Here is a 109,899-nt window from a genome sequence, read left to right as displayed (position 1 = left end):
CGCCGCGCTGAAGCCGCACCTGGCCGGCATGCTGCAGCGCTGGCACAAGCAGGTGGCAGCGCAGGCGCCGCGCTTCGCCGAGCTCGACGACGAGGCGCGCCACCGCCTGCGCAAGCGTGTCAAGCGGCTGCGCTACGCGGTGGAGTTCGCGGCGCCGCTGTTCGAGGCGAAGAAGGTGCGCCGCTACCTGCAGCCGCTGCGCCTGCTGCAGGACCGGCTGGGTGCGTTCAACGACGTCTGCGTCGGCCTGGCGGGCTACCGCGCTGCGGCCGGCAGCGATGCGGCCAGTGCCTTCGCGCTCGGCTGGCTGGCCGCGCGCCGCGAGCAGCGCCTGGCCGACTGTGCGCCGGCGCTGCTGGCGCTGGCCGACGCGAAGCGGTTCTGGAAGAAGCCCTGACGCACGGCCGGGTGCGGCCGTTCAGAAGCTGGTCCGGTTCTTGACCAGGAACTGCACCTTGCGCACATCCACATCCGCGTCCAGCGGGAACGCGAGGTCGACGTGCAGCACGTTGCTGAACGCGCTGCGCATGTTGACGATGCGCAGCCCGACGCCGGCGTCCTTCAGCCAGCCCGGGTGGGCGCGGTTGACGAATTCGCCGCCCCAGGCCCGCCCGATGTCCAGATACGCCGCGCCGCCGACGCGGAACAGCTGCCAGACGTACAGGTCGGTGTAGAAGCGCTCCTCGAGCGTGAACAGCGCGCGCCGCGTGCCGCTCTGGTAGCGCAGCGGGTAGCCGCGCAGGCCGTTGTCGCCGCCGAGCTGCAGCAGGTCCTCGAGCGCGGGCCGGGTGGCCACGTCGAGCGCGCCGCCGGCGAAGAACAGCCAGCGCCTGCCCTGCGGCACGTAGTACTGCGCCTGCAGGCCGAGCCGCTGGCGGCGCGCCTGGCCGCCGGAGAACTCGCCCGCGAGCCTGGCGGCGGCGATCAGTGTCTGCTCGCCGGCGGGGCGGAAGCCGCGCGACAGGGCGGCCGCGTACAGCCAGGCATCGTGGCTCGAGCCGAGGCCGCGGCTGGCGCGGCCGAGCTGCACGCTGCCCGCCAGGCCAAGCGCGAAGAATTCGGGCCGCCCGATCAGGTTGCGGTTCAGCTCCTTCTCGAAGCGGTCTTCCAGCAGCTCGTAGCGCACGAAGGGCGTCACCAGGCGCCGGTCGCGCGGCAGCGCCGCCGGCGCCGGCAGGCCCGGCTCGAAGGCGTACTCGTCCTGCTGCAGCGCGACGCCCAGGCTGTAGCGGTTCACCCAGCCGTCCACCAGCCCGTTCGACCAGCCGCCGAACAGCTCGGCCTGCTTCTCGCGGTGGCGGTACTGGCTGACCACCTCGCCGGCGTCGTAGACCGACTCGATCCGGTCGTCCCGCAGCGCGCTGATTCCGGCGGCCCAGCGTGCGTCGAGCGCGTAGAAGGGCTGCACGATGCTGGCGGCATCGCGCTTGCCGTCGCTGTTGGTCGCGTGGCTGTAGGACAGCGAGGTCCAGCCGCCGAAGCTGCGCTCCTTGGCGATCAGGAACTGGTTGCCCGAGCGGTCCACGCCCTTCGAACGCCCGAGGCCGAGCGTGATGCCGGTGCCCAGCAGGTTGTATTCGCGCAGCTGGATGCCGCCGGTGTTCGCGCCGCCCTGGCGGCTGGCGCTGATGCCGGGGTCGAGCGACCAGGTGTCGCGCGTCAGCACCTCGATGTCGACCACGCCGTCGTGTACGGCCAGCGGGCGGATCTGCACGTCGTACAGGTAGCGGTTGGCGCGCAGGATGCGCTCGGTCTCGTCGATCAGCCGCGCCGAGACCGGGTCGCCGGAGCGGAACAGCAGCTGCCGTTCGATCACGCCCGGCCGGGTCTGCACGTGCAGCTGGTTGGCCCAGCGGAACAGCCGGTAGTCTTCCTCCGGGTTGGCGAGGTCGAAGATGTCCTGCGCATTGACGCGCACCTCGCCGATGCGCACGCCCGCCGCCTCGAGGTCGGCGAACGAGGGCAGCGCCGGTGCGGGGTGGCCTTGCCCCGGCGCCTGCGCTGCGCCGACAAGCAGCGCCAGCGCGATCAGGACGGCACGGAACGTCATCGGTGCGCAGTGTCGCCGCACCGCTTTAACCGGCCCTTAACTCAGCTCACATCACCGCGCCGGCGCCGCGGGGTTGAGCGAGTCGTGCTCGAAGGCGGCGGCCACGCTCGGCACGATCGCGTCCTCGCCGAGCACGGCGTCGAAGCCCGAGCGCCGCATCAGCGACAGCGGCTGCTCGTTGACGTTGGCCAGCACCAGCGCCACGCCGCGCTTCTTCAGCGTGCGGTGCAGCTGCTCGAGCGCGTCCAGGCCCGAGGTGTCCAGCGAGATCAGGCGGTGCATCTCCAGCACCAGCGCACGCGTGCCCTCGCCCACCTGGGCCGGCAGGGCCTCGATCTTGCCGACCGCGCCGAAGAACAGCGAGCCGAACAGCTCGAACACCTGCACGCCCGGCGGCAGCTCGGCCGGGTCGTGCGGCCGCACGCGGAACAGCGTGCTCATGCGGTAGATGAAGAACACGCAGGCCAGCACCAGGCCGACCTCGACCGCCACCGTCAGGTCGAACACCACGGTCAGGAAGAATGTGCCCAGCAGGATGGTGCGGTAGGGCAGGCTGAAATGGCGCAGGCGCGCGAACTCGCGCCACTCGCCCATGTTCCAGGCCACGAAGAGCAGGATGCCGGCCAGTGCCGCCAGCGGCACGTGCAGCGCCAGCGGCGCGGCCACCAGCACGATGGCCAGCAGCGTCAGCGCGTGCACGATGCCGGCGATCGGCGTGACCGCGCCGGAGCGCACGTTGGTGACGGTGCGCGCGATCGTGCCGGTGGCCGGGATGCCGCCGAAGGCCGGCGCCACCATGTTGGCCACGCCCTGCGCCATCAGCTCCTGGTTCGGGTCGTGGCGCGGCGCGTCGATCAGGTTGTCGGCCACGCGTGCACACAGCAGCGACTCGATTGCCCCGAGCAGCGCAATGGTGATCGTCGGGATCACCAGCTGCTTGGCGCTCTCCCACGAAAACGGCGGCAACGCGAGCTGCGGCAGGCTCTGCGGGATGCCGCCGAAGCGGCTGCCGATGGTCTCCACCGGCAGGTGCAGCAGCGCCGTGGCGAGCGTGGCCAGCACCAGCGCGACGATGGTGCCCGGCACGTGCGCGGCCAGGCGGTACAGGCGGTGCCGCCATCCGATGTTGTCCAGCGGCATGGTGTAGGACTTGGGCCATACCACCACCAGCGCCAGGCAGGCCAGCCCGATCGCGAGCGCCATCGGGTTGAAGGTGTTCGCGTGCGCCGCCAGCACGCCGATTTGGGTGAAGAAATCGGCCGGCAGCTTGGCGATCTCCAGGCCCAGCAGGTCCTTCACCTGCGACAGCCCGATCAGCACCGCGATGCCGTTGGTGAAGCCGATGATGATGGTCACCGGGATGTAGCGCACCAGGGCGCCGAGCTTGAGCGCCCCCATCGCGAACAGCAGCACGCCGGCCAGCGCGGTGGAGATCAGCAGGTTGGTCAGGCCGTAGCGCTCGACGATGCCGTAGACGATGACGATGAAGGCGCCGGCCGGCCCGCCGATCTGCACGTTCGAGCCGCCCAGGGCCGAGATCAGGAAGCCGGCGACGATGGCGGTGAAGATGCCCTGCTCGGGCTTGACGCCGGAGGCGATCGCGAAGGCCATCGCGAGCGGGAGCGCGACCACGCCGACGGTGAGGCCGGCCGAGACGTCGGCGACGAACTTCGCGCGGTCGTAGCCCTTCAGGGCATCGAGCAGGCGCGGGCGGAACGGTTGCAGCTGCAGGGACATGGATCCTCCGGAAACGGGAACGGGCGGCACCTGGGGTGCGCCCGCGGAGGTCCGCAGTGGTGGGCCCGCGCCATGAAGCGGCGCCGGCGGGTCGGTCCGAGGAGGCCGCGTGTCATGGGCCGTTCAGCAGGGCTCGCGGCAGTCGTCGCGCGCGGGCAGCACCTCGGTGCTGCCGGCGTCGGCCTGCGCCAGGACCGAGGCGACGCCGTGGCGGGGTGCCCAGCCGAGCGCGTGCCGCGCCCGGGCCGCGTCGTAGACGCGGTCGATCGTTGCCGGCAGCGGCCAGCCGCGGCGCGCGAACTCGGCCACCAGGCCGGGGGCGCGACGGCGCAGCACCGGCACGGCGTCGCGTTGCAGGGCCGGCATGTCCCCCGGTTCGAACGGGGTGGTGCTGGAGATCACGTACGTCGCGCAGCACGGCCCGTCGTGGGCGAGGGCCAGGGTGTGGGCCTCGGCGACATCGCGCGCATCCACGCCGCGGTGCAGCCGGTAGGCGGCCATCGCCGGCGCCGGCTCGGGAAAGCAGCGCGACATGCGCAGGATGCGCACCGACGGCCCGCCCGCGGCCGCCGCGTGCTCGAGCAGCGCTTCGGCGGCGAGCTTGCTGCGGTGGTAGACGGTGCGCGGTCGCGGCGGCGTGTCCTCGTCGATCCAGCCGCCGGTGCCGTACAGCGCGGTGGTGCTGGTGTAGACGATGCGCGCCACGCCGTGCCGCGCCGCGGCCTCGATCAGCCGCTGCGTGCCCAGCACGTTGATGCGCTCGAACTCGCTGTCCGGCAGCACGCCCACGTGCGGCGCGTGCAGCGCGGCCACGTGCACCAGCGCGTCGGCCCCGGTGCACAGGCGGTCCAGCAGCATCTCGTTGCCCAGGTCGCCGACCAGCTCGACCGTCGGCGCGGCGCGTCGGTCCAGCGCCACCACCTCGTGCTCGCGCGCCAGCCGCGCGCGGATCGCCCGGCCGATCCGCCCTGCGCCGCCGGTCAGCGCAATGCGCATCAGCGCACCCGCAGGCCCGGCACCGCGCCGGGCCAGGGCTCGAGGATGTACAGCCCCGGATGGGCCTTGCCGTCGGCGTGGCTCGCGGCCAGCACCATGCCCTCGCTCAGGCCGAACTTCATCTTGCGCGGCGCCAGGTTGGCCACCATCACCGTGAGCTTGCCGACCAGCTGCTCCGGCTGGTAGGCCGACTTGATGCCGGAGAACACGTTGCGCGTGCGCCCCTCGCCGACATCGAGCGTCAGGCGCAGCAGCTTGTCGCTGCCCTCGACGTGCTCGCAGGCGACGATCTTCGCGATGCGCAGGTCGACCTTGGCGAAATCGTCGATCGAGATCGTCGGTGCCATGTCCTCGCCGCCGGGCTTCGGCGCCTCGGCCACGGCCGGGACGGGCGGCTCGAACAGCTTCTCGAGCAGCGCCGGGTCGACCCGCTGCATCAGGTGCTGGTAGGCGCCGATGGTGTGCGCGCCGAGCGCGCGCGAGGCGTCGGCGAAGGCGAGCGGGCTCACGCGCAGGAAGGCTTCCACCTGTGCGGCCAGCGCCGGCAGCACCGGCTTGAGGTAGATGGTCAGCACGCGGAAGGCCTCGATGCAGACGCTGCACACGTCGTGCAGCACCGCGGCGTTCTCCGGCTTCTTGGCCAGTTCCCAGGGCTTGTGCTGGTCGACGTACTCGTTCACCCGGTCGGCCAGCAGCATGATCTCGCGCAGCGCCTTGCCGTACTCGCGCGTCTCGTAGAGCTGCTCGATCTCGCCGCGGTGCGCGCGCAGGCCGTCGAGCAGCGTGCGGCCCTCCACGCCGATGTCGGCCGACAGCCGGCCGTCGAAGCGCTTGGCCAGGAAGCCGGCGGCGCGACTGGCGATGTTGACGTACTTGCCGACCAGGTCGGCGTTGACCCGGGCGACGAAGTCCTCCGGGTTGAAGTCGATGTCCTCGACCTTCGCGTTCAGCTTGGCGGCGATGTAGTAGCGCAGCCACTCGGCGTTCAGCCCGAGTTCGAGGTACTTCAGCGGCGAGATGCCGGTGCCGCGGCTCTTGCTCATCTTCTCGCCGCCGTTGACGGTGATGAAGCCGTGCACGAACACCTTGTCCGGCGTCTTGCGGCCGCTGAAGTGCAGCATCGCGGGCCAGAACAGGGTGTGGAAGTAGGTGATGTCCTTGCCGATGAAGTGCACCTGCTCGAGCGCCGGGTCGGCCAGCAGCTTGTCGAAGTCCAGCCCGCGCTTGCCGCAGTAGTTGGCCAGCGAGGCGAGGTAGCCCACCGGCGCGTCGAGCCAGACGTAGAAGTACTTGTCCTCGGTGTCGGGGATGCGGATGCCGAAGTAGGGCGCGTCGCGCGAGATGTCCCAGTCCGACAGGCCGACGTGGCCGTGCTCGTCGGTAGCGAACCACTCGCGGATCTTGTTCAGCACCTCCGGCTGCAGGCGCCCGGGCTCGTGCGTCCATTGCTGCAGGAAGTCGAGACAGCGCTGCGCCGAGAGCTGGAAGAAGTGGTGCTCGCTGCTCTTGAGCACCGGCGTCGCGCCGGTCAGCGTCGAGTACGGGTTCTTCAGCTCGGTGGGCGTGTAGACCGCGCCGCAGACCTCGCAGCTGTCGCCGTACTGGTCCTTCGCGCCGCACTTCGGGCACTCGCCCTTGATGTAGCGGTCGGGCAGGAACATGCCCTTGACCGGGTCGAAGAACTGCTCCACCGGGCGCACCGCGATCAGCCCCGCCTTGCGCAGGCCGAGGTAGATCTCCTGCGCGAGGCGGTGGTTCTCCGGCCCGTCGGTCGAGTGCCAGTTGTCGAAGCCGATGTGGAAGCCGTCGAGGTACTGCTGGCGCCCGGCGGCGATCGTGGCGACGAACGCCTGCGGGCTCAGGCCGGCCTTCTCGGCGGCGATCATGATCGGCGCGCCGTGTGCATCGTCGGCGCAGACGAAGTGCACCTCGTGGCCCATCATGCGCTGGAAGCGCACCCAGATGTCGGCCTGGATGTACTCCATCATGTGCCCGACGTGGAACGGCGCGTTGGCGTAGGGCAGGGCGGTGGTGACGAAGAGCTTGCGCGACATGGCCGGCAGGGCGTGGCGGGAAGCCCTGCATTGTAGGTGGCGCCCCCGCCCGGACTACAGGTCGAAGCTCGTCAGCGTGAAGCCGCGCCCCGGCGAGAGCCCGCCGGGCACGTCGGTGTCGCCGATCGCCAGCAGCGTCAGCACGTCGGCGACGTCGATCGTCGCGTTGTCGTCGCGGTCCTCGAAGTAGTAGACGCCGAACTCGCTCTCGTCGGCGCCGCCGATGACGAAGATCGTGCGCTCGTCGACGCCGACCGCGCCGTTCGTCAGCCGTGCGCCGACCGCGTTGCGCACCGCGGTCAGCGAGCCGAAGGCGTTGCCGGCGATCTCGTCGGCGGTGTTCAGCCGGACCGCGCCGTAGCCGAGCAGCCCGATGTTCTGCCCCGGGCCGACGACCAGCGTCGTGCCGTTCGGCAGGCCGAGGTCCTGCCAGTCGACGGCGATGTAGTTGTCCGCCAGGCCCAGCCCGCTGACCCGGTCGGCGCCGGCCAGGGCGCTCGCGCTCAGCACGCCGTTGATGTCGACGGTGCCGTCGGTCACGGCAGTGATCAGCGCCAGGTCGCGATCGCCCGAGCCTCCGGCCAGCAGCAAGGTGTCGCCGCCGTCGCCGCCGATGATCGTGTCCTCGCCGCTGCTGCCGTTCAGCGTGTTGGCGCCGCTGCCGCCGAACAGCGTGTCGTTGCCGGTGCCGCCGGTGAGGGTCCAGGTGCCGCCGACGGCGCGGCCGTCGACGATCAGGTTGCCCGACCCGCTCACGACGACGCCCACGCTGGCCAGGCCGCTCTGCGTCACGAGGTTGGCGGGCAGCCGCACGGCCGCGGTCGTGCCGGCGGCGCCGCCGGTGAAGGCGAAGGTGTCGAAGCCGCTGATTCCCGCGAACGCGCCGGCCGCCAGCGTGCGGCCCGCCACGAGCGCGACGTCGAGGCGGTCGCCGGCCACGCCGGCGTCGGCGGTGACCTGGTCGAGCCCGCTCAGCTCGCCGGCGCCGAACAGCACGCGGTCGCTGCCGGCGCCCAGCGCCAGCGTGTCGGCGCCGCTGCCGGCGTAGACGGTGTCGTCGCCGACCAGGCTCACCAGCGTGTCGTCGCCGGCACCGGCATACACCACGATGTCGCGTCCGGCCGCCAGGCCGGCGAGCACGAAGCTGTCGTCCTCGGCACTGCCGCGCAGCGTCAGGTCGAACGCGGTCGACGACACGCCGGCCGCCAGGGTGTCGGGCACGACGATCTCGTTGCCGAGCGGGTCGAGCTCGACGATCTCGATGCCGGTGATGTTGGCCAGCTGACCGAGGTTGACGCTGCCCGCGCCGACCAGGCGTAGCGTGTCGCCGTCGCTCGCGGTGTCGTTCCCGTTGGCGCCGCCGCTGAGGGCCACGTTGCCGTTCAGGTCGGCGCTGCGCACGATCAGCAGGTCGTTGCCGGCGCCGCCGTCCATCGTGCCCAGGCCGGTGCCGGCGTCCAGCGTGTCGTTGCCGCGTCCGCCGATCAGCGTGTCCGCGCCCGCGCCGCCGGCCAGCAGCAGGTCCAGCGGCAGCAGCGGCGACAGGGCGCTGGCGTTCAGGCTGTCGTCCCCGGCGCCGCCGTCGACGGACAGGAACGGCGCCTCGACGGCATCGCCGAAGCCCGGGCCGGGCGTGAACACGTCGTTGCCGCTGCCGAAGACCACGCGTTCGATGCCCGACACGCGGTTGGCCAGGCTCGCGCTGAAGACCACCGCCGCGGCGCCGCTGAACTGCAGGGTGTCGCCCGAGCCGGATTCGTCGCTCAGCAGGTCGGACAGGTCGAGCGTGCCGTCGGCGAACAGGTAGAGGTCGTCGCCGGCACCGCCGTCGAGCCGGTCGGTGCCCGGGCCGGCGCTGATCCGGTCGTCGCCGGCCCCGCCGGACAGCGTGTCGTTGCCGGCATTGCCGACCAGCGTGTCGTTGCCGCTGCCGCCGGCGAGGCGGTCGGCCCCGCCGCCGCCGGTGAACTGGTCGTCGCCGCCGGCGCCGCTCGCCCGCAGCGTGGTGCCGAGCACGCCGGCGCCGTTCAGGATGTCGTTGCCGGCGCCGCCGGAGACGCTGAAGGAGCCGGCGTTCGAGCTTGCCACCATCGCGTCGAGCAGGGTGACCGACGAGCCTCCGCCGGCGTTGAACACCAGCCGCTCGATGCCGCTGACGTTGGCGAACAGCGCGGCGCCCAGGGTCAGCGTGGAGCCGAGCACGAGCCGGTCGGTCGTGCCCGCGCCGGCGCCGCCGGCGAGCGTGTCCGTGCCGGCGAGGTGCCCGACGGCATTGACGTAGAAACTGTCGGCCACGTCGGCGCTCCCGACCAGGCTGTCCGCGGACGCGGTGAGGGTGAAGTCGGCCATGTCGGTCTCCGTGGCGAGGGCGGGCAGGGGGCCCCCGGGGCATTCTGTCGGCCGCGGCAGCGGCGGGTCACTCCCGCGAAGCGGTGCCGCGCGGTGCCGGTTGCCCGGCGCCGCAGGGGGAATGGGCGCTGCGCTAGACTGCCGCCGGCTTCTCCACCCCTATGCACCCCTGTTCATGTCCGTCTCCGAATCCGCGCTGCTCGAGGCCCTGAAGGCCGTCATCGACCCGAACACGGGGAAGGACTTCGTCTCGACCCGGCAGCTGAAGAACCTGAAGATCGAAGGCGGTGACGTGTCCTTCGACGTCGAGCTCGGCTACCCGGCCAAGAGCCAGATCCCGGCACTGCGCAAGAGCCTGATCGCCGCCGCGCGCGGCGTGCCGGGCGTCGAGAACGTGAGCGCGAACCTCGCGACGAAGATCATTCCCCACGCGGTGCAGCGCGGCGTGCAGCTGCTGCCGAATGTGAAGAACATCGTCGCGGTGGCCTCCGGCAAGGGCGGGGTGGGCAAGAGCACCACGGCCGTCAACCTGGCGCTGGCACTGGCCGCCGAGGGCGCCAACGTCGGCATCCTGGACGCCGACATCTACGGCCCGAGCCAGCCGATGATGATGGGCATCGACGCGCGCCCCGAGAGCGCCGACGGCAAGACCATGGAGCCGCTGTCCAACTACGGCGTGCAGGTGATCTCGATCGGCTTCCTGATCGAGCCCGACAACCCGATGATCTGGCGCGGCCCGATGGCCACCCAGGCGCTCGAGCAGCTGCTGCGCCAGACCAACTGGACCGACCTCGACTACCTGATCGTGGACATGCCGCCGGGCACCGGCGACATCCAGCTCACGCTCAGCCAGCGCGTGCCGCTGACCGGCGCGGTGATCGTGACCACGCCGCAGGACATCGCGCTGCTCGACGCCAAGAAGGGCATCAAGATGTTCGAGAAGGTCGGCGTGCCGATCCTCGGCATCGTCGAGAACATGGCGGTGCACGTGTGCGAGAAGTGCGGCCACGTGGAGCACATCTTCGGCGCCGATGGCGGCAAGAAGATGGCCGCCGAGTACGGCATGGACTACCTCGGCGCGCTGCCGCTGAACCTGTCGATCCGGGTCGATGCGGACAGCGGCCGGCCGAGCGTGGTCAGCAACCCGGATGGCGAGATCGCGGCGCTCTACAAGGGCGTGGCGCGCCAGGTGGCGGTGAAGATCGCGCAGCGCGCGAAGGACTTCAGCGCCAAGTTCCCGACCATCACGATCTCGAAGAACACCTGAGGCAGGCCATGGCCGAGCGCCCGAGCGTGACCGTCGCGGTGGTGATGGAGCGCGAGGCGCAGCCCAATCGCTGGGAGGACTGGCGCCACCGCATCGTCGAGGTGGTGCCGATGCAGCCCGGCTTCGGCGACGCGCCGCGCGTGCTGCGCGACGACGGCGGGCGGCGCCGCACGCTGCACCCCGGCTTCGACGTGACGCTGTACGCCGACGAGGGCGAGGGCTACTTCCTCAACCTCAGCAGCGGCGCGCCGGTCTGGTTCGTGGTCTGGCGCGTCGACGACGAGGACCCGTCGCGCGCCTGGCCGGAGCAGGTGACGCTGTCGTACAACGAGGCCGGCCGGCGCATGGATGCGCAGGAGCGGGTCGACAATGCACCGCTGCAGCCGCAGTGGCGCGACTGGCTGCAGGCCTTCACCGAGCTGCACTACCGGCCCGAGCCGAAGCAGCGCAAGCGGCCGGCCTCCTTCCGCGCCCCGGGCGAACGGTGAGCGCGCGATGAACGAGGACGGCGGCTTCCTCTCGCGCTGGTCGCGGCGCAAGGCGCAGGTGCGCGAGGGCCAGGACGTGCCGGCCGAGCCGCCGGCCGCCGCGGTGGTGCCCGCAGTCGACGCCGCGCCGGTCGCGGCGGCGCCGCCGCCGGTGCCGGCCGCGCCCGTCGCCGAGCCGCAGCCCCCTGCCGAGCCGCCGCCCACGCTCGAGCAGGCGCGCTCGCTCACGCCGGCCTCCGATTTCTCCCGCTTCGTGGCGCGCGATGTCGACCCGGCGGTGAAGAACACCGCGCTGAAGAAGCTGTTCGCCGATCCGCAGTTCAACGTGATGGACGGCCTGGACACCTACATCGACGACTACGGCCAACCCGACCCGATCCCTGCGAGCATGCTGCGCAAGATGGTGCAGTCGCAGGTGCTCGGCCTGTTCCGCGACGAGGAGGAGGCGGCGGCCGCCCCGGCCGCAGCGACCCCCGCGAAAGAGACCCCCGATGAAGACGCTGCTGTGCGACTGCAACCGGACGATGCCGCTGGACGCGGCGATGCGCGAGCGCCTGAGCCAGGCGCTGGCGAAGACCCCGGGCGCCTCGGCTGAAGGCCTGGCCGAGCCGCACACGCTGCTGTGCCGGCGCGAGGCTGCCAGCTTCCAGCGCGCGGCGCGCTCGGGCGACGACCTGCTGGTGGCCTGCACCCAGGAACGCGCCCTGTTCCTCGAACTGAACGAGCAGACCGAAGGTGCGTTGCCGCTGGCCGAGCGGCCGATCCGCTTCGTCGACGTGCGCGAGACCGGCGGCTGGTCGAAGGACGCCGGCGCCGCCGCGCCCAAGCTGGCCGCGCTGCTGGCCGCGGCGCAGCTGCCCGAGGCCGAGCCGGTGCCCACCGTGAGCTACCGCTCGCAGGGCCGCTGCCTGGTGGTCGGGCCGGCCGAGGCGGCCGAGCGCGCCGCCGCGATGCTGGCCGAGCGGCTCGAGACCACGCTGCTGGTCGACGGCGGCGCGCTGCCGCAGGCGCGCGAGCGCGCGGTGCAGGCCGGTCGGCTGACCCGGCTGTCGGGCTGGCTGGGGGCCTTCCAGGCCGAGTGGGAGAGCGGCAACCCGATCGACCTCGACCTGTGCACGCGCTGCAACGCCTGCATCGCCGCCTGCCCGGAGGGCGCGATCGACTTCTCCTACCAGGTCGACCTGGCGCGCTGTGCCGGGCACCGGGCCTGCGTCAAGGCCTGCGACGCGGCCGGCGCGATCGACTTCGCGCGTGCGCCGCAGGTGCTGGCCGAGACCTTCGACCTGGTGCTGGACCTGCGCGACGCGCCGGCCTTCACGATGCACCAGAAGCCGCAGGGCTACTTCCATGTCGGGCGCGACGAGGCGGCGCTGGTGCGGGCCGTGCTGCAGCTGCGCGAGCTGTCGGGCGAGTTCGAGAAGCCGAAGTTCTTCCGCTACCAGGCGAAGCTGTGCGCCCACAGCCGCAACGAGCAGATCGGCTGCAGCGCCTGCATCGAGGTCTGCTCGGCGCGCGCGATCCGCAGCGACGCCAGCCGCAAGGGCCGCAAGGCGGGCGAGGGCGGCGGTATCGTCGTCGAGCCGCACCTGTGCGTGGGCTGCGGCGCCTGCAGCACGGTGTGCCCGAGCGGTGCGCTGGGCTTCGCCTACCCCGGCGCGGCGGACCAGGGGCGGCGCCTGCGCACCGTGCTCGCGGCCTACCGCCACGCGGGCGGACGGGATGCGGCGCTGCTGTTGCACAGCGAGGGCGCCGGCGCACGGCTGATCGGCGAGCTCGGCCGCGCCGCACGTGTCGACGCGGCCGTGCACGGCGTGCCGGCGCGCGTGATCCCGCTGGCGCTGTGGCACACCGCGAGCGTCGGGCTCGACCTGTGGCTGTCCGCGATCGCCTTCGGCGCCAGCCAGGTGTGGGTGCTGCTGACCGACGAGGAGGCGCCCGAGTACCGCCGGGCGCTGGCCGAGCAGATGGCGCAGGCGCAGGCCATCCTCGCGGGCCTCGGCTACGCGGGCGAGCACCTGCGGCTGCTCGAGGCTCGCGACGCGCGCGACCTGGCCGCGCTCGACGCCGCGCTGCGCGCGCCGGCCGCGCAGGGTGTCGCGCAGGCCGCGAGCTTCGCGGTGCAGGGCGACAAGCGCGCCACGCTCGACCTCGCGCTCGAGCACCTGCTGGCGCAGGCGCCGGGCGCGGCCGAGACCATTGCGCTGCCGGCCGCCGGCGCGCCGTTCGGCAGCCTGGCGATCGATGCCGGCAAGTGCACGCTGTGCCTGAGCTGCGTGGGCGCCTGCCCCGAGGCCGCGCTGGCCGACAACCCGGAGCGGCCGCAGCTGCGCTTCATCGAGAAGAACTGCGTGCAGTGCGGCTTGTGCGCCACGACCTGCCCGGAGCAGGCCATCACGCTGCAGCCGCGCCTGTGGCTGGCCGAGGGCGGGCGCGCGCGCAAGCAGGCGCGGGTGCTGCACGAGGCCGAGCCCTACCGCTGCGTGAAGTGCGGCAAGCCCTTCGGCACGCTCAAGGCCATCGAGGCGATGATCGGCAAGCTGGCCGGCCACGCCGCCTTCCAGGGCGCGGCGGCCGAGCGGCTGAAGATGTGCAGCGACTGCCGCGTGGTCGACATCTTCAGCAACCCGAACGAGATGAAGATCACCGACCTATGAACGATCCGGCCCGGTCCCTGACCTTCGCGTCCGCCGACGACGGCGAGGAGCTTGCCCGCGCCGAGCTGTACGGCCTGCTCGCGCGGCTGTGGCTCGCGCCGCCGGACGAGGCGCTGCTGGCGCAGTTCGCCGTCGCCGTGACCGAGGCGCCCCAGCCCGGCGGCTTTCTCGAGGCACCCTGGCAGGCGCTGGTGAGCGCGCTGCGTGCGGCCACGCCGCGCGAGCTGGCCGACGAGTACGACGCGCTGTTCGGCGGCGTCGGCAAGCCCGAGGTGTTCCTTTACGGCTCGTACCATCTGAGCGGCTTCCTGAACGAGAAGCCGCTGGCCGCGCTGCGCGCCGACCTGGCGCGCCTGGGCCTGGCGCGCGACGAACAGCGCGGCGAGACCGAGGACCATGTGGCCGGCGTGTTCGAGGTGATGCGCTGGCTGATCGCCGGCGACGACGCGGCGGTGTGCAATCTCGAGCAGCAGCGCCGCTTCTACCGCGCCCATGTGCAGCCCTGGGTCGAGAAGCTGTGCGACGCGGTCGAGGCCCAGCCGCGCGCGCAGGCGTACCGCGCGCTGGCCGGGCTGACGCGCGCCTTCGTGCAGGTGGAGACGCAGGGGTTCGACCTGCTGGAGCAGTGATCAGGCTCCCGCCGCCTCGCCGCGCAGCACGACCGTGAACTCGGCGCCGCGCACGCCGTCGCTGCGGTTGGCGGCGCGGATGTCGCCACCATAGCGCTCGACGATGCTGCGGCTGATCCACAGGCCCAGGCCGGTGCCGTCCTTCTTGTGCGTCACGAAGGGCTGGAACAGCTCGGCCAGCAGCGCCGCGTCCAGGCCCGGGCCGGTGTCGGCCACCACGATGTCGACGCCGCCCTCGGCGTTGTCGCGCGTGGCCAGGCGCAGCGTGCCGCCCTCGGGCATGGCCTGGATCGCGTTGACCAGCAGGTTGACGATCACCTGCTGCAGCTCGTTGCGGTTGATCTGCGGCCGGCGGGTCGCGGCGAAGTCCAGCACGCGCTCGATGCGGGTGCGCGAGAGCAGGTGGGCGACGAGCACCAGGCTGTCGTGCAGCACCTGGCCGGTGTCGACCTCGGCGATGTAACCCGCGTACTCGGCCGGCCGCGCGAACTGCAGCAGCTGCGTGACGATCAGCCGCATGCGCTCGACCTGCTCGTCCACCAGCTTCAGCTCGGCGCGCACCCGCTGCGCGGCCTGCGGGCCCATCAGCTCGCGCGCCAGGTCGAGGTTGCCCTGGATCACCGCGATCGGGTTGTTCACCTCGTGCGCGATGCTGGCGGTCAGCTGGCCCACCGCGGCGAGCTTCTCGCTGCGCACCAGCTGGCGCTGCGCGGCCGCCAGCTCGCGGGTGCGCTCGGCCACCTTGGCGTCGAGCTCGGCGTTCCAGCGCTGCAGCGCCTGCGTCTGCGCGGCGATCGCGTCGAGCAGGCGGTCGAGGTGGGCCGCCAGCGCGCCGACCTCGTCGCTGCTGGCCAGCGGGCCGACACGCGCCTCCAGCGCGCCGCCCTGCACGCGCTGCATGGTCTGCGCCATGCGCTCGATCGGCCCGAAGATGCTCCGCGCGGCGCGCAGCGAGACCAGCGCCGCGCCGACCATCACCGCGAAGAAGATCAGCCCGATCGCCGCCAGCACGCCGTACTTCAGCAGCATGAAGGGCTGCTCGAGGTAGCCGACGTAGAGCATGCCCACACGCTGCCCGGCGCCGTCGGCCAGCGGCAGGTAGCCCGAGACGTACCAGTCGGAGACGACGAAGGCGCGGTCCAGCCAGGTGTGGCCGCGGCCGAGCACCGCGTCGCGCACCGTCTGCGAGACACGCGTGCCGATCGCACGGTGGCCGGCCTCGGCGCCGAACAGGCGCACGTTGGTGCTGATGCGCACGTCGTCGAGGAACAGCGTCGCGGTGCCGCGGCTGCCGAAGGGCAGCGAGCCCTCCGGGTAGACGATCGCGTTGATGTGGTCGATGAAGGGCAGGTTGCGGTTCAGCAGCACGCCGGCCTGCACGTGGGCGAGCAGCCGGCCGTCCGGGGCCACCACCGGTGCGCCGGCCAGCACCACCATCGCCCGGTCTTCCTGGGTGCGCGCGGTGGGCGCGGCATTGCGCGTGGGCACCAGCGGCACCGCCACGCGCGCCTGCAGCGCCGGCGCGAGCGCGGCGAACTCGTGCGGCGCCAGCACCGCGATGCCGGCGCGCCGCGCACCCTCGGCGGCCGCGCGCAGCGGCGGCGCGCGGGCCGCGCCGTCCGCCGCCGGGGCGTGGTCGGTCACCAGCAGCGTGCCGTCGGGCGCGCGCAGGTTGACGAAGTCCAGCCCCTCGCGCGCCTTGAAGCGGCGCAGCAGCGGCACCAGCGACTCGCGGTCGGGTCGCGCCAGCGCCAGGTGCAGGGCGTTCGAGTCCGCCACCGTGGCCGCGCTCGCGCCCACCTCGCCGAGCACGCGCTCGAAGTAGCCGTGCGCCACCGCCAGGTCGGCGCGCACCTTGGTGATCAGCAGGTTGTCGAAGGCCAGGTTGGCCCACACCAGCAGGATCACGCCGAGCAGCGGCAGCACCACCGCCAGCGGCAGCAGCACCAGCGCGAGCAGCTTGCCGCGGATGGGCAGGCGCTCGAAGCGCCGGATCACGGCCTCAACCCTGGGCCCACTCGGCGACCCGGCGCTCGAGCGTGCGGCGCGAGATGCCGAGCAGCTGGGCGGCACGTGTCTTGTCGCCGCCGACCGACTCGAGCACGCTGCGCATGTGCTGCTTCTCGAGCGCGTGCAGGTCGGTGGGCAGCGCCGGCGGCGCGGCGGCCGGCTCGGGGCGCCGGCGCGCCAGGCCCTGGTACAGCGCCGAGACGTTCAGCGCACCGAGGATCAGCGAGCGCTCGATCAGGTTGCGCAGCTCGCGCACGTTGCCCGGCCAGTCGTACTGCGCGAGGTAGCCGAGCTCGTCGTCGCTCACCGTCATCGGCGCCACGCCGAGCTGCGGCGCGAGCGTGGCGATGAAGTGGGCCACCAGGTCGGGGATGTCCTCCTTGTGCGAGCGCAGCGGCGGCAGGTTGATCTCCACCACCTGCAGCCGGTAGTACAGGTCGGCGCGGAAGCGCCCGGCCGCCACCTCGTCGGCCAGCGGGCGGTTGGTGGCCGCGACGATGCGCACGTCCACCGGGATCTGCTGCTCGCTGCCGACCGGGCGGATGCGCCGGTCCTCCAGCACGCGCAGCAGCGTGGCCTGCAGCGCCAGCGGCAGGTCGACCACCTCGTCGAGGAACAGCGTGCCGCCCTGTGCGTAGACGAACAGCCCGTCGCGCGCCGGTCGGCCGGGGCCGGCGGCGTGGCCGAACAGCTCGTGCTCGATCAGCTCGGGCGACATGGTGGCGCAGTTCACCGGCACGAACGGCCCGTCGCCGCGCGGGCTGTGGTGGTGCAGCGCGAGCGCGGCCAGCTCCTTGCCGGTGCCCGACTCGCCGCTCAGCAGCACCGTGCTGTTGACCGCGGCGACGCGCTGCAGCGCCGCCTGCAGGCCCTTGATGGCGATCGAGCGTCCCACCAGCGCGCCCGCGCTCGGCGTGCGCTGCGACAGCGCGCGCCGCAGCACCCAGTTCTCGCGTTCGAGGTGGGCGCGCTCCAGGCCGCGCCGCACCGCGTTGAGGATCTGCGTCACGCGGAAGGGTTTCAGGATGAAGTCGCTCGCGCCGGCGCGCAGGGCCTCGATCGCGGTGTCGAGGTCGGCGAAGGCGGTGATCAGGATCACCTCGCAGGCGTTGCCCGCTTCGCGCAGCTCGCGCAGCCAGGCGATGCCGCTCTTGCCCGGCAGCGTGATGTCCAGGATCACCAGGTCGAAGCGGTGGCGCAGCACCAGCGCCTCGGCGGCCTCGGCGTCGGCCGCGCTGCGCACCTCGCCGCAGCGGCTGGCCAGCGTCTTCTCGAGGAAGTTGCGCATGCCGGCTTCGTCGTCGACGACCAGGATGCTGGCCAGCGGCCAGTCGACGGCGCCGTCGGCGGGCGGGGGGGCGGCACTCGGGTTCATGGGGCCGCTACTGTGGCACAGCGCCGGCGAGCCCCGCCGCCCTCGGGATTTACCCTCACGCGTCGGCCCCGAAGCGCGACAACTTGTCGTGCGCGCGGCCCGTCGCCCGGCAGCGCGCACCGACAGGCTGTCGCGGCACGCCACGCCCGGAGGAACCCTGTCAGCAAGTCACGGATGCCTCGTTAAGATATGAACAAGCCTGCACAGGTTGGGTGATCAGGCGATGGAGATCGCGATGGATCAAGCTCGTTCGAAGCTCTCGCGCCGACAGGTGTTCGCCGGCGCCGGCACGGCCGGTGCGCTGGCGGCCGCGGCGGCCGTGCTGCCCCGCGTCGCCCAGGAGCCGCAGGCCCAGGCGCCACAGCAGCCCGCCCCCGAACGCGGCGGCGGCTACCAGGTGACGCAGCGCGTGCTGCAGTACTACCAGACCGCACGTCTCTGACCGGGCGCCTGCCCGCTTTCCAGGGCCGTCTGCGGCCCGTCCGGATTTCCCGAGGAGTTTCCATGCTGCTCACGCGCAAGACCTCGAGTTCGCCCGCGGCCGGCGCCCCCGGCCTGGTGGCCAGCCTGTCCCGCGGCATCGCGCGCGCCGTGCCGACGATGGACCGGCGCGCCTTCCTGCGCCGCTCCGGCCTGGGCGTCGGCGCCGGCCTGGCGGCGTCGCAGCTCACGCTCATGAGGAAGGCTCAGGCGGCCGATGCCGCCAAGGGCGCGGGCGGCGAGCGCAAGGTCGAGGTCAAGCGCACGGTGTGCGGCCACTGCTCGGTGGGCTGCGCGATCGACGCGGTGGTGGAGAACGGCGTCTGGGTGCGCCAGGAGCCGGTGTTCGACTCGCCGATCAACCTCGGCGCGCACTGCGCCAAGGGTGCCGCGGTGCGCGAGCACGGCCACGGCGAGTTCCGCCTCAAGACGCCGATGAAGCTGGTCAACGGCAAGTACGAGCGCATCTCCTGGGACCAGGCGCTCGAGGAGATCGGCGCGAAGATGCTCGAGCTGCGCAAGCAGAGCGGGCCCGATTCGGTCTTCGTGGTCGGCTCGTCGAAGCACAACAACGAGCAGGCCTACCTGCTGCGCAAGTGGATGACGCTGTGGGGCAGCAACAACTGCGACCACCAGGCGCGCATCTGTCACTCGACCACGGTCGCGGGTGTGGCGAACACCTGGGGCTACGGCGCGATGACGAACTCGTACAACGACATGCAGAACGCCAAGGCGGCGCTCTACATCGGCTCCAACGCCGCCGAGGCGCACCCGGTGTCGATGCTGCACCTGCTGCACGCGAAGGAGAACGGCTGCAAGGTCATCGTCACCGACCCGCGCTTCACCCGCACCGCCGCCAAGGCCGACGAGTACGTGCGCATCCGCTCGGGCAGCGACATCCCGTTCCTGTTCGGCGTGCTGTACCACGTGTTCAAGAACGGCTGGGAGGACAAGAAGTACCTCGAGGACCGCGTCTACGGCATGGACAAGGTGCGCGACGAGGTGATGGCCAAGTGGACGCCCGACAAGGTGCAGGAGGCCTGCGGCGTCGACGAGGCCACCTGCGCCAAGGTGGCCGAGATCATGGCCAAGAACCGCCCGAGCACCATCGTCTGGTGCATGGGCCAGACCCAGCACACGATCGGCAACGCGATGGTGCGCGCCTCCTGCATCCTGCAGCTGGCGCTGGGCAACATCGGCGTCTCGGGCGGCGGCGCGAACATCTTCCGCGGCCACGACAACGTGCAGGGCGCCACCGACGTCGGCCCGAACCCCGACTCGCTGCCCGGCTACTACGGCCTGGCCGAGGGGGCGTTCAAGCACTTCGCGGCCACCTGGGGCGTCGACTTCGAGTGGATCAAGAAGCAGTACGCGCCGGGCATGATGACCAAGCCGGGCATGACGGTGTCGCGCTGGGTCGACGGCGTGCTCGAGAAGAACGAGCTGATCGACCAGGACAGCAACCTGCGCGGCCTGTTCTTCTGGGGCCATGCGCCGAACTCGCAGACGCGCGGCCTGGACATGAAGCGGGCGATGGACAAGCTCGACCTGCTGGTGGTGGTCGACCCGTTCCCGAGCGCCACCGCGGCGATGGCCGCGATGCCCGGCCGGCCCGAGGACCAGAACCCGAACCGCGCCGTCTACCTGCTGCCGGCGGCCACGCAGTTCGAGACCAGCGGCTCGTGCACCGCGTCGAACCGGTCGATCCAGTGGCGCGAGCAGGTGATCGAGCCGCTGTGGGAGAGCCGCACCGACCACATGATCATGTACCAGCTGGCGGGCAAGCTCGGCTTCGCCAACGAGCTGGTGAAGAACTACAAGATGGTCAAGGGCAAGGGCGGCATGGACGAGCCCGAGACCGAGTCCATCCTGCGCGAGATCAACAAGTGCGTCTGGACCATCGGCTACACCGGCCAGTCGCCCGAGCGCCTGAAGGCGCACATGCGCAACATGAACGTCTTCGACGTGAAGACGCTCAAGGCCAAGGGCGGGGTCGACAAGGAGACCGGCTACAAGCTCGACGGCGACTACTTCGGCCTGCCCTGGCCGTGTTACGGCACGCCGGAGATGAAGCACCCGGGCTCGCCCAACCTGTACGACACGTCCAAGCACGTGATGGACGGCGGCGGCAACTTCCGCGCCAATTTCGGCGTGGAGCGCGAGGGCGTGTCGCTGCTGGCCGGCGACGGCTCGCACAGCAAGGGTGCCGACCTGACCACCGGCTACCCCGAGTTCGACCACCTGCTGCTGAAGAAGCTCGGCTGGTGGGACGAGCTCAGCGAGGACGAGAAGAAGAAGGCCGAGGGCAAGAACTGGAAGACCGACCCGACCGGCGCGATCATCCGCGTGGCGATGAAGAACCACGGCTGCCACCCGTTCGGCAACGCCAAGGCGCGCGCGGTGGTGTGGAACTTCCCCGATCCGATCCCGCAGCACCGCGAGGCGCTCTACAGCACGCGGCCGGACCTGATCGCCAAGTACCCGACGCACGACGACAAGAAGGCCTTCTGGCGCCTGCCCACGCTGTACAAGTCGGTGCAGGAGAAGAACAAGGACATCGGCAAGACCTTCCCGCTGATCATGTCCAGCGGCCGCCTCGTCGAGTACGAGGGCGGCGGCGAGGAGACGCGCTCCAACCCGTGGCTGGCCGAGCTGCAGCAGGAGATGTTCGTCGAGATCAACCCGAAGGCGGCCAACGACCGCGGCATCCGCAACGGCGAGTACGTCTGGCTGCGCACCCCGCCGATGGAGGGCGTGCCGGGCTTCAAGGGCATCCGCGTCAAGGCGATGGTGACCGAGCGGGTCGATGCCGAGACGGTCTGGCTGCCGTTCCACTTCTCGGGCCGCTGGGGCGGCACCGACCTGGCGCAGTACTACCCGACCGGCGCCGTGCCGGTGGTGCGTGGCGAGGCGGTCAACACCGCCACCACCTACGGATACGACAGCGTCACGATGATGCAGGAAACCAAGACCACGGTCTGCCAGATCGAGCGCGCCGCGTAAGGCAAGGAGAGAACTGACATGGCCCGAATGAAGTTCATCTGCGACGCCGAGCGCTGCATCGAGTGCAACGGCTGCGTCACTGCCTGCAAGGCCGAGCACGACGTGCCCTGGGGCGTGAACCGCCGCCGCGTGGTCACGCTCAACGACGGCGTGCCGGGCGAGAAATCGGTCTCGGTGGCCTGCATGCACTGCTCCGACGCGCCGTGCATGGCGGTCTGCCCGGTCGACTGCTTCTACCGCACCGACGAGGGCGTGGTGCTGCACGACAAGGACGTCTGCATCGGCTGCGGCTACTGCTCGTACGCCTGCCCGTTCGGCGCGCCGCAGTTCCCGACCAACGGCACCTTCGGCCTGCGCGGCAAGATGGACAAGTGCACCTTCTGCGCCGGCGGCCCGGAGGCCAACGGCACCGAGGCCGAGTTCGAGAAGTACGGCCGCAACCGCCTGGCCGAGGGCAAGCTGCCGGCCTGCGCCGAGATGTGCTCGACCAAGGCGCTGCTCGGCGGCGACGGCGACGTGGTGGCCGACATCTTCCGCAGCCGAGTGCTGGTGCGCGGCAAGGGCAGCGAGATCTGGGGCTGGGGCACGGCCTACGGCAAGCCGACGACGGGGACCAAGTCATGATCAAGCGAGCGTTGTGCGCGGTGTCGCTGGGCCTGCTGCTGGCGGCCTGCGGCGACAAGGTGCAGGTCGGCGCGGCCCCGGCCAAGAAAGCCGACGCGCAGGCCTGGGAAGGCGCCGGCAATGCCCATGTCGCCGAAGGCTGGAAGGCCGGCGACAAGGGCAGCTGGGAGGCCCAGTTGCGCACCCGGGCGCAGGCCCAGAACGAATACAACCGCTCGGCCGCGCAGCGCTGAGCCGGACCTCCGGAGACGCCATGTCCGCGACGATCCGAGCCCTGCTGCTGGCGCTGGCGATGCTCCTGCCCGTGGCCGGCCAGGCCCAGCAGGCGCAGCCCGCCGCTGCGCCGGCCGCCGGGGCCGCCCTGCCGCCCGACGACCGCGCGCCGCCCGCGCTGCCGCGCGAGGGCGAGAGCAATGCCGAACGCGGCAAGAGCCAGCCCGGCAACAACGCGCCGTTCTGGCGCGCCGTGCGCGAGTCCGGCAACGTGGCCGGCTACAGCTCGCTGCCCGGCGTCGAGACCGGGGTGCTGATCCAGCCCTTCGTGCAGTACCCGGGCTCGCGCCTGACCACCGCCGGCGAGGCCTGGCGCGAGGTGCGCAACCGCTGGATCATCCCCTACGGCGGCGCGCTGCTGCTGATCATGCTCGGGGCCTGCGCGCTGTTCTACTGGCGCAAGGGCGCACTCGGCGGCCACGAGCCCGACACCGGCCGGCGCATCGAGCGCTTCACGCCCTTCGAGCGCAGCGCGCACTGGGCCAACGCGATCACCTTCGTGATCCTCGCCGTCTCCGGCGTGGTGATGGCGTTCGGCAAGTTCTTCCTGCTGCCGGTGATCGGCGGCACGCTGTTCGGCTGGCTCAGCTACGTGCTGAAGACGGCGCACAACTTCGCCGGGCCGGTGTTCGCGGTGTCGCTGGTGATCGTGTTCCTGACCTTCGTGCGCGACAACCTGCCGCGCAAGGGCGACCTGCACTGGCTGCTGCGCTTCGGCGGGCTGCTGGGCGAGCACGAGGTGCCCTCGCACCGCTTCAACGCGGCCGAGAAGGCGCTGTTCTGGGCCGGCGTGTTCCTGCTCGGCGCCGTGGTCGTCGGCTCCGGCCTGGTGCTGGACAAGCTGATCCCCGGCATGGACTACACCCGGCCGCAGATGCAGGTGGCGCACATGGTGCACGCCGTGGCCACGGTGCTGATGGTCGCGATGTTCATCGGCCACATCTACATCGGCACGGTGGGCATGAAGGGGGCCTACGGCGCGATGCGAACCGGCTATGTGGACGAAGGCTGGGCCAAGGAGCACCACCAGTGGTGGTACGAGGACGTCAAGGCCGGCAAGATCCCGGCCCAGCGCAGCCGCCCCGTCGAGGGCGCGGCGCCGCCCGCCGCGGCGCGCACCTGAACCTGCGAGGAAACCGATGCGACACCTGCTGACCGCCACCGTGCTCGCCACCGCCGCCGCGGGGGCGCTGGCCAAGCTGCCGCCGCTGTCGGACGAGGCCAAGGCCAAGGCGGCCGAGGCCGCGGCCAAGACGGCCCATGGCAACAAGGTGGCCGACTTCCAGCTCTGCAAGGCGATGGAGCGGGTCGCCGCGCGTTATGCCGGCGAGGCCGGCAAGGCCGGCAAGAGCGTCACGCCGACCCCCACGCCGGCCTGCGTCGACCCGGGTCCGTTCGGCGGCGCCGCCCCGGCGGCGGCACCGGCCGCCCCGGCCAAGAAGACCTGATGCCCCGGGCGTCGGCGGCGCTCGCGTAGAGTCGCCGGCATGCCTCCCCGCCTGACCGCGGCCAGTGCGCCGCTGACCCGCTGCGTGCGCGTGCTCGACGAGTTCGGCGTCGAGCGCGAGATCGCCATCCCGGCCGAGCGGGCGTTGACCGTGTTCGTCGACAAGCGCGAGCTGGTCACGCTGATGACGCTGGGTGCCGCGCCCGAGCTGCTGGTGCTCGGCTACCTGCGCAACCAGCGCCTGGTCGAACGCTGCGCGGACGTCGATTCGGTGACGGTGGACTGGGAGGTCGGCGCCGCCGCCGTGGCCACGCGCGCCGGCATCGAGCGCATCGAGGAGAAGACCGCCCGGCGCGTGGTGACCACCGGCTGCGGCCAGGGCACCGTGTTCGGCGACCTGATGGCCGACCTGGATGCGGTGCGCCTGCCGCCACCGGCGCAGGCGCGCATCCGCCAATCCACGCTGTACGGCCTGCTCGAGGCGGTGCGCCGCCAGGAGAGCACCTACAAGTCGGCCGGCTCGGTGCACGGCTGCGCGCTGTTCCGCGGCGCGGAGCTGCTGACCTTCGTCGAGGACGTCGGCCGCCACAACGCCATCGACACCATCGCCGGCTGGATGTGGCTGCACGGCGTGGACGGCGGCGACAAGTGCTTCTACACGACCGGCCGCCTGACCAGCGAGATGGTCATCAAGTCGGCCCAGATGGGCGTGCCCATCATCGTCTCGCGCAGCGGCATCACGCAGATGGGCCACGAGCTGGCTCAGCAGCTGGGCATGACCCTATTCGGCCGGGCCACCAACCGGCACTTCATCTGCTACAGCGGCTTCGACCGCTTCGACGTCGAGCCGGAGCCGGCACGCCCCGGGCGCGAACCGGGCTGATCAGGCGATGCGGGCCAGGTCGCGCAGGTGGGTCGGGCCGGCGCGGCGCTCGATCTCGGCCAGCAGCGGCTTGCCCCAGCCGAGCGCGAACAGCGCCTCGGCGGTAACGAACATCGGGCCGACCAGCAGGCCGACCAGGTCGTCGACGAAGGCCGGCTTGCGGCCCTCGTACCAGTGGCCGACGAACTGGATCGCCCAGCCGACCACGAAGAAGCTCAGGCCCCAGGCCAGCCAGGCGCCGGTGCCGCTGCCGCCCACATGGTGCGCGGCCAGGACCAGCACCCCCACCGCCACGCTGGTGGCTACGCCGAGCATCAGCACCCCGCGGGTCAGGTACCACATCGCCACCCCGGCGAACACCAGCCAGGCCGGCGAGAGCGAGAACGAACCGAGCGAGAAGCCCGGCTTGGCCAGCAGGACCCCGATGGCGAAGACGATCATCGGGATGCCGACGAAGTGACTGGCGATGTTGCGCCGGTCGCGGTGGTATTCGGCATACTGGCTCAGCAGGTCGATCGCGGGGCGCATGCTTGTCTCCCAGGGGCTCACGCCCCAACTGTCGCACACCCGGCGGGGGGTGTGCGCGACCGGCTCCCTAAAATGCTCACGAAACTTCGGAAAAGTCGACCGGAAGCCCACATGACGATCAAGAGTGACCGCTGGATCCGGCGCATGGCCGAGCAGCACGGGATGATCGAGCCCTTCGAGCCCGGCCAGGTGCGCCATGCGGCGGATGGCCACAAGATCGTCAGCTACGGCACCAGCAGCTATGGCTACGACATCCGTTGCGCGCCGGAGTTCAAGGTCTTCACCAACATCCACAGCACCGTCGTGGATCCGAAGAACTTCGACGAGAAGAGCTTCGTCGACATCGAGGCCGACGTCTGCATCATCCCGCCCAACAGCTTCGCGCTGGCGCGCACGGTCGAGTACTTCCGCATCCCGCGCAACGTGCTGACCATCTGCCTGGGCAAGAGCACCTACGCGCGCTGCGGCATCATCGTCAACGTCACGCCCTTCGAGCCGGAGTGGGAAGGCTACGTGACGCTCGAGTTCAGCAACACCACGCCGCTGCCGGCCAAGATCTACGCCGGCGAGGGCTGTGCGCAGGTGCTGTTCTTCGAGAGCGACGAGGTCTGCGAGACCAGCTACAAGGACCGCGGCGGCAAGTACCAGGGCCAGCGCGGCGTGACCCTGCCCAAGACCTGACCCGGAGGCGTCCATGCGCTGGCAAGGCAACCGCGAGAGCGACAACGTCGAGGACGTGCGCGGGGCCTCCGGCGGCAGGCGCGGTCTGCCGGTGGGCGGGCGCGGCATCGGCCTGGGCACCGTCGTGATCGCGCTGGTGGCCGGCTGGATCTTCGGCGTCAACCCGCTGACGGTGCTCAGCGTGCTCGGCGGCGGGGGCGGCGCGCCAAGTGTGGCCGAGGCGCCGCAGGGCGGCCGGCCGCCGGCCGACGACACCATGGCCCGGTTCGTCTCGACCGTGCTGGCCGACACCGAGGACGTCTGGCGCGAGCAGTTCCGCGCGCTCGGCGGGCGCTACCAGGAGCCCAAGCTGGTGCTGTTCAAGGACGCCTGGCCGACCGCCTGCGGCCAGGGCGAGGCGGCGATGGGCCCGTTCTACTGCCCGGGCGACCAGAAGGTCTACATCGACCTGTCGTTCTACGAGCAGATGCGCTCGCGGCTCGGCGCGCCGGGCGACTTCGCCCAGGCCTACGTGATCGCGCACGAGGTCGGTCACCATGTGCAGCACCTGATGGGCATCACCGAGAAGGTCGATGCGGCGCGCCGCCGAACGGACCCGGCCCGCGCCAATGCGCTGAGCGTGCGGCTCGAACTGCAGGCCGACTGCTTCGCCGGCGTCTGGGCCCATCACGCGCAGCGCGCGCGCCAGGTGCTGGAGCAGGGCGACCTGGAGGAGGCGCTGAACGCCGCCAGCCAGATCGGCGACGACACGCTGCAGCGCAACGCCGGCGGCCGGGTGCGGCCGGAGACCTTCACGCACGGAAGCAGCCAGCAGCGCGTGACCTGGTTCAGGCGCGGCCTCGAGCGCGGCAGCGTCGCCGAGTGCGACACCTTCAAGGCCGGTGCGCCGTGAGGACCATCGTCCGCCCCGCCGCGCTGATCGGCGCCTGGTTCGACACCTTGCGCGAGGACCAGCGCGAGACGGCGCAGGCGCTGCGGGAGGCGGTGCTGGCGGCCGAGCCGGCGCTGGAGCAGTCGATCAAGTGGGGCAACCTGGTGTTCAGCCGCGCCGGCGCGCATGCCTTTGCCATCGTGATCCACAAGGACCACGCCAACCTGCAGGTGTTCAACGGCGCGCTGCTGCGCGAGCGCTTCCCGATGCTCGAAGGCAGCGGCAAGGGCCTGCGCCACCTGAGGCAGCGCTACCGCCAGCCGGTGGATGCCGGCCTGGTGGAGGCGCTGGTGCGCGCCAGCGTTGCGCTGGCCGCTTCGGCGGACGGCTCAGCCTAGCGCGACGATCCAGTCGCAGCGCAGCCGGCGACGCCGGTGCAGCCAGCGGCGCAGCGCCACGTAGGCGCTGGGTGCGAACAGCAGCGGCAAAGTCGCCAGCGCGAGGCCGTCCAGGCGCAGCAGCCAGGCCACCGGAGTGCCGACGCAGGCGGCCAGCCAGAGCGTCAGCACCGCGCTCCACAGGCGCGCCTCGACCGGGTGGTCGGCATGCCCGGCGTGCCAGCGGCGCAACTGGTCGAACTGATCGAGGGTCATGGCGCATTCCCCGCAAGCCGGCGAATGCACCGAGTGTAAGTTTGGCGTCAGCTTCCGGAAAGGCCCGGGGCGGTGCCCGGCACCAGGATGTCTCGCGTGACCTGGGTCAGTTGCGTGTGGCCGCAGAAGGCCATCGTCACGTCGAGCTCCTTGTGGATGATCTGCAGGGCCTTGGTGACGCCGGCCTCGCCCATCGCGCCCAGGCCGTAGACCATCGCGCGGCCGATCATCGTGCCGCGCGCGCCCAGCGCCCAGGCCTTCAGCACGTCCTGGCCGGAGCGGATGCCGCCGTCCATCCACACCTCGAGCTTGTCGCCCACCGCGGCGACGATCGCCGGCAGCGCCGCGATGCTGGAGGGCGCGCCGTCGAGCTGGCGCCCGCCGTGGTTGCTGACCACGATCGCGTCGGCGCCGGCCTGCGCGGCGAGCACGGCGTCCTCGACCTCCATGATGCCCTTGAGGATCAGCTTGCCGCCCCACTGCTCCTTGACCCAGGCCACGTCGGCCCAGGACAGGCGCGGGTCGAACTGCTCGTTGGTCCAGGCCGACAGCGAGCGCATGTCGCTCACGCCCTTCACGTGGCCGACCAGGTTGCGGAAGGTGTGGCGCCTCGTGCCCAGCATGCCCAGGCACCAGCGCGGCTTGGTGGCCAGGTTGATGATGTTGCCGAGCGTCGGCCGCGGCGGCGCGGTCAGGCCGTTCTTCAGGTCCTTGTGGCGCTGGCCGATCACCTGAAGGTCCAGCGTCAGCACCAGCGCGCTGCACTTCGCCGCCTTGCAGCGCGCGATCATGCGCGCCATCGCGTCGCGGTCGCGCATCATGTAGAGCTGGAACCAGAACGGCGCCGTGGTGTTCTCGGCGATGTCCTCGATCGAGCAGATGCTCATGGTCGAGAGCGTGAACGGGATGCCGAACTTCTCGGCCGCACGCGCTGCGTGGATCTCGCCGTCGGCATGCTGCATGCCGGTCAGCCCGACCGGGGCGATGGCCACCGGCATCTTGACCGGCTGGCCGACCATGCTGGTCGCGGTGCTGCGGTTCTCCATGTTGACCGCCACGCGCTGCCGCAGCTTGATCCTCTGGAAGTCCGACTCGTTGGCGCGGTAGGTGCTCTCCGTCCACGAGCCGGAGTCGGCGTAGTCGTAGAACATGCGCGGCACGCGCTTCTCGGCCAGCACGCGCAGGTCCTCGATGTTCGTGATGACGGGCATCCGCGGTCTCCTCGGTCTTGGAATGGCCGCGATCCTAGCGGCGCCCCGCGCCGGAGCGCCGGAAAGATTTTCAGGTGCCGCGCGAAACCAGCGCCAGCGCCTGCGCCGCCACCGACTCGCTGGTGGCCACCAGCCAGTCGGCGAAGCGCTGCGCCGCGCTGCCCGGCGCATGCGGCAGCAGGTAGTACTGGTGCGCCGGCACGGCGGTCAGCCGGAACACCGGCACCAGCGTGCCGGTCTCGAGCCAGTGGCGCGCCAGGCTCGGGCGCGCCAGCGCGATGCCCTGGCCGGCCACCGCGGCCTCGAGCGTCAGCCCGAGGTCGACCAGGCGCGGCCCGCCGCTGGGCTCCGGGCGCACCAGGCCGGCGGCGGCGAACCAGGGCGTCCAGGGTTCGATCGGCGTGCGCAGCAGCGGCGCGCCGTCCAGGTCGGCCGGGGTGCGCAGCGGCGCCAGGCGCTGCAGCAGCGCCGGCGCGGCCAGCGGCAGCACCACGTCGTGCATCAGCACCCGGCCGCCGTGCGCGGCGGCGTCGCCATGGCGCACCTGCACGTCGGCCTCGCCCGGTGCCACGTCGAGGTAAGGGATCGAGAGCACCACCTCCAGTTCGATCTCCGGATGGGCGGCGCCGAAGGCCTCGAGCTGCGGCACCAGGATCTGGCGTGCGAAGGTCGGCGGTGCGCTGACACGCAGCTTCTCGCTGCGCTGCACCGCGCGCTGGTGCAGCGGCACCGCGGCCAGCAACCCGAGCGCGGCGCCGACCTGCGCCAGGTACTCCTTGCCGGTGGCGGTGAGCACGATCGGCTTGGCGCCGCGCGTGAACAGCGGCGTGCCGAGCAGGTCCTCCAGCGCGGCGATGCGCTTGCCCACGGCGCTGGCGGTGACGTTCAGCTCGTCGGCGGCGCGCTCGAAGCTGCCCAGCCGCGCCGCGGCCTCGAAGGCACGCAGGCCGTCGATCGAGGGAAAGCGGACGTCCGGCGCGGCCATGCCGCGATTGTCGCCCCCGTCAGCGGCGGCGCGGGCGCGGCACGAAGTTCAGCTGCGCGCTCGCCTGCAGCGGTGCGGCGCCGAGCTGCAGGCGCTGCGTGGCCTGCTCCTGCAGCTGGTCGGGATGCCACAGCGCCAGCTCGACCGCGCCCTCGGGCAGCTGCTCGAGGCGCGCCTGGCCGCTGGCGTCGGTCTTGGCGAACCAGGGGGTCGGCGCGACGTAGACCTGCCCGCGCATCGAGCCGTGGATGTGGCACCCGAGCCCGATCGGCCCCGGCTGCGAGACCGTCACGTCCTGCTGCGTCACCGGGTTGGCCTTGCGCCGGACGGTGCGCGACTGGTACTCGTCGGCCGGCGCCGGCGCGGCATCGGCGGCGGCATCCAGGCGCAGCTCGAAGCTGGCCGCCGGCGGCGTGCTGCCCAGCGGGCCGCTGGGCATCGAGCGCACATGATGGTCGTAGCCGTCGCGGTTGACGAAGCGCAGCGTGCTGCCGGCCGGCACCACGGTCAGGAAGGGCACGAAGCGCAGGCCTTCCTGCGCGATCACCACCGGCTGCGGCGCCGGCACGGGCGCCGGGCGGGTCGCGGTCTCGACCAGCACCACGACGTCGGGCACCGGCTTGCCGTCCTTGTCGGTCACGCTGACCTGCAGCGTGCCGGCCAGCGCCGGACCGGCAGCGAAGAGCAAGGCAAGGGCGGCACGGTGCATGGGGCGGTCTCCTCAGGGCTTGTTGACGATGTCGCGGTGCATCGGCGCGAGCTGCGCGAGCAGGCGATTCTGGGCCCCGAACGGGATGCCCTGGGCCGCCATCGATGCCTGCAGCACCTCGACCAAGGCGTTGAAGTCGGCGCGGCCGATGTCCATCGCCTCGTGGGCCTGGCGCATGTCCGGACCGTTGCGCCGGCACGGCCCACCGGACACCTCGCAGAACTGCAGCACCAGCTCCTGCTTCACGTGCGGCAGGTCGGCATCGGCGAAGAAGGGCTTCATGCGCGGGTCGGCCAGCAGCCGCTCGATGAAGTCGTCCATCAGGCGCTGCAGCCCGGGCTGGCCGCCGAAGGCCCGGTACAGGCTGTCGTCGGCCGGGACGGGCGGCACGTAGGGCATCTGCGTCTGGGTCTGCGCCTGCACCTGGGCGAAGGCGGCGGCCAGCGCGATCACGCCGGCGAACAGGGGGCGGGTGAGCGGGTTCTTCATCGTCGTTCCGGGGTCACAGGGCGAGCTGGACGGACAGGTAGCCGCCGCGCTGGCGGCGCGGCTGCACGGCCGGCGCGATGCGGCCGAGGTCGACCCAGGCCAGCGTCAGCGACACATGCTTGTTCGGTGCCCACGCGGCGAACAGGTCGGCCCAGTCGTCCTCCTGCAGCGCGCCGGCGCCGAGCACCGACGCGTTCAGGTTGTCCGGCTTGGCGCGGAACTCGAGCCCGACCGCCAGGTCGCGTGCCAGCAGCTTGGCCAGCGAGAGCTCCGGCAGCACCCGCGTGCCGTCGGCCTGCGCGCCGCCGAAGCCGAGCAGGCCGCCCTGGTTGGCGCGGGTCGCGCGCAGCGTCAGGTTGGCCAGCACGCCGTGGGCCAGCAACAGCTTGGTCGCGCTGAGATAGAGCTCGGTGCCCGAACGATCGGCGCCGAGCGCGCCGGTCAGCGTGGGTTCCAGGGCGCCGCTGTCGCTGCGCTTGTGCAGCAGGCCGACGGCGAGCTGCGGAAACCAGGTGTCGCTGTCGAGCACCGCATCGCCCGCCAGGCGCAGCTTGACGCCAAGGATGTCCTGCTTCAGGTGCAGCCCGGGCAGACCGAGCGGGGCGAGGTTGTCGCCGGCGTCGAAGTCCTGCCGCGCCAGCGACAGCTCGGCGCGTTCGCCCAGGCCCAGCGCGGCGCCCCAGGACGTCAAGGCGTAGTCCTGCGTGATGACGCGGGTCGCGAAGGCGGTCGCGCCGACCTCGCCCTGGGTGGCGTAGCTGCCGGTCACGGCCCAGGGGGTGAGGCCGCCGCCGGCCGCGCCGTCGATGGTGCTGACGCCGCCAGTCAGCAGCAGCTTGCCGCGCCCCAGGGACTGGGCCTGGGCGCCGGCCAGTGCGAGGCCGAGGCCGAGCACGGCCACGGCGGTACGGATGGACATGGGCACGGGCTCCGGGTGGATGCGGGTCAGTACGCGAGCGTGGCGCAGCCGGATCAACCCGGATGCGGGCAAAACGCACGGATTGACCGGCCAGATCAGCGGCTCTCGAGCGCGTCGAACAGCGGCAGGCCGTAACGCGGGGCCGGCTCGGCGACCCCGGCGGGCGTCTCCGCGGCAGGCTCGGCAGCCGGGTGCGGCGCGACCAGGTCGGCCAGCTTCGCCAGCGCGCCGGCACGCACCCCGAGCAGGCGCAGGCGGCGCGTCAGGTCGACCCGCTTCAGGCACAGGCCGGCGGCGCGCCGGATCGCGCGCGCGTCCATCGTGTGGGCAGGCAGGGTGAGGTCGCGCGTGACCGACTTGAAGTCGTCGAAGCGCAGCTTGATGCCGATGGTGCGGCTGGCGTAGCCCTTGCGCTGCAGGTCGCCGGCGAGCTCGACGCACAGGCCGGTGAAGATCTCCGACAGCGCGGCGCGGTCGCGCACCGCGTGCAGGTCGCGCTCGAAGGTGGTTTCGCGCGAGATCGAGACCGGCTCGCTGTGGGTGACCACGGGCCGGTCGTCCTCGCCACGGGCCATCTGCGCCAGCCAGCCGCCGTAGTGCGCGCCGAACTGCCGCACCAGGAAGGCCGGCTCGGCCGCGGCGATGTCGCCGATGGTGTGCAGCCCGAGCGCGGCCAGCTTCTCGCTCGCCTTGGGCCCGATGCCATTGACCTTGCGCGCGGCCAGCGGCCAGATGCGCGCCGGGATGTCCTCCATGCGCAGCAGGGTCAGCCCGTCCGGCTTGTCGAGTTCGGAGCACAGCTTGGACAGCAGCTTGTTCGGCGTGATGCCGATCGAGCAGCTCAGGCCGGTGGCCTCGCGCACCGCCTGCTTGAGCTGCTCTCCGATGCGCCGGCCGCCGTCCTCGTGCACACCGGGCAGCTCGCTCAGGTCGATGTAGATCTCGTCGATGCCGCGGTCCTCGACCTGCGGCGCGATGGCCCGCACCGCGGCCTTGAACTGCTTCGAGTACTTGCGGTACTCGTCGAAGTCGACCGGCAGCAGCACCGCGTCGGGCGCCAGCCGGGCGGCCTTCATCGTGCCCATGGCCGAGAACACGCCCAGCGCGCGCGCCTCGTAGGTGCTGGTGGTGATCACGCCGCGGCCGGTGTACTCGCGCAGCGTCGCGAAGCGGCGCGTGCCGTCGGGCAGGGTCTGCGGCTGGTGGCGGCGGCCGCCGCCGATCACCACCGGCCGGCCGCGCAGCTCCGGGTAGCGCAGCAGCTCGACCGACGCATAAAACGCGTCCATGTCGAGGTGGGCGATGAGCCGGGGGGCGCCGGGGCTGTACATGCATACAGCATAGCGGCGCCACGGTGGGCCGGCAAGGCAGCCGGCCGGTCGGTCGTCAGGAGGCGATCAGGCCTGGATCACGCCGCCGTAGGCGCGGGTGGCACCGCCCGCGCCGGCGTAGACGCTCGGGGGCTCGCGCGGCAGCAGCACGTCCATCGCGCGGTCCAGCGCGGCGGTGGCGCGGGCCAGCGATTCACGCTGCGCGGCCACCAGGCCGCTGGTGCTGGCCAGGCGCAGCCGCAGCGCCTGCGGCAGCGGGCCGTTCTTCGCGGCGCGCGCGAACTGGTCCACCGCCTGCGTCAGCGCCGCATGCAGGGCGCTGGACTGGGTTTCGATGCCGGCCAGGTCGCGCAGGCGCAGGGCTTCGCCCAGCGCCGCCAGGCGCTGGTCCACGGCGGCCAGCGCTTCCTCGAGCCGCGGGTCGACGCGGCCGTCGTTCGAATCGGTCATGGGTGGTCCGTGGGGCGGGCGCCTCAGCGCGGCGTCTTGCCCAGCAGTTCCTGGGCGTTGGCGATCAGCTTGTCGGCGATCGCCTCGGCGTTCACCTGGAAGCTGCCGTCGGAGATGGCCTGCGAGATGCGTTCCACCTTGGCGGCGTCGAACTCGGCGTTCTCCGCCGTGCCGCGCAGCGCCTCCGCGCCACTGGACAACTGCACCTTGACGCTCGGGTCGGCGCTGGTGGCGGCCGCCTTGGACTTGTCGACCGGCGCGCGCTCGCCCTTGGCCTGGGCGACGTTGCCGTCCACCGGGGCCGTGTTGCGCTTGTCTGCGGGGTTGCCGATCTTCATGGTGCTCTCCAGGGTCCGGAGGGGTGCTCCGTCACAACCGTGATGGTTGGGGTATCGGAGCCTGGCGCTGTGACTTTAGGCCTTTTTCGCGGCAACCCGTGTTCCGGGGGGTGGGCCGGGATGCTCACAAATTCACCTCCACGCGCCGTTCACCCACCGGCGTGCCGGAGATCACCCGGCCGCGCTCGGTGCGCACCCGCGCCGGCTGGCCCTCGATGCCAGGCGTGAGCGCCTGCGCCTCGCCCGACACGGCGAAGCCGCGCCCCTGGGCCACCACCACCACCGTCTCGCCGGCGGCGAACCATTGACGGGCCTGCAGGTGCGACTGGCGCAGGCTGGCGCCCGGCTGGAGCGCCCGGGCCAGCGTGCGGCCCACCGCGAGCTCGCGCTGGCGCAATGCCACGGAAGCGTCTTCGGCCAGATCGACCTCGGCTTGAGCCAGGTCGCCGGGTGCCAGCACGCTGCCCGCCGGCAGCGCCCGGCTGGCCACCAGGGCCGGGCCGAACACCTTCACGGTGACGGGCAGGTAGACATTCCAGCGTGTCGGCCCGCGCAGGCAGCGCAGGCCGATGCGGCTGCGGCCCCACAGCTTCGCGCCGGAGGGCAGGTAGGGTTCGATCTGCTCGCACGGCGCCAGGCGCAGGCGTGCGTCGAGCGCGCCGAACTGCACGTCCACGCGCAGCGCGCCCTGCTCGCCGGCGCCGCGCAGCACCAGCGCGCGTGCCTCGTCCAGCCAGGGCGCGTCGGCCCGCGCCGCAGGGGCGGCGACGAACAGCAACACGAAGAGCAAGGCCCTGGCCCAGGTTTCCATGCCGGCACTGTAGGACGCGGGACCGGCGCGCGAGGGATCGAAATGGGCGGCAAAGCGCGCGCTTATCCGGCTTAGGTCGCGCGGGGCCCGCCCAAACAATTCCGTTCACATCGCGTCACCGGATTTGCCGGTCGCAAGACTTGGAGCCGGCCCATGCTGAACCGCCTCACCGACACGCTGAACTTCCAGGGCCAGGCCCTGGTGCTGCGCTCGGAGCGCCAGCGCCTGCTGGCCAGCAACATCGCCAACGCCGACACGCCGGGCTACCAGGCGCGCGACTTCAGCTTCGCGCAGGCCCTGAACGAGGCCACCGGCGGCGGCCTGACCCGCAGCACGCTGCAGGCCAGCCAGCCCGGCCACATCGCCGCGGCCACCGGCGTGCGTGCCGAACCGAACCTGCTGTACGCCACCGCGAGCCAGACCAACCTGGACCGCAACAACGTCGACATGGACCGCGAGCGCGCGGCCTTCGCCGACAACAGCGTGAAGTACGAAGCCACGCTGCGCTTCATCAACGGCAACGTGCGCACGATGCTCGACGCCATCAAGGGCCAGTGAGGTCTGAACCATGTCGATGTTCAACATCTTCAACGTCTCGGGCAGCGCGGCCTCCGCGCAGAGCCAGCGCCTGAACGTGACCGCCAGCAACCTGGCCAACGCCGACACCGTGGCCGGGCCGGACGGCTCGGCCTACAAGGCGCGCCAGGTGGTGTTCCAGACCGAGCTGATGGGCGCCACCGGCGCGGCCGGCGTGAAGGTCAGCACGATCCAGGAAGACCAGACCGCCGGGCGCCGCGTGCACGACCCCAAGCACCCGGCGGCCGACGCCGAGGGCTACGTCACCTACAGCAACGTCAACGCGGTGGAGGAGATGGTCAACATGATCTCGGCCTCGCGCTCCTACCAGAACAACGTCGAGGTGATGAACACCGCCAAGAGCCTGCTGCTGAAGACGCTGCAGATGGGGCAGTGATCATGGCCGTCTCCTCCGTCTCCAACACCTCCTCGGCGCTCGACGCGAGCGGCCTGACCGGTGGCAACGCCGCCGGCGGCGCGGACCGCTTCCTGAAGCTGCTGGTCGCGCAGATGCAGAACCAGGACCCGCTGAACCCGATGGACAACGCGCAGGTCACCAGCCAGATGGCGCAGATCAGCACGGTGACCGGCATCGAGAAGCTGACCAGCACCGTCTCCGGGCTGACCAGCCAGTTCATGCAGATGCAGGCGCTGCAGGGCGCCAGCCTGGTCGGCCGCGACGTGATCGTGCCGGGCAACCTGGTCGACATCAACGACGGCGTCGGGCAGGGCGGCTTCGAGCTGACCGGGCCGGCCGACGCGGTCAAGGTCGAGATCCTCTCGCCCTCGGGACAGATCGTGAAGACGCTGCAGCTCGGCGCGCAGAGCGCCGGCACGCACAGCTTCGACTGGGAGGCCGGCAGCGCCACCAACGACAGCGGCCTGAAGTTCCGCGTCACCGCCACGCGCGGCGGCGTCGAGAGCAAGCCGACCCCGCTGATGCGCGACCACATCGACGCCGTCAGCACCACCGGCAACGGCTTCCGGCTCGAGCTCGCGCGCTCGGGCAGCACCGCGTACGACCAGGTCGTCGCCTTCAACTGACCACCGATCACCACAGGGAACCCCCATGAGCTTCCAGCAAGGCCTCTCCGGACTGAACGCGACGAGCAAGAACCTCGAGGTGATCGGCAACAACGTCGCCAACGCCAACACCTTCGGCTTCAAGTCGGCGCGCGCCGAGTTCGCCGACATGTACGCCACCTCGATGAACGGCACCGGGGCGAGCAACATCGGCATCGGCGTCAACCTGGCCGCGGTGGCGCAGCAGTTCACCCAGGGCAACATCGTCACCACCGAGAACCCGATGGACCTGGCGCTCAACGGCGCCGGCTTCTTCCAGGTGACCGACGGCCGCAGCCCGGTCAGCTACACGCGCAACGGCCAGTTCAAGGTCGACCGCGACGGCTGGGTCGTCAACAACGCCGGCGAGCGGCTGCTCGGCTACCCGGCCGACGGCACCGGCATCATCCAGCCCGGCACCGCCGCGCCGCTGCGCATGCCGACCTCGGGCATCGACCCGGCGGCCACCGAGGACATGCGCATCCAGATGAACCTGGACTCGCGCAAGGCCGTCACCCTGCCGGCCAGCGGCCCGCAGATCGTGCTCAACGACCCGAGCACCTACAACGACGCCACCTCGGTGACGGTGTTCGACGCCAAGGGCCAGGACGTAGCGCTGACCTACTACTTCCAGAAGGCCGCCACCGACAGCTGGAACGTCTACGTCACCGCCAACGGCGCGCCGATCAGCGTCGACGGCAGCGGCAACCCGCTGCCCTCGACCACGCTGACCTTCCCCGCCAACGGCAGCGCGCCGACCGCCCCGACCGGCCCGGTGACGCTCAACATCCCGGCCTCGACGAACGCGAACGGTGCGCAGACGCTCGCCATCCCCGGCATCCAGCTCGACGTGTCCGAGACCACGCAGTACGGCTCGGCCTTCGCGGTGACCGACCTGACGCAGGACGGCTACGCGCCGGGCCAGCTGGTGGGCATCCAGTTCGAGCCCAACGGCATCGTCACGGCGCGCTACTCGAACGGCCAGTCCAAGCCGGCCGGCCAGGTGGAGATCGCGACCTTCCGCAACCCGCAGGGCCTGCTGCCCATGGGCGGCAACGGCTGGCAGCGCAGCTTCGCCTCGGGCGAGCCGGTGCTGGGCGTGCCGGGCGACGGCAACCTGGGCGTGATCCAGTCCGGCGCGCTGGAGGAATCCAACGTCGACCTGACCGGCGAACTGGTCAACATGATGACCGCGCAGCGGGTCTACCAGGCCAACGCCCAGACCATCAAGACGCAGGACCAGGTGCTGCAGACCCTGGTGAACCTCCGCTAGACCTGATCACCCGCTGAGGGAGGCCCCGCATGGACCGCATGATCTACCTGAGCATGGCCGGCGCGAAGGCCACCATGCAGCGCCAGGACGTGCTGGCCAACAACCTGGCCAACGCCTCGACGACCGGCTTCCGTGCCGAGCTGCACGCCTTCCGCGCGGTGCCGGTGCAGGGCAGCGGCGCCAGCACGCGGGTCTATGCGCTCGAGTCGACGCCCGGCTACGACGATTCGCCCGGCGTGGTGGGCAACACCGGTCGCAACCTCGACGTGGCGATGCGCGGCAACGCCTGGCTGGCGGTGCAGGGGCTCGACGGCACCGAGGCCTACACGCGCAACGGCGCGCTCGACGTCTCGGCCGACGGCACGCTGGTCACCCAGACCGGCCTGACCGTGCTGGGCGACGGCGGGCCGATCCAGGTGCCGGCCGGCAGCGAGGTCAGCATCGGCGCCGACGGCACCGTCAGCGCGCGCGCCGCCAACGGGCGCAGCAGCAACGTCGGGCGGCTCAAGCTCGTCACGCCCGAGGCGCCGCTGGAGCGCGGCACCGACGGCCTGTTCCGCGCCGCCGACGGCGACCTGCCGGCCGACCAGACGGCACGCCTGCAGGACGGCGCGCTCGAGGGCAGCAACGTCAGTCCGGTCGAGACCATGGTCGCGATGATCACCGCGGCGCGACAGTTCGAGGCGCAGATGCGGATGGTGCAGACGGCCGAGAGCAACGAGAAGTCGGCGGCGCAGCTGCTGTCGCTCGGCTAGCGCCCCGTTCCGGCACCTCGGTGGCCGGAGCGCGCTCGCCGCGCCACCAGGCGTGCAGGCGCAGCGCCAGCAGCACCAGCAGCAGCGTGCCGGTCGTCCACGGCGCGGTGTGGCCGTGCCTGGTGTGGGTCGCGTCGTGCAGCAGCGCGAGCAGCGCCGCCGGGTGCACCAGCAGGTGCAGCTTGCGCCAGCGTCCGCCGAGCACGCGCATCGCGGCGTTGGTCGAGGTCGCCGCCAGCGGCAGCAGGAGCACCCAGGCCGCCAGGCCGAGCGCGACGAAGCGGCGCTCGCGCAGGTCGTGCATCAGCTGCTCGAGGTCCAGCCCGAGGTCCAGCACGACGAAGAAGCCCAGGTGCAGCGTGGTGTACGCGAACGCGGAGACACCGAGCAGCCGGCGCAGGCGCACCAGGCGGTTCCAGTCCGACACGCGCCGGCCCCAGCGCGCCTCGAGTCGGCGCGCCACCGCCACCGACAGGCGGCGCAGCGGCGTGACGGCCAACGTGGCCAGCAGCAGCGACACCGCCGCCAGCCCGCTGACCGACATCAGCCGCGCGAGCGGGTCGGCACCGAGCCGGCCGGTGCCCGCCAGCAAGGCCAGCCAGGCCGCGGGCGCCAGGCAGGCGGCCCAGGCCAGCAGGCGCAGCAGCGTGAAGCTGCCTGGCCGGCCCATCGATCAGAAGTGGACCGAGAGGTCCATGCCGCTGTACAGCGAGGCCACCTCGGCCGCGTAGCCGTTGAAGGGCAGGGTGGGCCGCTTCGACAGCTCGCCCAGGCGCAGCTCGCGGCGCTGCGACCAGCGCGGGTGCGCGACCTCCGGGTTGACGTTGGCGTAGAAGCCGTACTCCGACGGCGCGGCCTTGCTCCACGAGGTGAGCGGCGGGTGCTCGACCAGCCGGATGCGCGTGATCGCCTTGATGCTCTTGAAGCCGTACTTCCACGGCACCGCCAGGCGCAGCGGCGCGCCGTTGGCGGCCGGCAGCGCGCGGCCGTAGGCGCCACTCACGAGCAGCGTCAGCGGGTGCATCGCCTCGTCGATGCGCAGCGCCTCGCGGTACGGCCAGTCGAGCACCGGCTGGCGCTGGCCGATCATCTCGGACGGCCGGTGCAGCGCAACGAACTCGACGTACTTCGCCTTCGAGGTGGGCTGCGCCTGCGCCAGCAGCGCGGCGAGCGGCAGGCCCTGCCAGGGCACGACCATCGCCCAGCCCTCGACGCAGCGCAGCCGGTAGAGCCGGTCCTCGGGCGCGAAGCGGCGCGTCAGCTCGTCGATGTCCCAGGTGCGCGGGCGCTCGACGGCGCCATCCACGCTGACGGTCCAGGGCCGCAGGCGCAGCTCCTCGGCGAGCTGCCAGACCACGTCCTTGGCGGTCGTGAACTCGTAGTAGTTGTTGTGGCGCGAGACCTGCTCGGGCGGATTGGGCACGAGCGGCGCCTCGCCGGCCGGCGCGGCGGCCCGCGCCGGCAGCGCGGCCGCGGCGGCCAGGCCGAGCCCCGCGCCGAGCAGCTCGCGCCGCGCGCGCCACACCCGCTCGGGCGTGGTCTCGCTGGGACGGGGGGCGGACATCGCCGCGACGCGCGTGCCGCTCAGCGCGGCAGGGCCGACATCTGGAAGGCGCGCGGCGGCGTCGACAGCGCCTCCATGAACGCCACCAGCTCGCGCTTCTCCTGCGCCGTCAGGCCGAGCGGGCGCACGTCCTTCGACACGTTGGTGCGCACCTCGCCGCCGCGGTCGTAGTGCTCGACCACGTCCATCAGCGTCGTGGCCGAGCCGTCGTGGAAGAACGGCGCGGTGTTGGCCGCCTCGCGCACCGTCGGTGTCTTGAAGGCGCCCTTGAGCACCGCCAGCGGCTTCTGCGCGTAGCGGCCCATGTCCGGGTTGTCCTTGCCGAACGAGGCCAGGCCGAGGTTGTGGAAGCCGTTGTCCGTGAAGTTCGCGCCCGAGTGGCAGACGGCGCAGTTGCCCTTCTTCGGGTCGAGGAACACCGCGAAGCCCTTGACCTGCTCGGGCGTCATCGCCTTGCGGTCACCGGCCACCCAGCGGTCGAACGGCGAATCCGCGCTGACGACAGTGCGCTCGAAGCTGGCGATCGCCTTGGCCACCGTCTCCGCGCCGATCTCCTGGCCCGGGTAGGCGGCGGCGAAGGCCTCGCGGTAGCCGGCGTTGCCGTTCAGGAAGGCGAACAGCTTCTTCATGTCGGCGTTCATCTCGACGTTGGCCTCCATCGGCCCGAGCGCCTGGTCCTCCAGCGACCTCTTGCGCCCGTCCCACATCTGCAGGCTGTTGTAGGCGGTGTTGTATACGGTCGGCGTGGCGCGCCCGAGCACCTGGCTCTTGGAGCCCTTGGCGGTGGGCAGTCCGTCGGACCAGCCGAACAGCGGGTTGTGGCAGCTCGCGCAGCTCATGTTGCCGTCGCCCGACAGGCGCGGGTCGAAGAACAGCTTCTTGCCCAGCTCGACGCGCGCCGGCGTCGGCTCGTTGCCCTCGGGATAGGGCACGGCCGGCAGCTTCCAGCCTTGCAGGCTCGCGTGGCCGGCCTCGAGGACGACGGTCTGGCCGTTGTGGTCGACCACCGCATCGGCGGCGGCGGCGGCAAATGCGCTGAAGGCGGCGAGGGCCGCGACGACGGTGCGGTACTTCACGAATCGACTCCCGGGTGGTGGGCCGGTCGCGGCCCCTTTGGCCGGACGCGGACCGATCCCTTATCGACGGCCGCGCCGGTCCGCTTGAGCCCGCCGCAGGCGGCGCCACAGAAGCCGTGAAATGTCCCCTCAATTTCTAGGGTGACTGTCCGAAATGGTCCCTATCGTGCCCACAGGTCCGGCGTGCTGGCGCGGGCCTGCGTCACAACCTCCATCAGTCAGGGAGCCACCATCGTGAGTCGAACCTTCCACCGCGCCGCCGGCCTCGTGCTGACCGGCCTGCTGGCCTGCGGTGCCGCCGCGGCCGAAGAGCATGTCGTGACGCAGAAGAACAAGGCCTTCTCGGCCAAGAAACTGAAGCTCAAGGTCGGCGACAGCATCAAGTTCGCCAACGAGGACAGCTTCGCCCACAACGTGTTCTCGCTGTCGGCGGCCAAGAGCTTCGACACCGGCTCGTTCGGCAGCGGTCAGGCGCGCAGCGTGACCTTCGACAAGCCCGGCGCGGTCGAGGTCGAGTGCGCCGTGCACCCGGAGATGCGGCTGGACGTCGAGGTCGCACCGTGACCGCCGTGGCGCGTGCCGCGCGGGCCGTACTCGCCGCGCTGGCGCTCGCCGCCACGGGTGCATTCGCCGCCGAGCCCGCGCCGCAGGGCGCGCTGCTGCCCAAGGACAGCAACGACGCCGCCGTGTTCCGCGGCGGCCTGGTGTTCGCCAACTACTGCGTCACCTGCCACGGCATCAACGCCGACGGCAACGGCCGCGCCGCCCGGCTCTACACGCCGCGGCCGGCCAACCTGCGCACCAGCGACAAGAACGACGCCTACTTCGGCCTGATCATCCGCAAGGGTGGCGGCGCCATCGGCCGCTCGGAGTTCATGCCCACCTGGGAGGCCGAGCTGACCGAGGAGCAGATCCGCGACCTGGTCGCCTACCTGCGCTCGATCAACACCGCGGGCCGCTCCTGAAGGATGCCGGCGATGACCTCGGCGAGCACTTCCCCCCGGTTCGAGTTCTTCCGCCACCACGGTGTGTGGGCACCGGGCGTGCGGCTGTTCCGGCGCCTGCGCTTCCTCGGCAAGGCGGCACTCATCTGCGCCGTGTTCGTGCTGGTGCTGGCGCAGCTGGCCTGGCTGTTCCTGCGCGCGACGCAGGACGACATCGCCAAGTCGCGCCGCGAGCTGGTCGGCCTGGCCGTCGCGCGCGACCTGATGCCGGTGTTCCACCAGGCGCAGCGGCTGCGCGGCCGCCTGCACGCCTCCGGCGGACCGGTCACGCCCGAGGCGCGCGCGCTGATCGACGACATCGAGTCCCGGCTCGGCCGCCTCGAGGCATCGCCCGGCGCAGCGGCGCTGGCGCTTGCCGAGCCGATGAAGTTCGTGCGCCAGGCCTTCGAGCCGCTGAAGCAGCCGGCCGGCGACGGCGAGGACGCCTTCGGCCGCGCCGACGGCCTCGTGCAGCAGCTGCAGCGCACGCTGGTCACGGTGGCCGACCACTCCGGCCTGTCGATGGACCCGGACGCGCCGTCCTACCACCTCGGGCTGGCCTCGCTGCAGGAGGTGCTCGAGGTCGCGGGCATGGTCGGGCGCGTCGGCGACCTGGGCGGCGTCGCGCTCGAGCGCAAGGAGCTCGGCAGCTTCGGCCGGCGCATCGTGCAGGGCGACACCTACGTGCTCTACAAGGCCATCGAGGAACTGTTCGCGCGCTACGAGCGCGTGGCCGCCTCGGACGAGCAGCTCAAGGAGTCGCTCGCCTTCCAGGGCGCCTTCGACCCGGTCAACGCCTTCCTGCGCGGCGTGCGCAAGAGCCTGCTGCCGGACAGCGGGCCCAAGGGCGATGCGGCCGCGTTCGGCGCCGCGGCCCAGTCCGCCACCGACGCGCTGAGCCGGCTGGCCGAGCGTTCGCAGGCTGCCGTGGGCCTGCTGGTCGAGCAGCGCATCGCCCGGCTGGAAGCGGCGCGCAACGCGCAGCTCGCGGCCATCGCCATCGGCTTGCTGCTCGCGGCCTACCTCTTCTACTGCTTCTTCCTGGTGACGCGTGGCGGCATGCGCGAGCTGACCCGCCACATCGAGGCGCTGGCGGCCGGCGACCTGACGACCACGCCGCGCCCCTGGGGCCGCGACGAGGCCGCGGAGGTGATGCACGCGGTCGCCGCGATGCAGGAGTCGCTGCGTGCGCTGATCGGCCAGGTGCGCGCCTGCGCCGACGAGATGCTGCATGCCAGCGCCGAGGTGGCCAGCGGCGCGGAGGACCTGTCGCAGCGCACCGAGCTGGCGGCCGGCCGGCTGCAGCAGACCGCCGCGACGATGGACTCGATGGCCCGCTCGGTGCAGGACACCGGGCAGACGATCGCCGAGTCGGCGCAGCTCGGGCAGGGCACCTCCGAGGCGGCCGTGCGCAGCCAGCAGGTGATCGGCGAGGTGGTCGGCACGATGCACGGCATCGAGGCCTCGTCGCGCCGCGTCGGCGACATCCTCGGCGTGATCGACGGCATCGCGTTCCAGACCAACATCCTGGCGCTGAACGCCGCCGTCGAGGCGGCGCGTGCCGGCGAGCACGGTCGCGGCTTCGCCGTCGTGGCCGGCGAGGTGCGCGCGCTGGCGCAACGCTCGGCCGCCGCGGCGCGCGAGATCAAGGGCCTGATCGCCGAGAGTGCCGGGCAGACCGCCCAGGGCACGCGCGCGGTCGACGCCGCGGGCGGCGCGATGGACGAGCTGCTCGGCAACATCCGCACGATCAGCGAGCGGCTGCAGCAGGTGCGCTCGATCACCGAGCAGCAGAGCCGCGGCGTCGTCGAGGTGAGTGCCTCGGTGGCCCAGCTCGACGCGGACACGCAGCGCAATGCCGCGCTGGTGGAGCAGACCTCCGCCGCCGCGCTGTCGATGAAGTCCAAGGCCGCCGAGCTGGCGGCGACGGCCGCGCGCTTCACGCTGCCCTCGGCCGGCGTGCGCGACACGGCATGAACGGCCCGCGCCGGCGCGAGCTGCTGCTGGCCGCCGGCGCGCTGGCGGCCGCGCCGCTGCGCGCGGCGCTGCGCGACGGTCCGGTGCAGCCGCCCGAGCTGGCGCCCGACCTGCTGCTCACCGATGCCGCCGGCCGGCGCCGGCGGCTGGCCAAGCTGCTGCAGGGCCGCGTCACGCTGGTGCAGCTGATGTTCACCGGCTGCAGCACGGTCTGCCCGACGCAGGGCCTGCTGTTCGCCACGCTGGCGGCGCGGCCGCGTGCGGTGGAGATCGGCTGGCTGTCGATCAGCATCGACGCGCTGGGCGACGACCCGGCGCGCCTGGCCGCCTGGCAGGCGAAACACGGCGCGCATCCGGCCTGGCAGGCCGCGGTGCCGGGCGTGGGAGATGTCGAGCGGCTGTCCACCTGGCTGCGCGGTGTGCCGGTCAAGCCGGGCACGCACAACACGCAGGCCTATGCCGTGGATGCGGCGGGGCGGCTGCGCTGGCGCAGCGGGGAGCAGCCGAGCGCGGCGGAGATCGAACGGGTCGTCAGCGCGCTCGCCGGCGCCTGAGAAAGCCCCGCCTTCGCCGCGCTTTTCGGCGCATCGCCGCGCTTCAGCCGCGGGCACGATGGAGAGGACCATAGAAAGGGCCTGCCCATCATGATGCGATCGCTGTGGACCTCGAAGACCGGCATGGAAGCCCAGCAGACCCAGCTGGACGCGATCTCGCACAACCTGGCCAACGCCTCGACCAACGGCTACAAGAAGTCGCACGTGGTGTTCGAGGACCTGATGTACCAGAACCTGCGCCAGGCCGGCGCCGCGAGCACCGAGCAGACCACCCTGCCCACCGGGCTGCAGGTCGGCCTGGGCACGCGTGCGGTGGCCAACGTGCGCAGCTTCACGCAGGGCAACCTGCAGCAGAGCGGCAACACGCTGGACGTGGCGATCCAGGGCAACGGCTTCTTCCAGGTGCAGATGCCCGACGGCACCACCGGCTACACGCGCGACGGCTCGTTCCAGGTCGACGCGCAGGGCCAGCTGGTCACGAACAACGGCTACCCGGTGCTGCCCGGCATCACCATCCCGCCCAACGCGACCTCGGTGACGATCGGCAACGACGGCACGGTGGGCGCCACGCTGCCCGGCCAGGCGGCGCCGCAGACGCTCGGCCAGCTGCAACTGGCGAGCTTCGTCAACCCGGCCGGTCTCGACCCCAAGGGCCAGAACCTGTACGCCGAGACGGCCGCCTCCGGCACCGCCAACATCGGCGCGCCGGGCAGCAACGCACTCGGCACGCTGCGCCAGGGCTTCGTCGAGACCAGCAACGTCAACGTGGTCGAGGAGCTGATCGGCATGATCCAGACCCAGCGCGCCTACGAGCTCAACTCGAAGGCGATCCAGACCTCCGACCAGATGCTGCAGAAGCTGGGGCAGCTGTGATGATGGTCCCCCCCCGTAGCGCCTTCGGCGCTCCCCCCCAGGGGGGCGCCGCCAGCGGCCCGGCGAAGCCGGTTCCGCGGCGGCCGCTTGGTCTGGTGCTGCTGGGTGTGCTGGCGGTGCTGGCCGGCTGCTCGACGCTGAACGCGCCGCCCAAGGTCGACGTGGCCGAACCGGTCTACGTGCAGCCGCAGGTGGTGGCCGTGCCGGTGGTCAACAACGGCTCGATCTTCCAGTCCGCGAGCTACCGGCCGCTGTTCGAGGACCACCGCGCGCGCCTGGTGGGCGACACCATCACGGTGCAGATCGTCGAGAAGGTCTCGGCGGTGCAGAAGAGCACCAGCAGCATCGACAAGAGCGGCGAGCTCTCGGCCGGCGTCACCGCGCTGCCGGGCATCGCGCCGAACTCCTTCGGCCGCGCGAGCGCCGCCGGCAGCTCGAGCAACAGCTTCTCCGGCAAGGGCAGCACCGAGAACAGCAACGACTTCTCCGGCACCATCACCGCGGTGGTCACCGGCGTGCTGCCCAACGGGCACCTGCTGATCGCCGGCGAGAAGCAGATCGGCGTGAACCACAACGTCGACGTGCTGCGCTTCTCCGGCCAGGTCGACCCGCGCGCCATCCAGCCCGGCAACAGCGTGCCCTCGGCGCAGATCGCCAACGTGCGCATCGAGCACCGCGGCCGCGGCGCCCAGGCCGAGGCGCAGGGAATTGGCTGGCTGGCGCGTTTCTTTTTGAACGTTCTGCCGATTTAAGCCCGCGAAGAATGGGAGTCATGAAGCATGACTCCGTCTTCGGCGACCTCGGCACCCTCGGGCAGGACGACCGCGTCGAGCGGCTGATCCGCGGCTTGATCGTGCTCGCCGCGGTGCTGGCCAGCGCCGCGCTGTGGTGGCCCGCGCAGGCCCACGCCGCGCGCATCAAGGAAGTGGCCTCGGTGCAGGGCGTGCGCAGCAACCCGCTGGTGGGCTACGGCCTGGTCGTGGGCCTGGACGGCACCGGCGACCAGACCACCTCGGCCCCGTTCACGACGCAGAGCCTGAACGCGATGCTGCAGCAGATGGGCGTGACCGTGCCGCCCGGCGCCAGCATGCAGCTGAAGAACGTCGCGGCGGTGATGGTCACCGCGCAGCTGCCGCCCTTCGCCCAGCCCGGCCAGGCGGTCGACGTGGTGGTCTCCTCGATGGGCAACGCCAAGAGCCTGCGCGGCGGCACGCTGATCGCCACGCCGCTGAAAGGCGCCGACGGCCAGGTCTACGCGCTGGCGCAGGGCAACGTGGTGGTCGGCGGCGCCGGCGCCTCGGCGGCCGGCTCCAAGGTGCAGATCAACCACCTGAGCGCCGGGCGCATCCCCGACGGCGCCACCGTCGAGCGCAGCGTGCCGACGCCGCTGAACCAGGGCGAGTACCTGCAGCTCGACCTGAACAGCAACGACTACCACACCGCGCGCGAGGTGGCCCGGGCCATCAACGGCAAGATGGGCGAGGGCACCGCCCAGGCCATGGACGGACGCGTGGTGCGCGTGCGCATGCCCGCCACGCCGGACGCGCGCGTGGCCTTCCTGGCCGACGTGGAGAACCTCGACGTCGCGCAGGCCGTGCCGGCGGCGCGCGTGGTGATCAACGCGCGCACCGGCTCGATCGTGATGAACCAGGCGGTCACGCTGTCCTCCTGCGCGGTGGCGCACGGCAACCTGTCGGTGACGATCTCCAGCACGCCGGTGGTCAGCCAGCCCGGGCCGTTCTCCAACGGCAGCACGGTCTCGCGCGACAAGGCGGACATCACGATCAACCAGCAGCCCGGCTCGATCATCCAGATGCCGGCCGGCACGCAGCTGGTCGACGTGGTCAAGGCGCTCAACTCGCTCGGCGCGACGCCGCAGGACCTGCTGGCCATCCTGCAGGCCATCAAGGCCGCCGGGGCGCTGAACGCGGAACTGGAAGTCATCTGAGGCCGGCATGGCAGTCTCGCCCACGTCCAACACCTCCATCGACGCGCTGCGCGCCAGCGCGGCGAAGGACCCGAAGGCGGCGATCAAGGAGGCCGCGAAGCAGTTCGAGGCGCTGTTCATGCAGCAGCTGATGAAGAGCATGCGCGACGCCTCGCTCGCTTCCGGCATGCTGGACAACGAGACCAGCGCGCTCGGCACCGAGATGCTGGACACGCAGTTCGCCACCAAGCTCACCGGCATGAAGGGCGGGCTGTCGGAGGTGATCGCGCGCCAGCTCGAGCGCCAGATGAGCGGTGCCCAGCCGGCCGTGCCGGCCGTGCCGGAGACGGCACCCAGGCCCGGCAAAGCCGGCCCGACCCAGGCCGCGTTCGTCGAGCAGCACAGCGACGCCGCCGAGGCGGCCGAGAAGGCCAGCGGCATCCCGGCCGCCTTCATGGTGGCGCAGGCGGCCCACGAATCGGGCTGGGGCAGGCGTGAGATCCGGAACGCGGACGGCAGCAGCTCGCACAACCTGTTCGGCATCAAGGCCGGGCCGGGCTGGAAGGGCCCGGTCGCCGAGGTGACGACCACCGAATATGTCGACGGGCAGGCCAAGAAGGTCACGGCGAAATTCCGCGCCTACGGCTCGTATGCCGAGTCCTTCGCCGACTACGCGCGGATGATCAGCACCAGCCCGCGCTACACCGGCGTGATGCAGTCCACCGGCAGCGCGGTGGGCTTCGCGCAGAACCTGCAGAAGGCCGGCTACGCCACCGACCCGGCCTATGCCGACAAGCTGGCCCGGACGATCAACACCACGCTGCGGTTGCAGCGGGCGATGGGGTAATTCATGGCTGCCGGCGCACTCTTGTCCCTGGGCATGCGCGCGATGAACGCGAACTACGCCGCGTTGCAGGCCACCGGCCACAACATCGCCAATGCCAACACCGCGGGCTACTCGCGCCAGACCGTGGAGCTGGCCTCCAGCGGCGGCCAGTTCACCGGCGCGGGCTTCTTCGGCAAGGGCGTCGACGTGGCGACCGTGTCGCGCGCGCACAGCGACTTCCTGACCCGCGAAGCGGCCGTCACCGCCTCGGTGGCCGCCGCCGACGAGGCACGCTTTCGCCAGCTGCAGCAGATGGAGAAGGTGTTCCCGCTCGGCGAGGACGGCATCGGCTACGCCGCCTCGCAGATGTTCAACGCCTTCGTCGACGTGGCCAACAAGCCGGCCGACGCCTCCTCGCGCCAGGTGGTGCTGGCGCGCACCGGGGAGTTCGCCGCGCGGCTCGCGGCCGCGGCCGGTCAGCTCGACACCATCCAGTCCGGCGTGACCGAGGAGATCCGCAACAGCATCAGCGCGGTGAACATGCTGGCCGGCAAGGTGGCCACGCTGAACAACCAGATCGCCGCCGCCAAGGGCGCCGGCCACTCGCCCAACGACCTGCTCGACCAGCGCGACCAGGCCATCAAGGAGCTCTCCGGCTACCTGCAGGTGTCCACCGTGTCGGCGCCGGACGGCTCGCTGAGCGTGTTCATCGGCGGCGGCCAGAAGCTGGTGCTCGGCGCGGTGCCGACCCGGCTGGTGGCCGTGACCGACCAGTTCGACCCCTCGCGCCTGCAGCTCGGCGTGGACGACTCGGGCTCGCTGCGCGAGATGCCCAACGAGCTGCTGTCCGGCGGCTCGATCGCCGGGCTGATCCGCTTCCAGAACGAGGACCTGGTGGCCGCGCGCAACCAGCTCGGCCAGCTCGCCTCGGCGGTGGCCGGCAACCTGAACCGCCAGCAGGCGCTCGGCCTGGACGGCCGCACGCCGCCGCAGTTCGGCGACCCGCTGCTGCGCCTGGGCGCGCCGGCCGTGCTGCCGTCCTCGGGCAACGCGGCGGTGGCCGGCGTGCCGGTGGCCAGCTACGTGAACGGCAGCGGTGTGCGCGTGCCGAGCGTCGGGCTGACCATCGTCGAGCCCAGCGAGCTGCAGGCGAGCGACTACGAGCTCTACGCCGACCCGACGCTGCCGGCCGGCAGCTACACGCTGACGCGCAAGAGCGACGGCACCAGCCAGACCGTCAGCAACGGCTCGCTGGTCGACGGCTTCCGTGTCGACATCGCCGCACCCGCCCCGGCGGCGCGCGACCGCTTCCTGCTGCAGCCGGTGGCCAACGCGGCACGCAACGCCGCGCGGGTGCTGAGCGATCCGAAGGGCCTGGCCGCCGCATCGCCGGTGGCGGCGACCTTCGCCGTGGCCAACACCGGGACCGCCGCCTCGGCCGGGCTGGCCGCCACCGCGGTGAACGCGAGCGCGGCGCCCTTGTCGGCCACCATCACCTTCACCGACGACAGCGGCAACTACAGCTGGACGCTGCGCGACGCCAGCAACGCGGTGGTGCGCAGCGGCACCGGCAGCTGGAGCGCCGGCCAGCCGATCCGCAGCGACGCCTGGACGCCGGCCACGCCGGCGCAGCAGGTCGACTGGTCGCTGCAGCTGTCTGGCGTGCCCAGGAGCGGCGACGTGATCGGCATCGCGGCGACGCAGTTCGCGGCCGCCGACAACGGCAATGCCAACGCGATGTTGGCGTTGCGCGACGCCGGCATCGTCGGCCGCCAGCAGCTCGGCGCCGGCCTCACCGTGCCCGGCATCACCGTCACCGACGCCTATGCCAACGTGCTGGCCGAGGTCGGCGTGCGCGTGCAGGGAGCCGAGCTGTCGTACCAGCAGTCGACCACCATCGCCGAGGACGCCAAGAAGGCGCTGGACGACAAGACCGGCGTCAACCTCGACGAGGAGGCGGCGCGGCTGATCCAGTTCCAGCAGAGCTACCAGGCGGCGGCCAAGATGCTGCAGGTGGCCCAGTCGCTGTTCGACACCCTGCTCCAGACGGCCGGCGTCTGATTCCCCGTGAAAGCCTGACCCATGCGCATCAGCACTGCCCACGCCCACGACCAGGCCATCGAGACGCTGATGAAGCGCCAGGTCGAGCTGACCGACCTGCAGGACCAGCTGACCACCGGCAAGCGTGTCGCCAAGGCGAGCGACGACCCGGCCGCAGCGGCACGTGCCGAGCGCGCGCTGGCCGGCGTGCTGCGCGCCGACACCAGCCAGCGTGCGGTGGAGGCGAGCCGCACCGTGATGTCGCAGACCGAGAGCGCGATGTCCGACGCGGAGGACCTGCTGCAGGAGGCGCGCGAGGGCCTGGTGGCGGCCGGCAACGCCTCCTACAGCGACCAGGAGCGCGCCGGTCTGGCGGCCAAGCTGCGGGCGATCCGCGAGCAGCTGCTGTCGGTGGCCAACCGCACCGACGGCGCCGGCACCTATCTCTTCGGCGGGCAGAGCGCGAGCGCCGTGCCCTTTGCCGACCAGCCCGGCGGCGTGGCCTACCAGGGACTGACCGGCGAGGTGCGCACCGAGGGCGGCACCGACCTGCCGCTGTCGGCCGACGGCTCGTCGGTGTTCATGAGCGCACGCACCGGCAACGGCGTGTACGTCACCAGCGCGGCGGCCGGCGTGACCGGCGCATGGATCGACAACGGCCAGGTCAGCGACCCCGGCGCCCTGACCGGCGCGAACTACACGATCCAGTTCAGCGTCTCCGGCGCCGGCACCACCTACGCGGTGCTGCAGAACGGCAACCCGACCGCGATCACCGCCGCGCCCTACACCAGCGGGCAGGACATCGCGGTCGACGGCATGACCTTCAAGATCAGCGGTGTGCCGGCCAACGGCGACCAGTTCACGATCGCGCCCTCGACGCCGACGCTGTCGGTGTTCGACACGCTGGACCGCGCGATCAACCAGCTTTCGACGCCCGGCCGCAGCGCGGCGCAGATCGCCCAGGGCAACACCGACGCGCTGCGCGACATCGACCAGTCCATGGGCCAGATGCAGCGTGCCCGCGCCGTGGCCGGCGAGGTGCTGGCGCGCATCGAGCACGAGACCAGCCGCCTCGACACGCAGAAGCTCGCCAACCAGACCGAGCGCAGCCGGGCCGAGGACCTGGACATGACGCAGGCCATCTCCGAGTTCCAGAACCGGCAAACCGGCTACGATGCCGCGCTGAAGTCGTACTCGATGGTCCAGCGCCTGTCCCTCTTCCAGTACCTCAACAGCTGAGACCACAGATCATGTTGGACGTCGCGATCCTCGGCCAGGTGGCCTTCGGCTACTCGCCCTTCATCGACAAGAACCGCGCCGTCTCGGCGACGCGGCTCACCGTCTTCCCGCTCAAGCCCGACCAACTGCCCGACGCGGCGCAGTTGCTGCACGCGATCGGCGGCGTCTGGCCGGCCGACGGCGGGCGCGTCTCGCTGAACGTCACCAGCGAGTCGCTGCTGCAGGAGCTGATGGACGCGCAGCCGGCCGCCAACGTGATGGTCGAGATCCCGGCCTTCATGGCGGTGGACCCGGCCAACAGCGCCGCCATCGCCGCGCTGCACCGCAACGGCAACACGCTGCTGCTCAAGGGCCGGCCCCTGCAGGAGCTGCCGCGCGAGGTGCTGCCCTGCTTCAAGTACTCGATCATCGACCTGGCCGACGAGCGCCGCGTCGACGGTTCGCAGCCGCCGCCGGGGGTGACGCGCAACATCCCGCACGTGCAGGCCGGCGTGCGCACGGTCGCCGAGATGGAGCAGGCCTTCGCGCGCGGTGCGCAGGCCGTGCTCGGCTGGCCGATCGACGACGTGATCGCCTCGGGCGCCGTCAAGTCCAAGACCGCCGGCCAGCCCGACATGCAGGTGATGCTCGAGCTGATCCGCCTGGTCGACGCCGAGGCGCCGATCGACAGGCTCGAGGCCACGCTCAAGCGCGACCCGTCGCTCGCATTCAAGCTGATGCGCTACATCAACTCGCCGGCCTTCGGCCTGCGGGTGGAGATCAGCTCCTTCGGCCACGCGCTGATGATGCTCGGCTACCAGCGCCTGAAGCGCTGGCTGGCGCTGCTGCTGGCCACCGGCAGCAAGGACCCGAACCTCAAGCCGGTGATGTTCGCCGCGGTGCGCCGCGGCCTGCTGGCCGAGGAGCTCGGCCGCGCCGGCAGCGACGAGGAGATGCGCAACGAGCTGTTCATCTGCGGCGTGTTCTCGCTGCTGGACCGCATGTTCCAGCAGCCCTTCGCCGAGCTGCTGGGCAACATCCCGGTGCCGGCACGTGTCCACCAGGCGCTGGTGGAGGAGAGCGGCCCGTTCCAGCCCTACATGGCGATGGTGCGGGCGATCGAGAACGAGTCGCTGTACGACTTCCGCGAGGCCGCCGACGCGCTGATGATGAGCGTCAGCGAGGTCAACCGCGCCCAGCTGCGCGCACTCACCGCGGCGGGGCAGCTGGAGTGACGCGCATGGGACGGGCGTGGCACTGAAGGGCCCGGTCCGTCCCGAGACCCGGCTGCCGCTGGCGGCCTGGTACGAGTTCTTCGACACGCTCGGCGACGCGGTCGCCGTGCTCGATCTCGGTGCCACGGTGGTGTTCGCCAACACGGCCGCGCTGCGCCTGGTGCCGCCGGCGCTCGGCGCCACGCTCGGGCAGTTGCGCGGCGCGCTCGGCGACGCCGCCACCGACTGGCTGCTGGCCGCGCATGGCGGGCGCGCCCGCAGCGCCGAGCCGCCGCCGGTGCAGCTTCCGGACGGCCGGCGCGCCACGCTCGCCTGGCGCCGTCTGCCCAGCGGCCACGCGCTGCTGCGCCTGCAGGCCGACCCGGCGCCCGTGCCGGCGGCCGCGCTGCCCGCCGCCGAGGCCACCGGCCCGTGGTGGGACGGTCCGTTCCCGGCCATGCTGCAGGATGCGGCGTTCCGCCTGGTCGACGTCAACGCGGCCTTCGTCGAGTTCAGCGGCCGGCCGCGCGAGGCGCTGATCGGGCGTGACCCGATCGAGCTGCAGCCCGAGGAGGACCGCGCCACCGCGCTGGCCGCGCGCGAGGTGGCGCGCGCCCAGGGTGGCGTGCCGCCGCTGTACGAGCGCCGCATCGTCGATGCCGCCGGGCGCGAGCGCTGGTTCCGCGGCACGCGCCAGCGCCTGGCCGATGAGCAGGGCGGCACGCTGTGGCTCACGCTGATGCAGGACTCCACCGCCGAGCACGTGGCGCGCGAACGCGCCGACCGTTCGGCGCGCGAGCTCGACGACTGGTTCGACCTGAGCCCGCTGGGCATGGTGCTGTACGACGAACGCGGCCTGCTGGTGCGTTGCAACCCGGCCTTCGAGGCGCTGGCCGGCAGCGCGCCGGTCACGCTGCCGGAGGCCCCCGCGCCGCTGCAGGAGCTGCTGGGCTGGCAGGGCGAGGCGGCGCTGCCGGGGCTGCAGCCGGCCGCCGCGCCGCTGGAGACCCGTGTCTGGCTCGACGGTCCCGAAGGCGGGCCGCGCCGGTTGCGAGCCATCGTGCGCTGCTACAAGGCACCGGGCGGCAAGCGGCGCTACATGGCGGTGGTGGAGGACCGCAGCGTCGAGGAGGAGCGCGACCTCGCCCAGATGCAGATCGGCGCGATGATGGACACCGCCGGCGTCGGCCTGGCCACCTTCCAGGAGTCCTCCGGCTGGGTGCGCCGGCCCGCGGCCGCCGGCGCGGCGCCGTCCGGCCCGTCGGCGCTGCAGGCGATCGGGCGCGACGTGGTGGTGCCCGAGTCGCTGCCCGAGTTCGAGCGCCTGCAGCAGGCGCTGAAGAACGCCGAGCGCGCCGAGGTGCGCTACGCGATCCGCCACCCCGAGCTGGGGCTGCGCTGGCTGCTGACGCGGGTCGAGCCGGCCACGCTGTCCTCCGGCAAGCGCACCACCTCGGTCGTCACGCTCGACTTCACCGAGCAGCAGCAGGCCCAGCTGCGCGCCGAGGAGCTGCTGCGCGAGATGAGCAACATCCTCGAGAGCACGGTGACCGGCATCGCGCAGCTGCGCGGCGGGCTGCTGGTGCGCTGCAACCGGCGCTTCGAGGCCATGCTCGGGCTGGCGCCCGGCAGCGCGGTCGGGCGCGGTCTGGGCGCGCTGGTGGGCGACGCCACCGCCACGCAGCGCCAGCTGCTCGAGACACTGCGCACGCTCGCACCCGGCGCGCTGCACGAGACCGAGTTCGAACTCGCCGCGCCCGGCGCCGCGCCGCACTGGTACGCGCTGTCGGTGCGCCGCACCGACGACGGCGGCAATGCGCACGAGCTGATCGCGGTGCTGTCCGACATCACCCGGCTCAAGCTGCAGCAGGCCGAGCTGGAGCAGGTGGCGCGCGAGCGCGAGCTGATGTTCAGCCTGTCCGAGGTCGGCATCGCCTATGTCCGCGAGGGGCGCATCCAGCGCGCCAACGAGGCGCTGGCGCAGCTGACCGCCTGGCCGGTGGGCGAGCTGGCCGGGCTGACGCTGTCGACGCTGTACGCCGACCCGGCCGAGTTCGCGCGCCGCTGGCCGCAGCAGGAGCAGGCGCTGCGCGAGGACGGCCGCTGGAGTGGCGAGCTGCAACTGCGCCGGCGCGACGGCTCGCTGCTGTGGGTGCAGGCCGGCTTGCGCCTGGCCGCCGACGCCGACCCGGCGCGCGGCTTCATCGCCTCGTACGTGAACGTGGACGCGCGCCACCGCGCCGAGCTCGCCGTGGCGCTGCAGGCCGAACGCACGCGCGCGATCCTCGATTCGGTGCTGGTGGGCATCGTGATCGTCGGCAAGCAGGGCATCGAGTGGATGAACCGCTCGGCGCGGCGCATGTTCGGCGGCGACCTGGCCGACTTCCTGAACCAGCCGATTTCCACCGTCGCGACGCCCGAGCCGGGCCACCCGTTCCGCCGCACCCACTACCTGGAGGAGCTGCCGGAGGGCCAGGCCGAGACCTTCGAGTGCCGCGTCAAGGCGCGCGACGGGCGCGAGTTCTGGGTAGTGGGCAACGCGGTGGTGACCGGGCGCGAATCGACCGGCCGGCAGCTCACCTATGCGCTGCTCGACATCGAGCGCCGCCGCCAGGCCGAGGCGCGGGTCGGCGAGGCGCAGGCCTCGCTGCAGCGCATCATCGAGGCCGCGCCGATGGCCATCACGCTGCGCGACGCCCGCACCTTGAAGATCCTGCAGATCAACCGGGTCGCGGCGCGCAGCCTGCACCGCACGCCCGACGAGCTGATCGGCCGCACGCCGGAACAGGTGTTCCTGCCGCGCGTGGCGGCGCAGCGCCGCGCCGACATGGAGCAGGCACTGGCCGCGCGCGAGCTGCTGCAGCGCGAGTACCGCGTGCAGGAGGGCGGCGCGACGGTGGTGTGGGACGCGCGCTACCTGCCGCTGGCCGCCGTGCCCGGCCAGCCGCCCGACCAGCTGCTGCTGGTGGCCACCGACGTGACCGAGCAGCGCGCCGCGCAGGAGGCGCGTTTCGAGGCCGCCATCGCGCAGCGCGAGATGCTGGTCAAGGAGGTGCACCACCGCATCAAGAACAACCTGCAGGGCGTGGCCGGCCTGCTGCAGCAGATCGGCCAGCGCAAGCCCGAGGTGGCCGGCGTGATGTCCGAGGTGATCGGCCAGGTGCAGGCGATCGCGCAGGTCTACGGCCTGCAGGTCGGCGTGACCGGGCCGTTGCGCATCAAGAGCGTGGTCGAGGCGATCACCGGCTCGGTGCAGCGCACCTTCGGGCGCACGATCGCCTTCGCCGTCGAGGGGCCGCAACCGCACGCCTGGGCGCTGCCGGAGGCCGAGTCGATCCCGATCGCGCTGACCGTGAACGAGCTGCTGACCAATGCGGTCAAGCACAGCCAGGACAGCGTCTGCTGCACGCTCGGCTGCGACGAGCAGGGCGTGCAGCTGGTCATCGCCAACCGGGCGCGACTGCCCGAGGGCTTCAGCCTGGCGCGCTATCCGGGCGGCGTGTCGGGCCTCGGCCTGGTGCGCGCGCTGCTGCCGCGCCGCAGCGCCACCCTCGCGATCGAGCAGCACGGCGACACGGTGCGGGCGTGTGTCACGCTCCGGCCGCCCTGCATCACCCGGTTGCCACCCGCATGAGTGCAGGCGCGGCGATTGCCCGACAATGCCGGCTCGGGAGCGCAGCGTGAGCGACAAGGGCACGATCCTCGTGGTGGACGACGACCGGCTGGTGCTGGCCACGCTGGCGCATGGCCTGTCGCAGGCCGGCTACCGCGTGATCGACGCCGACAACGGCGACGACGCCATCCTGCTGGCGCGCGAGCACAAGCCCGACCTGGCGCTGCTGGACATCCGCATGGAAGGCAAGAGCGGCTTCGACGTGGCCGCCTACCTGCGCGAGTACTGCCAGATCCCGTTCATGTTCCTGTCCGCCTTCTCGGACGACGCGACGGTGGCGCAGGTCAAGGCGCTCGGGGCCGTCGCCTACCTGGTCAAGCCGCTGGACATCCGCCAGATCGTGCCGGCCGTCGAGGCCGCGCTCGGACAGGCGGGGCGGCGCGTCCCGGCGCCGCCGGTGACTGCGGCGCCGGCCGACGCGGCGCTCGCGCCGGGTGTCGCGATGGCGGTGGGCGTGCTGATGCACCGCTACTCGCTCGCCCGCGGCCCCGCGCTGGAGCGCCTGCAGCGCCTGGCGCGCAACGAGAACCGTCCGCTGGCCGAGCAGGCCGAGCGTGTGCTGCAGGCCGTCGAGCTGCTGTCGGCCAGCGGCGACTGACCGGCCCGGCTGCTCAGCCCGGCGGCAGCGTGAAGTGGAAGGCCGCGCCGCGGTCTACCTCGGCCTCCGCCCAGACCTCGCCGCCGTGCCGGCGCACGATGCGCCGCACGGTCGCCAGGCCGATGCCGGTGCCCTGGAAATCGCTCGCGCTGTGCAGGCGCTGGAACACGCCGAACAGCCGGTCGGCGAAGCGCATGTCGAAGCCGGCGCCGTTGTCGCGCACCGTGAAGGTGTCGGCGCGCTGCGGGTGGCGCTGCAGCCAGACCTCCGGCGCGCGGCACTTGCCGGTGTACTTCCACGCATTGCCCAGCAGGTTCTCGAGCACGAGGCGCAGCAGCGTCGGATCGCCGCTGACCTGCAGGCCGGGCTCGACGTGCAGGGCCACCTCGCGTCCGGGGGTCTGGCGGCGCAGGTCCTCGGCCACGTAGCCGGCCAGCTGGCTCAGGTTGACCGGCTGGCGCACCAGCGGCTGCGAGGTCAGCCGCGACAGCGCCAGCAGCGCGTCGATCATGCTGTTCATGCGCGCGGCGGCGCCCAGCACCCGGTCGAGGTGGTCGTTGCCGATGCGGTCGAGCACGCGCCCGTAGTCTTCCTTGAGGATCTTGGTGAATCCCTCGACGACGCGGATCGGCGCCCGCAGGTCGTGCGAGACGGTGTAGCTGAACGAGGCCTGCTCGGCGTCGGCGGCGTCACCGTTGGCGTTGCCGGCCTCGGCCGGCGTCGCGACGAATTCCGGCAGCTCGCGCAGCAGGCCGTCGTGGCCGGCGAAGCCGCCGCGTTCGTCGCTGCGCGGCGCGGCGCGCAGCAGCGCGCGCCGCGGCGGCGTGCCCGGCGCCGGCGCGAAGCTCACCGCCAGGTCATGCAGCGCCTCACCGGCCTCGAGCCGGGCGCGCATGTTGGCGCTGTCCTCGGGGCGCAAGCGCTCCCAGATCGCGCCGCCGGGCTCGCCCGGGGTCTGCGGGTGACCATGCGGCGCCTGGAGCAACGTCAGGCGGCCCTGGACGTCGCTCTGCCAGCGCCACTGGTCGAGCAGCGATTCGAGCCGGCGCAGCGCCTCGCGGGCCTCGCGCAGCTCGGCCGCCAGGCGTGCCTGGCGGCGCCAGACCCACCAGGCCAGCAGGGCGCCCGCCAGCAGGGAGGGCGCCGCGATCGCCCACCACGGCCAGGTCGCGAACTCCGAGGCGGCATCCGGCATGCGACCGATTGTAAGGACCGACTTCGTGATGGCTGCCCGCGGCGTGGGTTCAAGTTCGTCCCCGGCGGGCCGAAGTCACGGCCACGTTGCCGCGGCCCCTCGCACCCCGCGCCGGCGGATCGACTGAAATGAAGCCCCCGAGCTCGCCTTCGCTCGCTACCCCCCGAGGGGGCCGCCCGCCAGCGGCCCGGCCGAACCGGTTCCGCGGCGGGAAGCTTGGTCAGGCCTCGGTGCTTCATGCGGCGAGCGTGGCTGTAGCCGCCATCGACAACTGACATGCTGCTCCGACTCTCACGCACCCTGTTCTGGGTCGCTGCCGTTTCTGCCGCCGCGGCGCTGGCGGGGCCCGAGCACGCCGCCACCGGCCTGACGGCCGTGGCCGGCCTGGCGCTGATCGGCTCGTTCGCCTGCTGGCGCATGGCCGCCGCGCAGCGCCGCGCGGATCATGCCGCCGACGACCCGATCGCCGCCCGGTCGCTCGACCGGGACGGCCTGCTCGAGGCGGCCGAGCTCGCCGGGCGCGCCGTGGCGGCCGCCGGCTCGTTCGATGCCGCGCTGCTGGCCGCACTGGACGTGCTGCGCGCCGAGCTGGGCTGCCGCGTCGCGGTGGCGCACCGCGTGCTGGCGCTGGAGCCGCCGCTGGCGCGCCTGGTGACCCTCATCGACGCCGGTCCGGGCGGGCGCGGCGTCGAGCACCGGGTGCGGCTGGAGCACGAGCCGCTGGGCACCGCCCTGCGCGACGGCCGGGCTGCCGGGCGCGACGGCGGGCCGTTCGCCTTGCCGGTGGTGTTCGACGGCACGCCGCTGGCGGTGCTGCAGCTGGCCGAGCCGGCCCTGGCGGCCGACCGCGACGCCATGGTGGCGCTGCTCGATCAGCTCGGGCAGCAACTCGCCGCGGCGGCCCGGAGCGAGCTCGCGCCGCGTGCGGAGTTGCCGCCTTCGCCCCCTCCGGCCGCGTCGCCGGGGCTGGCCGCGCCGGGCGCCGCCGTGACATCCTCCCTTGTGCCGGGTAGGGTGCCATCAGTACCGGGGGCCGGCACGACACCCGATGTCGGGGACAATACCTGCGATCCGGATGCCCACGACGAGATGCTGCGACCCCTGATCCCGCCCGATGCGCCCCAACCCTCGGCCGACGTGCCGGACGCGGGCCTGCCCGCCGGCACGGGCCGGGTGCTGGACGCCGCCGCGCTGGACAAGCTGCGCGAGCTCGACCCGCGCGGCGACAACCGGCTGATCCAGCGTGTCATGCAGGCCTTCGAGACCTCGGTCGCGCGGCTGCTGCCGCAGCTGCGCGAGGCCGAGCGCAGCGGCGACCCGGGCGGCATCCGCCACGTGGTGCACACGCTGAAGGCCTCCTCGGCCAGCATCGGGGCGCTGCTGCTGTCGCAGCAGTGTGCCGAGATCGAGAACCGCATCCGCGTCGGCGAGTCCGACGGTCTGGAGCCGCGCCTGGCCTCGGTGTACGCGGAGATCGACAAGGTGCTGAAGGCCGTGCGCGCCTGGACGGAGACGCCGTGATGAACGCCGGCGCCACGCTCGACGACGACGACCTGCCGCGCCAGCCCAAGGTGCTGCTGGTCGACGACGACGAGGTCAACCTGCTGCTGACCTCGATCGCGCTGCGCGAGCGCGGCTTCGCGATCACCGAGGCCACCAGCGGCCAGCAGGCGATGCGGCTGCTGGCCGACTGGCTGCCCGACGTCGTCGTGCTCGACGCGCTGATGCCCGAACTGGACGGCTTCGACACCTGCCGCCAGCTGCGCGCGATGCCCGGCTTCGAGTCGCTGCCGGTGCTGATGCTGACCGGCCTGGACGACGACGCCTCGATCACCCGCGCCTACGAGGCCGGCGCGACCGACTTCTTCGTCAAGTCGACCCAGTGGAGCCTGCTGGCCGGGCGGCTGCGCTACCTGCTGCGCTCCTCGCGCACGCGCCAGGAGCTCGAGCGCAACAAGGCCCGACTGGCCCGCGCGCAGGACCTGGCGCGCATGGGCAGCTTCGACTGGAGGCGCGGCACCGGCGGGCCGGTGTTCTCGGTCGAGGGCCTGCGCGTGTTCGGCCTCGGGCCGGAGGACCGGCTCAGCTTCCGCACCGTGCTGCGCATGCTGCCGCAGGACGACCGCGACGGCCTGCTCACCGTGCTGCGCGAGGTGCTCAAGCACAGTTCGGTGCTGGCCACCGACGTGCCGGTCACGCTGATGGACGGCCGCCAGCGCATCGTGCACGTCGAGGCCGAACCCGAGTTCAACGAACACGGCAACCTGGTCGGCTACACCGGCATCGTGCAGGACGTGACCGACCGCCGCATGGCGGAGGACCGCATCCGCCACCTGGCCAACTTCGACTCGCTGACCGGTCTGCCGAACCGCCGCCAGCTGATGTGGCGCACCGAGCGTGCGCTCGAGCACGCGCGGCGCCTGGGCCACCAGGTGGCGCTGCTGCTGATCGACCTGGACCGCTTCAAGGTCATCAACGACACGCTCGGCCACGGCGCCGGCGACGAGCTGCTGATGGAGGTGTCGCGCCGCCTGCGCAGCTGCGTGCGGCACTCCGACCAGGTGATGGAAAGTGCGCTCGAGGCGATGGGCTCGCGCTCGCACCGCACGCTCGAGGCCGTCGGCCGGCTCGGCGGCGACGAGTTCGTCGCGCTGCTGCCCGAGGTCGGCGACGAGCGCGACGCCGAGCGCGTGGCACGACGCATCCTCGACCTGATGCGCGAGCCGATCTTCGTCGGCGGGCAGGAGTGCTTCGTCACCGCCAGCGTCGGCATCGCGCTCTTCCCGCGCGACGGCGTGACCATGGCCGACCTGATGCGCAACGCCGACGTGGCGATGTACTCGGTCAAGTCCAGCGGCCGCAACGCCGCCTCGCTCTACACCCCGGGCCTGGCCGGCAAGGGGCGCGAGAAGCTCGAGCTCGAGAGTGCGCTGCACAAGGCGATCGAGCGCGACGAGCTGGTGCTGCATTACCAGCCCAAGATCGACGTGCTGGCCGGCCGCATGGTCGGCGCCGAGGCGCTGATGCGCTGGCAGCGCGGCGGCGTGCTGGTGCCGCCGGGCGACTTCATCCCGCTGGCCGAGGAGACCGGCCTGATCACCCCGCTGTCGGAGTGGGCGATCCGCGAGGCGGCCCGCCAGGCACGCCTGTGGCAGGACAGCTTCGGCTTCGCCGACTCGATCGCCGTGAACCTGCCGAACCGGCTGTTCGAGCGCACCGACCTGGTCGAGCACATCCACGATGCGGTGACGACCTACGGCGTGCCGCACCACGCGATCCAGCTCGAGATCACCGAGACGGGCCTGATGAAGGACCTGCAGAACGTGATCCCGTCGCTGCACCGGCTCAACGAGATCGGCGTCGAGATCTCGATCGACGACTTCGGCACCGGCTACTCCTCGCTCGCCTACCTGACCACGCTGCCGATCTCCGAGCTGAAGATCGACCGCAGCTTCGTGCGCGACCTGGGCATGACGCCGCAGAGCTCGGCGGTGGTCACCGCGATCATCGCGCTGGCGCGTTCGCTGTCGCTGCGCGTGATCGCCGAGGGCGTGGAGAACCTGCGCCAGATGGAGGTGCTGCACCGGCTCGGCTGCAGCGTGATGCAGGGCTTCCTGTTCAGCAAGCCCAAGCCGGCCGACGAGATCGAGGCCTGGCTGCAGCAGACCGTGCTGCCGCGCAAGGCGCCGTGGATCGGCAAGGTCGGCGGCCCGGACTTCGGCGAGACGCTGCGCCCGTTCGACGGGCGCGACTCGCGCCTCAAGCCGGCCGGCGGATCCGATGGGCGCTGACTCCGCCACCCGTGTGGCACCCGCCGAGCTGGCCAAGGCCGCGCTGCGCCGCCTGGTGCTCGACAAGCAGGAGCCCACCCCCGAGAACTATGCCCGTGCCTACGCGCTCGAGGCTGGCGATACGCCGCCCGCCGCGGACGGGCCGGCGCTGGCCGCGCTGATCGGCCGGCTGACACGCGGACTGGAGCGCGGCGGCCGGCACTGGACCGCGGCGCGCAAGAAGGACAGCCTGCAGCGGGTGCTCGACGGCAGCCGCAGCGACGCGAAACGGTTGCAGCAGCGTCTGTCCCAGCTGGTGACGAGCTGGGACGACGACCGGCCCGACGAAGCCCCGCAGACCGCGCCCGCCCCGCTGGACGAGGCCCCCGCCGCCGCGCCGGCCCCGGCCGCGCCGCTGCTCGAGCCGATCGCGCTGGAGGCGCCCCCGCAGCACTGGGAGCGCGTGGTCGGCAGCTTCGGCGACACCACCCGCGCCGCGCTGCCGCCGCAGGACCCGTCCGCGCAGCGCCTCGGCGAGGCGCTCGCTGGCCTGCAGCAGCGTCTGGTGGACGAGGGCGCAACCGCCCCGCTGGCCGACCAGCTCGACCGGCTGTGCCGCGACGCCGCCCGCGTGCTGCAGCACCGCCACCACCTGGTGGACCAGCTCGGCAGCCTGTGCCAGGAACTGACCGCGAGCCTGACCGACCTGGCCGAGGACGACAGTTGGGCGCGCGGCCAGTGCGACGCGATGCGCGCCAAGCTCGACGAGGGCCTGAGCGCGCGCGGCGTGCGCTCGGTCAGCGAGCTGCTGCGCGACACCCGTGAACGCCAGGGCCATCTGCGCGCCGAGCGCGAGAAGGCACGCGATGCGCTCAAGTCGCTGATCAACCGCATGCTCTCCGAGCTCGGCGAGCTCGGCTCGCAGACGGGGCGCTTCCACGAGAGCGTGGGCCGCTACGCCGACGTGATCGAGAAGGCCGATTCGCTCGAGAGCCTGGCTGGCGTGGTGCGCGAGATGGTCGAGGAGAGCCGCACCGTGCAGGCCCTCGTGCAGCAGACCCAGTCGCGCCTGCAGGAGGAGCATGCCAAGGCGAGCGAGCTGACCGCACGCGTCGGCGAGCTGGAAAGCGAGCTGAGGCGCCTGTCCAGCGAGGTCTCCACCGACCAGCTGACCCAGGTGGCCAACCGCCGCGGCCTGCTGCAGGCCTTCGAGGCCGAGCGGGCGCGGGTCGAGCGCAGCAGCGACCCGCTGGCCGTCGGCCTGCTCGACATCGACAACTTCAAGCGCCTGAACGACCAGCTCGGCCATGCCGCCGGCGACGAGGCCTTGCGCTCGCTGGCGGCGGCGGTCGCCGGGTCCCTGCGCCCGAGCGACATGGTGGCGCGCTTCGGCGGCGAGGAATTCGTCGTGCTGCTGCCCGGCACCACGGTCGAGGAGGGCCAGCAGATCCTGTCGCGGCTGCAGCGCAGCCTGTCCGGCAGCCTGTTCATGCACGACCAGAAGCCGGTGTTCGTCACCTTCTCGGCCGGCGTCACCGCCTACCGGCTCGGCGAGACGCTCGAGGCCGCGCTCGAGCGCGCCGACCAGGGCCTCTACGAGGCCAAGCGCACCGGCAAGAACCGCACCTGCCTCGCCTGAGGCGCAGGCCTCACTTGCCCCAGGAATCCTTCAGCGTGGCGATGCGGTTGAACACCGGCGCCGCGGCGCCGTGATCCAGCCGGTCGGTCACGAAGTAGCCGTGGCGCTCGAACTGCACGCGTGAGTCGGGTGCCAGCGCCGCGAGCGAGGGTTCGACGAAGCCGCGCACCACACGCTTGCTGTTCGGGTTCAGGCTGGCCTTGAAGTCCTTGCCGCCGGCGTCGGGCTGCTCCTCGGTGAAGAGGCGGTCGTACAGGCGCAGTTCGGCCGGCACGGCGTCGGCGGCGCCGACCCAGGTGATGGTGCCCTTGACCTTGACGCGGTCCGCGCCCGGCGTGCCGCTGCGCGTGTCCGGCACGATGCTGGCAAGCACGGCGGTCACCTCGCCGGCGGCGTTCTTCTCGCAGCCGGTGCACTCGACCACCAGGGCGTACTTCAGCCGCACCTTGTTGCCGGGGAAGAGGCGGAAGAATCCCTTGGGCGGCGTCTCGGCAAAGTCCTCGCGGTCGATCCAGAGTTCGGGGCCGAGCGCGAAGCGGCGTTCGCCGAGCTCGGGCCGCTGCGGATGCGCCGGGGCGTGGCAGGGCTCGCTGGCGGCGCCGCCGAAGACCTCGGCCCAGTTCGTCAGCTTCAGCCGCAGCGGCTCGAGCACCGCCATCGCACGCGGCGCCTTGCCTTCCAGGTCGTCGCGCAGCGCGAGATCCAGGCTGGCGTAGTCGGTCCAGCCGCCGGCCTTGCTGGTGCCGGCGCGCTCGCACATCAGCCGGATCGCCTCGGGCGTGTAGCCGCGCCGGCGCAGCCCGACGATGGTGGGCATGCGCGGATCGTCCCAGCCGTCGACGATCTTCTCGTCGACCAGTGCCTTCAGCTTGCGCTTGCTGGTGATGACATAGGTGACGTTCAGCCGCGCGAACTCGTACTGGTGCGGCCGCGGCGGGGCCAGCAGGCCGAGCCGGCACAGCGTGTCGAGCAGCCAGTCGTAGAACGGCCGCTGGTCCTCGAACTCCAGCGTGCAGATGCTGTGCGTGATCTGCTCGAGCGCATCCTCGATCGGGTGCGCATAGGTGTACATGGGGTAGATGCACCAGCGGTCGCCGGTGTTGTGGTGCTCGGCGTGCTTGATGCGGTAGATGGCCGGGTCGCGCAGGTTGATGTTCGGCGAGGCCATGTCGATCTTCGCGCGCAGCACCATCGCGCCGTCGGCATGCTTGCCGTCGCGCATCTCGCGAAAGCGCGCCAGGTTCTCGGCCGGCGAACGTCCGCGGAACGGGCTGTCGGTGCCGGGGGTGTTGAAGTCGCCGCGGTTGGCGCGCATCTGCTCGGGCGTCTGCTCGTCGACGTAGGCCAGCCCCGCCTCGATCAGCGCCTCGGCGGCGCGGTACATGAAGTCGAAGTAGTTGCTGGCGTAGTAGAGATGGTCGACGCCGCCCACCTTCCAGTCGAAGCCGAGCCACTTCACCGCGTCGACGATCGAGTCGACGTACTCCTGCTCTTCCTTCTCGGGGTTGGTGTCGTCGAAGCGCAGGTGGCAGATGCCGCCGTACTCGGCCGCCAGCCCGAAGTTCAGCGTGATGCTCTTGGCATGGCCGATGTGAAGGTAACCGTTCGGCTCGGGCGGGAAGCGGGTCCGGATGCGTGCCGCATCCAGCGGCGCAGCCGCGTGGTGCGCGGCATCGCCCGGCGTGCCGGCAAAGCGGCGCTGCGCGTAGGTGCCCTGGTCGAGGTCGCGCTCGATGATCTGGCGCAGGAAGTTGCTCGGCTTGGGCGTGTCGGCAGCGGGGGGCGAGGTCATGAAACGATTCTATCGGTGGGGTCCGCGGTGTCGCGGGCGCGCCACGCCGGCCAGAAATATCTCTTTACCTGCGGCGGCTTGGCCAAGGTCAACGCCGCCACCCGGCCAACGCGTTGTGGAGACAGGCCGGCCTGCTGGCCGCCTCTGAAGGAGAAACTGCTATGAGCAAGTCCCTGATCGCCGCTGTCGCCGCCACCGCTTCGCTGCTGGCCACGGGCGCGGCCCATGCCGGCAACGTGTACTGGTCCATCGGCATCAGCGCTCCGCCGATCGGCACCGTGATCTCCAATGCGCCGCCGGTCTACGCCCCGCCGCCGGTCGTGTACGCCCCGCCGCCCGTGGTCTATGCGCCGGCCCCGGTGGTCTACGCGCCGCCCCCGCCGCGCGTGGTGTACCGGCCGGCCCCGGTCGTCTACGGCCCGCCGGTGGTGTACCGGCCGGTGCCGGTGGGATATCACGGGGCCTGGGGTGACCGCGACCGCGACGGCATCCCCAACGCGTACGACCGCCACGACAACCGATGGGGTCACCGCGACGGCTACCGCGACCGCGGTGACTGGGACCGCGGCGAGCGCAAGTTCCGGCACTGACCGGCCGCCCTCGGTTCGAGGGGGCGCTCTAGGCCGGTCCCCCCAACGAGCGATGCGAGCGGCGGTGGCATTTCCTAGATTTGCGGCACCGGCGCAACAGTGCGCCGGATCCGAAAGGAACGCCGCATGAAGCTCTACGAATCCTACGTCGCCGAGGCCAAGGCCCGGCGCCGGCGCCGCATGGCGATCGGCATCGTCGGTGCCGTCATGCTGGCCACGGTCGCGCTGGCCGCCCTGATGGTGCTGAGCCCGCCCAGCGTCGCGCAGGCGTCCCTGGGCGCCGGCCGGGCCGGTTGAGGAGCGCCGCGATGAACCTCCCGCAGGCTTCCGAAACCCCCGCGCTGCCACCCGTCGGGCCGCAGGCCGCACCGGCCACGCCGGCCAGCCTGAAGATCGTGGTCAACGGACGCACCGTGGTGCAGCGCCACTTCCTGCAGCAGACCATGGACGCCATGGTCCGGCGCGCCCTGGCCGACGAACCCGAGATCGGCCCGAACTGATCGCCCGGGCCGCTCCGGCGCGGCCTCAGGGTTTCTCGGGGCCTTCCAGGCGCGTGCGGATCGCCTCGATGCGCGCGCGGTTCACGCCGAAGTCGCTGCGCCCCAGGCGCGAGGCCGAGCGCACCTGGATCACGTTGCTGCGCGGATCGAACCAGAACTCCGCGTCGTCGACGAACTTCATCATCTTCGACGTGTACTGCGCGTACAGGTAGCCGCTGTCGGCCTTCACGACCTTCGCGCCTTCCATGGCCTCGACGATGCGGCGCAAGCGCTCGATGGTCTCCGGTCCGCTGCCGCGCACCGGCAGCGGGGCGATCTGCGCGTAGGCGCGTTGCGGGTGATCGGGGTACAGCCCGGCCTGGCTGCTGACGCTGTTGGGTGACATCGACGGCGGCTTCAGCCGCCCGTCGCGCACACCGAGGTCGCCGGGCGTGCGGCCGCGCAGCAGCCCGAGCTGCGAGGCGAGCGCGACCACCACGGCCAGCAGCACGAGCACGAACAGCAGCGTCTTCATCGGTAGGCGACGGGAGGGTTCCGGCCCCGCCATTGTGAGCGAGGCATCGATGGTGCGCCGGATGGTCCGTGTGCCGCGCCTCGCCTATAGTCGCCAGCCCCAGGGACCGCCCGTGCCGACCGACATGACGCCACCCGTTCCACTGTGGGCCGCGCTCGGTGCGGCCTTGCTCGCGGCGGCCTGCTCGTCGCCGATGCCGGCGCCGACGGCGGCGCGCAGCACGGCGAGCACCCCGGCGACGGTGCTCGCGGCGCCGGCGGCGGCATCCGCTGCGGCCCCGGAGCCGGCGCGCAGCGTACCGGTGCGTGCGCCGGGCCCGGTGGCCGTGGAGCCGGGGCCAGCCGCCTCGGCGCCCTATGGCGCGGCCGTGGCGGCCCGCTTCCCGGACCCGCCGCTGCGCTACGACACGCCGGCGTTCGCCGCCGGCCACACCGGCTACACCGGCGAGGTCGAACTGCAGGCGCTGCTGCATGCGCTGCCCCCGGGCGGCGGCGGCACCCGCATCCAGCTGCTGAACCTCGGCAGCTCGCAGGCCGGGGTGCCGATCGAGGCGCTGCTGTTCACGCGGCTGCCCGAATCCGACCCGGCCTCGCTGCGCGCCGCCGGCCGCCCGACGGTGCTGCTGGTGGGGCAGCAGCATGGCGACGAGCCGGCCGGCGCCGAGGCGCTGCTGGTCATCGCGCAGCAGCTCGCGCGCGGCGCGCTCGCGCCGCTGCTGGAGCGCATCAACGTCATCGTGTTGCCGCGAGCCAACCCGGACGGAGCGCGCCAGCTGCGCCGTGCCAGCGCCAGTGGCATCGACATCAACCGCGATCACCTGCTGCTGCGCACGCCGGAGGCGCAGGCCCAGGCGCGCCTGGCGCGCGACTACCGCCCGGCCGTGGTGGTCGATGCGCACGAGTACACCGTGGTGGGCCGCTACCTGGAGAAGTTCGGCGCCATCCAGCGCCACGACGCGCTGCTGCAGTACGCGACCACCGCCAACCTGCCCGAGTTCGTGCTCAAGGCGGCCGAGGAATGGTTCCGCCAGCCCCTGCTGGCGGCGCTGAAGCAGGAGGGGCTGAGCACGGAGTGGTACTACACCACCTCGACCGACCCGGCCGACAAGAAGCTCTCGATGGGCGGCGTGCAGCCGGACACCGGCCGCAATGTCGGCGGCCTGCGCAACGCGGTCAGCCTGCTGATCGAGACGCGCGGCGTCGGCATCGGCCGGCTGCACCTGGCGCGCCGGGTGCACACCCACGTGGTGGCCATCTCCACCGTGCTGCGCGCCACCGCGGACCGCGCGGCCGACCTGGTGAAGCTGCGTGCCTACGTCGACAACGAGGTCAGTGCGCTGGCCTGCACCGGCGAGGTGGTGGTCGAGGCGGCGGCCACGCCGAGCGAGAAGACCCTGACCTTCATCGATCCGGCCACCGGCGCCGACCGCCTGCTGACCGTCGCCTGGGACTCGGCCCTGCAGCTGAACCCAGTGAAGTCGCGGCCACGCCCGTGCGGCTACTGGCTCGACGCGGCCGAGACCGATGCCGTGACGCGGCTGCGCCAGCTCGGCGTGATCGTGCAGCGCATCGAGGCCACCGGCGTGGTGCGCGGCGAGACCTGGCGCGAAACCGGGCGCGAGACCGGCCAGCGCCAGGACGTGCGCGGCGCGATCGTCGAGGGCGAGGGCATCGTCAAGGTGCAGGTCGAGGCGGTGCCGGCGCTGCTGGACGTCGTGCCCGGCAGCTGGTACGTGCCGCTCGACCAGCCCCTGGCCCACCTCGCGGTGGCCGCCCTCGAGCCGGACACGCAGAACAGCTACTTCGCCAACCGGCTGTTGACGCGGCTGGAAGCCAGCGCGCGGGTGCTGGCGCGACCGGAGTTCAGGCTGTCCGTGTTGCCCTGATCAACGGCGGCGCGAACCGCCGCCGAGGATGCCGCCGAGCACGCCGCGGATGATCTCGCGGCCCACCGCCGAGCCGACGCTGCGCATCGCCGAGCGCGCGGCCGATTCGGCCAGCCCCTCGCGGCGCCCGCCGCGCGGGCCGGTGGAGCCGAACAGCACGTCTTTCAGCCCGCCGAGCAGGCCGCCGCCCGCGTCCGTGTTGCCCGGGGCCTGCTGCGGCGCGCTCTGCCGCCCGGGCAGCGGCTTGCCGGCCTTGACGGCCGAGTCGGCCTCGCGCGCCATCTCGTTGGCCACCTCGGCGCTCTGCGCGGCGCGGCCGCGCAGTTTCTCGTAGGCCGACTCGCGGTCGACCACCTTCTCGTACACCCCGGCCACCAGCGAGTTCGCGATCAGCGCCTTGCGCTGCTCGGGCGTGATCGGCCCGATCTGGCTGCCCGGCGGCAGCACGAACACCCGCTCGGTGATGCTCGGGCGGCCCTTCTCGTCGAGGAAGCTGACCAGTGCCTCGCCGACCGCCAGCTCGGTGATCGCGGTCTCGATGTCGAGCTTCGGGTTGGCGCGCATCGTCGAGGCGGCCGACTTCACCGCCTTCTGGTCGCGCGGGGTGAAGGCGCGCAGCGCATGCTGCACGCGGTTGCCGAGCTGGGCCAGCACGCTGTCGGGGATGTCCAGCGGGTTCTGCGTCACGAAGTACACACCCACGCCCTTGCTGCGCACCAGCCGCACGACCAACTCGATGCGCTCGACCAGCGCGGCCGGCGCGTCCTTGAACAGCAGGTGCGCCTCGTCGAAGAAGAAGGCCAGCTTGGGTTTCTCGAGGTCGCCCACCTCGGGCAGCTGCTCGAACAGCTCCGAAAGCATCCACAGCAGGAAGGTGGCGTACAGGCGCGGCGCGTTCATCAGCTTGTCGGCCGCGAGGATGTTGATGACACCCTTGCCGCCGTCGGTCTGCATGAAGTCGGCGATGTCGAGCATCGGCTCGCCGAAGAAGCGGTCGCCGCCCTGCTCCTCGATCTGCAGCAGGCCGCGCTGGATCGCGCCGACGCTCGCCGCGCTGACGTTGCCGTACTCGGTCTGAAACTCACTCGCGTTGTCGGCCACGTACTGCAGCATCGCACGCAGGTCCTTCAGGTCGAGCAGCGCGAGGCCGTGGTCGTCGGCGATCTTGAACACCAGCGTCAGCACGCCCTGCTGCGTCTCGTTGAGCGCCAGCATGCGCGCCAGCAGCAGCGGGCCCATGTCGCTGACCGTGGCGCGCACCGGGTGGCCCTGCTCGCCGAACACGTCCCACAGCGTCGTGGGGCAGGCGGCGTGCTCGGGTTCGGGCAGGCCGCGCTCCTTGATGATCGCTGCCACCTTGGGCGGCAGCGCGCCCTTCTGGCTGATGCCGGTCAAGTCGCCCTTGACGTCGGCCATGAACACCGGCACGCCGATCTTCGACAGGCTCTCGGCCAGGGTCTGCAGCGTGATCGTCTTGCCGGTGCCGGTGGCGCCCGTGATCAGCCCGTGGCGGTTCGCCAGGCCCGGCAGCAGGTGGCATTCGATGTCGCCGTGCTTGGCAACCAGGATCGGATCGGGCATCGCGGAACTCCTCGGGGCTGGGCGGTGCTGGCTCGGTAAAATCGCAGTCTATCGAACTACAGCATCCGGGCCGCCGCCAGCCGCTGCGAGCGCGCCCTTCCGAGGAGTCTTATGGCCGGGCATTCCAAGTGGGCCAACATCCAGCACCGCAAGGGCCGCCAGGACGAGAAGCGCGGCAAGGTCTGGACCCGCATCATCCGCGAGATCATGGTCGCCGCGCGCCAGGGCGGCGGCGACGTGGCCGCCAACCCGCGCCTGCGCCTGGCGGTGGACAAGGCCAAGGCGGCCAACATGCCGGGCGACACGATCAAGAAGAACATCGACAAGGCCACCGGCAACCTCGAGGGCGTCACCTACGAGGAGATCCGCTACGAGGGCTACGGCATCGGCGGCGCGGCGATCATCGTCGACTGCATGACCGACAACCGGGTGCGCACCGTGGCCGAGGTGCGCCACGCCTTCAGCAAGTACGGCGGCAACCTCGGCACCGAGGGCTCGGTGGCGTTCCAGTTCAAGCACTGCGGGCAGCTGGTGTTTGCCCCCGGCACGAGTGAAGACAAGGTGATGGAAGCCGCGCTCGAGGCCGGCGCCGAGGACGTGGTCACCGGTGACGACGGCTCCATCGAGGTGCTGACCGCGCCGCCCGACTTCGAGGCCGTGAAGAACGCGCTCGAGGCGGCCGGCCTGAAGCCCGAGATCGCCGAGGTGACGATGCGCGCCGAGAACACGATCGAACTCTCCGGCGAGGACGCGCAGCGCATGCAGAAGCTGCTGGACGTCATCGAGGACCTCGACGACGTGCAGGAGGTCTACCACAACGCCGGGATGGAAGGCTGAGGGATGAAGGTCCTCGTCATCGGCAGTGGCGGCCGCGAGCACGCGCTGGCCTGGAAGCTGGTGCAGTCGGCGCGGGTGCAGACCGTCTACGTCGCGCCGGGCAACGGCGGCACGGCGCTCGACAAGCGCCTGCACAACATCGCCTACACCGACTTCGAGGCGCTGGCCGATTTCGCGCAGGCCGAGAAGATCGCGCTCACCGTGGTCGGCCCGGAGGCGCCGCTGGCCGCCGGCGTGGTGGACCTGTTCCGCGCACGCGGGCTGCGGGTGTTCGGCCCCACCCGGGCGGCCGCGCAGCTGGAGAGTTCCAAGGCCTTCGCCAAGGCCTTCATGAAGCGCCACGGCATCCCGACCGCGCAGTACGAGACCTTCACCGATGCGGCCGCCGCGCATGCCTACGTCGACGGCCGCGGCGCGCCGATCGTCATCAAGGCCGACGGGCTGGCGGCCGGCAAGGGCGTGGTGGTGGCGACGACGCTGGCCGAAGCGCACCAGGCGATCGACTGGATGCTCACCGGCAACAGCGGCGACAACAAGCTCGGCGTGCAGCACAACGCGGGCGGCGCGCGCGTGGTGATCGAGGATTTTCTCGAGGGCGAGGAGGCCAGCTTCATCGTCGTCAGCGATGGCCGGCACGTGGTGCCGCTGGCCACCAGCCAGGACCACAAGCGCCTGCTCGATGCCGACCAGGGCCCGAACACCGGCGGCATGGGCGCCTACTCGCCCGCGCCGGTGGTCACGCCGAACGTGCATGCGCGGGTGATGCACGAGATCATCCTGCCCACGATCGCCGGCATGACGGCCGACGGCACGCCGTTCACCGGCTTCCTCTATGCCGGCCTGATGATCGACGCGCAGGGCCAGCCGCGCACGGTGGAGTTCAACGCACGCCTGGGCGACCCCGAGACGCAGCCGATCATGATGCGGCTGAAGAGCGACCTGTTCGAGCTGCTGATGCACGCCACCGACGGCACGCTCGACAAGGTCGAGCTCGAGTGGGACCGCCGCGTCGCGCTCGGCGTGGTGATGGCGGCGCACGGCTACCCGCTCGAGCCGCGCAAGGGCGACGCGATCAGCGGCCTCCCGCCCGAGGCGCCCGATGCGATCGTCTTCCACGCCGGCACCACGCTGCAGGACGGCCAGCTCGTCGCCAGCGGCGGGCGCGTGCTGTGCGTCACCGCGCTGGGCGATTCGGTGAAGCAGGCGCAGTCGCGCGCCTACGACACGCTCGCGAGCATCCGCTTCGACGGCGCCCAGTACCGCAGTGACATCGGCCACCGTGCCATTCGGCGTTGACCCCCTCCAGGGGGGCGCCGCTGGCGGTCCGGCGGAGCCGGGTCCGCCGCGGCCGCTCGAATTGACCGAGCGCCCGGTCCAGTTGCGCGGCAGCGCGCTGGCGCGCGCGCTGCTGCGCCTGGCCGGCTGGCGCATCCTGTTCGATGGGCTGCCCGCGGCGCAGGGCGTGGCGATCGTCTATCCGCACACCTCGAACTGGGACTTCGTCGTCGGGCTGCTCGCCAAGTGGGGCATCGGCATCCCGGTCACCTTCTGGGGCAAGGACTCGCTGTTCCGCATTCCGCTGCTCGGGCGCTGGATGCGCTGGCTGGGCGGCGTGCCGGTGGACCGCGCCAGCGCCCACGGCATCGTCGGGCAGATGGCGCAATCGCTGCGCGACGCGCGGCGCGACGGCCGCTTCCTGTGGCTGGCGCTGGCGCCGGAGGGCACGCGCAAGCACACCGACGGCTGGCGCTCGGGCTTCTACCACGTGGCATTGGCGGCGCAGGTGCCGCTCGGCCTGGTGTGCCTCGACTTCGCGCGCCGCGAAGTCGGCTTCAAGGGGTTCCTGGCGCTCGGCGGCGACCGCGAGGCCGACCTGGCCGCGATCGGCGCGACACTCGGTTCCTGCACCGGCCTGCGCCCCGCGCAGGCCTCACCCATCCGCCTCAAGCCATGATCGACATCCCGGCCGTCCGCGCCTACCTGCTCGACCTGCAGGAGCGCATCGTCAGTGCCGCGCAGAGCGCCGACGGCAAGCCCTTCCTCAGCGACGGCTGGACGCGTCCGACCGGCGGCCGCCTCGAGGGCGACGGCCTGTCGCGCCTGGTCGAGGAGGGCCACCTGCTCGAGCGCGGCGGCTGCAACTTCAGCCACGTCAAGGGCCAGTCGATGCCGCCCTCGGCCACGGCGCACCGGCCCGAGCTGGCCGGCGCGCCGTTCGAGGCGCTCGGGGTCTCGCTGGTGTTCCACCCGCGCAACCCGCATGTGCCCACGGTGCACATGAACGTGCGCTTCTTCGCCGCGCTGCCGCAGGGCCGCGAGCCGGTGGCCTGGTTCGGCGGCGGCATGGACCTGACGCCCTACTACGGCGTCGAGGAGGATGCGGCGCATTTCCACCGCAGCTGCCGCGACGCGCTGGCACCCTTCGGCGAGGACAAGTACCCGCGCTTCAAGCGCTGGTGCGACGAGTACTTCTTCCTCAAGCACCGCGGCGAGCCGCGCGGCATCGGCGGCGTGTTCTACGACGACTTCGCCGAGCTCGGCTTCGAGCGCAGCTTCGCGATGACGCGTGCCGTGGGCGATGCCTTTCTGAGCGCCTACCTCCCGATCGTCGAGCGCCGGCGCGACACGCCCTACGGCGAACGCGAGCGCGACTTCCAGGCCTACCGGCGCGGGCGCTACGTCGAGTTCAACCTGGTGTTCGACCGCGGCACGCTGTTCGGCCTGCAGTCGGGCGGGCGTACCGAGAGCATCCTGATGTCGATGCCGCCGATCGTGAAGTGGCGCTACGACTGGAAGCCGGAGGCCGGCACGCCCGAGGCGCGGCTGTACAGCGAGTTCCTGCGGCCGCGTGACTGGGCCGACTGGCAGGCGGCTTGAGCGGACGTCGGATCGGCCTGTTCGGCGGCACCTTCGATCCGCCGCACAACGCCCACGTTGCACTGGCCCATCGTGCGCTGGTGGACCTCGCGCTCGACGAACTGCGCTGGATCCCGGCCGGCCAGCCGTACCAGAAGGTGCGCGCCATCACCCCGGCCGCGCAGCGCGAGGCGATGGTGCGCGAGGCCATCGCAGGCGAGCCGCGCTTCGTCCTGGAGCGCTGCGAGCTCGAGCGCAGCGGGCCGAGCTACACCATCGACACCGTGCGTGCGCTGCAGGCGCGCCAGCCCGGCGCGCAGTGGTTCCTCCTGGTCGGCGCGGACCAGTACGCCGGCCTGCCCAGCTGGCACGACTGGCGCGACCTGCTCGCCCGCGTGACCCTCGCCGTGGCGCAGCGCCCGGGTGCCGCCGTGCCGGCCAGCGCCGAACTGCGCGCCGTGCCGGTGGCCGCCGTGGCGCTGCCGCCGATGGACGTCTCGGCCAGCGTGATCCGTGACCGCGTCGCCGCCGGTGCGCCGATCACCGATCTGGTGCCGCCCGGCGTCGCGAGCTATATTGACCGGCACCACCTCTATCGCCCGGGGTAACGAGGAGCACAAACTGGACATCCGCAAGCTGCAGCGCGCCATCGTCGACGGACTGGAAGACGTCAAGGCCCACAACATCGTCGTCTTCAACACCGAACACCTCTCGCCGCTGTTCGAACGCGTGATCATCGCGTCGGGCACGAGCAACCGGCAGACCAAGGCGCTGGCCTCCAGCGTGCGCGACGCAGTCAAGGCCAAGGGCGGCCCGGTCCCCCGCATGGAAGGCGAGGACAACGGCGAGTGGATCATCGTCGACTGTGGCGCCGCCGTCGTGCACGTGATGCAGCCCGCGATCCGCGACTACTACCACCTCGAGGAGATCTGGGGCGGCAAGCAGGTCAAGATGAAGGTCGAGCCCGAGCCGCTGAAGCTCGTCAAGGCGGCGGGTGACGCACCGGCGAAGAAGGCCGCGGCCAAGAAGGCGCCGGCGAAGAAGACCGCCGCGAAGAAGGTGCCGGCGACGGCGGCTGCCGCCAGGAAGGCCCCGGCGAAGAAGGCGCCGGCCAAGAAGGCCCCGGCCAAGAAGGTCGCTGCGAAGAAGACCCCTGCGGCGAAGAAGGCCCCGGCGCGCCCGCGCGCGCGATGAAGCTGGTGCTGGCGGCCGTCGGGCAACGCCAGCCGGCCTGGGCCGAGACGGCCTACGAGGAATTCGCCAAGCGCTTCCCGCCCGAGCTGCGGCTCGAGCTGAAGGCCGTCAAGGCCGAGCCGCGCGGCGGCAAGACGCCCGAGCAGCTGATGGCCGCCGAGGCGCTGCGCCTCGAGGCGGCCATTCCCAAGGGCGCGCGCCGCGTGGTGCTCGACGAACGCGGCGAGCGCCTCGCCACCGTGCAGCTGGCGCAGCGCCTGCAGGCCTGGATGCGCGACGGGCGCGACGTGGCGCTGCTGGTCGGCGGCCCGGACGGCCTCGCCCCCGCACTCAAGGCCAGCGCCGACGACACGCTGCGCCTGTCGGACCTGACGCTGCCGCACGCCTTCGTGCGCGTGCTGCTCGCCGAGGCGCTGTACCGTGCCTGGACCGTCACCGTGAACCACCCTTATCACCGCGAATGAGCCTCGTCTACCTTGCCTCCCAGAGCCCGCGCCGACGCCAGCTGCTCGAGCAGATCGGCGTCGCGCACTCGCTGCTGCTGCCCGGCCCCGACGAGGACGCCGAGGCGCTGGAGGCCGAGCGCGCCGGCGAGGCCCCCGTCGACTACGTGCGGCGCGTGACGCGCGCGAAGCTGCGCGCCGCGGTGCTGCGCCTGGCCGCCAGCGGGCGGCCGAAGGCGCCGGTGCTGTGCGCCGACACCACCGTGGCGATCGGACAGCGCATCCTCGGCAAGCCGCTGGACGCGGTGCAGGCACGCGAGATGCTGCAGCGCCTGTCCGGCCGCACCCACCGCGTGATGACCGCGGTGGGCGTGCACGACGGTCGGCGTGCGCGCTATGCGCTGAGCGACTCGAAGGTCCGCTTCGCACGCATCCCGGCGGCCGAGATCGAGCGCTACATCGCCGGCGGCGAGCCCTTCGGCAAGGCTGGCGCGTACGCGATCCAGAGCGGCATCGCGGCCTTCATCGAGCGCATCGAGGGTAGCTACTCCGGTATCATGGGTCTGCCGTTGTTCGAGACGGCCCAGCTGCTGAGGCACGCCGGCGTGCGCTTCTGACCGCGCCGAGGAATCACCGGCCCATGCAAGACATCCTGATCAACTGGGCCCCGCAGGAGACGCGGGTGGCCATCGTCGAGAACGGCGCGGTGCAGGAGCTGCACCTCGAGCGCGCGCTCGAGCGCGGGCTGGTCGGCAACATCTACGCCGGCAAGGTGGCCCGCGTGCTGCCGGGCATGCAGTCGGCCTTCGTCGACATCGGCCTGGAGCGCGCCGCCTTCCTGCACGTGGCCGACGTGCACGTGCCCGGCACGCCGCCGCGCGGCGAGAACGGCAACCTGCCGCCGGCGCCGATCGAGCGCCTGGTGTTCGAGGGCCAGACGCTGATGGTGCAGGTCATCAAGGACGCCATCGGCACCAAGGGCGCGCGGCTGTCCACGCAGATCAGCATCGCCGGCCGGCTGCTGGTGTTCCTGCCGCAGGACGACCACATCGGCATCTCGCAGAAGATCGGCTCGCACGAGCTGCGCGAGCAGCTGCGCACGCGCATGACGCGACTGGCCGCGCGGCCCGACGGCGGCGCCACCGGCGGATTCATCCTGCGCACCAACGCGGAGGAGGCGAGCGACGAGGAGCTCGCCGACGACATCGCGTATCTCCGCAAGACCTGGGCTGCGGTGCGCGAGAAGGGCTTCAGCTCGCCGCCGGGCACGCTGCTGCACCAGGACCTGAGCCTGGTCGAGCGGGTGCTGCGCGACCTGGCCAACGACCAGACGGCCTCGATCCGCATCGACTCGAAGATGCAGTTCGACATCCTGAAGGCCTTCGGCGAGGAGTACACGCCGGGCTCGGCCGGCAAGCTCGAGCACTACCGCGGCGAGCGGCCGATCTTCGACCTGTTCAACATCGACGCCGAGATCGCCAAGGCGCTCGCGCGGCGCGTGGACCTGAAGAGCGGCGGCTACCTGATCATCGACCAGACCGAGGCGCTGACGACGATCGACGTCAACACCGGCGGCTTCGTCGGCGCGCGCAACTTCGACGACACGATCTTCAAGACCAACCTCGAGGCGGCGCTGGCCATCGCGCGCCAGCTGCGGCTGCGCAACCTGGGCGGCATCATCATCATCGACTTCATCGACATGGCGCGCGAGGAGCACCAGACCGCGGTGCTGGCCGAGCTGCGCAAGCAGCTGGCGCGCGACCGCACCAAGATCACGGTGAGCGGCTTCACGCAGCTGGGGCTCGTCGAGATGACACGCAAGCGCACGCGCGAGAGCCTGGCGCACATGCTGTGCCAGCCTTGCCCCACCTGCGAAGGCAAGGGCCAGGTGAAGACGGCGCGCAGCGTGTGCTACGACATCCTGCGCGAGATCCTGCGTGAGGCGCGCCAGTTCAACCCGAAGGAGTTCCGCGTCATCGCCAGCGCGGCGGTGGTGGAGATGCTGCTGGACGAGGAGTCGCAGCACCTGGCGGGGCTCTCCGACTTCATCGGCAAGCCGATCTCGCTGCGCTCCGAGCCGTTTGCCTCGCCGGAGCAGTACGACATCGTGCTGATGTAGCGCACCGTTCAGCCAGGAGACCCGTCATGATCCTGTACGGCATCGTCGGCGCCGGCGGCTTCGGCCGCGAGGTGATGCCCGTCGCGCAGCAGATGCTCGCGGCGCGGCATGCGCCGGGCGAATTCGAGGCGGTGTTCGTGGTCGAGTTCGGCGCCGCCGGGCCGGTCAACGGCCACCGCGTGCTCGACGCCGAGACCTTCCTCGCCGCGGGCGGCGAGCGCCGCTTCAACATCGCCATCGCCGACCACCAGGCGCGCCGGCGCATCGCCGACCGCTTCATCGCCGCGGGCGCGGCGCCGTTCGACGTGGTGGCGGCCAACAGCGTGCAGCTTGCGGGCAACCGCATCGGCGAGGGCGCGATCCTGTGCCCGTTCACGACCGTGACCTCCAACGCGACCATCGGCCGCTTCTTTCACGCCAACATCTACTCGTACGTGGCGCACGACTGCGTGATCGGCGACTTCGTCACCTTCGCGCCGGGCGTGATGTGCAACGGCCGCGTGCGCATCGAGGACCATGCCTACATCGGCACCGGCGCCGTGCTGCGCGAGGGCGCGCCGGACCGGCCGGTGGTGATCGGCGCCGGCGCGGTGGTCGGCATGGGCGCGGTGGTCACGAAGAGCGTGCCGCCCGGCGCCACCGTGGTGGGCAATCCGGCGGCGCCGCTGGCCAGGAAGGGATGAACGCTTGAGCACCGCGACCAAGTCCTCGCTCGACGCGCTGGCCGTGTTCGGCGGCGCGCCGGCCTTCGAGCGCAAGCTGCACGTCGGCCAGCCCAACCTGGGCGACCGCGCCTACTTCCTGCAGCGTGTCGAGCGCATCCTCGATTCGCGCTGGTTCACCAACAACGGCGAGTGCGTGCAGGAGCTCGAGCGCGAACTGGCCGCCTTCCTCGGCGTGCGCAACGTCATCGCCGTCTGCAACGCGACCATCGGCCTGGAGATCGCGATCCGCGCGCTGCCGATGAGCGGCGAGGTGATCGTGCCGGCGATGACCTTCATCGCCACCGCGCACGCGCTGCAGTGGCAGCAGATCACGCCGGTGTTCTGTGACATCGACCCGGCCACCCACGTGCTCGACCCGGTGGAGGTGGAGAAGCTGATCACCGACCGCACCACCGGCATCCTCGGCGTGCACGTCTGGGGCCGCGAGTGCAACATCGACGCGCTGGACGACATCGCGCGGCGCCACGGCCTGCACCTGATGTTCGATGCGGCGCATGCCTTCGGCTGCTCGCACCGCGGCCGCATGATCGGCGGCTTCGGCCGGGCCGAGGTGTTCAGCTTCCACGCCACCAAGTTCTTCAACTCCTTCGAGGGCGGCGCGATCGCGACGGACGACGACGCGCTGGCGAAGAAGATCCGGCTGATGACCAACTTCGGCTTCGCCGGCTACGACAACGTGGTGCACATCGGCACCAACGGCAAGATGAGCGAGGTGTCGGCCGCGATGGGCCTGACCTCGCTGCGCGCGCTGCCCGAGTTCGTCGAGACGAACCGGCGCAACCACCACGCCTACCGGGAACGGCTGGCGTGCATCCCCGGCATGCAGCTGTTCGCCTACGACGAGGCCGAGCGCTGCAACTGGCAGTACGTGGTGGTCGAGTACACGCCGGCGCCGGGCGGGCCGAGCCGCGACCAGTTGGTCGAGGCGCTGTGGGCCGAGAACGTGATGGCGCGCAAGTACTTCTGGCCCGGCTGCCACCGCATGGAGCCCTACCGCACGCTCTACCCGCGCGCCGCGGCACGCCTGCCGCACACCGACGCGGTGGCCGCCAGGCTGCTGATCCTGCCCACCGGCACCGGCGTGTCGGGCGAGGACATCCAGCGCCTGTGCGACCTGCTGGCGCTGATGGTCGGGCAGGGCCCGGCGCTGCGCGAGCGGCTCGCGGGCCGAACCTCCGGCTGAGATGCCCCGCCGCTTCATCGTCTTCGCCGACAGCTTCGACGAGAACAACGGCGGCGTGATCGCGCTGCACCGGCTGTGCGACCTGCTGAACCGCGGCGGCCAGCAGGCGCGGCTGTGGCCGGCGCGCAAGCCGCTCTACGACGAGGCGCACCGCGGCGAGTACGCGCTGGCCGCCTGGCGCTGGTACCGCCGCGCCTGGCGCCGCCCGTATCGCACCTGCCCGGTGTTTCACACACCGCTGGCCACGCGGGCCGACCTGGAAGGCGCGATCGTCGTCTACCCCGAGATCGTGCACGGCAACCCTCTGCGCGCGCGGCACGTGGTGCGCTGGCTGCTGCACAAGCCGGGCTTCCACAAGGGCCGGGTCGAGTACGGCCCCGACGACCGCTACTTCTTCTACCAGAAGGCCTTCGACGACCCGGCGCTCAACCCCGACGGCGGCGACAACCTGCTCAAGACCGTCTGGGTACGCGACGACGTCTACAAGACCGTCAACACCGGCGCGCGCCGCGGCAGCGCCTACATCCTGCGCAAGGGCAAGGGCCGCACGCTGGTGCACGACCTGAAGGACTCGGTGCTGGTCGACAAGCTGCCGCATTCGCAGCTCGCCCAGGTGTTCAACCGCGTGCAGACCTGCATCTCGTACGACGCCTACACCATGTACTCGCTGTACGCGGCGCTGTGCGGCTGCGTCTCGATCGTCGTGCCCGAGCCCGGCGTCACGAAGGAACAGTGGTACCCGGACCCGAAGGACCGCTACGGCCTGGCCTACGGCTTCGACGACATCGCCCACGCGATCGAGACCCAGCCGCTGCTGCTGCCGCACCTGAAGGCGCAGGAGTCGCGCAGCAACGCGAGCGTGCAGGCCTTCGTCGAGAAGTGCGAGCGCTACTTTCCCGCCTGATCAGGCGTCGGGCTCGAAGCAGTGCGCGCGGCGCAGGTGGCGCCAGGCCATCAGCGCCGCTCCGGCCCGCGCGGCGTGGCGCATCGCGCGCTCGCGCTGCAGCGTCAGCAGCATGAAGGGCAGGGCCAGTGCGCTGGCCAGCCCGCTGCGCAGCGCCAGCGCCACGCAGGCGCCGGTGCCGAACACCTTGCGCGTCAGGTAGAGCTTGGACAGCGTCATGCAGTAGATGCGCCGCAGCGTCGTGCGTGCGCTCGGCGTGCTCGACTGGCGCACCCGGTGCCGCATGCGCGCCTGCGGCACGACCAGGATGGGCAGGCCCGCCGCACGCACCCGCAGGCACAGCTCGTCGTCCTCGAAGTAGAGGAAGAACCACGGGTCGAAGAAGCCCACCCGGCGCATCAGCGCCATGTTCAGCAGCATCGCCGCGCCGGTGACGAACTCGGCGCACAGCTCGCCCGCCGGCTCGGGCGCGGGCCGCGACGCCGGCGCATGCCAGGGGCCGCGGAAGAAGTCGGCGATCACCGGCGGGGCGTCGCCTTCCTGGTCCCACAACGCGGGGGCGATGATGGCCGCCTCGGGGTGGCGTTGCGCCGCCTCGTGCAGCGCCCACAACGTGCCGGGCTCGAGCCGTGCGTCCGGGTTGTGCAGCAGCGCCCAGGGCGTGCTCACGGCCTCCAGGCCGAGGTTGTTGGCGCGGCCGAAGCCGAGGTTGCGGCCGGCCTCGATCAGCGTGGCGCCCGGCAGCAGCTCGCGCACGCGCGCCACGGTGTCGTCGGCGCTGCGGTTGTCGACCACCACCACCGCCGGGCAGTCCGCCAGCGGCGGCAGCGACCAGCCGAGGATGCCGGCACTGTTGTAGGTCACCAGCACCGGCGTGATGTCCGGCGGCGCGCCGGCGCGCTCGGTCATGGGCGCGGAACGCGGCCCAGCAGGAAGAACTCCGGATTCGGCTGCATCGACGTGAGGTTGGCCATGCGGTTGGACAGCCCGAACAGTGCGGTGATCGCGCCGATGTCCCAGGCATCCTCGTCGCTGAAGCCGTGTGCGCGCAGCGCGGCGAAATCGTCCTCGCCGACGGCTGCGGAATCGAGGCAGACCTTGAGCGCGAAGTCGAGCATCGCGCGCTGGCGCGGCGTGATGTCGGCCTTGCGGTAGTTCACCGCCACCTGGTCCGCGAGCAGCGGGTTCTTCTCGTAGATGCGCAGGATCGCGCCATGCGCCACCACGCAGTAGAGGCACTGGTTCGCGCCGCTGGTGGCCACCACGATCATCTCCTTCTCGCCCTTGGAGAGGCCCGAGGGGCGCAGCATCAGCGCGTCGTGGTAGGCGAAGAAGGCGCGGAACTCGTCGGGCCGGTGCGCCAGCGCGAGGAACACGTTGGGCACGAAACCCGACTTCTCCTGCACCTGCAGGATGCGCTCGCGCACGTCCGACGGAAGCGTGTCGAGGGCGGGAACGGGGTAGCGGCTGATCGGCAGCGTCATGGGATCTCCGGGGCGGCGGTGCCGCGGTGCTGGTGCCAGTGGGCGAGCGCCTGGGCATCCGGCGCCTCGGCGCGGGTGGGCGGCAGCGCCCGCGCGACGTGGCCGGCGTCCAGCGCCGCGATGCAGGGGCACGCGCCATTCTGGCACCGCCGCCGGCAATGCCGGTCGACCTGCACGCTCAGCGCCTTCGGGCCGAGTGCGGCCCAGCGCTCGATGCCGAGCCCCTTGCGCGGCACGTACAGGCCGAGTGCCGGCGTGCCCAGCGCGGCCGCCAGGTGCAACGGCCCGGTGCTGCAGGCGACGATGGCGCGCGCGCGGCCGAGCAGGGCGGCAAGCTGGGTCAGGTCGAGCCGGCCGAAGGCGTCGTGCACGCCGGCAGGCCGCTCGATCGGCGGCCAGGCGGCGGCGAAGCGCACGCCCTCGGCGGCCGAGCCGGTGAACACCACCGGGCTGCGCAGCGCCGCCAGTTCGCCGGCGAGCGTGCGCCAGTGCGCTTCGGGCCATTCGCGCGCATGGCCCATCGAATAGGGGTGCAGCACCACCGGCGTCGCGGGCAGGTCCAGCGGCAATGGGGCGGCCGGTGCGTCCAGCTGCAGGCTGTGCGCGAGTTCGACGCTGCTTGCCGGCGCGCCGGCGCCGAAAGGTGCGAGCAGGCGCAGGTGGCGCTGCACCTCGTGGCGCGGGCGCCCGAACACGCTGGTGCGCACCAGGTGGTTGGCCCAGCGCGGGCGCTGCCGGGCGATCGTCATGCCGATGCGCAGCGGTACGCGCGCCAGGCGCTCGGCGCCGCCGAAGAACTCGGCGCCCAGGTCGCCGATCGCCAGGATCGCGTCGAAGCGCGCCGGGTCGAAGGCGTCCGGGTAGTCCTCGAAGGCCTCGAACCCGGCCACGCCCATCGCCTGCACGATGCCGGCGTAGGCGCGCCGCCCGAGCCAGCGGACCTGCGTGCCCGGGCTCGCCTGCTGCAGGCGGCGCAGCAGGGGCAGCGCCAGCACCGTGTCGCCCAGCCCGCCCGGGCCGACGATCAGCAGCCGGCCCGGCCACGGCAGCCGCGCGCGGCGCGCGTCCAGCGCGTCGAGCAGGCCCCAGCGCACGATGCCCGGCATGGTGCTGGGGCTCAGCCGCGGAATTGCAGCGCGTGCAGCCGCGCGTAGAGCCCGCCGCGCGCCAGCAGCTCGGCATGCGGCCCCTGCTCGACCACGCGCCCGGCCTCCAGCGCGACGATGCGGTCGGCGTTCTCGATGGTCGAGAGCCGGTGCGCGATGACGATGCTGGTGCGCCCGCGCATCAGCCGCGCCAGCGCCTGCTGCACCAGGCGCTCGGACTCGGAATCGAGCGCCGAGGTGGCCTCGTCGAGGATCAGCACCGGCGCGTCCTGGTAGATGGCGCGGGCGATCGCCAGGCGCTGGCGCTGCCCGCCCGAGAGCTGGCTGCCGTTGTGGCCCACCGGGCTGTCGATCCCGGCCGGCAGCGTCTGCACGAAGTCCCACAGGTTGGCGTCGCGCAGCGCGGACTCGACCCGCGCGCGGTCCACCTCGCGGCCGAGCGCCACGTTGGCCGCCACGCTGTCGTTGAACAGCACCACGTCCTGGCTGACCAGCGCGAACTGGCGCCGCAGCGCATGCGGCGACCATTGCGCCAGCGGCACGCCGTCGAGCAGCACCGCGCCGTCCTGGGCATCGACGAAGCGCGGCAGCAGGTTGATCAGGCTGGTCTTGCCGGCGCCCGAGGGCCCGACCAGGGCGACGGATTCGCCGGCCGCGATCGCCAGGTCCACGCCGTCCAGCGCGGGCGGCTGGTCGTCGCGGTAGCGCAGGCTCACGCCCTGCAGCCGCAGTTCGCCGCGGGCGCGGCCCGGGTCGTGCGTGCCGCCGTGCTCGACCGGTGTCTCGTCGATCAGGCGCAGCGAGCGCTCGAACGACACCAGCCCGCGCGTGATGAAGCCCGACACCTCCGACAGCCGCTTGACCGGCGCGATCAGCATCAGCATCGCGGTGATGAAGGCGACGAAGCCGCCGATCGTCGTGCCCGACGCGCGGCTCTGCCACAGGGCGACGGTCAGCACGGTCGACAGCGCGATCGCCGCCAGCACCTGGGTCAGCGGCGTCATCAGCCCGGCCGCGACCACCGACTTGATCGACAGCCGGCGCAGCCGCTCGCTCGCGTCGGCGAAGCGGCGCTGCTGCGAGGGCCCGGCCTCGTGCAGCCGCACGATGCGCCAGGCCAGCACGTTCTCCTCCACCACGTAGGCGAGCTCATCGGTGGCCTTCTGGCTGTCCACGGTCAGGCGGTGCAGGCGGCGCGTCAGCGTGCGCATGGTCACCGCGACGGCCGGGAACAGCACGCCGGCCAGCAGCGTCAGCTGCCAGTTCAGCCACAGCAGGTAGAACATCAGTGCGATCAGCGTCAGCGCGTCCTTGATCGCCGAGAGCATCGAGTTGACGACGTAGAACGCGCCGTTCTGCACCTCGTAGACCAGCGTGTTGGTCAGCGCGCTGGCGTTCTGCCGCGCGAACAGCGGCGGTGCGGCATCCAGCAGGCGCGCGAACATCGCCCCGCGCAGGCCGAGGATGCAGCGCTGCGCGGCCCAGTTCAGCGCGTACTGCGCCACGAAGCCGGCTGCGCCGCGCAGCGCGAACAGGCCGACGATGACCAGCGGCACGAGCCACAGCGGCAGCGCGCCGGCCTGGAAGCCCTGGTCGAGCAGCGGCTTCATCAGCGCGGGCACCAGCGGCTCGGTGAGCGCCGCCACCACCATGCCCAGCGCCGCCACCGCCAGCGCGCCGCGGCTGTCGTGGAAGTAGGGCAGCACCCGGGCAAGGCGCTGCATCATCGGGGCGGGGGTCTCGGGCGCGGGCGCGGCGGGCGTCGACATGCGGCCGGGATTATCCCCTGCGGCACGCGCCTACAATGCGCGCCGCGATGCCGACCGTCTCGCTCTACATCATCGCCTACAACGAAGCGGAGAAGATCCGCGAGGCCATCGCCACCGCCCTGTGGGCCGACGAGATCGTGCTCGTCGACTCGCACAGCACCGACGGCACGGCCGAGATCGCCCGCAGCATGGGCGCGCGCGTGGTCGACGTCGAGTTCAAGGGCTTCGGCGACCTGCGCAACCAGGCCATCTCGCACTGCACCGGCGACTGGATCTTCAGCCTCGATTCCGACGAGCGCTGCACGCCCGAGGTGAGGGACGAGGTGCGCGCCCTCATGGCCGACCCGAACGCGCTCGATGCCTACCTCGTGCCGCGGCGCAACTTCTTCATGGGGCGCTGGATCCGGCACTCCGGGTGGTATCCGAACTTCCGCCAGCCGCAGCTGTTCCGGCGCGGCGCGATGGCCTACACGCTGGAGCCCGTTCACGAGGGTTACCGCCTGCTCACGGACAAGCCGCTCGGGCGGCTGAAGAATGCGATATGGCAGTTCCCGTTCCGCAACCTGCACGAGGTGATCCGCAAGTTCGACCGCTACTCCGATCTCGGCGCGGCCAAGGTCAAGCCGGGCCGCGCGTCGATGCCGCGCGCACTGGCCAGTGCCTTCTGGGCCTTCGTCAAGCACTGGATCTTCAAGCGCGGCCTGCTCGACGGCTGGCCCGGCTTCGTTATCGCCTTCGCCTACGGCGAGCAGACCTTCTACCGCTACGCCAAGCGCTGGGAGCAGGACGCCGGCTGGAAACCGCCCGTGCAGCCGCCGGTGCGGCGCGCCGATTGAACCGACGATTGAACTGATTGCCGCAAAACGGATCAGCCTCCACCACCATGCTGAACAGAAGAACATTGATCGCCGCCGGCCTGGGCCTGCCGGGCGCAGCGGCGCTGGCGCAGTTCCGCGTCGAGATCTCCGGCGTCGGTGCCACGCAGCTGCCCATCGCCGTCACGCGCTTCCGCGACGAGGAGAAGGCCCCGCAGCCGGTGGCCGCGATCGTGCGCGCCGACCTGGAGCGCAGCGGCTACTTCCGCCCGATCGACGGCAACGGCACCGCGCTCGACGAGACCAGCCGGCCGGTGATGAGCGACTGGCGCGCGAAGAACGTCGACGCGCTGGCCGCCGGCTCGATGCTCAAGCTGGCCGACGGCCGCTACGACGTGCGCTTCAAGCTGTGGGACGTGGTCAAGGGCAGCGACCTGGGCGGCCAGGCCAGCGCCGTCGACCCGGCCGACCTGCGCCTGGCCGCGCACCGCATCGCCGACATCATCTACGAGAAGCTGACCGGCGACCGCGGCGTGTTCTCCACCCGCATCGCCTACGTCACCAAGGGCGGCGGGCGCTACACGCTGCGCGTGGCCGATGCCGACGGCGAGGGTGGCCAGGTGGCGCTGAACAGCCCCGAGCCGATCATCTCGCCGAGCTGGTCGCCCAACGGGCTGGAGCTGGCCTACGTGTCCTTCGAGAACCAGAAGGCGGTGATCTACGCGCAGGAGGTCGCCACCGGCAAGCGCCGCGTGGTGGCCAACTTCCGCGGCAGCAACAGCGCGCCGGCCTGGGCGCCCGACGGCAGCACGATGGTGGCCACGCTCTCGCGCGAGGGCGGCTCGCAGCTGTTCCTGATGGACCGCAACGGCGGCAACGTGCGGCGCCTGACCAGCAGCTCGTCGATCGACACCGAGCCGGTGTTCAGCGCCGACGGCAAGACCATCTACTTCATCAGCGACCGCAGCGGCGGCCCGCAGATCTACCGCGTCGGCGCGGGCGGCGGCAACCCGGAGCGCATCACCTTCGTCGGCAGCTACAACGTCAGCCCGGCGATCAGCCCGGACGGTCGCACGCTTGCTTACATCTCGCGCTCGGGCAACGTGTTCCGGCTGCATACTCTCGATCTTTCGCCCGGAGCCCAGCCCGTTGCGCTGACCGACACGGTCGACGACGAGAGCCCGAGCTTCGCGCCCAACGGCAAGCTGATCATCTATGCCACCCGTGCCGACGGCCGCGACGTGCTGATGACGACCACCCTGGACGGCCGCATCAAGGCGCGGCTGGTATCCACCACCGCCGACGTGCGCGAGCCCGCCTGGGGCCCGTACGGCCGCTGAGGCGGGCCCGCACGGTCCCGCAACGATCCACGATTTCCCCACCGACCCGAAGAGGAGCCCACCGATGAAAGCCCCCACCTCCCTGCGTTCCACCCCCGCCGCCCTCGTGGCGCTGGCCGCGCTCGTGCTGGCCGGCTGCTCGAGCACGCCGCTGACCGAGACCCCCGCGCCGGTCGAGACCCGCACCGGCGGCGCCGTCGCGCCGGGAAGCGGCGCCGGCGCGCAGAGCCGCGTCACGCCGGTCGACGTGGCCAAGACCGACAGCACCGCGCTGACCAACCTGCCGCGCCTGGTCTACTTCGACTTCGACAGCTACGTCGTCAAGGACGAGTTCCGCGGCACGGTGGAAGCCAACGCCAAGGTGCTGACGGCCGACCGCAAGAAGAAGGTCTCGATCGAGGGCCACACCGACGAGCGCGGCAGCCGCGAGTACAACCTCGCGCTCGGCCAGCGCCGCGCCGAGGCGGTGGCCAGGTCGCTCGCGCTGCTGGGCGCGCAGAACACGCAGGTCGAGGCGGTCAGCTACGGCGAGGAGCGCCCGGCGGAGAACGGCCACGACGAGGCGGCCTGGGCGAAGAACCGCCGCGCCGAGCTGGTCTATCGTTGAGGAGCGCGTGATGTCGCAGATGCCGCGTGCACTCGCCGCAATCGGCCTGGCTGCCACCCTCTGGGTGCCGGCGCACGCCGGCATCTTCGACGACGACGAGGCGCGCAAGGCCATCCTGGACCTGCGCGCCAAGCTCGAGGCGAGCAACGAGGCCCACCGCGCCAAGCAGGCCGAGCTGAACCAGAAGATGGCCGACCAGCTCGAGCAGCTGCGCCGCAGCCTGCTCGACCTGAACAACCAGATCGAGGGCCTGCGCGGCGACATGGCGCGCATGCGCGGCGAGAACGAGCAGCTCACGCGCGACGTGGCCGAGCTGCAGCGCAAGCAGAAGGACGTGACCACCGGCATCGACGAGCGCATCCGCAAGCTCGAACCGGTCAAGGTCAGCCTCGACGACCGCGAGTTCCTCGCCGACCCGGAGGAGAAGCGGCTGTACGACGATGCCTTCGGTCTGATCCGCAAGAGCGACTTCAACGCGGCCGCGCCGGCGCTGGCGAGCTTCCTGCGCCGCTTCCCGGCCAGCGGCTACGTGCCCTCGGCCACCTTCTGGCTCGGCAACGCGCAGTACGGCCGGCGCGAGTACAAGGAGGCGATCGCCTCGTTCCGCTCGCTGGTGGCCAGCAGCCCGGACCACCCCAAGGCCCCCGAGGCGCTGCTGGCCATCGCGAACTGCCAGATCGAACTGAAGGATGCCAAGGGCGCGCGCCGCACGATCGGCGAGCTGGTGCAGCAGTATCCCAAGTCCGAGGCCGCCCAGGCCGGACGCGAGCGGCTCGCGGCCCTGAAGTAGGCGCTGCATAGAATCGACCTCATGCAAGAGGTCGATGTCGCGGCGTTGAGCCGCCTGGTGCTGTGGGCCGCCTTCGCCCTGGCGGTGGTGTTCGGCGCGATCGCGCAGCGCACCCATTTCTGCACCATGGGAGCGGTGTCGGACATCGTCACGATGGGCGACTGGACCCGCATGCGCATGTGGGTCGCGGCGATCGGCGTGGCCATGCTCGGCTTCAACGGCATGGTCGCCCTTGGCTGGATCGAGGCCGGCAAGAGCATCTACGCCGGGCCGCGCGTGATCTGGCTCTCGGCGTTGACCGGCGGTGCGCTGTTCGGCTTCGGCATGGTGCTGGCCTCGGGCTGCGGCAGCAAGACGCTGGTGCGCATCGGCGGCGGCAACCTCAAGTCGCTGGTGGTGTTCGTCGTGCTCGGGCTGGCCGCGTTCGCGACGCTGCGCGGGCTGACCGCGGTGTGGCGCGTCGCGACGGTCGACCGCGTCGCGTTCGAGCTGCCCGCGGGGCAGGACCTGCCCTCGCTGCTCGCGGCCGCCACCGGCGCGGCGCGCGGCACGCTCGCGGCGGTGGTCGGCGGCGGGCTCGGGCTGCTGCTGCTGGCCTGGGCCTTCGCGGCACGCAGCGCCCGCACGGCCGACAACCTGCTCGGCGGGCTCGGCATCGGCGCGGTGGTCGCGGCGATGTGGTGGGTCTCCGGCCGCCTCGGCCACCTGGCCGAGGACCCGAACACGCTGCAGGAGGCCTTCGTCGCGACCAACTCGCAGCGCATGGAGTCGCTCACCTTCGTCGCACCGATCGCCTACACGATAGACTGGCTGATCTTCTTCTCCGACAAGAGCAAGGTGCTGACGATCGCGGTCGTCACGACGGTCGGCGTGATCGTCGGCTCGGCCGCGCACGCGCTGGCCACGCGCAGCTTCCGCTGGGAAGGCTTCCGCGACGCCGAGGACACAGCGCTGCACCTGATCGGCGCCGTGCTGATGGGCGTGGGCGGCGTCACCGCGATGGGCTGCACGATCGGCCAGGGCCTGTCGGGCGTGTCGACGCTGAGCCTGAGCAGCTTCGTGGCCGTGGCCGGCATCCTGGGCGGGGCCTTCGCCGCGCTGCGCTGGCAGGTCTGGCGACTCGAGCGGCAGGCATGACGGCGTCCGGGGCGAGCGCCGAGGCCGACCTCGAACGGCGCTTCGGCGGCCTGCGGCGCCTCTACGGCGATAGCGCCTACGAGCGGTTGCGGCGGGCGCGCGTCGCGGTGGTCGGCGTGGGCGGCGTGGGTTCCTGGGCGGCCGAAGCGTTGGCGCGCAGCGGCGTGGCGGAACTGACCCTGCTCGACCTCGACCACGTGGCCGAGTCCAACGTCAACCGCCAGGTGCAGGCGCTCGGTTCGACGCTCGGCGCGGCCAAGGTGCAGGTCTTGCGCGAGCGCCTGCTCGACATCCACCCCGGCTGCACCGTGCACGCGGTGGAGGAATTCGTCGACGAGGGCAACTGGCCCGTGTTGCTGCCGGCGCCGGTGGACGTGGTGATCGACGCCTGCGACCAGCTGCGCGCCAAGGTAGCACTCGCGGCCTGGGCGCTGGCGCAGGGCCGCCCGCTCGTGATCGCCGGTGCGGCGGGCGGCAAGCGCCAGCCTCAGGCCGTGCAGGTGGCCGACCTCGCCGAGGTCACGCACGACCCGCTGCTCGCCGCGCTGCGCCAGCGCCTGCGCCAGCGCCACGGCGCCGCGCGGCGCGGGACCATCGGCCTGCGCTGCGTGTTCTCGCGCGAGACGGTGCAGCGTCCCGGGGAGGCCTGCGACGTGGAAGGCAACCTGAGCTGTCACGGCTACGGCTCGACGGTGACGGTCACCGCCACGGTCGGTCTGGTGGCCGCGCAGCTTGCGCTAGAATGCGCGCTTGTCGCCAGCGAGGGCTGACGGCGCGGTGAGCCGATATAATCGTAGGCTTTTCCGGGTCGTTAGCTCAGTCGGTAGAGCAGCGGACTTTTAATCCGTTGGTCGCAGGTTCGAATCCTGCACGACCCACCAAGGCTCGCCCCGGCAGCGACACGAACACGGGCTCTTAGCTCAGTTGGTAGAGCAGCGGACTCTTAATCCGTTGGTCGTAGGTTCGAATCCTACAGGGCCCACCAAAATTCTTGGTTAGAAAACAAGGACTTAGCGCGAGCTAAGTCCTTTTTTCTTGGATGCATCGGACGGCTGCTGCGGGCGGTTGTGACGGATTTGTGCCGTAGTTCGGCGCACGCTCCCTGACGGCATACGTAGCGTGCTGTGCTTGCCCTCTCGCACGCATCGCATCGGGCCAACTCGTCCGGCAACGGTGCTGCAGTCGCGCCGCGAGGCTGGCCAACGCGTCCGCACTGTCCTGAGAAGTGTTCTTATCAGGACGTCATTTGGCGGCACTAAATTGTGGGTAACCGAGTTGGCGGCGATCACCAGCCATCTCGGCCCTTCATCAAGGGCGACGCGAACTCAGTGGCACGAGCCGCAACAGGTGCGAGTGGTTGCGGTGCCTGCGGGGTCCGCAACCGGTCGCACGACCGGCTCCGGCGTGTACCCGGCCCCGGCAATGGCGTCGCGAATCTGCTCGCCATCAGCGGCGGTCGGCTCGACGGTCACCAGGTGCTGGGCAAGGTCGATCGTGACCTTCGCAGCCTGATCGAGGTGCTTCACTGCCTTGGTGATGGCGCCGGCGCAGTGACCGCAGGTCATGTCGTTGACTTGAAAGGCGAGCATGAGGTGTTCCTTGGAATTGGTTGAGGGATCGCTGGGACTTTCAAGCCTCCCACCGTTGGAAGGTCAAGCGGGAACCGCATGCCCACGGGAGCGGACCGGATTCCTGAGGGCATGCTTGACCTTCCAACCATGGGAAGGATGAGAATGCCTGATCCGCGCAATGACAGGAGTCCGGCCATGAACATCGGTGAAGCCGCCAGCGCCTCGGGTGTCTCGGCCAAGATGATCCGGCACTACGAGAGCGTGGACCTGTTGCCGCCTGCCGCCCGCACCGAAGCGGGCTACCGGCAGTACACCGAGAAGGACGTGCACACGCTGCAGTTCATCCGGCGGTCCAGGGACCTCGGGTTCTCGATCGACGAGATCCGCGGCCTGCTGAGCCTCTGGCAGGACCGTCGCCGGCCCAGCCGGCAAGTCAAGGCCATGGCGCAGGCGCACATTGCCGAACTGGAGCAGAAGGCCCAGGAGATCCTCGCCATGAAGTCGACGCTCGAACACCTGGTGCACTGCTGCAGGGGCGACGACCGGCCTGACTGTCCGATTCTGGAGAACCTGGCAGAGCACAGCCAGGCCAGCGTGCCGGCAGTGGCCAGGCCCCGGGCCAGGCACGCCTTCGCGCAGCGATGAGCAACGTGGCGCCTCAGCGTGCGGCGATGCTTGTCGGTTGGATCGGCTAGAGTGCGCGCCATGCAGGTCTGGCTCCGGCTCCTGATCGTCTGGTTCGTCGCCATCGCGCTTCCCGTTCAGGGGATGGCGGGCGTGACCATGGCGCACTGCGCATCGAGCCACGAGCGTATGGTGGCCGCGGCGCAGGTGACCGCGCACCAGCATGCGGACCATGATGCCGGTGTCGCCCATCATCACGACAGCGATGCGTCGAATGGCACCGATTCGGCAGGTCACGCCAGGGCTGCCCAGGACCCGGTGAAGGCGGACAAGATGTCCAAGCTGGCCCAGTACAAGTGCAGTTCGTGCGCTTCATGCTGCGCCGGCTCGGCACTGCCCAGCGCGATGCCCCGCATCCCGCAAGTCGCAGCGGCACCGGCCGTCTTCGCCGAAGAAATGGTCAGCGTCGACGCCTTCGCGTCCGACGGCCCCGACCGACCACCCCGCACCTACCTCGTGTAACCGGTCTCCGATCGGCGTGCCTCGCACGCCTTCGGCGACCGGATCCGGTCACTCCTCGTCGTTCCGACGGGGAGATGCTGACTCCGACACGAGGACATCATGGTCGCTTCCCTCCTGCGCTGGCTGATGCCAGCCGCTCTCTGCGTCGTGGCTGGGGCTGCCGCCGCGCAGACCCCGCCGCCCGCAGCTGCCAAACCCGATCCGCTCGATCCCGGCGCGAGTGTGCCCACCGTGGCCTATGTGTCGGCATTCAGCCGCTACCGGCGCACCGCGGACGACAACGCCATCCCCTGGCGCGAGGCCAACGACACCGCCGCGCGAATCGGTGGCTGGCGCGTCTATGCCCGCGAGGCGCAGCAGCCCGACCCCGCCGCGTCGGCGCCCGCCGCAACGCCCGCCCAACCCGCCACCAAGGCCAAGCCCATGCCGCAAGGGCATGGCGGCCACAAGATGCCATGAAGACGATCGTGCTCACACCATCGCCCTGGGGCCCACCGGTGCTCAGGCCGCGCCTGCAGCTCACGCTCCTGCTCGCTGCGGCTGCCACGCTCGCCGGCTGTGCCTCCTTCAGCCCGGACGGTGGCTTCTCCACCGTCGAGCAGGCCGCCAGGGAGCGGCTCGGCAAGGAGGTCCGCTGGGCCCGCGCACCTGGCGACCAGGACGGCATCGACCAACGCGTGAGCGAACTGCTGGCAAAGCCGCTGTCCGCCGACGATGCGGTCCAAATCGCGCTGCTGAACAACCGTGGGCTGCAGGCCAGCTTCCAGGAACTGGGCATCACGGAAGCTGAAGTGGTTCAGGCTGGTCGCGTCCCGAACCCCGGTTTCAGCTTCAGTCGTCTGCGGCGCGGCGACGAGATCGAGCTGGAGCGCGGCATCCACTTCAACCTCGCGCGGCTGATCGCCATGCCGATGATCAGTGCCATGGAAGCGCGGCGCTTCGAGGCCACCAGGGGCATGGTCACGATGACCATGCTGTCGGTGGCGGCGGACACGCGCAAGGCCTGGGTCACCGCGCTGGCCGCGGAAGAGACGGTGCGCTACATGCGCCAGGTGAAGCAGGCCGCCGAGGCAAGCGCCGAGCTCGCACGCCGCATGGAACAGGTCGGCAACTTCAACAGGCTGCAGCGTGCGCGTGAGCAGAGCTTCTACGCCGATGCGGCCCTGAACCTGGCTCGCGCCGAGCAGGCCCAGCGTGCCACACGCGAACGCCTGACCAGGCTTCTCGGCCTGTGGGGTGCGCAGACTCGGTTCTTGCTCCCGGATCGACTCCCGGACCTGCCGCAGGACCTGGTCGACCGACCGGACATCGAGCGCGTGGCGCTGGCGCAGCGGCTGGACGTGCTGGGCGCCAAGCTCGAGGCTGAGCAGACCGCCCGCAACCTGGGTCTGACGAAGACCACGCGCTTCATCAACGTGCTCGAACTCGGCGCGGTACGAAACAGCTCCAACGAGGCGCCGACCCAACGCGGCTGGGAGATCGGTGTCGAGTTGCCGCTGTTCGACTGGGGTGGTGCCCGCGTGGCCCGTGCGGAAGGCGTCTACATGCAGGCCGTGCACCGTGCGGCCGAAGCGGCCATCAACGCGCGCTCGGAAGTCCGCGAAGCCTACGGCGCCTGGCGCTCCGCATACGACATCGCGCGCCACCACCAGGACGAGATCGTGCCGCTGCGCAAGCAAATCGCGGAGGAGAACGTGCTGCGCTACAACGGCATGTTGATCGGCGTCTTCGAACTGCTGGCCGACGCTCGCCAGCAGATCGCCAGCGTCAACGCCGCCATCGAAGCCAAGCGCGACTTCTGGCTCGCGCAGGCCGATCTCGACATGGCCCTCATCGGCAAACCCAGCCTCACGCCGTCCGCGGGCCCCGCTTCGGCGGCGGGCCCTGGCGCGGATGCCGGCCATTGAATCCAGGAAGAACAGACATGGTTTCCCGACGCAACTTCATCGGCGGCGCTGGCGCCGTCACGGCGGCTGTGACGGCCGCATCCGTCAGCAAGGTGGCGATGGCCGCGCTGCCCGAGCCCGTCATCCAGACCAAGGCCCACACCATGCCGCCCCTGGTGCCCAGCACCGGCCGGCCCTACAACCCGGTTGTCACGCTCAACGGCTGGACGCTGCCCTGGCGCGTGAACAACGGCGTCAAGGAGTTCCACCTGGTGGCCGAGCCCGTCGTGCGCGAGATGACGCCCGGCTTCAAGGCGCACCTGTGGGGCTACAACGGCCAGAGCCCGGGCCCGACGATCGAGGTCGTCGAGGGCGACCGCGTGCGCATCTTCGTCACCAACAAGCTGCCCGAGGTGACCAGCGTGCACTGGCACGGCCAGCGCCTGCCCAACGGCATGGACGGTGTCACCGGCCTCACCCAGAAGGGGATCGAGCCGGGCAAGACCTTCGTCTACGAGTTCGTCGCGCGCAGGCCCGGCACCTTCATGTACCACCCGCACGCCGACGAGATGGTGCAGATGGCGATGGGGATGATGGGGTTCTGGATCACGCACCCCAAGGAGAAGCACCCGCTGATCGACGAGGTCGACCGCGACTTCGTGTTCCTGCTCAACGCCTACGACATCGAGCCGGGCAGTGCGACGCCCAAGATCATGACGATGCTCGACTTCAACCTGTGGAGCTGGAACAGCCGCATCTTCCCGGGCATCGATCCGCTGGTAGTGCGCAAGAACGACAAGGTGCGTCTGCGCATCGGCAACCTGACGATGACCAACCACCCGATCCACCTGCACGGCCACGAGTTCACGGTGACCGGCACGGACGGCGGGCCGACCCCGAGGGGTTCGCGCTGGCCCGAGGTGACGACCGACATCGCGGTGGGCCAGATGCGGCAGGTCGAGTTCCTTGCCGACGAGGAAGGCGACTGGGCCTTCCACTGCCACAAGAGCCACCACACGATGAATGCGATGGGGCACAACGTGCCGACCATGATCGGCGTCGACCACCGCAGCGTGGTGCGGCAGATCACGCAGCTCGTGCCCGACTACATGGTGATGGGCGAGCGCGGCATGCACGACATGACCGAGATGGAGATGCCGCTGCCCGACAACACGGCCGCGATGATGACCGGTACCGGTCCGTTCGGCGCTGTCGGCATGGGCGGCATGTTCAGCGTCGTGAAGGTGCGCAAGGACCAGAAGCGCGGCGACTACAGCGACCCCGGCTGGTTCGCACACCCTGCTGGCACCGTCGCCTACGAATGGACCGGGACGCTGGCCGAGGCCCCTCGAGACACCCAGGCCGAGGGCATGGGGTCGATGAAGCCCATGGGCCGGCCGAAGACCGACGTGGAAGTCACTGTTCGCAAGCCGGCCGGTGGGCACGACGGCCACTGACTTCGATCCCAACCCCGCACATCCATCCATCGACAGGAAGACCATGAATCTCATCAAGATTGCAGCGTTGCTCCTAGCCATCGCGGTCTCCGCAGGTGCCTGGGCGCACGGCGACGAGGCGCACAAGATGACCGGTCCCGTTCGCAAGGAGCAGAAGGACTGGGGCATTGCCGGAGACGCCAGGTCCGTCAAGCGGACGATCCAGGTCGGCATGAGCGATGGGATGCGCTTCACGCCGGACGCGATCACCGTGCGCCGGGGCGAGACCGTGAAATTCGTCTTCCGCAACGAGGGCAAGCAGCTGCACGAGTTCGTGCTCGGCACGAAGAAGGAGCTCGAAGAGCACGCGGCGCTCATGCTGAAGTTTCCGAACATGGAGCACGACGAGCCGTACATGGCCCATGTCCCGGCCGGCAAGACCGCCGAGATCATCTGGACCTTCAACCGGCCAGGTGACTTCGACTTTGCCTGCCTGATCGCGGGCCACTACCAGGCGGGCATGGTCGGCAAGATCACCGTCTCCGCCAAGTAAAGCTCGTGCTGCGCCACGACAACCATTTTCTGACCACCCACTGCCTAGAAGGTACATCGACCATGAAGCCGCTCACCATCGCAACCCTGCTGATTGCACTCACGACGCCTGTCCTGGCGCAGCAGAAGGCCGAGGACCACTCGGTCCACCATCCCGCCGCAGCCGCGTCGGCCGCCGACATGACCGAGGGCGAGATCCGCAAGGTCGACAAGGACGCGAAGAAGCTCACCATCAAGCACGGCGAGATCAAGAACCTCGACATGCCCCCGATGACCATGGTCTTCCAGGTCAAGGACGCCAGCATGCTCGACGCGGTCAAGGTCGGCGACAAGGTCCGCTTCGGCGTCCAGAAGTCCGACACGGGCTTCGTGGTGACCGACATTCAGGCCGCGAAGTGAACCGCAGAGCCGTCGGCGGGGCACTTCGGCAGCGCGCCCCGGCAAGCATTTTGGCTGGCGCCGCGATCTGGCTTGGCGCGGGCGTCGTGCATGCAGAAGTCATCGACTTGCAGTGGCAGGATGGAAACCGCTTCGAGCGCAGCCTGACAGTCGCACCCGGCAAGTTTGCCGAGATCTGCGGTTCGCTGGATGCGGGACAGACCGTCAACTGGGCCTTCGAGGCCGATCGGGCAGTCAACTTCAACGTCCACTACCACGTCGACAAGGAGGTGCGGTATCCGGCGAAGAAGGACCAGGTCAAGCAACTCACGGGTGACCTGTCCGTGGACGCCAAGCAGGACTACTGCTGGATGTGGGTCAACAAGACCACATCGACTGCGAAGCTTTCCGTCACGCTCATGCGGAAGTAAAGTCCTTCGGGCAATCGGGTGTGCCCGTTGACGCTGATCAAGTGCGCTGCCGAACAGAGTTGTAGCCTGCAATGGCTCATATTCACTCGATGTCCGCCTTTCACTTCGACCGTCGCCAACTGCGTCGCACCGCCTGGGCGACGCTGGTAGTCTGGGTGTTGGCGATGGCGGCAGGCGTCGTCAACGCATGCGCGCTGACACCATCCGGTTCCGAAGAGCGCGCCACCGTGCAAGGCGGCATCGTCGTCCACGAAGCACATGTCGTTGCGCCGAGTTCTTCCGCCATCGAATCTCACCACGTGCAGTCAGAGACGGGCGGTCACCACGACCACGGACAGGATTCCGGCAAAGGAAGCTGCCTGAAATTCTGCGACGACGAGTCTTCGGCGATCGCGAAGGTCAAGCTGCCGTTCGTCGATCTCAGTGCGACCTTGCTTACCGCGGCCGCCCCGTGGAGCGCATTCGTCGCCGTCGGTGGTGCCGCCTTTCGGCAGTCGCTCCAGCGCCCCGGATCCCAGGGGCCGCCGCTGGTCATTCGCTTCCTGCGCCTGACCCTATAGACCTGGTTGCCTGGCCGCCGGCGGGACACGCTCCTGCGCCGGCGGGTTGCGCATTGCCGATCCGCTGGCGCTCCCCGCCACCCAGGACGGAACAAGCCTCTCAATCTGCGAGTTCCCGCTCGCGCCAATCCGTCAGGAGATCCACATGTCTTCCCTCAAGATCCTCGCAGCGCTCACGACTGTTGCCTTTGTCTCAGCCTGCGCCAGCCCGGGCGCTCCCAACGCGGCCAAGGCCGACGAGCACGCCGGCCACCACCCGGAAGCGTCCGCGGCGGCACCCGCCGCCTCGATGCCCGCAATGCAGGAGCGCATGAAGGCCATGCGCGAGATGCACGACAAGATGATGAACGCCAAGACACCCGCCGAGCGCCAGGCCTTGATGGCCGATCACATGAAGGCCATGCAGGACGGCATGGGCATGATGAAGGGAATGGGCGGCATGGGCGGCATGGGGGCCGGCATGGGCGATGGCAAGGGCATGCCTGCCGAGATGGCCAAGCGCCACCAGATGATGGAAGGCCGCATGGAGATGATGCAGATGATGATGGAAATGATGATGCAGCGGCTGCCGAATCCACCGTCGGCCAAGTGACGGTCGACGACACCGGAGATCGTCATGGGCACCCGCAGTACGTCGCCTTCGTGCGCATCCTGTTCGGCTACCTGCTGCAGTGGCCGACCGTGCTGACGCTGCTGATGTTCCCGGTGCTGCTGGTGGAGTACGGCAGGCTTGCCGTGACGGAGGAGTCGGAGACGCGGGCCTGCTTCGGCGCCGAGTTCGAGCGCTATGCGGCTCGAACAACTCGCTTCATCCCGCACGTCGGCTGCGCACAAGAAACTGCTTGACCTTCACATCATGGGAAGGTCTAACTTTGCTGGCAAGAACCCGGTGCCACTGCACGGTTGAACTACCCGGACCCCACAAGGAGCCCACCATGTCGACCGACCATCTCCATACCCCGACCACCTTCCTTGGGCCAACCCGCCCGGCGCGGGCCCTCTGGGTCGCTGGGGCAATGACAGCGTTGATCGCCGCCTTCTTCCTGTTGCGCGAGCACTGGGGGCATGTCGCTGGCTACTGGCCTTACCTGCTCCTGTTGGCCTGCCCGGTAATGCACCTGTTCCACGGGCATGGGGGCCACGGTGGCTATGGCCACCACGACGCGGGCACCGGTCGGTCGACGAACCGCGAGGCCTGAGACCATGGACATGAAATCGCACAGCGGCCACGACGGGCACGTCCATGGCGCGTCACCGGGCGCGGGCGACCACGCGCACCATCATCACTGGGCCCACGAAGGCCACGAAGGACATGTGCACGGGGCGGGGCACGATCATCACCACGCGCACCACGACGCCGCAGCACCTTCGGGAGCCCAGCCGCTGAAAGACCCGGTCTGTGGCATGACCGTCACCGCTCAGTCCGAGCACCGGACCGAGCATGAAAGGCGCCCGTATTATTTCTGCAGCGCGAAGTGCCTGGGCAAGTTCGCCGCCGACCCTGCGCGCTATGTGCAGCCGGAGGCGCCCGCTGCACACGCGCCCGCACCAGCCGAGGCTTCTCCCGGCGCAATCTACACCTGCCCGATGCACCCCGAGATCCGGCAGGACCACCCGGGCAACTGCCCAAAGTGCGGCATGACGCTTGAGCCGGTGCTGCCGGAGCTCGACGAGGCCGAGAACCCGGAACTGGTCGACTTCAAGCGCCGCTTCTGGTGGACGCTGCCGCTGACCATCGTGGTCATGGTCATGGCGATGTTCGGCCACCGCCTCGGCTGGTTCGACATGGCGCGGCAGAGCTGGATCGAGCTGGCGCTTACGCTGCCGATCGTGCTGTGGGCCGGCGCGCCGTTCTTCGTGCGCGGCGCGCAGTCGATTGCCAACCGCAGCCCCAACATGTGGACGCTGATCGGCCTGGGCACCGGCGCCGCCTTCGTCTACAGCGTGGTGGCCACCGTGGCGCCGCAGGTGTTCCCTGCCTCGTTCATTTCGATGGGCCGCGTCGCGGTGTACTTCGAGGCGGCGGCGGTGATCATCTCGCTGACGCTGCTCGGACAGATCCTGGAACTGAAGGCGCGTTCGCAGACCTCCGCGGCGATCAAGTCGTTGCTGGGCCTGGCACCCAAAACTGCTCGCCGCATAGCACCCGACGGCAGCGAGTCCGACGTGCCGCTCACGCACGTCCACGTGGGTGACCTGCTGCGAGTGCGCCCTGGCGAGAAGGTGCCGGTCGACGGTGTCGTGGTGGAAGGCAGCAGCGCGCTGGACGAGTCGATGCTGACCGGCGAGCCGCTGCCGGTGACCAAGCGGGTTGGCGACAAGCTGATCGGCGCGACGATGAACACCAGCGGCGCGCTGGTGATGCGCTCCGAGCACGTGGGCTCGGCAACGGTGCTCGCGCAGATCGTGCAGATGGTGGCGATGGCCCAGCGCTCGCGTGCGCCGATGCAGCGCATGGCCGACCAGGTGGCAGGCTATTTCGTTGTCGGCGTCGTTGGGATCGCGCTGTTGACCTTCTTCGCCTGGGGCTTCTTCGGACCGGAGCCGAGCTGGGTCTACGGCCTGATCAACGCGGTGGCGGTGCTGATCATCGCGTGCCCCTGTGCACTGGGCCTGGCCACGCCGATGTCGATCATGGTGGCCACCGGTCGCGGGGCGACCAGCGGCGTGCTGTTCCGAGACGCCGCGGCGATCGAGAACCTGCGTAAGATCGACACGCTCATCGTCGACAAGACCGGCACGCTGACCGAAGGTCGGCCGAGCTTCGAGCGCGCGGTGCCGGCGGCAGGAAGCACCGAGGACGAGGTGCTGCGCCTGGCGGCGAGCCTGGACCAGGGCAGCGAACACCCGCTGGCGGCCGCCATCGTGTCTGCGGCGCGGGAGCGAGGCCTGTCGCTGGAGAAGCCCGAGCAATTCGATTCCGAGTCCGGCATCGGCGTGCGCGGGACCGTGGGTGGTCGATCGCTGGCGCTCGGCAACACCGCACTGATGGCGCAGCTCGGTGTCGACGTGGCGCCGCTCGCGCCGCAGGCTGAGGCGCTGCGCGCCCAGGGCGCGAGCGTCATGCACCTGGCGGTCGATGCGAAGCTGGCGGGCCTGCTGGCCGTGTCGGACCCGATCAAGGCGACGACGCCCGACGCGCTGAAGTCGCTGCGCGCGGCGGGCCTGCGGGTGGTGATGGCAACCGGCGACGGGCTGACGACCGCACGCGCGGTCGGCCAGCGCCTGGGCATCGACGAGGTTCACGGCGAGGTCAAGCCAGCCGACAAGCTGGAACTCGTCGCCAGGCTGCAGGCCGAGGGCAAGCGGGTGGCCATGGCCGGCGACGGCATCAACGATGCGCCGGCGCTGGCACGCGCCGACGTGGGCATCGCGATGGGCACGGGGACCGACGTGGCGATGAACAGCGCCCAGCTGACCCTCGTGAAGGGCGACCTGCGCGGCATCGCGACCGCGCGGGCCCTGTCGGTGGCCACCGTCGCGAACATGAAGCAGAACCTCGGCTTCGCTTTCGTCTACAACGCGCTGGGTGTGCCGCTTGCGGCCGGGGTGCTGTTCCCGTTCACCGGCTGGCTGCTCTCGCCGATGATCGCGGCGCTCGCGATGAGCCTGAGCTCGGCGTCGGTGATCACCAACGCGCTGCGGCTGCGTAAGGCGACGCTGCTGCAGGACTGAGTGCCGGACGGAGACCGTGGACGTCGTCGCGCACACACTCTGGGCCGCGGCCGGCGCCGCGCTGGTGCATCGCCGCAGGCGGCTGTCGCGGTCGACGGTGGTCGCCACGCTGGTCCTGGCGGCGCTGCCCGACGTGTTGCACCTGCTGCCCATCGCGGGGTGGTGGCTGTTCGGCGAGGGCTCCTTTGCCGCGGTGCGTGGCTACGCGGTGGCGATCCCGGGCCAGGAGCCGGGCCTGCCGCCGCTGGTCCAGCTGTGGTCGCACCACCTGCACTGCGTGATGCACAGCGCACCGATCGCCGCGCTGGCAACCCTGTTGGTCTGGGGCGTGCGGCGGTCGCTCTGGTTCTCGCTGCTGGGCTGGTGGTCGCACATCGTCATCGACATGTTCACCCATTCGGCCGACTACTACGCCGTACCGGTGCTCTATCCGTTCACCGAGCGCGGCTTCGACGGCATCGCGTGGACGACGCCGTGGTTCATGGTGGCCAACTACCTGGCGCTCGCGGCGGTCGGCGCATGGCTGTTGGCCAGCCGGAGGCCCGCTGATGGACGCTGATGTGCGGTTTCCGCTGCATCACCGCTGCGAAGCGCTGCTGGCCGTGGACTCGGCGTGCCTGTTCGCGCACCTTGACGACCATCGCCGCCTGTCCAGCCGCATCGAGCATCCGGCGATGCTGACGTCAGGCGCGTCAATGCGCGTCGAGACCGATGGTCGCAACGGGCAGGCACTGGGCTTGGTGAACCGAATGACAGGACGCGTGCTCGGCCTGCGGCTTTCGCTGGTGGAGGTCGTCACCGCGGACGAGCCATCGCGGCAGGAGGCCTGGGAGGCCGTCGGCGAGCCGCGCCTGCTGGTCATCTGCAGGATGGGACTCGAGATCGAGCGTGTCCCGGGCGCCTCCTGCAGCGCCGCGCCGGCACGCGGTCAGTCGCTACACTGAAGGCGCTCATGCTGCGTCGACACCGTTTCCGGCTCCCCACCACGTTGTTCGTGGTTCTATCGCTGCTGTTCTCGCAGCTGGCGCTGGCGCTGTACGTCTGCCCGCAGCAGTCGAATGCCGAGGCGATGGTCGCCATGATGGAAGCCGGCCAGCCCTGCGAGGGCATGGATCCCGACCAGCCGGTCCTGTGCCATCAGCACGCAGCCGACCCGGCGAAGACCTTCGAAGCGGTCAAGCTGCCCGCGGCAGCCCAGCCGGCGGTGGTGCAGGTGCTCGAACTGCCCCTCGTGCTCGAGGCCCAGGCGCTGCGCGCCGTCCCCCCGACGGCGACTTCCGAGGCGCAACCGCCTCCGGACCCCATCTTCCTGTCCACGCTCAGACTCCGGGTCTGACCCGCTCCGTCGATTGACCGGTGCTGGCGCGGCGTGTCCGCTCGCCAGCCGCCTTCCGTCCGTCCTCGGAGTGACCCATGTCCACCCCCATCCTGCGTGCAGCCGTCATGGCTGCCGCCTGGCTCCCGGCGCTTGGCGCCGTCGCCGCACCGCTGAGCCTGGAGCAGGCGGTCGAACTGGCCGTCCAGCGTTCACAGATGACGCAATCCGCGCGCGCGAGCGCGATGAGCGCCTCCCAGATGGCGCGGGCCGCCGGCCAGCAGCCCGACCCGGTGCTCACGTTGGGCATCGACAACCTCCCGGCGACTGGCCGCAGCCGGTTCAGCACGAGCGCCGAGGAAATGACCATGAAGCGCATCGGCATCGCTCAGGAGTGGGTCTCCGTCGAGAAGCGCGCTGCACGCGAAGCGGCGGCGCAGGCGCTGGCCGGGCGCGAGACGGTGATGGAGAAGGTCGCCGCCGCCGACGCGCGCCTGCAATCGGCCTTGGCGTACATCGAGGCCTACTACGCTGGTGAAGCGGCCCGGCTTACCGCGCTCAATGAGCGGCATGCGCGGGAGGAATTGGCGGCGGGCAAGGGACGCCTGGCCACTGTGTCGGGCAGCAGTGCCGAGGTGCTCGGCCTGGCGAGCGCTCTGGGCGCCGCCGAGGACGAGTCCGCGGACCTGTTGCAGCAGAAGGGCGGCTTCATGGCCGCGCTGCAGCGCTGGACCGGCGTGCCGGGCGACGAACTGTCTGAGCCCCGGCTTGCGGTCGCACCTTCCCAGGAGGGCTTCGTCGCGGCACACCCCTTGGTGGTCGCGCGGCAACGCGACATCGACTTGGGCCGCCAGGAGGTCGAGGTCGCGCGCCTCAACCGCAAGCCGAACTGGAGCTACGAGGTTTCGTATGGCCAGCGGGTGGGTCGGCCGGACCTGGTGTCGATCGGCGTCAGCATCCCGCTGCCCGTTGCGACCGATGCGCGGCAGGACCGCGAGACGGCCGCGAAGCGGGCGCTGGTGGACAAGGCCGAGGCCGACACCGAAGAGGCCCGGCGTGCAGCCGCGGGCGAGTACGCAGCGCTGGCGAACGACGCCCGACGCCTGCAGGAACGCATCGAGCGCCTGCAGGCCGCGGTCGTCGAGCCGCTGAGGCAGCGCACCGCTGCCACGCTCGCGGCCTACCGCTCCAATCAGGCGAGCCTCGTGATGCTGTTCGAGGCCCGTCATGCGGAGGTCGAGGCACAACGCAAGGTCCTGAACCTCCGGCGCGATCTCGCCAAGGTCCAGACCCAGCTCAACTTCAAGCCGATTGCCCAGGGAGCCCTGCAATGAGCCGCGTCCAGATTTCTGTCATTGCCGCGGTCGTGGCGCTTCTGGTCGGCGGCGGGGCGTTCTACCTCGGCCGTGCGACGTCGGGCGCGCACGGCGTGGCCCAGGCCGCTGCACCGGACGCCACGGCGTCTGTGACCAGCGAACGCAAGGTCCTCTACTGGCACGACCCGATGGTGCCGGGCCAGCGCTTCGACAAGCCGGGCAAGTCGCCGTTCATGGACATGCAGCTGCAGCCGGTCTACGCCGACGAAGCAAGCAACTCGGGCGTGAAGGTCAGCCCGCAGGTTCAGCAGAACCTGGGCATTCGCACCGCCGTGGTGAAGAAGGCGGAGCTCAGTTCATCCTTCGACGCGGTCGGCGCCGTGCAGTTCGACGAGCGCCTTAGCGTCGCCATACAGACTCGCACGGCCGGCTTTCTGGAGCGACTCGCCGTTCGCGCACCGATGGAGCGAGTAGCCAAGGGGCAGGTGCTCGGCACGGTCTTCGCCCCGGAGTGGCTCGGGCCCTTGAACGAGATCGTGGCGCTCCAGCGAGCCGGTGCAGCCGCTGAGCTGATCGCTGCCGCGCGCGAGCGCACACGGGCGATGTCCATCCCCGCGGACCTGCTGCGCCAGGCCGAGGAAGGTGGCGTAGCGCAGGCGCGCTACACGCTGACCGCGCCCGTCGGCGGTGTCATCGCCGAACTCGGCGCGCGTGAAGGCGTGGCGGTGTCTCCGGGCATGACGCTGTTCCGCATCGCCGGCCTCGAACGCGTCTGGGCCGTGGCCGAAGTACCTGAAGCGCAGGCCGTGCGGCTCATGCGTGGCCAGAAAGTGACGGCCGTGCTGCAGGCCGACCCGAGCCAGACGTTCACCGGCACGATGCAGGAGATCCTGCCCCAGGTCAGCGCGACCACTCGCACGCTGCAGGCCCGGTTCGAGGTCGACAACAAGGGCGGGCGGCTGGTGCCGGGGATGCTGCTTCGCCTGCAGATCGCCGGACCGACGGCTTCCCGGCTCGTGATTCCTGCCGAGGCGGTGATCCGCACCGGGACGCGCGCGGTGGCCATCGTCCGCCTGGACAACGGGTCCTTCGAACCGCGCGAGGTGAAGCTGGGCGTCGACCTCGGGGACCAGCTCGAGGTGCTGGAGGGCCTCCAGGAAGGCGATCAGGTGGTGGCCAGCGGGCAGTTCCTCGTCGACTCGGAAGCCCGTCTTCGCTCGGTGCTCGGCAGCCTGGCGGTGGCGTCGCCTGCATCGGCACCGGCTTCGGCCGCCGCGCCGACGAGCTACTCGACGCAGGGCAAGGTGGACGGCATCGACGCCGACAGCATCACCATCACGCACGGCGCCATTGCCGAGCTCAAGTGGCCGCCGATGACGATGCCGTTCAGCAAGCCGAGCCCGACGGCCTTCGCGGACGTGAAGGTCGGCGACACCGTGCACTTCGAGTTCCGCAAGAAGGGCGACGAGTACGAGCTGGTGTCGGTGCACCGGATGGGAGGCGCCAAGTGATCGCCGCGCTGATCCGCTGGTCGGTCGCCAACCGCTTCCTGGTGCTCATCGCGACCGCCTTCGTCGTCGTCGCGTCGCTCTTCTCGGTGGTGAACACGCCGGTGGACGCGCTGCCCGACCTGTCGGACACGCAGGTCATCGTGCGCACCAGCTACCCGGGCAAGCCGCCGCAGGTGGTCGAGGACCTGGTCACCTATCCGCTGACGACGACCATGCTCAGCGTCCCCGGCGCGAAGACGGTGCGGGGCTACTCCTTCTTCGGCGACTCCTTCGTCTACATCCTCTTCGACGACAAGACCGATCCGTACTGGGCCCGCTCGCGCGTGGTCGAGTACCTGAACCAGGTGCAGAGCCGTCTGCCGGCGGGCGCCACTGCGGCGCTCGGGCCCGATGCCACCGGCGTGGGCTGGGTCTACGAATACGCGCTCGTCGACCGCACCGGCAAGACCGACATCGGGCAGCTGCGGGCGCTCAACGACTGGTTCCTCAGGTTCGAGCTGAAGACGGTGCCCGACGTGGCCGAGGTCGCCAGCATCGGCGGCATGGTGCGCCAGTACCAGGTCGTACTCGATCCGGACCGCATGCGCCAGCTCGGTGTCACGCAGGGCATGGTGATGGAGGCGCTGCGCAAGGCGAACCAGTCCTCGGGCGGCTCGGTGGTCGAACTGGCCGAGGCCGAGTACATGGTGCGCTCCAGCGGTTTCCTCAAGTCGCTCGACGACTTCCGGGGTATCCCGATCGCCGTCTCGGGTGCCACGCCGGTGCTGCTGCGCGACGTCGCCTTCGTGCAGGTGGGTCCAGAGATGCGACGCGGCATTGCCGAGCTCGATGGCGAAGGCGAAGTGGCCGGCGGCGTGGTGGTGATGCGTTCGGGCAAGAACGCACGGGCGACCATCGCCGGCATCAAGGCCCGGTTCGCGCAGCTGAAGCCGAGCCTGCCGGCCGGCGTGGAGGTGGTCGAGACCTACGACCGCTCGAAGCTCATCGACCGCTCGATCGACAACCTCAAGCTCAAGCTCACCGAGGAGTTCATCGCGGTAGCGCTGGTGTGCGCGGTGTTCTTGTTCCACCTGCGCTCGGCGCTCGTCGCCGTCGTCTCGCTGCCGATCGCCGTCGGCATCGCGTTCATCGTGATGCACGCGCAGGGGCTGAATGCGAACATCCTCAGCCTGGCCGGCATCGCGCTGGCGTGCGGCGCGGCCCTGGACGGGGTGGTGGTGCTGCTGGAGGCGACACACAAGCACATCGAGGCGTTCGAGCACCGGCATGGACGGCTGCCGACTGTTCAGGAGCGATGGGCCCTGGTCACCGAGGCCTCGGTCGAGGTCGGGCCAGCGCTCTTCTTCTCGCTGCTGGTGATCACGCTGTCGTTCCTGCCGGTGTTCACGCTCGAGGCCCAGGAGGGGCGGCTGTTCTCGCCGCTGGCATTCACGAAGACGTACACGATGGCCGCCGCCGCGGCGCTCTCGGTCACGCTGGTGCCGGTGCTGATGGGGCTGCTGGTGCGCGGGCGCATCCCGCACGAGGCGGCCAACCCGCTCAACCGGTTCCTGATGCGGCTGTACCGCCCGGCGCTGGAGGCGGTGCTCCGATTTCCCGTCGCCACGCTCGTGATGGCCACCGTGGTGCTGGCGCTGACGGCCATCCCGGTGATGCGACTGGGCGGCGAGTTCATGCCGCCGCTGGATGAAGGGGACCTGCTGTACATGCCGTCGGCGCTGCCGGGGCTGTCGGTCTCCAAGGCCACGGAACTGCTGCAGCAGACCGACCGGCTCATCAAGACGGTGCCTGAGGTCGAGCGCGTGTTCGGCAAGGCCGGCCGCGCGGACAGCGCCACCGACCCGGCGCCGTTGGAGATGTTCGAGACCACGATCCAGTTCAAGCCGCGCGAGCAATGGCGGCCGGGCATGACGCCCGACAGGCTGGTCGAGGAACTCGACCGGGCGGTGAAGGTGCCGGGTCTGTCCAACATCTGGGTGCCGCCGATCCGCAACCGCATCGACATGCTGGCGACCGGCATCAAGAGCCCGGTGGGCATCAAGGTGGCCGGAACCGATCTCGCCACCATCGATCGCTTGGCGACGCGCATCGAGTCGGTGGTGAAGGAGGTGCCCGGCGTCTCGTCGGCGCTCGCCGAGCGGCTGACCGGTGGCCGCTACATCGACGTCGATGTGGACCGGGCGGCCGCCGCACGCTTTGGCCTGTCGGTGGCCGACGTGCAGGCCATCGTCGCCACTGCCATCGGCGGCGAGAACGTAGGCGAGGTGGTCAGCGGCCGCGAGCGGTTCCCGATCAACGTGCGCTACCCGCGCGAGATCCGCGACTCGCTCGAACGGCTGCGCACGCTGCCGTTCGTGACCGACAAGGGGGCACAGCTGCTGCTGCAGGACGTGGCCCGGGTGCGGCTGGAGGAGGGGCCGCCGATGCTGCGCAGCGAGAACGCCCGCCTGTCCGGCTGGGTCTACGTGGATGTGCGGGGCCGGGACCTGCGCTCGGTCGTGCGCGACATGCAGGCCGTCGTGTCCCGCGACGTCGCGATGCCGGCTGGCTATGCGATCTCGTGGTCCGGGCAGTTCGAGTACCTGGAGCGGGCGACTCAGCGCATGAAGGTCGTCGTGCCGGCGACGCTGGCGGTCATCTTCGTGCTTCTGTACCTGCTGTTCCGCAATGCGACCGACGCCGTGCTGGTGATGGCGGCAGTGCCGTTCTCGCTGGTCGGCGGGTTCTGGCTCGTCTGGCTGCTCGGACACTCGATTTCTGTCGCCACGGCCGTGGGTTTCATCGCGCTGGCGGGCGTGGCTGCCGAGTTCGGCGTGGTGATGCTGGTCTACCTGGAGAACGCGCTCAAGCGCCGGCTGGCGGCCGGCGATCCGGACGACGAGAACACGCTGCTCGCCGCCATCCGGGAGGGCGCGGTGCTGCGCGTGCGACCGAAGGCAATGACGGTGGCGATCGTGATGGCCGGCCTGGTGCCGATGATGTGGGGCCACGGCACGGGTTCGGAAATCATGGCGCGCATCGCCGCGCCGATGGTGGGCGGCATGGTCACCGCCCCGCTGCTGAGCATGCTGGTCGTGCCGGCCGCGTGGTACCTGATCCACCGGCGGCGCTTGCGCCGGTCCATCTCGGACGGGCTCGCCGCACTACCAATGGCCCAACCCACCCGGTAGGAGAGCTTCATGAACACGATCCCTGTCCTCTGTCTCACTGTCGCGCTGGGTCTGGGTGCTGGCCCTGCCGCAGCGCAGGCAACGCCGCGCCCGCCGACCGCCGCGTCGACGCCCGCAATGCCGCTCGTACAGGGCGAGGTCCGCAAGGTCGATGTGGCCAAGGGCCTCGTCGTGCTGCGCCACGGCGACATGCCGAACCTGGCCATGCCGCCGATGACCATGGGCTTCGATGTCGCCGATCCCCGGATGCTCGATGGCCTGAAGGTGGGCGACAAGGTCCGCTTTCAGGCACAAGTCATTCGAGGAAAAGCTACTGTGACCGAGTTGAAGCGCGAGGCCGCGCGCTGACTGCGTTGTCGATGCAAGGATGGGTACGACGAATCCGTCCTTGACTTGGGACTGCTGCGATGTCCAAGGGCGATTCGCCCGTTGCGTACGCGTATCGTGCCCGTGACCCGACATACCGACGGTCGCGGCCCGGACTACACTATGAATCGGAACGAGGCCCGAACATGATGATGGCCATGCCTGCGAGGCTGACCGCGACACCGACCCAGTCGGTCGTCGTCGGTTTCACCTTGTCGACCAGCATCAGCCAGAGCAGCGCCACGCCAACGTAGACCCCGCCGTAGGCCGCATAGACCCGACCCGCCGCTGTCGGGTGAAGCGTCAACAGCCACGCGAACAGCCCGAGGCTCGCTGCTGCTGGCAGGAGCAGCCATGCCGAGCGTCCCTCCTTCAGCCAGAGGTAGGGCAAGTAGCAGCCCACGATCTCGGCCACGGCGGTGACGACGAACAGGAGAAGGGTCTTGAAGGCGTCCATGCGTCGATTGTCGATTCCGGCTTGACCCTCAAGTGACTTGAGGTCCTACGGTCGCGGTGTGGGCGGCTTGCCCCGGCATCGGAGACGGTCGGATGAGACCTTGGAAGGCTGTTCTGGGCATCGGCGCCGCTTGCGTCGCCTGCTGCGCGATACCGCTCGTCGGCGGCGTCGCTGCGCTGACCGCCGGCACGGCGGCCCTGGCGGCAGCGGGCTCGGCGCTGCTGGCGTGCGCCGACGAGTTGGCACCGTTCGGGACGGGCCTGCTCGCCCTGGCCGGGGCACGCACTGCCGCAGGTGGTGGGGCCGTTGCCTCGCAGGTCCTGTGGCTGCAACCACGGGGCGTGTGGGTGACCTACGAGGGCGCCATGAGCGCACGTCTGTCCATCGGCTTGGTGGCCCGCCGCACAGGGGCCACGGTGCCAACCGTTCGGTATGTCGCGCTTTGCGTGCCTTTGGGTTCCAGCTGAATGCCCGCGATGCCGTCTTGCGAGCAATGTGCTGTCCGCATCCGCTAAACTCTAAGCGTGCGACGTCTGTTCCTCCTCTTTCTGTTGGCCGTTCTGCCGCTCCAGTTTGCCTGGGGTGCGGCAGCGACCTACTGCGGCCACGAGCAGGTTCCGAGTTCAGGGCACTTCGGGCACCACAGCCATCAGCACCAGGCGAAGGCTGAGTCCGATTCAGGCTCCGCCGCCAAGAAATCCTCGGTGCCCGCAGACGACCTGGACTGTGCGTTTTGCCACCTTGGTTGCGTGCAACCCTGTGCCAGTCAGACCGCTTCGGTTGCTGCGATCCAGTCCTCCGTCCTGGCTCTGACCACGCTTCTTCTTCTGGATTCCGGTCGCCCCGGCCGGATCGAACGTCCCAAATGGT

At 71.1% G+C, this 109,899-nt stretch carries 111 protein-coding genes, 2 tRNA genes and 1 pseudogene (1 of these 114 running past the window's edge); 83 read left to right on the top strand and 31 right to left on the bottom strand.

Annotated features, from left to right (window positions below; all coding sequences use genetic code 11):
• Positions 1-397, top strand: the end of a protein-coding gene (locus D9C15_RS08980) for a CYTH and CHAD domain-containing protein (protein ID WP_164886688.1). 1,085 nt of this gene lie to the left of the window's left edge; only the last 397 of its 1,482 coding nucleotides appear in the window; the start codon falls outside the window, past its left edge; its stop codon occupies positions 395-397.
• A gap of 21 nt (positions 398-418) precedes the next feature.
• Here the strand turns inward: D9C15_RS08980 and D9C15_RS08975 are convergent, their stop codons facing one another.
• The 5 genes from D9C15_RS08975 to D9C15_RS08955 form a co-directional block, all read right to left on the bottom strand.
• Entirely contained in the window at positions 419-2,050 is a 1,632-nt protein-coding gene (locus tag D9C15_RS08975) for a BamA/TamA family outer membrane protein (RefSeq protein WP_127997104.1), read from the bottom strand.
• Positions 2,051-2,101: 51 nt separating this feature from the next.
• Positions 2,102-3,787, bottom strand: a complete 1,686-nt coding sequence (locus D9C15_RS08970) for a SulP family inorganic anion transporter (protein WP_127997103.1) — start codon at positions 3,785-3,787, stop codon at positions 2,102-2,104.
• 123 nt (positions 3,788-3,910) lie between these two features.
• Positions 3,911-4,783, bottom strand: coding sequence for an NAD-dependent epimerase/dehydratase family protein (locus tag D9C15_RS08965; protein ID WP_127997102.1), 873 nt, complete (start codon positions 4,781-4,783; stop codon positions 3,911-3,913).
• The gene (metG, locus tag D9C15_RS08960) at positions 4,783-6,837 is read right to left on the bottom strand and encodes a methionine--tRNA ligase (protein ID WP_127997101.1); all 2,055 of its coding nucleotides are present in this window, start codon (positions 6,835-6,837) and stop codon (positions 4,783-4,785) included. Before metG ends, D9C15_RS08965 begins: the two co-directional genes overlap by 1 nt.
• 54 nt (positions 6,838-6,891) lie before the next feature.
• Positions 6,892-9,186 (bottom strand): beta strand repeat-containing protein, encoded by a 2,295-nt coding sequence (locus D9C15_RS08955; RefSeq protein ID WP_127997100.1) that lies wholly within the window; start codon positions 9,184-9,186, stop codon positions 6,892-6,894.
• A gap of 175 nt (positions 9,187-9,361) precedes the next feature.
• Between D9C15_RS08955 and apbC the strand changes: the two genes are divergently transcribed.
• From apbC to D9C15_RS08930, 5 genes are read left to right on the top strand one after another with little or no spacing between them, the layout of a single operon-like run.
• Positions 9,362-10,453: an iron-sulfur cluster carrier protein ApbC gene (gene apbC / locus D9C15_RS08950; protein ID WP_127997099.1), complete on the top strand. Its 1,092-nt coding sequence runs from the start codon at positions 9,362-9,364 to the stop codon at positions 10,451-10,453.
• A gap of 8 nt (positions 10,454-10,461) precedes the next feature.
• Positions 10,462-10,941, top strand: a complete 480-nt coding sequence (locus D9C15_RS08945) for a DUF3305 domain-containing protein (RefSeq protein ID WP_127997098.1) — start codon at positions 10,462-10,464, stop codon at positions 10,939-10,941.
• A gap of 7 nt (positions 10,942-10,948) precedes the next feature.
• Entirely contained in the window at positions 10,949-11,536 is a 588-nt protein-coding gene (locus D9C15_RS08940) for a DUF3306 domain-containing protein (RefSeq protein WP_127997097.1), read from the top strand.
• A complete protein-coding gene (locus D9C15_RS08935) occupies positions 11,433-13,595 on the top strand; it encodes a 4Fe-4S dicluster domain-containing protein (protein ID WP_127997096.1) in 2,163 nt (720 codons plus the stop codon). Before D9C15_RS08940 ends, D9C15_RS08935 begins: the two co-directional genes overlap by 104 nt.
• Entirely contained in the window at positions 13,592-14,224 is a 633-nt protein-coding gene (locus D9C15_RS08930) for a TorD/DmsD family molecular chaperone (RefSeq protein ID WP_127997095.1), read from the top strand. Before D9C15_RS08935 ends, D9C15_RS08930 begins: the two co-directional genes overlap by 4 nt.
• Here the strand turns inward: D9C15_RS08930 and D9C15_RS08925 are convergent, their stop codons facing one another.
• Both D9C15_RS08925 and D9C15_RS08920 read right to left on the bottom strand, forming a co-directional pair.
• Complete coding sequence (locus D9C15_RS08925) at positions 14,225-16,222, bottom strand: sensor histidine kinase (protein ID WP_127997094.1); 1,998 nt, start codon at positions 16,220-16,222, stop codon at positions 14,225-14,227.
• 4 nt (positions 16,223-16,226) lie between these two features.
• The gene (locus D9C15_RS08920) at positions 16,227-17,609 is read right to left on the bottom strand and encodes a sigma-54-dependent transcriptional regulator (RefSeq protein WP_127997093.1); all 1,383 of its coding nucleotides are present in this window, start codon (positions 17,607-17,609) and stop codon (positions 16,227-16,229) included.
• 235 nt (positions 17,610-17,844) lie between these two features.
• On the opposite strand from D9C15_RS08920, the gene D9C15_RS08915 reads away from it, so the two are divergent.
• From D9C15_RS08915 to D9C15_RS08885, 7 genes are all read left to right on the top strand, one after another.
• Complete coding sequence (locus D9C15_RS08915) at positions 17,845-18,051, top strand: formate dehydrogenase (RefSeq protein ID WP_127997092.1); 207 nt, start codon at positions 17,845-17,847, stop codon at positions 18,049-18,051.
• Positions 18,052-18,113: 62 nt separating this feature from the next.
• Positions 18,114-21,092 carry a formate dehydrogenase subunit alpha gene (locus tag D9C15_RS08910; protein WP_127997091.1) on the top strand — a complete coding sequence of 993 codons (2,979 nt, stop codon included), beginning with the start codon at positions 18,114-18,116 and terminating at the stop codon, positions 21,090-21,092.
• 18 nt (positions 21,093-21,110) lie between these two features.
• Positions 21,111-21,716 carry a formate dehydrogenase FDH3 subunit beta gene (gene fdh3B / locus D9C15_RS08905; protein ID WP_112186388.1) on the top strand — a complete coding sequence of 202 codons (606 nt, stop codon included), beginning with the start codon at positions 21,111-21,113 and terminating at the stop codon, positions 21,714-21,716.
• Complete coding sequence (locus tag D9C15_RS08900) at positions 21,713-21,949, top strand: hypothetical protein (protein WP_127997090.1); 237 nt, start codon at positions 21,713-21,715, stop codon at positions 21,947-21,949. Before fdh3B ends, D9C15_RS08900 begins: the two co-directional genes overlap by 4 nt.
• A gap of 20 nt (positions 21,950-21,969) precedes the next feature.
• Positions 21,970-23,112, top strand: coding sequence for a formate dehydrogenase subunit gamma (locus D9C15_RS08895; protein ID WP_127997089.1), 1,143 nt, complete (start codon positions 21,970-21,972; stop codon positions 23,110-23,112).
• Positions 23,113-23,128: 16 nt separating this feature from the next.
• Positions 23,129-23,437, top strand: a complete 309-nt coding sequence (locus D9C15_RS08890; protein WP_127997088.1) for a hypothetical protein — start codon at positions 23,129-23,131, stop codon at positions 23,435-23,437.
• A 39-nt stretch (positions 23,438-23,476) separates the two neighbouring features.
• A complete protein-coding gene (locus D9C15_RS08885; RefSeq protein WP_127997087.1) occupies positions 23,477-24,319 on the top strand; it encodes a formate dehydrogenase accessory sulfurtransferase FdhD in 843 nt (280 codons plus the stop codon).
• On the opposite strand, the gene D9C15_RS08880 is transcribed toward D9C15_RS08885, so the two are convergent.
• Positions 24,320-24,847, bottom strand: coding sequence for an Mpo1 family 2-hydroxy fatty acid dioxygenase (locus D9C15_RS08880; protein WP_127997086.1), 528 nt, complete (start codon positions 24,845-24,847; stop codon positions 24,320-24,322).
• A gap of 111 nt (positions 24,848-24,958) precedes the next feature.
• Here D9C15_RS08880 and dcd point away from each other — a divergent pair, with 111 nt between their 5' ends.
• Genes dcd through D9C15_RS08865 form a run of 3 tightly spaced genes read left to right on the top strand, consistent with a single transcriptional unit; the run spans position 24,959 to position 26,797 of the window.
• Positions 24,959-25,528, top strand: a complete 570-nt coding sequence (gene dcd, locus D9C15_RS08875; RefSeq protein WP_127997085.1) for a dCTP deaminase — start codon at positions 24,959-24,961, stop codon at positions 25,526-25,528.
• 13 nt (positions 25,529-25,541) lie between these two features.
• Positions 25,542-26,420: a KPN_02809 family neutral zinc metallopeptidase gene (gene ypfJ / locus D9C15_RS08870; RefSeq protein WP_127997084.1), complete on the top strand. Its 879-nt coding sequence runs from the start codon at positions 25,542-25,544 to the stop codon at positions 26,418-26,420.
• A complete protein-coding gene (locus D9C15_RS08865; RefSeq protein WP_164886687.1) occupies positions 26,417-26,797 on the top strand; it encodes a DUF1801 domain-containing protein in 381 nt (126 codons plus the stop codon). Before ypfJ ends, D9C15_RS08865 begins: the two co-directional genes overlap by 4 nt.
• On the opposite strand, the gene D9C15_RS08860 is transcribed toward D9C15_RS08865, so the two are convergent.
• The 10 genes from D9C15_RS08860 to flgA form a co-directional block, all read right to left on the bottom strand.
• Positions 26,789-27,052: a hypothetical protein gene (locus tag D9C15_RS08860; protein ID WP_127997082.1), complete on the bottom strand. Its 264-nt coding sequence runs from the start codon at positions 27,050-27,052 to the stop codon at positions 26,789-26,791. The genes D9C15_RS08865 and D9C15_RS08860 overlap by 9 nt on opposite strands.
• Before the next feature lie 47 nt (positions 27,053-27,099).
• On the bottom strand, positions 27,100-28,263 hold the full coding sequence (locus tag D9C15_RS08855) for an alpha-hydroxy acid oxidase (protein ID WP_127997081.1): 1,164 nt from the start codon (positions 28,261-28,263) through the stop codon (positions 27,100-27,102).
• 70 nt (positions 28,264-28,333) lie between these two features.
• On the bottom strand, positions 28,334-29,248 hold the full coding sequence (locus D9C15_RS08850) for a LysR substrate-binding domain-containing protein (RefSeq protein WP_127997080.1): 915 nt from the start codon (positions 29,246-29,248) through the stop codon (positions 28,334-28,336).
• A 19-nt stretch (positions 29,249-29,267) separates the two neighbouring features.
• Positions 29,268-29,957, bottom strand: coding sequence for a cupredoxin domain-containing protein (locus tag D9C15_RS08845; protein WP_127997079.1), 690 nt, complete (start codon positions 29,955-29,957; stop codon positions 29,268-29,270).
• A 12-nt stretch (positions 29,958-29,969) separates the two neighbouring features.
• A complete protein-coding gene (locus D9C15_RS08840) occupies positions 29,970-30,446 on the bottom strand; it encodes a group I truncated hemoglobin (protein WP_240668341.1) in 477 nt (158 codons plus the stop codon).
• A gap of 13 nt (positions 30,447-30,459) precedes the next feature.
• Positions 30,460-31,365 carry a DUF3034 family protein gene (locus D9C15_RS08835; protein WP_127997078.1) on the bottom strand — a complete coding sequence of 302 codons (906 nt, stop codon included), beginning with the start codon at positions 31,363-31,365 and terminating at the stop codon, positions 30,460-30,462.
• Positions 31,366-31,460: 95 nt separating this feature from the next.
• Positions 31,461-32,696: a DNA polymerase IV gene (gene dinB, locus D9C15_RS08830; protein ID WP_127997077.1), complete on the bottom strand. Its 1,236-nt coding sequence runs from the start codon at positions 32,694-32,696 to the stop codon at positions 31,461-31,463.
• A 66-nt stretch (positions 32,697-32,762) separates the two neighbouring features.
• Positions 32,763-33,146: a hypothetical protein gene (locus D9C15_RS08825; protein WP_127997076.1), complete on the bottom strand. Its 384-nt coding sequence runs from the start codon at positions 33,144-33,146 to the stop codon at positions 32,763-32,765.
• A gap of 23 nt (positions 33,147-33,169) precedes the next feature.
• Positions 33,170-33,484 carry a flagellar biosynthesis anti-sigma factor FlgM gene (gene flgM, locus D9C15_RS08820; RefSeq protein ID WP_127997075.1) on the bottom strand — a complete coding sequence of 105 codons (315 nt, stop codon included), beginning with the start codon at positions 33,482-33,484 and terminating at the stop codon, positions 33,170-33,172.
• Between the two features lie 124 nt (positions 33,485-33,608).
• On the bottom strand, positions 33,609-34,295 hold the full coding sequence (gene flgA / locus D9C15_RS08815; RefSeq protein ID WP_127997074.1) for a flagellar basal body P-ring formation chaperone FlgA: 687 nt from the start codon (positions 34,293-34,295) through the stop codon (positions 33,609-33,611).
• 153 nt (positions 34,296-34,448) lie between these two features.
• Here flgA and flgB point away from each other — a divergent pair, with 153 nt between their 5' ends.
• The 5 genes from flgB to flgF are packed head-to-tail and all read left to right on the top strand — an operon-like array spanning position 34,449 to position 37,961.
• The gene (gene flgB, locus D9C15_RS08810; protein WP_127997073.1) at positions 34,449-34,853 is read left to right on the top strand and encodes a flagellar basal body rod protein FlgB; all 405 of its coding nucleotides are present in this window, start codon (positions 34,449-34,451) and stop codon (positions 34,851-34,853) included.
• Between the two features lie 10 nt (positions 34,854-34,863).
• Positions 34,864-35,268 carry a flagellar basal body rod protein FlgC gene (gene flgC, locus D9C15_RS08805; RefSeq protein WP_112186421.1) on the top strand — a complete coding sequence of 135 codons (405 nt, stop codon included), beginning with the start codon at positions 34,864-34,866 and terminating at the stop codon, positions 35,266-35,268.
• A 2-nt stretch (positions 35,269-35,270) separates the two neighbouring features.
• Positions 35,271-35,915: a flagellar hook assembly protein FlgD gene (locus D9C15_RS08800; RefSeq protein WP_127997072.1), complete on the top strand. Its 645-nt coding sequence runs from the start codon at positions 35,271-35,273 to the stop codon at positions 35,913-35,915.
• Between the two features lie 25 nt (positions 35,916-35,940).
• On the top strand, positions 35,941-37,206 hold the full coding sequence (gene flgE / locus D9C15_RS08795; protein ID WP_127997071.1) for a flagellar hook protein FlgE: 1,266 nt from the start codon (positions 35,941-35,943) through the stop codon (positions 37,204-37,206).
• A gap of 29 nt (positions 37,207-37,235) precedes the next feature.
• Positions 37,236-37,961, top strand: a complete 726-nt coding sequence (gene flgF / locus D9C15_RS08790; protein WP_127997070.1) for a flagellar basal-body rod protein FlgF — start codon at positions 37,236-37,238, stop codon at positions 37,959-37,961.
• On the opposite strand, the gene D9C15_RS08785 is transcribed toward flgF, so the two are convergent.
• The 3 genes from D9C15_RS08785 to D9C15_RS08775 are packed head-to-tail and all read right to left on the bottom strand — an operon-like array spanning position 37,867 to position 40,601.
• Positions 37,867-38,631: a protein-methionine-sulfoxide reductase heme-binding subunit MsrQ gene (locus tag D9C15_RS08785; protein ID WP_127997069.1), complete on the bottom strand. Its 765-nt coding sequence runs from the start codon at positions 38,629-38,631 to the stop codon at positions 37,867-37,869. The two genes, flgF and D9C15_RS08785, sit on opposite strands and share 95 nt — an antisense overlap.
• Before the next feature lie 3 nt (positions 38,632-38,634).
• Positions 38,635-39,525 carry a protein-methionine-sulfoxide reductase catalytic subunit MsrP gene (gene msrP / locus D9C15_RS08780; RefSeq protein WP_127997068.1) on the bottom strand — a complete coding sequence of 297 codons (891 nt, stop codon included), beginning with the start codon at positions 39,523-39,525 and terminating at the stop codon, positions 38,635-38,637.
• 20 nt (positions 39,526-39,545) lie between these two features.
• Entirely contained in the window at positions 39,546-40,601 is a 1,056-nt protein-coding gene (locus D9C15_RS08775) for a cytochrome-c peroxidase (protein ID WP_127997067.1), read from the bottom strand.
• A gap of 234 nt (positions 40,602-40,835) precedes the next feature.
• On the opposite strand from D9C15_RS08775, the gene D9C15_RS08770 reads away from it, so the two are divergent.
• The 13 genes from D9C15_RS08770 (at position 40,836) to D9C15_RS08710 (ending at position 56,484) form a co-directional block, all read left to right on the top strand.
• Positions 40,836-41,165 (top strand): cupredoxin domain-containing protein, encoded by a 330-nt coding sequence (locus D9C15_RS08770; protein ID WP_205854756.1) that lies wholly within the window; start codon positions 40,836-40,838, stop codon positions 41,163-41,165.
• Complete coding sequence (locus tag D9C15_RS08765; protein ID WP_164886686.1) at positions 41,162-41,566, top strand: c-type cytochrome; 405 nt, start codon at positions 41,162-41,164, stop codon at positions 41,564-41,566. Before D9C15_RS08770 ends, D9C15_RS08765 begins: the two co-directional genes overlap by 4 nt.
• Before the next feature lie 12 nt (positions 41,567-41,578).
• Positions 41,579-43,561, top strand: a complete 1,983-nt coding sequence (locus D9C15_RS08760) for a methyl-accepting chemotaxis protein (RefSeq protein WP_127997065.1) — start codon at positions 41,579-41,581, stop codon at positions 43,559-43,561.
• Positions 43,558-44,115: an SCO family protein gene (locus D9C15_RS08755; protein WP_127997064.1), complete on the top strand. Its 558-nt coding sequence runs from the start codon at positions 43,558-43,560 to the stop codon at positions 44,113-44,115. The genes D9C15_RS08760 and D9C15_RS08755 overlap by 4 nt, the downstream gene beginning before the upstream one ends.
• 90 nt (positions 44,116-44,205) lie before the next feature.
• Positions 44,206-44,988, top strand: coding sequence for a flagellar basal-body rod protein FlgG (gene flgG / locus D9C15_RS08750; protein WP_127997063.1), 783 nt, complete (start codon positions 44,206-44,208; stop codon positions 44,986-44,988).
• Positions 44,988-45,740, top strand: a complete 753-nt coding sequence (locus D9C15_RS08745; RefSeq protein WP_240668340.1) for a flagellar basal body L-ring protein FlgH — start codon at positions 44,988-44,990, stop codon at positions 45,738-45,740. The genes flgG and D9C15_RS08745 overlap by 1 nt, the downstream gene beginning before the upstream one ends.
• 20 nt (positions 45,741-45,760) lie before the next feature.
• The gene (locus D9C15_RS08740; RefSeq protein WP_127997062.1) at positions 45,761-46,936 is read left to right on the top strand and encodes a flagellar basal body P-ring protein FlgI; all 1,176 of its coding nucleotides are present in this window, start codon (positions 45,761-45,763) and stop codon (positions 46,934-46,936) included.
• 7 nt (positions 46,937-46,943) lie between these two features.
• Positions 46,944-47,762, top strand: a complete 819-nt coding sequence (gene flgJ, locus D9C15_RS08735; RefSeq protein ID WP_127997061.1) for a flagellar assembly peptidoglycan hydrolase FlgJ — start codon at positions 46,944-46,946, stop codon at positions 47,760-47,762.
• 3 nt (positions 47,763-47,765) lie between these two features.
• Entirely contained in the window at positions 47,766-49,802 is a 2,037-nt protein-coding gene (gene flgK / locus D9C15_RS08730; RefSeq protein ID WP_127997060.1) for a flagellar hook-associated protein FlgK, read from the top strand.
• 21 nt (positions 49,803-49,823) lie between these two features.
• On the top strand, positions 49,824-51,020 hold the full coding sequence (gene flgL, locus D9C15_RS08725) for a flagellar hook-associated protein FlgL (RefSeq protein ID WP_127997059.1): 1,197 nt from the start codon (positions 49,824-49,826) through the stop codon (positions 51,018-51,020).
• Between the two features lie 11 nt (positions 51,021-51,031).
• Positions 51,032-52,234, top strand: coding sequence for an EAL and HDOD domain-containing protein (locus tag D9C15_RS08720; protein ID WP_240668339.1), 1,203 nt, complete (start codon positions 51,032-51,034; stop codon positions 52,232-52,234).
• Positions 52,235-52,250: 16 nt separating this feature from the next.
• Positions 52,251-55,847: a PAS domain-containing sensor histidine kinase gene (locus D9C15_RS08715; protein ID WP_127997058.1), complete on the top strand. Its 3,597-nt coding sequence runs from the start codon at positions 52,251-52,253 to the stop codon at positions 55,845-55,847.
• Positions 55,848-55,893: 46 nt separating this feature from the next.
• Positions 55,894-56,484, top strand: coding sequence for a response regulator (locus D9C15_RS08710; RefSeq protein WP_240668338.1), 591 nt, complete (start codon positions 55,894-55,896; stop codon positions 56,482-56,484).
• Positions 56,485-56,497: 13 nt separating this feature from the next.
• Here D9C15_RS08710 and D9C15_RS08705 read toward each other — a convergent pair whose 3' ends face one another.
• Entirely contained in the window at positions 56,498-57,679 is a 1,182-nt protein-coding gene (locus D9C15_RS08705) for a sensor histidine kinase (RefSeq protein ID WP_127997056.1), read from the bottom strand.
• Between the two features lie 276 nt (positions 57,680-57,955).
• On the opposite strand from D9C15_RS08705, the gene D9C15_RS08700 reads away from it, so the two are divergent.
• From D9C15_RS08700 to D9C15_RS08690, 3 genes are read left to right on the top strand one after another with little or no spacing between them, the layout of a single operon-like run.
• Complete coding sequence (locus tag D9C15_RS08700) at positions 57,956-59,200, top strand: Hpt domain-containing protein (RefSeq protein WP_127997055.1); 1,245 nt, start codon at positions 57,956-57,958, stop codon at positions 59,198-59,200.
• Complete coding sequence (locus tag D9C15_RS08695; protein ID WP_127997054.1) at positions 59,200-61,470, top strand: putative bifunctional diguanylate cyclase/phosphodiesterase; 2,271 nt, start codon at positions 59,200-59,202, stop codon at positions 61,468-61,470. The genes D9C15_RS08700 and D9C15_RS08695 overlap by 1 nt, the downstream gene beginning before the upstream one ends.
• On the top strand, positions 61,460-63,088 hold the full coding sequence (locus D9C15_RS08690; RefSeq protein ID WP_127997053.1) for a GGDEF domain-containing protein: 1,629 nt from the start codon (positions 61,460-61,462) through the stop codon (positions 63,086-63,088). Before D9C15_RS08695 ends, D9C15_RS08690 begins: the two co-directional genes overlap by 11 nt.
• A 10-nt stretch (positions 63,089-63,098) precedes the next feature.
• On the opposite strand, the gene D9C15_RS08685 is transcribed toward D9C15_RS08690, so the two are convergent.
• Entirely contained in the window at positions 63,099-64,880 is a 1,782-nt protein-coding gene (locus D9C15_RS08685; protein ID WP_127997052.1) for a glutamine--tRNA ligase/YqeY domain fusion protein, read from the bottom strand.
• Between the two features lie 161 nt (positions 64,881-65,041).
• Here D9C15_RS08685 and D9C15_RS08680 point away from each other — a divergent pair, with 161 nt between their 5' ends.
• From D9C15_RS08680 to D9C15_RS08675, 3 genes are all read left to right on the top strand, one after another.
• Positions 65,042-65,470, top strand: coding sequence for a glutelin (locus D9C15_RS08680; RefSeq protein ID WP_127997051.1), 429 nt, complete (start codon positions 65,042-65,044; stop codon positions 65,468-65,470).
• Between the two features lie 126 nt (positions 65,471-65,596).
• Positions 65,597-65,767: a hypothetical protein gene (locus D9C15_RS33360; RefSeq protein WP_164886685.1), complete on the top strand. Its 171-nt coding sequence runs from the start codon at positions 65,597-65,599 to the stop codon at positions 65,765-65,767.
• A gap of 11 nt (positions 65,768-65,778) precedes the next feature.
• Complete coding sequence (locus D9C15_RS08675; RefSeq protein ID WP_127997050.1) at positions 65,779-65,970, top strand: hypothetical protein; 192 nt, start codon at positions 65,779-65,781, stop codon at positions 65,968-65,970.
• Between the two features lie 25 nt (positions 65,971-65,995).
• On the opposite strand, the gene D9C15_RS08670 is transcribed toward D9C15_RS08675, so the two are convergent.
• Entirely contained in the window at positions 65,996-66,484 is a 489-nt protein-coding gene (locus D9C15_RS08670) for a DUF1499 domain-containing protein (RefSeq protein ID WP_127997049.1), read from the bottom strand.
• 124 nt (positions 66,485-66,608) lie between these two features.
• On the opposite strand from D9C15_RS08670, the gene D9C15_RS08665 reads away from it, so the two are divergent.
• Positions 66,609-68,369, top strand: a complete 1,761-nt coding sequence (locus tag D9C15_RS08665) for a M14 family metallopeptidase (protein ID WP_240668337.1) — start codon at positions 66,609-66,611, stop codon at positions 68,367-68,369.
• Here the strand turns inward: D9C15_RS08665 and D9C15_RS08660 are convergent, their stop codons facing one another.
• On the bottom strand, positions 68,370-69,950 hold the full coding sequence (locus D9C15_RS08660) for a helicase HerA-like C-terminal domain-containing protein (RefSeq protein WP_127997048.1): 1,581 nt from the start codon (positions 69,948-69,950) through the stop codon (positions 68,370-68,372).
• 111 nt (positions 69,951-70,061) lie between these two features.
• On the opposite strand from D9C15_RS08660, the gene D9C15_RS08655 reads away from it, so the two are divergent.
• The 12 genes from D9C15_RS08655 to D9C15_RS08600 all read left to right on the top strand — a co-directional run bounded on the left by D9C15_RS08655 (position 70,062) and on the right by D9C15_RS08600 (position 80,211).
• Positions 70,062-70,787 carry a YebC/PmpR family DNA-binding transcriptional regulator gene (locus tag D9C15_RS08655; protein WP_127997047.1) on the top strand — a complete coding sequence of 242 codons (726 nt, stop codon included), beginning with the start codon at positions 70,062-70,064 and terminating at the stop codon, positions 70,785-70,787.
• Between the two features lie 3 nt (positions 70,788-70,790).
• On the top strand, positions 70,791-72,083 hold the full coding sequence (gene purD, locus D9C15_RS08650; protein WP_127997046.1) for a phosphoribosylamine--glycine ligase: 1,293 nt from the start codon (positions 70,791-70,793) through the stop codon (positions 72,081-72,083).
• A 61-nt stretch (positions 72,084-72,144) separates the two neighbouring features.
• A complete protein-coding gene (locus D9C15_RS08645; protein ID WP_240668336.1) occupies positions 72,145-72,741 on the top strand; it encodes a 1-acyl-sn-glycerol-3-phosphate acyltransferase in 597 nt (198 codons plus the stop codon).
• Positions 72,738-73,664, top strand: coding sequence for an oxygen-dependent coproporphyrinogen oxidase (gene hemF / locus D9C15_RS08640; RefSeq protein WP_127997045.1), 927 nt, complete (start codon positions 72,738-72,740; stop codon positions 73,662-73,664). The genes D9C15_RS08645 and hemF overlap by 4 nt, the downstream gene beginning before the upstream one ends.
• A complete protein-coding gene (gene nadD, locus D9C15_RS08635; protein WP_127997044.1) occupies positions 73,661-74,251 on the top strand; it encodes a nicotinate-nucleotide adenylyltransferase in 591 nt (196 codons plus the stop codon). Before hemF ends, nadD begins: the two co-directional genes overlap by 4 nt.
• A complete protein-coding gene (rsfS, locus tag D9C15_RS08630; protein ID WP_310734466.1) occupies positions 74,157-74,837 on the top strand; it encodes a ribosome silencing factor in 681 nt (226 codons plus the stop codon). Before nadD ends, rsfS begins: the two co-directional genes overlap by 95 nt.
• Positions 74,834-75,301, top strand: a complete 468-nt coding sequence (gene rlmH, locus D9C15_RS08625) for a 23S rRNA (pseudouridine(1915)-N(3))-methyltransferase RlmH (protein WP_127997043.1) — start codon at positions 74,834-74,836, stop codon at positions 75,299-75,301. Before rsfS ends, rlmH begins: the two co-directional genes overlap by 4 nt.
• Complete coding sequence (locus D9C15_RS08620; protein ID WP_127997042.1) at positions 75,298-75,897, top strand: Maf family protein; 600 nt, start codon at positions 75,298-75,300, stop codon at positions 75,895-75,897. Before rlmH ends, D9C15_RS08620 begins: the two co-directional genes overlap by 4 nt.
• 23 nt (positions 75,898-75,920) lie before the next feature.
• Positions 75,921-77,399, top strand: coding sequence for a ribonuclease G (gene rng / locus D9C15_RS08615; protein ID WP_127997041.1), 1,479 nt, complete (start codon positions 75,921-75,923; stop codon positions 77,397-77,399).
• 26 nt (positions 77,400-77,425) lie between these two features.
• Entirely contained in the window at positions 77,426-78,082 is a 657-nt protein-coding gene (locus D9C15_RS08610; RefSeq protein WP_127997040.1) for an acetyltransferase, read from the top strand.
• Positions 78,083-78,086: 4 nt separating this feature from the next.
• Positions 78,087-79,307 carry an aminotransferase class I/II-fold pyridoxal phosphate-dependent enzyme gene (locus tag D9C15_RS08605; RefSeq protein WP_127997039.1) on the top strand — a complete coding sequence of 407 codons (1,221 nt, stop codon included), beginning with the start codon at positions 78,087-78,089 and terminating at the stop codon, positions 79,305-79,307.
• Between the two features lies 1 nt (position 79,308).
• Positions 79,309-80,211, top strand: a complete 903-nt coding sequence (locus tag D9C15_RS08600; RefSeq protein ID WP_127997038.1) for a hypothetical protein — start codon at positions 79,309-79,311, stop codon at positions 80,209-80,211.
• On the opposite strand, the gene D9C15_RS08595 is transcribed toward D9C15_RS08600, so the two are convergent.
• The 4 genes from D9C15_RS08595 to msbA are packed head-to-tail and all read right to left on the bottom strand — an operon-like array spanning position 80,212 to position 84,570.
• A complete protein-coding gene (locus D9C15_RS08595; RefSeq protein ID WP_127997037.1) occupies positions 80,212-81,120 on the bottom strand; it encodes a glycosyltransferase family 2 protein in 909 nt (302 codons plus the stop codon).
• Positions 81,117-81,695: a peroxidase-related enzyme gene (locus D9C15_RS08590; protein ID WP_127997036.1), complete on the bottom strand. Its 579-nt coding sequence runs from the start codon at positions 81,693-81,695 to the stop codon at positions 81,117-81,119. The genes D9C15_RS08595 and D9C15_RS08590 overlap by 4 nt, the downstream gene beginning before the upstream one ends.
• Positions 81,692-82,801 (bottom strand): glycosyltransferase family 9 protein, encoded by a 1,110-nt coding sequence (locus D9C15_RS08585; RefSeq protein ID WP_127997035.1) that lies wholly within the window; start codon positions 82,799-82,801, stop codon positions 81,692-81,694. The genes D9C15_RS08590 and D9C15_RS08585 overlap by 4 nt, the downstream gene beginning before the upstream one ends.
• Positions 82,802-82,812: 11 nt before the next feature.
• Positions 82,813-84,570, bottom strand: a complete 1,758-nt coding sequence (msbA, locus tag D9C15_RS08580; RefSeq protein ID WP_127997034.1) for a lipid A export permease/ATP-binding protein MsbA — start codon at positions 84,568-84,570, stop codon at positions 82,813-82,815.
• Positions 84,571-84,617: 47 nt separating this feature from the next.
• Between msbA and D9C15_RS08575 the strand changes: the two genes are divergently transcribed.
• From D9C15_RS08575 to D9C15_RS08540, 8 genes are all read left to right on the top strand, one after another.
• On the top strand, positions 84,618-85,406 hold the full coding sequence (locus D9C15_RS08575; RefSeq protein ID WP_127997033.1) for a glycosyltransferase family 2 protein: 789 nt from the start codon (positions 84,618-84,620) through the stop codon (positions 85,404-85,406).
• A gap of 47 nt (positions 85,407-85,453) precedes the next feature.
• On the top strand, positions 85,454-86,725 hold the full coding sequence (gene tolB / locus D9C15_RS08570; RefSeq protein ID WP_127997032.1) for a Tol-Pal system beta propeller repeat protein TolB: 1,272 nt from the start codon (positions 85,454-85,456) through the stop codon (positions 86,723-86,725).
• A gap of 64 nt (positions 86,726-86,789) precedes the next feature.
• Positions 86,790-87,332 (top strand): peptidoglycan-associated lipoprotein Pal, encoded by a 543-nt coding sequence (gene pal, locus D9C15_RS08565; RefSeq protein WP_127997031.1) that lies wholly within the window; start codon positions 86,790-86,792, stop codon positions 87,330-87,332.
• A gap of 10 nt (positions 87,333-87,342) precedes the next feature.
• Entirely contained in the window at positions 87,343-88,122 is a 780-nt protein-coding gene (gene ybgF / locus D9C15_RS08560; RefSeq protein ID WP_205854755.1) for a tol-pal system protein YbgF, read from the top strand.
• A gap of 21 nt (positions 88,123-88,143) precedes the next feature.
• Entirely contained in the window at positions 88,144-89,259 is a 1,116-nt protein-coding gene (locus D9C15_RS08555; protein WP_127997030.1) for a YeeE/YedE family protein, read from the top strand.
• The gene (locus tag D9C15_RS08550) at positions 89,256-90,029 is read left to right on the top strand and encodes a tRNA threonylcarbamoyladenosine dehydratase (RefSeq protein WP_127997029.1); all 774 of its coding nucleotides are present in this window, start codon (positions 89,256-89,258) and stop codon (positions 90,027-90,029) included. Before D9C15_RS08555 ends, D9C15_RS08550 begins: the two co-directional genes overlap by 4 nt.
• A 35-nt stretch (positions 90,030-90,064) precedes the next feature.
• A tRNA-Lys gene (locus tag D9C15_RS08545) sits at positions 90,065-90,140 on the top strand.
• 28 nt (positions 90,141-90,168) lie between these two features.
• A tRNA-Lys gene (locus D9C15_RS08540) sits at positions 90,169-90,244 on the top strand.
• A 340-nt stretch (positions 90,245-90,584) separates the two neighbouring features.
• Here the strand turns inward: D9C15_RS08540 and D9C15_RS08535 are convergent.
• Positions 90,585-90,848: a heavy-metal-associated domain-containing protein gene (locus tag D9C15_RS08535; RefSeq protein ID WP_127997028.1), complete on the bottom strand. Its 264-nt coding sequence runs from the start codon at positions 90,846-90,848 to the stop codon at positions 90,585-90,587.
• A gap of 144 nt (positions 90,849-90,992) precedes the next feature.
• On the opposite strand from D9C15_RS08535, the gene cueR reads away from it, so the two are divergent.
• From cueR to D9C15_RS08435, 20 genes and pseudogenes are all read left to right on the top strand, one after another.
• Positions 90,993-91,475: a Cu(I)-responsive transcriptional regulator gene (gene cueR, locus D9C15_RS08530; protein WP_240668335.1), complete on the top strand. Its 483-nt coding sequence runs from the start codon at positions 90,993-90,995 to the stop codon at positions 91,473-91,475.
• 60 nt (positions 91,476-91,535) lie between these two features.
• The gene (locus D9C15_RS08525; RefSeq protein ID WP_127997027.1) at positions 91,536-91,976 is read left to right on the top strand and encodes a hypothetical protein; all 441 of its coding nucleotides are present in this window, start codon (positions 91,536-91,538) and stop codon (positions 91,974-91,976) included.
• A gap of 99 nt (positions 91,977-92,075) precedes the next feature.
• Complete coding sequence (locus D9C15_RS08520) at positions 92,076-92,435, top strand: hypothetical protein (RefSeq protein WP_127997026.1); 360 nt, start codon at positions 92,076-92,078, stop codon at positions 92,433-92,435.
• Complete coding sequence (locus D9C15_RS08515) at positions 92,432-93,883, top strand: TolC family protein (protein WP_127997025.1); 1,452 nt, start codon at positions 92,432-92,434, stop codon at positions 93,881-93,883. Before D9C15_RS08520 ends, D9C15_RS08515 begins: the two co-directional genes overlap by 4 nt.
• A gap of 17 nt (positions 93,884-93,900) precedes the next feature.
• Positions 93,901-95,319 (top strand): multicopper oxidase family protein, encoded by a 1,419-nt coding sequence (locus D9C15_RS08510; protein WP_127997024.1) that lies wholly within the window; start codon positions 93,901-93,903, stop codon positions 95,317-95,319.
• A gap of 43 nt (positions 95,320-95,362) precedes the next feature.
• Positions 95,363-95,851: a cupredoxin domain-containing protein gene (locus tag D9C15_RS08505; protein WP_127997023.1), complete on the top strand. Its 489-nt coding sequence runs from the start codon at positions 95,363-95,365 to the stop codon at positions 95,849-95,851.
• Positions 95,852-95,913: 62 nt separating this feature from the next.
• Complete coding sequence (locus D9C15_RS08500) at positions 95,914-96,249, top strand: copper-binding protein (protein ID WP_127997022.1); 336 nt, start codon at positions 95,914-95,916, stop codon at positions 96,247-96,249.
• Positions 96,246-96,659 (top strand): hypothetical protein, encoded by a 414-nt coding sequence (locus tag D9C15_RS08495; RefSeq protein ID WP_127997021.1) that lies wholly within the window; start codon positions 96,246-96,248, stop codon positions 96,657-96,659. Before D9C15_RS08500 ends, D9C15_RS08495 begins: the two co-directional genes overlap by 4 nt.
• An 89-nt stretch (positions 96,660-96,748) precedes the next feature.
• Complete coding sequence (locus tag D9C15_RS08490; RefSeq protein WP_127997020.1) at positions 96,749-97,219, top strand: hypothetical protein; 471 nt, start codon at positions 96,749-96,751, stop codon at positions 97,217-97,219.
• Between the two features lie 145 nt (positions 97,220-97,364).
• Positions 97,365-97,811, top strand: coding sequence for a hypothetical protein (locus D9C15_RS08485; RefSeq protein WP_127997136.1), 447 nt, complete (start codon positions 97,365-97,367; stop codon positions 97,809-97,811).
• Between the two features lie 29 nt (positions 97,812-97,840).
• Positions 97,841-98,065, top strand: a pseudogene (locus tag D9C15_RS08480) (methyltransferase family protein); the annotation flags it as partial.
• A gap of 89 nt (positions 98,066-98,154) precedes the next feature.
• Entirely contained in the window at positions 98,155-98,418 is a 264-nt protein-coding gene (locus D9C15_RS08475) for a DUF2933 domain-containing protein (protein ID WP_127997019.1), read from the top strand.
• 205 nt (positions 98,419-98,623) lie between these two features.
• On the top strand, positions 98,624-100,894 hold the full coding sequence (locus D9C15_RS08470) for a heavy metal translocating P-type ATPase (RefSeq protein WP_240668334.1): 2,271 nt from the start codon (positions 98,624-98,626) through the stop codon (positions 100,892-100,894).
• Between the two features lie 16 nt (positions 100,895-100,910).
• A complete protein-coding gene (locus D9C15_RS08465; RefSeq protein ID WP_127997018.1) occupies positions 100,911-101,453 on the top strand; it encodes a metal-dependent hydrolase in 543 nt (180 codons plus the stop codon).
• Positions 101,443-101,838 carry an SRPBCC family protein gene (locus tag D9C15_RS08460; protein ID WP_127997017.1) on the top strand — a complete coding sequence of 132 codons (396 nt, stop codon included), beginning with the start codon at positions 101,443-101,445 and terminating at the stop codon, positions 101,836-101,838. The genes D9C15_RS08465 and D9C15_RS08460 overlap by 11 nt, the downstream gene beginning before the upstream one ends.
• Before the next feature lie 8 nt (positions 101,839-101,846).
• Positions 101,847-102,230: a hypothetical protein gene (locus D9C15_RS08455; RefSeq protein WP_127997016.1), complete on the top strand. Its 384-nt coding sequence runs from the start codon at positions 101,847-101,849 to the stop codon at positions 102,228-102,230.
• Between the two features lie 77 nt (positions 102,231-102,307).
• Positions 102,308-103,543, top strand: coding sequence for a TolC family protein (locus tag D9C15_RS08450; RefSeq protein WP_127997015.1), 1,236 nt, complete (start codon positions 102,308-102,310; stop codon positions 103,541-103,543).
• Positions 103,540-105,036, top strand: a complete 1,497-nt coding sequence (locus tag D9C15_RS08445; RefSeq protein ID WP_127997014.1) for an efflux RND transporter periplasmic adaptor subunit — start codon at positions 103,540-103,542, stop codon at positions 105,034-105,036. The genes D9C15_RS08450 and D9C15_RS08445 overlap by 4 nt, the downstream gene beginning before the upstream one ends.
• Positions 105,033-108,206 (top strand): efflux RND transporter permease subunit, encoded by a 3,174-nt coding sequence (locus D9C15_RS08440; protein WP_127997134.1) that lies wholly within the window; start codon positions 105,033-105,035, stop codon positions 108,204-108,206. Before D9C15_RS08445 ends, D9C15_RS08440 begins: the two co-directional genes overlap by 4 nt.
• Positions 108,207-108,215: 9 nt before the next feature.
• Positions 108,216-108,554 carry a copper-binding protein gene (locus tag D9C15_RS08435; protein WP_127997013.1) on the top strand — a complete coding sequence of 113 codons (339 nt, stop codon included), beginning with the start codon at positions 108,216-108,218 and terminating at the stop codon, positions 108,552-108,554.
• A 139-nt stretch (positions 108,555-108,693) separates the two neighbouring features.
• On the opposite strand, the gene D9C15_RS08430 is transcribed toward D9C15_RS08435, so the two are convergent.
• Positions 108,694-109,029: a YnfA family protein gene (locus D9C15_RS08430; protein WP_127997012.1), complete on the bottom strand. Its 336-nt coding sequence runs from the start codon at positions 109,027-109,029 to the stop codon at positions 108,694-108,696.
• Positions 109,030-109,121: 92 nt separating this feature from the next.
• On the opposite strand from D9C15_RS08430, the gene D9C15_RS08425 reads away from it, so the two are divergent.
• Together D9C15_RS08425 and czcI are read left to right on the top strand one after the other, a co-directional pair.
• Positions 109,122-109,496 carry a hypothetical protein gene (locus tag D9C15_RS08425; protein ID WP_127997011.1) on the top strand — a complete coding sequence of 125 codons (375 nt, stop codon included), beginning with the start codon at positions 109,122-109,124 and terminating at the stop codon, positions 109,494-109,496.
• Between the two features lie 57 nt (positions 109,497-109,553).
• Positions 109,554-109,899 (top strand): cation efflux protein, CzcI family (gene czcI / locus D9C15_RS33685; RefSeq protein WP_205854754.1); only part of this gene is annotated, 346 nt, incomplete at its 3' end.

The organism is Piscinibacter defluvii (assembly GCF_004011805.1).
GTDB lineage: Bacteria > Pseudomonadota > Gammaproteobacteria > Burkholderiales > Burkholderiaceae_C > Piscinibacter > Piscinibacter defluvii.
Note: the sequence above shows the minus strand (reverse complement) of the source record. Positions and strands in the feature narration are given on the sequence as shown.

Excerpts from the sequence above, each read along its gene's own strand:
- D9C15_RS08755 (WP_127997064.1), top strand. The coding sequence starts at position 43,558 with ATGAACGGCCCGCGCCGGCGCGAGCTGCTGCTGGCCGCCGGCGCGCTG.
- flgM (WP_127997075.1), bottom strand. The coding sequence starts at position 33,484 with ATGAAGATCGGCAACCCCGCAGACAAGCGCAACACGGCCCCGGTGGAC.
- D9C15_RS08585 (WP_127997035.1), bottom strand. The coding sequence starts at position 82,801 with ATGCCGGGCATCGTGCGCTGGGGCCTGCTCGACGCGCTGGACGCGCGC.
- flgF (WP_127997070.1), top strand. The coding sequence starts at position 37,236 with ATGGACCGCATGATCTACCTGAGCATGGCCGGCGCGAAGGCCACCATG.
- D9C15_RS08930 (WP_127997095.1), top strand. The coding sequence starts at position 13,592 with ATGAACGATCCGGCCCGGTCCCTGACCTTCGCGTCCGCCGACGACGGC.
- tolB (WP_127997032.1), top strand. The coding sequence starts at position 85,454 with ATGCTGAACAGAAGAACATTGATCGCCGCCGGCCTGGGCCTGCCGGGC.
- flgK (WP_127997060.1), top strand. The coding sequence starts at position 47,766 with ATGGCTGCCGGCGCACTCTTGTCCCTGGGCATGCGCGCGATGAACGCG.
- msbA (WP_127997034.1), bottom strand. The coding sequence starts at position 84,570 with ATGTCGACGCCCGCCGCGCCCGCGCCCGAGACCCCCGCCCCGATGATG.
- D9C15_RS08490 (WP_127997020.1), top strand. The coding sequence starts at position 96,749 with ATGTCCGCCTTTCACTTCGACCGTCGCCAACTGCGTCGCACCGCCTGG.
- D9C15_RS08555 (WP_127997030.1), top strand. The coding sequence starts at position 88,144 with ATGCAAGAGGTCGATGTCGCGGCGTTGAGCCGCCTGGTGCTGTGGGCC.
- D9C15_RS08550 (WP_127997029.1), top strand. The coding sequence starts at position 89,256 with ATGACGGCGTCCGGGGCGAGCGCCGAGGCCGACCTCGAACGGCGCTTC.
- D9C15_RS08475 (WP_127997019.1), top strand. The coding sequence starts at position 98,155 with ATGTCGACCGACCATCTCCATACCCCGACCACCTTCCTTGGGCCAACC.
- D9C15_RS08435 (WP_127997013.1), top strand. The coding sequence starts at position 108,216 with ATGAACACGATCCCTGTCCTCTGTCTCACTGTCGCGCTGGGTCTGGGT.
- D9C15_RS08955 (WP_127997100.1), bottom strand. The coding sequence starts at position 9,186 with ATGGCCGACTTCACCCTCACCGCGTCCGCGGACAGCCTGGTCGGGAGC.
- ybgF (WP_205854755.1), top strand. The coding sequence starts at position 87,343 with ATGTCGCAGATGCCGCGTGCACTCGCCGCAATCGGCCTGGCTGCCACC.
- D9C15_RS08800 (WP_127997072.1), top strand. The coding sequence starts at position 35,271 with ATGGCCGTCTCCTCCGTCTCCAACACCTCCTCGGCGCTCGACGCGAGC.
- D9C15_RS08660 (WP_127997048.1), bottom strand. The coding sequence starts at position 69,950 with ATGCCCGATCCGATCCTGGTTGCCAAGCACGGCGACATCGAATGCCAC.
- D9C15_RS08850 (WP_127997080.1), bottom strand. The coding sequence starts at position 29,248 with ATGGCCGCGCCGGACGTCCGCTTTCCCTCGATCGACGGCCTGCGTGCC.
- D9C15_RS08920 (WP_127997093.1), bottom strand. The coding sequence starts at position 17,609 with ATGAACCCGAGTGCCGCCCCCCCGCCCGCCGACGGCGCCGTCGACTGG.
- fdh3B (WP_112186388.1), top strand. The coding sequence starts at position 21,111 with ATGGCCCGAATGAAGTTCATCTGCGACGCCGAGCGCTGCATCGAGTGC.
- D9C15_RS08855 (WP_127997081.1), bottom strand. The coding sequence starts at position 28,263 with ATGCCCGTCATCACGAACATCGAGGACCTGCGCGTGCTGGCCGAGAAG.
- D9C15_RS08890 (WP_127997088.1), top strand. The coding sequence starts at position 23,129 with ATGCGACACCTGCTGACCGCCACCGTGCTCGCCACCGCCGCCGCGGGG.
- D9C15_RS08745 (WP_240668340.1), top strand. The coding sequence starts at position 44,988 with ATGATGGTCCCCCCCCGTAGCGCCTTCGGCGCTCCCCCCCAGGGGGGC.
- D9C15_RS08665 (WP_240668337.1), top strand. The coding sequence starts at position 66,609 with ATGACGCCACCCGTTCCACTGTGGGCCGCGCTCGGTGCGGCCTTGCTC.
- D9C15_RS08600 (WP_127997038.1), top strand. The coding sequence starts at position 79,309 with ATGCCCCGCCGCTTCATCGTCTTCGCCGACAGCTTCGACGAGAACAAC.
- rng (WP_127997041.1), top strand. The coding sequence starts at position 75,921 with ATGCAAGACATCCTGATCAACTGGGCCCCGCAGGAGACGCGGGTGGCC.
- flgA (WP_127997074.1), bottom strand. The coding sequence starts at position 34,295 with ATGGAAACCTGGGCCAGGGCCTTGCTCTTCGTGTTGCTGTTCGTCGCC.
- D9C15_RS08670 (WP_127997049.1), bottom strand. The coding sequence starts at position 66,484 with ATGAAGACGCTGCTGTTCGTGCTCGTGCTGCTGGCCGTGGTGGTCGCG.
- D9C15_RS08610 (WP_127997040.1), top strand. The coding sequence starts at position 77,426 with ATGATCCTGTACGGCATCGTCGGCGCCGGCGGCTTCGGCCGCGAGGTG.
- D9C15_RS08695 (WP_127997054.1), top strand. The coding sequence starts at position 59,200 with ATGAACGCCGGCGCCACGCTCGACGACGACGACCTGCCGCGCCAGCCC.
- purD (WP_127997046.1), top strand. The coding sequence starts at position 70,791 with ATGAAGGTCCTCGTCATCGGCAGTGGCGGCCGCGAGCACGCGCTGGCC.
- flgG (WP_127997063.1), top strand. The coding sequence starts at position 44,206 with ATGATGCGATCGCTGTGGACCTCGAAGACCGGCATGGAAGCCCAGCAG.
- D9C15_RS08785 (WP_127997069.1), bottom strand. The coding sequence starts at position 38,631 with ATGGGCCGGCCAGGCAGCTTCACGCTGCTGCGCCTGCTGGCCTGGGCC.
- D9C15_RS08760 (WP_127997065.1), top strand. The coding sequence starts at position 41,579 with ATGACCTCGGCGAGCACTTCCCCCCGGTTCGAGTTCTTCCGCCACCAC.
- D9C15_RS08505 (WP_127997023.1), top strand. The coding sequence starts at position 95,363 with ATGAATCTCATCAAGATTGCAGCGTTGCTCCTAGCCATCGCGGTCTCC.
- D9C15_RS08470 (WP_240668334.1), top strand. The coding sequence starts at position 98,624 with ATGACCGTCACCGCTCAGTCCGAGCACCGGACCGAGCATGAAAGGCGC.
- D9C15_RS08575 (WP_127997033.1), top strand. The coding sequence starts at position 84,618 with ATGCCGACCGTCTCGCTCTACATCATCGCCTACAACGAAGCGGAGAAG.
- D9C15_RS08860 (WP_127997082.1), bottom strand. The coding sequence starts at position 27,052 with ATGACCCTCGATCAGTTCGACCAGTTGCGCCGCTGGCACGCCGGGCAT.
- D9C15_RS08450 (WP_127997015.1), top strand. The coding sequence starts at position 102,308 with ATGTCCACCCCCATCCTGCGTGCAGCCGTCATGGCTGCCGCCTGGCTC.
- D9C15_RS08825 (WP_127997076.1), bottom strand. The coding sequence starts at position 33,146 with ATGACCGATTCGAACGACGGCCGCGTCGACCCGCGGCTCGAGGAAGCG.
- D9C15_RS08965 (WP_127997102.1), bottom strand. The coding sequence starts at position 4,783 with ATGCGCATTGCGCTGACCGGCGGCGCAGGGCGGATCGGCCGGGCGATC.
- ypfJ (WP_127997084.1), top strand. The coding sequence starts at position 25,542 with ATGCGCTGGCAAGGCAACCGCGAGAGCGACAACGTCGAGGACGTGCGC.
- D9C15_RS08895 (WP_127997089.1), top strand. The coding sequence starts at position 21,970 with ATGTCCGCGACGATCCGAGCCCTGCTGCTGGCGCTGGCGATGCTCCTG.
- D9C15_RS08685 (WP_127997052.1), bottom strand. The coding sequence starts at position 64,880 with ATGACCTCGCCCCCCGCTGCCGACACGCCCAAGCCGAGCAACTTCCTG.
- D9C15_RS08500 (WP_127997022.1), top strand. The coding sequence starts at position 95,914 with ATGAAGCCGCTCACCATCGCAACCCTGCTGATTGCACTCACGACGCCT.
- D9C15_RS08885 (WP_127997087.1), top strand. The coding sequence starts at position 23,477 with ATGCCTCCCCGCCTGACCGCGGCCAGTGCGCCGCTGACCCGCTGCGTG.
- D9C15_RS08720 (WP_240668339.1), top strand. The coding sequence starts at position 51,032 with ATGTTGGACGTCGCGATCCTCGGCCAGGTGGCCTTCGGCTACTCGCCC.
- D9C15_RS08520 (WP_127997026.1), top strand. The coding sequence starts at position 92,076 with ATGGTCGCTTCCCTCCTGCGCTGGCTGATGCCAGCCGCTCTCTGCGTC.
- D9C15_RS08900 (WP_127997090.1), top strand. The coding sequence starts at position 21,713 with ATGATCAAGCGAGCGTTGTGCGCGGTGTCGCTGGGCCTGCTGCTGGCG.
- D9C15_RS08915 (WP_127997092.1), top strand. The coding sequence starts at position 17,845 with ATGGATCAAGCTCGTTCGAAGCTCTCGCGCCGACAGGTGTTCGCCGGC.
- D9C15_RS08590 (WP_127997036.1), bottom strand. The coding sequence starts at position 81,695 with ATGACGCTGCCGATCAGCCGCTACCCCGTTCCCGCCCTCGACACGCTT.
- D9C15_RS08975 (WP_127997104.1), bottom strand. The coding sequence starts at position 2,050 with ATGACGTTCCGTGCCGTCCTGATCGCGCTGGCGCTGCTTGTCGGCGCA.
- D9C15_RS08880 (WP_127997086.1), bottom strand. The coding sequence starts at position 24,847 with ATGCGCCCCGCGATCGACCTGCTGAGCCAGTATGCCGAATACCACCGC.
- D9C15_RS08655 (WP_127997047.1), top strand. The coding sequence starts at position 70,062 with ATGGCCGGGCATTCCAAGTGGGCCAACATCCAGCACCGCAAGGGCCGC.
- D9C15_RS08425 (WP_127997011.1), top strand. The coding sequence starts at position 109,122 with ATGAGACCTTGGAAGGCTGTTCTGGGCATCGGCGCCGCTTGCGTCGCC.
- D9C15_RS08620 (WP_127997042.1), top strand. The coding sequence starts at position 75,298 with ATGAGCCTCGTCTACCTTGCCTCCCAGAGCCCGCGCCGACGCCAGCTG.
- D9C15_RS08680 (WP_127997051.1), top strand. The coding sequence starts at position 65,042 with ATGAGCAAGTCCCTGATCGCCGCTGTCGCCGCCACCGCTTCGCTGCTG.
- flgJ (WP_127997061.1), top strand. The coding sequence starts at position 46,944 with ATGGCAGTCTCGCCCACGTCCAACACCTCCATCGACGCGCTGCGCGCC.
- D9C15_RS08455 (WP_127997016.1), top strand. The coding sequence starts at position 101,847 with ATGCTGCGTCGACACCGTTTCCGGCTCCCCACCACGTTGTTCGTGGTT.
- D9C15_RS08675 (WP_127997050.1), top strand. The coding sequence starts at position 65,779 with ATGAACCTCCCGCAGGCTTCCGAAACCCCCGCGCTGCCACCCGTCGGG.
- dcd (WP_127997085.1), top strand. The coding sequence starts at position 24,959 with ATGACGATCAAGAGTGACCGCTGGATCCGGCGCATGGCCGAGCAGCAC.
- D9C15_RS08935 (WP_127997096.1), top strand. The coding sequence starts at position 11,433 with ATGAAGACGCTGCTGTGCGACTGCAACCGGACGATGCCGCTGGACGCG.
- flgE (WP_127997071.1), top strand. The coding sequence starts at position 35,941 with ATGAGCTTCCAGCAAGGCCTCTCCGGACTGAACGCGACGAGCAAGAAC.
- D9C15_RS33360 (WP_164886685.1), top strand. The coding sequence starts at position 65,597 with ATGAAGCTCTACGAATCCTACGTCGCCGAGGCCAAGGCCCGGCGCCGG.
- D9C15_RS08515 (WP_127997025.1), top strand. The coding sequence starts at position 92,432 with ATGAAGACGATCGTGCTCACACCATCGCCCTGGGGCCCACCGGTGCTC.
- D9C15_RS08835 (WP_127997078.1), bottom strand. The coding sequence starts at position 31,365 with ATGTCCATCCGTACCGCCGTGGCCGTGCTCGGCCTCGGCCTCGCACTG.
- D9C15_RS08970 (WP_127997103.1), bottom strand. The coding sequence starts at position 3,787 with ATGTCCCTGCAGCTGCAACCGTTCCGCCCGCGCCTGCTCGATGCCCTG.
- flgB (WP_127997073.1), top strand. The coding sequence starts at position 34,449 with ATGCTGAACCGCCTCACCGACACGCTGAACTTCCAGGGCCAGGCCCTG.
- D9C15_RS08525 (WP_127997027.1), top strand. The coding sequence starts at position 91,536 with ATGCAGGTCTGGCTCCGGCTCCTGATCGTCTGGTTCGTCGCCATCGCG.
- dinB (WP_127997077.1), bottom strand. The coding sequence starts at position 32,696 with ATGTACAGCCCCGGCGCCCCCCGGCTCATCGCCCACCTCGACATGGAC.
- D9C15_RS08460 (WP_127997017.1), top strand. The coding sequence starts at position 101,443 with ATGGACGCTGATGTGCGGTTTCCGCTGCATCACCGCTGCGAAGCGCTG.
- D9C15_RS08510 (WP_127997024.1), top strand. The coding sequence starts at position 93,901 with ATGGTTTCCCGACGCAACTTCATCGGCGGCGCTGGCGCCGTCACGGCG.
- D9C15_RS08740 (WP_127997062.1), top strand. The coding sequence starts at position 45,761 with ATGAAGCATGACTCCGTCTTCGGCGACCTCGGCACCCTCGGGCAGGAC.
- pal (WP_127997031.1), top strand. The coding sequence starts at position 86,790 with ATGAAAGCCCCCACCTCCCTGCGTTCCACCCCCGCCGCCCTCGTGGCG.
- rlmH (WP_127997043.1), top strand. The coding sequence starts at position 74,834 with ATGAAGCTGGTGCTGGCGGCCGTCGGGCAACGCCAGCCGGCCTGGGCC.
- flgL (WP_127997059.1), top strand. The coding sequence starts at position 49,824 with ATGCGCATCAGCACTGCCCACGCCCACGACCAGGCCATCGAGACGCTG.
- D9C15_RS08910 (WP_127997091.1), top strand. The coding sequence starts at position 18,114 with ATGCTGCTCACGCGCAAGACCTCGAGTTCGCCCGCGGCCGGCGCCCCC.
- flgC (WP_112186421.1), top strand. The coding sequence starts at position 34,864 with ATGTCGATGTTCAACATCTTCAACGTCTCGGGCAGCGCGGCCTCCGCG.
- D9C15_RS08535 (WP_127997028.1), bottom strand. The coding sequence starts at position 90,848 with ATGCTCGCCTTTCAAGTCAACGACATGACCTGCGGTCACTGCGCCGGC.
- D9C15_RS08845 (WP_127997079.1), bottom strand. The coding sequence starts at position 29,957 with ATGCACCGTGCCGCCCTTGCCTTGCTCTTCGCTGCCGGTCCGGCGCTG.
- msrP (WP_127997068.1), bottom strand. The coding sequence starts at position 39,525 with ATGTCCGCCCCCCGTCCCAGCGAGACCACGCCCGAGCGGGTGTGGCGC.
- D9C15_RS08700 (WP_127997055.1), top strand. The coding sequence starts at position 57,956 with ATGCTGCTCCGACTCTCACGCACCCTGTTCTGGGTCGCTGCCGTTTCT.
- D9C15_RS08690 (WP_127997053.1), top strand. The coding sequence starts at position 61,460 with ATGGGCGCTGACTCCGCCACCCGTGTGGCACCCGCCGAGCTGGCCAAG.
- D9C15_RS08485 (WP_127997136.1), top strand. The coding sequence starts at position 97,365 with ATGTCTTCCCTCAAGATCCTCGCAGCGCTCACGACTGTTGCCTTTGTC.
- apbC (WP_127997099.1), top strand. The coding sequence starts at position 9,362 with ATGTCCGTCTCCGAATCCGCGCTGCTCGAGGCCCTGAAGGCCGTCATC.
- D9C15_RS08595 (WP_127997037.1), bottom strand. The coding sequence starts at position 81,120 with ATGACCGAGCGCGCCGGCGCGCCGCCGGACATCACGCCGGTGCTGGTG.
- cueR (WP_240668335.1), top strand. The coding sequence starts at position 90,993 with ATGCCTGATCCGCGCAATGACAGGAGTCCGGCCATGAACATCGGTGAA.
- D9C15_RS08705 (WP_127997056.1), bottom strand. The coding sequence starts at position 57,679 with ATGCCGGATGCCGCCTCGGAGTTCGCGACCTGGCCGTGGTGGGCGATC.
- metG (WP_127997101.1), bottom strand. The coding sequence starts at position 6,837 with ATGTCGCGCAAGCTCTTCGTCACCACCGCCCTGCCCTACGCCAACGCG.
- D9C15_RS08840 (WP_240668341.1), bottom strand. The coding sequence starts at position 30,446 with ATGAAGAACCCGCTCACCCGCCCCCTGTTCGCCGGCGTGATCGCGCTG.
- D9C15_RS08445 (WP_127997014.1), top strand. The coding sequence starts at position 103,540 with ATGAGCCGCGTCCAGATTTCTGTCATTGCCGCGGTCGTGGCGCTTCTG.
- D9C15_RS08945 (WP_127997098.1), top strand. The coding sequence starts at position 10,462 with ATGGCCGAGCGCCCGAGCGTGACCGTCGCGGTGGTGATGGAGCGCGAG.
- D9C15_RS08430 (WP_127997012.1), bottom strand. The coding sequence starts at position 109,029 with ATGGACGCCTTCAAGACCCTTCTCCTGTTCGTCGTCACCGCCGTGGCC.
- hemF (WP_127997045.1), top strand. The coding sequence starts at position 72,738 with ATGATCGACATCCCGGCCGTCCGCGCCTACCTGCTCGACCTGCAGGAG.
- D9C15_RS08940 (WP_127997097.1), top strand. The coding sequence starts at position 10,949 with ATGAACGAGGACGGCGGCTTCCTCTCGCGCTGGTCGCGGCGCAAGGCG.